The 93,644-nt window shown below is 65.6% G+C and carries 80 protein-coding genes and 1 pseudogene; 30 read left to right on the top strand and 51 right to left on the bottom strand.

The window, feature by feature from the left end; all coding sequences use genetic code 11:
* Positions 1 to 25 precede the first annotated feature (25 nt).
* The 3 genes from ACH0BU_RS02970 to ACH0BU_RS02960 form a co-directional block, all read right to left on the bottom strand.
* Positions 26 to 1,267, bottom strand: a complete 1,242-nt coding sequence (locus ACH0BU_RS02970; protein ID WP_500263722.1) for an AI-2E family transporter — start codon at positions 1,265 to 1,267, stop codon at positions 26 to 28.
* Positions 1,268 to 1,401: 134 nt separating this feature from the next.
* Positions 1,402 to 2,127 carry a Crp/Fnr family transcriptional regulator gene (locus tag ACH0BU_RS02965; protein WP_046410329.1) on the bottom strand — a complete coding sequence of 242 codons (726 nt, stop codon included), beginning with the start codon at positions 2,125 to 2,127 and terminating at the stop codon, positions 1,402 to 1,404.
* Positions 2,128 to 2,159: 32 nt separating this feature from the next.
* Positions 2,160 to 3,890 carry a class I adenylate-forming enzyme family protein gene (locus ACH0BU_RS02960; protein ID WP_500263721.1) on the bottom strand — a complete coding sequence of 577 codons (1,731 nt, stop codon included), beginning with the start codon at positions 3,888 to 3,890 and terminating at the stop codon, positions 2,160 to 2,162.
* 114 nt (positions 3,891 to 4,004) lie between these two features.
* Between ACH0BU_RS02960 and ACH0BU_RS02955 the strand changes: the two genes are divergently transcribed.
* The 8 genes from ACH0BU_RS02955 (at position 4,005) to ACH0BU_RS02920 (ending at position 14,584) form a co-directional block, all read left to right on the top strand.
* Complete coding sequence (locus tag ACH0BU_RS02955; protein ID WP_500263720.1) at positions 4,005 to 5,228, top strand: serine hydrolase domain-containing protein; 1,224 nt, start codon at positions 4,005 to 4,007, stop codon at positions 5,226 to 5,228.
* A gap of 60 nt (positions 5,229 to 5,288) precedes the next feature.
* Complete coding sequence (locus tag ACH0BU_RS02950) at positions 5,289 to 7,319, top strand: 3-hydroxyacyl-CoA dehydrogenase NAD-binding domain-containing protein (protein ID WP_301090275.1); 2,031 nt, start codon at positions 5,289 to 5,291, stop codon at positions 7,317 to 7,319.
* Positions 7,320 to 7,424: 105 nt separating this feature from the next.
* Positions 7,425 to 8,744: an amidase family protein gene (locus ACH0BU_RS02945; protein ID WP_145118885.1), complete on the top strand. Its 1,320-nt coding sequence runs from the start codon at positions 7,425 to 7,427 to the stop codon at positions 8,742 to 8,744.
* Positions 8,744 to 9,148: a VOC family protein gene (locus tag ACH0BU_RS02940; RefSeq protein ID WP_052742579.1), complete on the top strand. Its 405-nt coding sequence runs from the start codon at positions 8,744 to 8,746 to the stop codon at positions 9,146 to 9,148. The genes ACH0BU_RS02945 and ACH0BU_RS02940 overlap by 1 nt, the downstream gene beginning before the upstream one ends.
* Complete coding sequence (locus tag ACH0BU_RS02935; RefSeq protein WP_046410324.1) at positions 9,145 to 10,329, top strand: acyl-CoA dehydrogenase family protein; 1,185 nt, start codon at positions 9,145 to 9,147, stop codon at positions 10,327 to 10,329. The genes ACH0BU_RS02940 and ACH0BU_RS02935 overlap by 4 nt, the downstream gene beginning before the upstream one ends.
* A 137-nt stretch (positions 10,330 to 10,466) precedes the next feature.
* Positions 10,467 to 11,594, top strand: a complete 1,128-nt coding sequence (locus ACH0BU_RS02930) for an acyl-CoA dehydrogenase family protein (protein ID WP_046410323.1) — start codon at positions 10,467 to 10,469, stop codon at positions 11,592 to 11,594.
* Between the two features lie 134 nt (positions 11,595 to 11,728).
* Positions 11,729 to 12,658, top strand: a complete 930-nt coding sequence (locus ACH0BU_RS02925) for an acyl-CoA thioesterase (RefSeq protein WP_046410322.1) — start codon at positions 11,729 to 11,731, stop codon at positions 12,656 to 12,658.
* Positions 12,659 to 12,739: 81 nt separating this feature from the next.
* Complete coding sequence (locus ACH0BU_RS02920) at positions 12,740 to 14,584, top strand: DUF885 domain-containing protein (protein ID WP_500263719.1); 1,845 nt, start codon at positions 12,740 to 12,742, stop codon at positions 14,582 to 14,584.
* 77 nt (positions 14,585 to 14,661) lie between these two features.
* Here ACH0BU_RS02920 and ACH0BU_RS02915 read toward each other — a convergent pair whose 3' ends face one another.
* The 5 genes from ACH0BU_RS02915 to ACH0BU_RS02895 form a co-directional block, all read right to left on the bottom strand.
* Positions 14,662 to 15,456: an SDR family NAD(P)-dependent oxidoreductase gene (locus tag ACH0BU_RS02915; RefSeq protein ID WP_334654529.1), complete on the bottom strand. Its 795-nt coding sequence runs from the start codon at positions 15,454 to 15,456 to the stop codon at positions 14,662 to 14,664.
* 35 nt (positions 15,457 to 15,491) lie between these two features.
* Positions 15,492 to 16,256, bottom strand: a complete 765-nt coding sequence (locus ACH0BU_RS02910) for an SDR family NAD(P)-dependent oxidoreductase (RefSeq protein WP_125944541.1) — start codon at positions 16,254 to 16,256, stop codon at positions 15,492 to 15,494.
* Positions 16,257 to 16,286: 30 nt separating this feature from the next.
* The gene (locus ACH0BU_RS02905; RefSeq protein ID WP_125944540.1) at positions 16,287 to 17,357 is read right to left on the bottom strand and encodes a phosphotransferase family protein; all 1,071 of its coding nucleotides are present in this window, start codon (positions 17,355 to 17,357) and stop codon (positions 16,287 to 16,289) included.
* Positions 17,354 to 18,442, bottom strand: a complete 1,089-nt coding sequence (locus ACH0BU_RS02900) for a Zn-dependent alcohol dehydrogenase (protein WP_500263718.1) — start codon at positions 18,440 to 18,442, stop codon at positions 17,354 to 17,356. The genes ACH0BU_RS02905 and ACH0BU_RS02900 overlap by 4 nt, the downstream gene beginning before the upstream one ends.
* Before the next feature lie 102 nt (positions 18,443 to 18,544).
* A complete protein-coding gene (locus tag ACH0BU_RS02895; protein ID WP_136451651.1) occupies positions 18,545 to 19,861 on the bottom strand; it encodes an acyl-CoA dehydrogenase family protein in 1,317 nt (438 codons plus the stop codon).
* A gap of 154 nt (positions 19,862 to 20,015) precedes the next feature.
* Between ACH0BU_RS02895 and ACH0BU_RS02890 the strand changes: the two genes are divergently transcribed.
* Both ACH0BU_RS02890 and trmFO read left to right on the top strand, forming a co-directional pair.
* Positions 20,016 to 21,260: a TetR/AcrR family transcriptional regulator gene (locus tag ACH0BU_RS02890; RefSeq protein ID WP_145118879.1), complete on the top strand. Its 1,245-nt coding sequence runs from the start codon at positions 20,016 to 20,018 to the stop codon at positions 21,258 to 21,260.
* Positions 21,261 to 21,316: 56 nt separating this feature from the next.
* Complete coding sequence (gene trmFO, locus ACH0BU_RS02885; protein WP_500263717.1) at positions 21,317 to 22,627, top strand: methylenetetrahydrofolate--tRNA-(uracil(54)-C(5))-methyltransferase (FADH(2)-oxidizing) TrmFO; 1,311 nt, start codon at positions 21,317 to 21,319, stop codon at positions 22,625 to 22,627.
* Here the strand turns inward: trmFO and ACH0BU_RS02880 are convergent.
* Both ACH0BU_RS02880 and ACH0BU_RS02875 read right to left on the bottom strand, forming a co-directional pair.
* The gene (locus ACH0BU_RS02880; protein ID WP_500263716.1) at positions 22,624 to 23,103 is read right to left on the bottom strand and encodes an EF-hand domain-containing protein; all 480 of its coding nucleotides are present in this window, start codon (positions 23,101 to 23,103) and stop codon (positions 22,624 to 22,626) included. The genes trmFO and ACH0BU_RS02880 overlap by 4 nt on opposite strands.
* 52 nt (positions 23,104 to 23,155) lie before the next feature.
* Entirely contained in the window at positions 23,156 to 23,818 is a 663-nt protein-coding gene (locus tag ACH0BU_RS02875) for a squalene/phytoene synthase family protein (RefSeq protein WP_500263715.1), read from the bottom strand.
* A 78-nt stretch (positions 23,819 to 23,896) separates the two neighbouring features.
* On the opposite strand from ACH0BU_RS02875, the gene ACH0BU_RS02870 reads away from it, so the two are divergent.
* Genes ACH0BU_RS02870 through ACH0BU_RS02860 form a run of 3 tightly spaced genes read left to right on the top strand, consistent with a single transcriptional unit; the run spans position 23,897 to position 27,020 of the window.
* Positions 23,897 to 25,795 carry a TadE/TadG family type IV pilus assembly protein gene (locus ACH0BU_RS02870; protein ID WP_500263714.1) on the top strand — a complete coding sequence of 633 codons (1,899 nt, stop codon included), beginning with the start codon at positions 23,897 to 23,899 and terminating at the stop codon, positions 25,793 to 25,795.
* Positions 25,792 to 26,373 carry a TadE/TadG family type IV pilus assembly protein gene (locus ACH0BU_RS02865; protein ID WP_500263713.1) on the top strand — a complete coding sequence of 194 codons (582 nt, stop codon included), beginning with the start codon at positions 25,792 to 25,794 and terminating at the stop codon, positions 26,371 to 26,373. The genes ACH0BU_RS02870 and ACH0BU_RS02865 overlap by 4 nt, the downstream gene beginning before the upstream one ends.
* Before the next feature lie 41 nt (positions 26,374 to 26,414).
* A complete protein-coding gene (locus ACH0BU_RS02860) occupies positions 26,415 to 27,020 on the top strand; it encodes a TadE/TadG family type IV pilus assembly protein (protein WP_241212501.1) in 606 nt (201 codons plus the stop codon).
* Between the two features lie 40 nt (positions 27,021 to 27,060).
* On the opposite strand, the gene ACH0BU_RS02855 is transcribed toward ACH0BU_RS02860, so the two are convergent.
* Both ACH0BU_RS02855 and pdhA read right to left on the bottom strand, forming a co-directional pair.
* On the bottom strand, positions 27,061 to 28,500 hold the full coding sequence (locus ACH0BU_RS02855; protein WP_046410300.1) for a pyruvate dehydrogenase complex E1 component subunit beta: 1,440 nt from the start codon (positions 28,498 to 28,500) through the stop codon (positions 27,061 to 27,063).
* 1 nt (position 28,501) lies between these two features.
* A complete protein-coding gene (pdhA, locus tag ACH0BU_RS02850; protein WP_046410299.1) occupies positions 28,502 to 29,545 on the bottom strand; it encodes a pyruvate dehydrogenase (acetyl-transferring) E1 component subunit alpha in 1,044 nt (347 codons plus the stop codon).
* Between the two features lie 125 nt (positions 29,546 to 29,670).
* On the opposite strand from pdhA, the gene ACH0BU_RS02845 reads away from it, so the two are divergent.
* The 3 genes from ACH0BU_RS02845 (at position 29,671) to ACH0BU_RS02835 (ending at position 33,233) form a co-directional block, all read left to right on the top strand.
* Positions 29,671 to 30,963: an MFS transporter gene (locus ACH0BU_RS02845; protein WP_145118871.1), complete on the top strand. Its 1,293-nt coding sequence runs from the start codon at positions 29,671 to 29,673 to the stop codon at positions 30,961 to 30,963.
* A complete protein-coding gene (gene cysK, locus ACH0BU_RS02840; protein WP_046410294.1) occupies positions 30,960 to 31,880 on the top strand; it encodes a cysteine synthase A in 921 nt (306 codons plus the stop codon). The genes ACH0BU_RS02845 and cysK overlap by 4 nt, the downstream gene beginning before the upstream one ends.
* A gap of 102 nt (positions 31,881 to 31,982) precedes the next feature.
* Entirely contained in the window at positions 31,983 to 33,233 is a 1,251-nt protein-coding gene (locus ACH0BU_RS02835) for a cell wall hydrolase (RefSeq protein WP_500263712.1), read from the top strand.
* A gap of 43 nt (positions 33,234 to 33,276) precedes the next feature.
* Here ACH0BU_RS02835 and ACH0BU_RS02830 read toward each other — a convergent pair whose 3' ends face one another.
* The 5 genes from ACH0BU_RS02830 to ACH0BU_RS02810 all read right to left on the bottom strand — a co-directional run bounded on the left by ACH0BU_RS02830 (position 33,277) and on the right by ACH0BU_RS02810 (position 36,987).
* Positions 33,277 to 35,073, bottom strand: a complete 1,797-nt coding sequence (locus tag ACH0BU_RS02830; RefSeq protein ID WP_046410292.1) for an acyl-CoA dehydrogenase C-terminal domain-containing protein — start codon at positions 35,071 to 35,073, stop codon at positions 33,277 to 33,279.
* Between the two features lie 5 nt (positions 35,074 to 35,078).
* Positions 35,079 to 35,495: a MerR family transcriptional regulator gene (locus tag ACH0BU_RS02825; protein ID WP_046410291.1), complete on the bottom strand. Its 417-nt coding sequence runs from the start codon at positions 35,493 to 35,495 to the stop codon at positions 35,079 to 35,081.
* Between the two features lie 31 nt (positions 35,496 to 35,526).
* Positions 35,527 to 36,027 (bottom strand): hypothetical protein, encoded by a 501-nt coding sequence (locus ACH0BU_RS02820; protein ID WP_052742577.1) that lies wholly within the window; start codon positions 36,025 to 36,027, stop codon positions 35,527 to 35,529.
* On the bottom strand, positions 36,024 to 36,386 hold the full coding sequence (gene hisI / locus ACH0BU_RS02815) for a phosphoribosyl-AMP cyclohydrolase (RefSeq protein ID WP_046410289.1): 363 nt from the start codon (positions 36,384 to 36,386) through the stop codon (positions 36,024 to 36,026). The genes ACH0BU_RS02820 and hisI overlap by 4 nt, the downstream gene beginning before the upstream one ends.
* Positions 36,387 to 36,450: 64 nt before the next feature.
* Positions 36,451 to 36,987 (bottom strand): Rho termination factor N-terminal domain-containing protein, encoded by a 537-nt coding sequence (locus ACH0BU_RS02810; protein WP_500263711.1) that lies wholly within the window; start codon positions 36,985 to 36,987, stop codon positions 36,451 to 36,453.
* On the opposite strand from ACH0BU_RS02810, the gene purF reads away from it, so the two are divergent.
* Both purF and ACH0BU_RS02800 read left to right on the top strand, forming a co-directional pair.
* Positions 36,883 to 38,280, top strand: a complete 1,398-nt coding sequence (gene purF / locus ACH0BU_RS02805; RefSeq protein ID WP_500263710.1) for an amidophosphoribosyltransferase — start codon at positions 36,883 to 36,885, stop codon at positions 38,278 to 38,280. The genes ACH0BU_RS02810 and purF overlap by 105 nt on opposite strands.
* Before the next feature lie 97 nt (positions 38,281 to 38,377).
* Positions 38,378 to 39,088, top strand: a complete 711-nt coding sequence (locus ACH0BU_RS02800; RefSeq protein ID WP_125944530.1) for an SDR family NAD(P)-dependent oxidoreductase — start codon at positions 38,378 to 38,380, stop codon at positions 39,086 to 39,088.
* Positions 39,089 to 39,123: 35 nt separating this feature from the next.
* On the opposite strand, the gene ACH0BU_RS02795 is transcribed toward ACH0BU_RS02800, so the two are convergent.
* Entirely contained in the window at positions 39,124 to 39,585 is a 462-nt protein-coding gene (locus ACH0BU_RS02795; RefSeq protein ID WP_125944600.1) for a DUF1465 family protein, read from the bottom strand.
* Between the two features lie 82 nt (positions 39,586 to 39,667).
* Positions 39,668 to 39,868: a YdcH family protein gene (locus ACH0BU_RS02790; RefSeq protein ID WP_046410281.1), complete on the bottom strand. Its 201-nt coding sequence runs from the start codon at positions 39,866 to 39,868 to the stop codon at positions 39,668 to 39,670.
* A gap of 187 nt (positions 39,869 to 40,055) precedes the next feature.
* Between ACH0BU_RS02790 and ACH0BU_RS02785 the strand changes: the two genes are divergently transcribed.
* On the top strand, positions 40,056 to 40,214 hold the full coding sequence (locus ACH0BU_RS02785) for a DUF465 domain-containing protein (protein ID WP_082103074.1): 159 nt from the start codon (positions 40,056 to 40,058) through the stop codon (positions 40,212 to 40,214).
* Positions 40,215 to 40,262: 48 nt separating this feature from the next.
* Here the strand turns inward: ACH0BU_RS02785 and ACH0BU_RS02780 are convergent, their stop codons facing one another.
* Genes ACH0BU_RS02780 through ACH0BU_RS02765 form a run of 4 tightly spaced genes read right to left on the bottom strand, consistent with a single transcriptional unit; the run spans position 40,263 to position 43,070 of the window.
* A complete protein-coding gene (locus ACH0BU_RS02780) occupies positions 40,263 to 41,672 on the bottom strand; it encodes a coniferyl aldehyde dehydrogenase (protein ID WP_136451665.1) in 1,410 nt (469 codons plus the stop codon).
* Between the two features lie 33 nt (positions 41,673 to 41,705).
* Complete coding sequence (locus tag ACH0BU_RS02775; RefSeq protein WP_046410277.1) at positions 41,706 to 42,143, bottom strand: hypothetical protein; 438 nt, start codon at positions 42,141 to 42,143, stop codon at positions 41,706 to 41,708.
* Positions 42,140 to 42,889, bottom strand: coding sequence for a prepilin peptidase (locus ACH0BU_RS02770; protein ID WP_500263709.1), 750 nt, complete (start codon positions 42,887 to 42,889; stop codon positions 42,140 to 42,142). The genes ACH0BU_RS02775 and ACH0BU_RS02770 overlap by 4 nt, the downstream gene beginning before the upstream one ends.
* Positions 42,882 to 43,070 carry a hypothetical protein gene (locus ACH0BU_RS02765; protein WP_241212500.1) on the bottom strand — a complete coding sequence of 63 codons (189 nt, stop codon included), beginning with the start codon at positions 43,068 to 43,070 and terminating at the stop codon, positions 42,882 to 42,884. Before ACH0BU_RS02765 ends, ACH0BU_RS02770 begins: the two co-directional genes overlap by 8 nt.
* A 154-nt stretch (positions 43,071 to 43,224) precedes the next feature.
* On the opposite strand from ACH0BU_RS02765, the gene ACH0BU_RS02760 reads away from it, so the two are divergent.
* The 4 genes from ACH0BU_RS02760 (at position 43,225) to ACH0BU_RS02745 (ending at position 48,357) form a co-directional block, all read left to right on the top strand.
* Complete coding sequence (locus ACH0BU_RS02760; protein ID WP_500263708.1) at positions 43,225 to 44,409, top strand: thiolase family protein; 1,185 nt, start codon at positions 43,225 to 43,227, stop codon at positions 44,407 to 44,409.
* The gene (locus ACH0BU_RS02755) at positions 44,375 to 45,169 is read left to right on the top strand and encodes a polyphosphate kinase 2 family protein (RefSeq protein WP_500263707.1); all 795 of its coding nucleotides are present in this window, start codon (positions 44,375 to 44,377) and stop codon (positions 45,167 to 45,169) included. The genes ACH0BU_RS02760 and ACH0BU_RS02755 overlap by 35 nt, the downstream gene beginning before the upstream one ends.
* Before the next feature lie 97 nt (positions 45,170 to 45,266).
* The gene (locus tag ACH0BU_RS02750; protein WP_500263706.1) at positions 45,267 to 47,087 is read left to right on the top strand and encodes a flavin-containing monooxygenase; all 1,821 of its coding nucleotides are present in this window, start codon (positions 45,267 to 45,269) and stop codon (positions 47,085 to 47,087) included.
* Positions 47,088 to 47,232: 145 nt separating this feature from the next.
* On the top strand, positions 47,233 to 48,357 hold the full coding sequence (locus tag ACH0BU_RS02745; protein ID WP_500263705.1) for a zinc-binding dehydrogenase: 1,125 nt from the start codon (positions 47,233 to 47,235) through the stop codon (positions 48,355 to 48,357).
* 16 nt (positions 48,358 to 48,373) lie between these two features.
* Here ACH0BU_RS02745 and ACH0BU_RS02740 read toward each other — a convergent pair whose 3' ends face one another.
* The 13 genes from ACH0BU_RS02740 to ACH0BU_RS02680 all read right to left on the bottom strand — a co-directional run bounded on the left by ACH0BU_RS02740 (position 48,374) and on the right by ACH0BU_RS02680 (position 65,074).
* Entirely contained in the window at positions 48,374 to 50,089 is a 1,716-nt protein-coding gene (locus ACH0BU_RS02740; protein ID WP_125944523.1) for a glycogen debranching protein, read from the bottom strand.
* Between the two features lie 25 nt (positions 50,090 to 50,114).
* Complete coding sequence (locus tag ACH0BU_RS02735) at positions 50,115 to 51,734, bottom strand: alpha-D-glucose phosphate-specific phosphoglucomutase (protein WP_500263704.1); 1,620 nt, start codon at positions 51,732 to 51,734, stop codon at positions 50,115 to 50,117.
* Positions 51,731 to 53,164: a glycogen synthase GlgA gene (gene glgA, locus ACH0BU_RS02730; RefSeq protein WP_046410262.1), complete on the bottom strand. Its 1,434-nt coding sequence runs from the start codon at positions 53,162 to 53,164 to the stop codon at positions 51,731 to 51,733. Before glgA ends, ACH0BU_RS02735 begins: the two co-directional genes overlap by 4 nt.
* 10 nt (positions 53,165 to 53,174) lie before the next feature.
* Positions 53,175 to 54,431, bottom strand: a complete 1,257-nt coding sequence (gene glgC, locus ACH0BU_RS02725; protein WP_082103072.1) for a glucose-1-phosphate adenylyltransferase — start codon at positions 54,429 to 54,431, stop codon at positions 53,175 to 53,177.
* Positions 54,432 to 54,576: 145 nt separating this feature from the next.
* A complete protein-coding gene (gene glgB, locus ACH0BU_RS02720) occupies positions 54,577 to 56,730 on the bottom strand; it encodes a 1,4-alpha-glucan branching protein GlgB (protein ID WP_046410259.1) in 2,154 nt (717 codons plus the stop codon).
* Positions 56,727 to 59,156 (bottom strand): glycogen/starch/alpha-glucan phosphorylase, encoded by a 2,430-nt coding sequence (locus ACH0BU_RS02715; protein ID WP_500263703.1) that lies wholly within the window; start codon positions 59,154 to 59,156, stop codon positions 56,727 to 56,729. Before ACH0BU_RS02715 ends, glgB begins: the two co-directional genes overlap by 4 nt.
* 67 nt (positions 59,157 to 59,223) lie before the next feature.
* Positions 59,224 to 59,577, bottom strand: coding sequence for a HesB/IscA family protein (locus ACH0BU_RS02710; RefSeq protein ID WP_046410255.1), 354 nt, complete (start codon positions 59,575 to 59,577; stop codon positions 59,224 to 59,226).
* Positions 59,577 to 60,047, bottom strand: a complete 471-nt coding sequence (locus tag ACH0BU_RS02705; protein ID WP_500263702.1) for an SUF system Fe-S cluster assembly protein — start codon at positions 60,045 to 60,047, stop codon at positions 59,577 to 59,579. The genes ACH0BU_RS02710 and ACH0BU_RS02705 overlap by 1 nt, the downstream gene beginning before the upstream one ends.
* Positions 60,044 to 61,267: a SufS family cysteine desulfurase gene (locus tag ACH0BU_RS02700; RefSeq protein ID WP_350026457.1), complete on the bottom strand. Its 1,224-nt coding sequence runs from the start codon at positions 61,265 to 61,267 to the stop codon at positions 60,044 to 60,046. The genes ACH0BU_RS02705 and ACH0BU_RS02700 overlap by 4 nt, the downstream gene beginning before the upstream one ends.
* Positions 61,264 to 62,343, bottom strand: a complete 1,080-nt coding sequence (locus ACH0BU_RS02695; RefSeq protein WP_500263701.1) for a SufD family Fe-S cluster assembly protein — start codon at positions 62,341 to 62,343, stop codon at positions 61,264 to 61,266. Before ACH0BU_RS02695 ends, ACH0BU_RS02700 begins: the two co-directional genes overlap by 4 nt.
* Positions 62,340 to 63,083 (bottom strand): Fe-S cluster assembly ATPase SufC, encoded by a 744-nt coding sequence (sufC, locus tag ACH0BU_RS02690; RefSeq protein WP_350026458.1) that lies wholly within the window; start codon positions 63,081 to 63,083, stop codon positions 62,340 to 62,342. Before sufC ends, ACH0BU_RS02695 begins: the two co-directional genes overlap by 4 nt.
* A gap of 64 nt (positions 63,084 to 63,147) precedes the next feature.
* The gene (gene sufB / locus ACH0BU_RS02685) at positions 63,148 to 64,611 is read right to left on the bottom strand and encodes a Fe-S cluster assembly protein SufB (RefSeq protein ID WP_350026459.1); all 1,464 of its coding nucleotides are present in this window, start codon (positions 64,609 to 64,611) and stop codon (positions 63,148 to 63,150) included.
* 1 nt (position 64,612) lies between these two features.
* Positions 64,613 to 65,074, bottom strand: coding sequence for an SUF system Fe-S cluster assembly regulator (locus ACH0BU_RS02680; RefSeq protein ID WP_350026460.1), 462 nt, complete (start codon positions 65,072 to 65,074; stop codon positions 64,613 to 64,615).
* 155 nt (positions 65,075 to 65,229) lie between these two features.
* Here ACH0BU_RS02680 and ACH0BU_RS02675 point away from each other — a divergent pair, with 155 nt between their 5' ends.
* From ACH0BU_RS02675 to ACH0BU_RS02665, 3 genes are read left to right on the top strand one after another with little or no spacing between them, the layout of a single operon-like run.
* The gene (locus tag ACH0BU_RS02675) at positions 65,230 to 66,246 is read left to right on the top strand and encodes a quinone-dependent dihydroorotate dehydrogenase (RefSeq protein WP_500263700.1); all 1,017 of its coding nucleotides are present in this window, start codon (positions 65,230 to 65,232) and stop codon (positions 66,244 to 66,246) included.
* Between the two features lie 32 nt (positions 66,247 to 66,278).
* Positions 66,279 to 68,003 (top strand): gamma-glutamyltransferase family protein, encoded by a 1,725-nt coding sequence (locus ACH0BU_RS02670; RefSeq protein WP_500263699.1) that lies wholly within the window; start codon positions 66,279 to 66,281, stop codon positions 68,001 to 68,003.
* A gap of 39 nt (positions 68,004 to 68,042) precedes the next feature.
* Positions 68,043 to 69,830, top strand: coding sequence for an AMP-dependent synthetase/ligase (locus ACH0BU_RS02665; RefSeq protein WP_296219141.1), 1,788 nt, complete (start codon positions 68,043 to 68,045; stop codon positions 69,828 to 69,830).
* An 89-nt stretch (positions 69,831 to 69,919) separates the two neighbouring features.
* Here the strand turns inward: ACH0BU_RS02665 and ACH0BU_RS02660 are convergent, their stop codons facing one another.
* Together ACH0BU_RS02660 and ACH0BU_RS02655 are read right to left on the bottom strand one after the other, a co-directional pair.
* Entirely contained in the window at positions 69,920 to 70,948 is a 1,029-nt protein-coding gene (locus ACH0BU_RS02660) for an aspartate-semialdehyde dehydrogenase (protein ID WP_046410238.1), read from the bottom strand.
* Between the two features lie 67 nt (positions 70,949 to 71,015).
* Positions 71,016 to 73,244 (bottom strand): S9 family peptidase, encoded by a 2,229-nt coding sequence (locus tag ACH0BU_RS02655; RefSeq protein WP_500263698.1) that lies wholly within the window; start codon positions 73,242 to 73,244, stop codon positions 71,016 to 71,018.
* Between the two features lie 111 nt (positions 73,245 to 73,355).
* On the opposite strand from ACH0BU_RS02655, the gene ACH0BU_RS02650 reads away from it, so the two are divergent.
* The gene (locus ACH0BU_RS02650; RefSeq protein WP_046410235.1) at positions 73,356 to 74,384 is read left to right on the top strand and encodes a potassium channel family protein; all 1,029 of its coding nucleotides are present in this window, start codon (positions 73,356 to 73,358) and stop codon (positions 74,382 to 74,384) included.
* A 99-nt stretch (positions 74,385 to 74,483) separates the two neighbouring features.
* On the opposite strand, the gene rplS is transcribed toward ACH0BU_RS02650, so the two are convergent.
* From rplS to ACH0BU_RS02635, 3 genes are read right to left on the bottom strand one after another with little or no spacing between them, the layout of a single operon-like run.
* Positions 74,484 to 74,873 (bottom strand): 50S ribosomal protein L19, encoded by a 390-nt coding sequence (gene rplS, locus ACH0BU_RS02645; RefSeq protein ID WP_046410233.1) that lies wholly within the window; start codon positions 74,871 to 74,873, stop codon positions 74,484 to 74,486.
* A gap of 1 nt (position 74,874) precedes the next feature.
* A complete protein-coding gene (gene trmD, locus ACH0BU_RS02640) occupies positions 74,875 to 75,606 on the bottom strand; it encodes a tRNA (guanosine(37)-N1)-methyltransferase TrmD (RefSeq protein WP_500263697.1) in 732 nt (243 codons plus the stop codon).
* Positions 75,603 to 77,135, bottom strand: coding sequence for a serine hydrolase domain-containing protein (locus ACH0BU_RS02635; protein WP_500263696.1), 1,533 nt, complete (start codon positions 77,133 to 77,135; stop codon positions 75,603 to 75,605). Before ACH0BU_RS02635 ends, trmD begins: the two co-directional genes overlap by 4 nt.
* A 100-nt stretch (positions 77,136 to 77,235) precedes the next feature.
* Here ACH0BU_RS02635 and ACH0BU_RS02630 point away from each other — a divergent pair, with 100 nt between their 5' ends.
* A complete protein-coding gene (locus tag ACH0BU_RS02630) occupies positions 77,236 to 78,141 on the top strand; it encodes an NAD(P)/FAD-dependent oxidoreductase (RefSeq protein WP_500263695.1) in 906 nt (301 codons plus the stop codon).
* Positions 78,142 to 78,185: 44 nt separating this feature from the next.
* Here the strand turns inward: ACH0BU_RS02630 and ACH0BU_RS02625 are convergent, their stop codons facing one another.
* Positions 78,186 to 81,125 carry a M16 family metallopeptidase gene (locus ACH0BU_RS02625; RefSeq protein WP_500263694.1) on the bottom strand — a complete coding sequence of 980 codons (2,940 nt, stop codon included), beginning with the start codon at positions 81,123 to 81,125 and terminating at the stop codon, positions 78,186 to 78,188.
* A gap of 162 nt (positions 81,126 to 81,287) precedes the next feature.
* Between ACH0BU_RS02625 and ACH0BU_RS02620 the strand changes: the two genes are divergently transcribed.
* A complete protein-coding gene (locus tag ACH0BU_RS02620; protein ID WP_500263693.1) occupies positions 81,288 to 82,139 on the top strand; it encodes an aspartyl/asparaginyl beta-hydroxylase domain-containing protein in 852 nt (283 codons plus the stop codon).
* Between the two features lie 24 nt (positions 82,140 to 82,163).
* Here ACH0BU_RS02620 and rimM read toward each other — a convergent pair whose 3' ends face one another.
* The 3 genes from rimM to ffh form a co-directional block, all read right to left on the bottom strand.
* On the bottom strand, positions 82,164 to 82,682 hold the full coding sequence (gene rimM, locus ACH0BU_RS02615) for a ribosome maturation factor RimM (RefSeq protein ID WP_500263692.1): 519 nt from the start codon (positions 82,680 to 82,682) through the stop codon (positions 82,164 to 82,166).
* Positions 82,683 to 82,825: 143 nt separating this feature from the next.
* Positions 82,826 to 83,281 carry a 30S ribosomal protein S16 gene (rpsP, locus tag ACH0BU_RS02610; RefSeq protein WP_046410223.1) on the bottom strand — a complete coding sequence of 152 codons (456 nt, stop codon included), beginning with the start codon at positions 83,279 to 83,281 and terminating at the stop codon, positions 82,826 to 82,828.
* A gap of 84 nt (positions 83,282 to 83,365) precedes the next feature.
* Positions 83,366 to 84,871, bottom strand: coding sequence for a signal recognition particle protein (gene ffh / locus ACH0BU_RS02605; protein ID WP_046410221.1), 1,506 nt, complete (start codon positions 84,869 to 84,871; stop codon positions 83,366 to 83,368).
* Between the two features lie 197 nt (positions 84,872 to 85,068).
* On the opposite strand from ffh, the gene ACH0BU_RS02600 reads away from it, so the two are divergent.
* Positions 85,069 to 86,679, top strand: a complete 1,611-nt coding sequence (locus ACH0BU_RS02600; RefSeq protein ID WP_500263691.1) for a putative bifunctional diguanylate cyclase/phosphodiesterase — start codon at positions 85,069 to 85,071, stop codon at positions 86,677 to 86,679.
* A gap of 4 nt (positions 86,680 to 86,683) precedes the next feature.
* Here the strand turns inward: ACH0BU_RS02600 and ACH0BU_RS02595 are convergent.
* The 6 genes and pseudogenes from ACH0BU_RS02595 to ACH0BU_RS02570 all read right to left on the bottom strand — a co-directional run.
* Positions 86,684 to 87,562 (bottom strand): annotated as a pseudogene (locus tag ACH0BU_RS02595) (YifB family Mg chelatase-like AAA ATPase); the annotation flags it as partial.
* Between the two features lie 355 nt (positions 87,563 to 87,917).
* Entirely contained in the window at positions 87,918 to 88,490 is a 573-nt protein-coding gene (locus ACH0BU_RS02590) for a DUF308 domain-containing protein (protein ID WP_500263690.1), read from the bottom strand.
* A gap of 56 nt (positions 88,491 to 88,546) precedes the next feature.
* On the bottom strand, positions 88,547 to 89,164 hold the full coding sequence (locus tag ACH0BU_RS02585) for an HdeD family acid-resistance protein (RefSeq protein WP_500263689.1): 618 nt from the start codon (positions 89,162 to 89,164) through the stop codon (positions 88,547 to 88,549).
* Between the two features lie 91 nt (positions 89,165 to 89,255).
* On the bottom strand, positions 89,256 to 89,879 hold the full coding sequence (locus ACH0BU_RS02580) for an NADH dehydrogenase ubiquinone Fe-S protein 4 (RefSeq protein ID WP_500263688.1): 624 nt from the start codon (positions 89,877 to 89,879) through the stop codon (positions 89,256 to 89,258).
* A 13-nt stretch (positions 89,880 to 89,892) separates the two neighbouring features.
* Complete coding sequence (locus tag ACH0BU_RS02575) at positions 89,893 to 92,760, bottom strand: ATP-dependent Clp protease ATP-binding subunit (RefSeq protein WP_500263687.1); 2,868 nt, start codon at positions 92,758 to 92,760, stop codon at positions 89,893 to 89,895.
* Between the two features lie 244 nt (positions 92,761 to 93,004).
* A complete protein-coding gene (locus tag ACH0BU_RS02570; RefSeq protein ID WP_500263811.1) occupies positions 93,005 to 93,508 on the bottom strand; it encodes an NAD-binding protein in 504 nt (167 codons plus the stop codon).
* Positions 93,509 to 93,644 lie beyond the last annotated feature (136 nt).

Raw genomic sequence — 93,644 nt, 5'->3', positions numbered from 1 at the left:
CTTGGATCAGCGTGGAGGCGCGCCACTATGCCACGGGCGCGGGACTGTCAACGACTGCGGCGTCACTTTTTTCGCTCGTCCGCACTCCGTTCTGCGGCTGGCGCACCAATGTACCATGTTCAAAGAGGAAGCCTGCGATGTCTGGCTTGCCCGCACCCTTGAGGATCGTCTGGATGATGATCAGCAGCGGTACGGCCAGCAGCGCGCCGACGGTGCCCCACACCCATCCCCAGAAGCTCAGCGAGACGAGGATCAGCACCGGGTTGATGGTCAGGCGATGGCCGACGACCAGCGGCGTGACGACGTTCGCCTCGATCAGGTGCAGGCCATACATGATCGCCGGCGCCGCCATCGCGGTGCCAACGTCGCGAAAGGTCATCAGGCCGCCAATGGCGACCAGCAGCGCCGCGATCACCGGTCCGAAATAAGGGATGTAGTTGAACAGCGCGACGATCCCGCCCCACATCAACGGGAAGGGCATGCCGAGCAGATGAAGCGCGCCTGCCGTGATGAGGCCCAACACGATGTTGATCGCGGTGATCGTGCCCAGATAGCTCGACACGTCGTCCACCACCTGCTGGATGACCCGCGCGGTCGCCATCGCGCCGCCAAAGCTTTCGCGATTGGTGATCAGCCGCTGGCGGATTCGCGTCCACCCCGACAGGAAAAAGAACGTCACCAGGACGGCATACAGCACCTGGATGATGACCGCGGGCGCCGAGGTCGCCGCCAGTTCCAGGATCGAGCTGGGCGGCGCCACCGCGGCCGTGGGCGATTGCCGCACATTGCTCGTCGCCAGCCGCTGCAGCGTCCGGTTCGCATAGCGCTCCAGGTTCGAATACAGGTCCAGCAGCGGCTCCAGATTCTTCTGGATGCGATCGATGCGCGTCGGCAGCAGCTGGAAGAAGTCGATCGCCGGCACCACGATCGCCGCCAGCGCGATGTTCGCCGCCACCAAAAACAGCAGGACGCAGAACAGCGCCGCAATCGGTGGTGGCACGCGCCGCGCCTCGATCCACTCCAGCAGCGGGATGAGCGCGACGGAGACGACCAGCGCCACCGCGGTCGGCATGAAGAACTCGGCCCCCGCCTTCAGCGCAAAGGGCAACCCCACCACCAGCCCGAAACCTGCGGTCAGCGTCAACGCCGCCAGCAAGCGATCGCGCCTGAGGGCGACGCGCGGGTCCTCCGGCGCCGGCGCCGCGGCCGGCACTGGCTGGTCCTGCACGATCGAGGGCGCCGGGAAACCGGAAACGGGATCAGCCATGACGATCGACTCTGGTAGGAAGCGAGACAATGCGCCGCGCTTGCCGGTGCCTCGCCATAACGGTCACCTGCGGCAATGACCATTGAGCACGATGGGGGTGAGCGCGTCGCCGCAAATTGTCCCGCGACACCCCACTAGTTCACCCAAGGGCCGTCCTCGAGGTAGAGATAATCCGGCTCGAACTCGCCCAGCCGCGCCAGCCGCGTCATGTCGAGTATCTGCACCCGCCCCCGCGCGACGACGGCCAAGCCCTCCTCGCGCAACCGTCGCACCACGCGATTGACGTGGACGCTGGTCAGCCCGACCGCCTCGCCCAGGTCCTGCTGCGTCAATGGAAGGTCGAAGCTCTGGTCCTGGACCCGTCCGACCGCGGCAAGGCGGCAATAGGCCTCGCAGATGAAGTGCGCGAGCCGCCCGGCGGCGTCGAGGCGCCCGATGCGGAAGATCCACTCACGATGCGCCGCGGCGTCCAGCATCGTGCTGAACCACAAGAGGAAGCCGAGATGCGGCCGCTCCGCCATGATCGCGTCGATCCGCTCGTGGGGAACCAGCGCGACGGTCGCCTCGGTGATCGTCGCCACGTCATGGTCGATGCAGCGTGTCGGGTAGCCGTGCAGATCGACGAAATCGCCCGGCACCTGATAGGACAGCAGCTGGCGATATCCGTCGCGCGCATCCATGAAGCGGCACATATGCCCCTCGATCAGGAGCGTGCTGTACCGCATGCGCTCCCCGCGCCGCGAAACCACCTTGCGCGCCGGATACCGCTCCACGCGCTCCACCGCACTTTCCAGGGCAGCGAGTTCGTCGGCGCTCAATTCGTTGCGGCGCCGGCCACGCAGAAAATCCTTGGTGTGCACTGCATACCCCTTTGTTGCGAGGTCGCAACGCTTCAGGCGGCGACACGATCCTCAAAGTAGCTTTTCAGGTCGCGCTTCAGAATTTTGCCATTGGCGTTTCGCGGCAGCATCTCGTCACAGAAATGGATCGCCACCGGCACCTTGAACGCCGCCAGCCGCTCGCGCACCCATTGCTGCAGCTCCGCCTCGCTCGCCTGCATGCCGGGGGCGAGGTGAACGACGGCCGCTGGCTCTTCGCCCAGCGTGCGGTGCGGGATGCCGATCAGCGCGCAATCGGTGACCGCCGGATGATCGTAAAGGACGTTCTCCACCTCGCTCGAATAAATGTTCTCGCCGCCGCGGATCACCATGTCCTTGGCGCGGTCGACGATGAAGCAGAACCCCTCCTGGTCCAGCCGCGCGAGGTCGCCGGTCCGGACCCAGCCATCGACGAAGGTCGCCGCCGTCGCTTCCGCCTTGTTCCAATAGCCCTTCACGATCATCGGCCCCCGCGCCCACAATTCGCCGACTTCCCCCGGCGGCAGTTCACGCCCGTCCGCATCGGTCACCTTCAGGTCGGCGACCGCCACGGCAGGCCCGCAGCTTTCGGGGCGCTGCAGATAATCCTCACCCGAATGGGTCGTCACCGTCGCGGTCGTTTCGGTCATGCCCCAGCCGTTGCCGGGCGCCGACTTCAGCTCGCCGGCGATCTTGCGCACCAGCTCGGGCGCGGACGGCGCGCCGCCATAGCCGATCGTCTCCAGGCTGGAGAGGTCGTAGCGATGCCGCTCGGGATGCTCGAGCAACTGCCAGGCGATCGTCGGGACGCCGCCGGTCGAATTCACCTTTTCGCGCTCGATGATCTCCATCGCGCGGATCGGCTCGAACTTGCGCATGTAAATGATCGTATGGCCGGCGGCCACCGCTCCCATCAGTCCGGATGACAGCGCCGTCGCGTGGAACAGCGGGATCACCGTCAACGCCACCTTGGGGGTCGGTTCTGGCAGCGGATCGCCGCGTCGCAGGACCGTGCGCGCCATCGCATAGCCGGTCGACAGGATGTTGGTCATGAAGTTGCGGTGCGTGCCCAGCGCGCCCTTGGGCTTCCCCGTCGTGCCGCTGGTGTAGAGGATCGTCGCCTCATCCTCGGGTACCAAGCCGGCATCGGGCAGATCACCCGCCGGCAGCGCCGCCCAGTCATGCGGCGTACCGACGATATCCTCCAGCCGCTCGGCCCCCTCCAGCGGCTGGGCCGCGCGGCTGACCAGGATGCGCGTCACGCCGGGATAATCTGCCCGCAGGTCGGCCACACGGTCCCAGCGTTCGTTGTCGGCGATCAGCACCTTGGCGCCCGAGTCCGTCAGGCCATAGACCAGCTCCTCGCCCGTCCACCACGCGTTGAGCGGCACCGCAATGGCACCTAATACCGTGGTCGCGAAGAATGCCACGATCCATTCAGGCAGGTTGCGCATTGCGATCGCCACCCGGTCGCCCTTGCGCACCCCACCCGCCGCCAGATCGGCGGCCAGCACCGCGATTGCGCGGTGCTGCGCATCATAGCTGACGCGCTCATCCTCGTAGATCGTCGCCAGCCGCTCGCCATGCCCGCGCGATACCGCCACCAGCGCGGCCATGTGGGGCGGCGCATTCTTCCAAACCCGCGTCGGAATACCGTGGATCGTGACCGTTTCCATCTCGAACTTCGCGCCCGGCGCGGTCAGCAACGCCTCTGCCTCTTTGATCGAGACGGCGGGCCAGGATGCGGCCAGAGGTTGCGTTGCCACGACAAATTTCTCCCATGGTAAAATTCGCTTCGGTATTGCGCGACGTTAGGATTGATTCCCGCCCTGCTCAAGCGATAGGGAGAGGAGAATTAGAAACAGGGGTATGGAGGGGCCATGAAGATCGCGTCACCCGAGAAGCACGGCTTCGACAGCCAGCGGCTGGGCATGATCGATACCTTCCTGAAGGAACGGTACCTCGATTCGGGTGAGTTCCCGAACACCCAACTGCTCGTGTCGCGCGATGGCGAAATCGTGCATTTCTCGTCGCAGGGGGCGGCGCGAGAGGGTGGCGCGAAGCAGATCGACGACGGCAGCCTGTTCCGTATCGCCTCGATGACGAAACCGATCACCTCGGTCGCGTTCATGATGCTGGTGGAGGAATGCAAGGTCGCACTGGACACGCCGGTCCATCACGTCCTGCCCGAATTCAAGAAGCTGGGCGTCTATGCCGGTGGTGGCGCCGGTGTCCCCTTCATGACCCGCCCGACCGAAGAACCGATGCGGATGGTCGATCTGCTCCGGCACACCTCGGGTCTCACCTACGGCTTCCAGAACCGCTCCAACATCGATGCCGCGCATCGCGAGCTGAAGCTGGAGAACTGGCACGGCAATTACGATCTCGACGGCTTTGTTGCTGAGCTCGGCAAGCTGCCGCTGGAATTCTCGCCCGGCACCAGCTGGAACTATTCCGTCTCCACCGACGTGCTCGGCGCGGTGGTGCAGCGCGTGTCGGGCATGTCGCTGCCGCAATTCTTCGAACAGCGCATCTTCAAGCCGCTGGGCATGAACGACACCGGCTTCACCGTTCCTTCGGAAAAGCTCGATCGTCTGGTCGATTGCTATACCTTGGTGCCCGGCAAGGGCCGCGTGATGTTCGACCGCGCCGAGGAAAGCATGTGGTCGACGCCGTTCACGCTCGTGTCGGGCGGCGGCGGGCTCGTCTCCACCGCGCTTGATTACCAGCGTTTCTGCCAGATGTGCCTCAACGGCGGTACGCTCGACGGGGTGCGCATCCTGGGTCGCAAGACGATCGACCTGATGACGCAGAACCATCTGCCCAATGGCGCGGACCTGTCGTCCATGTCGCGCTCGCTGTTCAGCGAGACGCAGAATGCCGGCACCGGCTTTGGCCTCGGCTTCGCAGTCACGATCGACACCGCGCGCTCGATGATGCCGGGCAGCGTCGGCGAATATTATTGGGGTGGCATGTTCTCCACCGCCTTCTTCATCGATCCGGTCGAGCGGCTGACCATGGTCTTCATGACCCAGCTGTCGCCCAGCATGATCTATCCCATCCGGCGCGAGCTCAAGACGATGATCTACTCGGCGCTCAAGTAACGAACCCTTCCGGCCGGTCCGCCGGCCGCACAACCATCCTGTTTTGGAGACCAACGCACAATGACATCCCCCGTCCGCTTCGAACGCCACGACGACGTTCTTGTCATCATCTCCGATTCACCGCCGGTGAACGCGCTCGGCGCGGCCGTGCGCGACGGGCTGAAGGAGGGTGTCAGCCAGGGGATCAACGATCCCGCGATCAAGGCGATGGTGATCCGCTGCGACGGCAAGACCTTCTTCGCCGGCGCCGACATCACCGAATTCGGCAAGCCGCCCAAGGGCGCGTCGCTCCACGAAGTCATCGACATGATGGATTCGAGCGAGAAGCCGATCGTCGCCGCGATCCACGGCACGGCGCTTGGCGGCGGCTGCGAAGTCGCGCTCGCCTGCCACTATCGCGTTGCCGTCCCCTCGGCGGTGATGGGCCTTCCTGAGGTGAAGCTCGGGCTGCTCCCCGGCGCGGGCGGCACGCAGCGCCTGCCGCGCATCGTCGGCGTGAAGGCCGCGCTTGAGATGGTCGCGATCGGCGATCCGATCCCGGCCAAGAAGGCTGCCGAGGTCGGCCTGGTCGACCGCGTCGTCGGTGAGGACTCGCTGGAAGCGGACGCGATCGCCTTCGCCCGCGAGATCGCCGACAAGAAACCGATCCCGCGCGTCCGCGACAAGACGGTCGCCCCCGATCCCGAAGCGGTCGAGGAATTCAAGAAGAAGCACGGCCGCCGCATGCGCGGCTTCGATGCGCCGGCCGCCAACATCGCCTGCGTCGTCGCCGCCAGCGAGCTTCCCTTCGATGAGGGCATGAAGTTCGAGCGCGAACAGTTCATGAAGCTGATGACCGGCACCCAGTCCGCCGCCCAGCGCCACCTGTTCTTCGCCGAGCGTCAGGCCGCCAAGATCGACGACGTCGATCCCAAGACCCCGCTTCGCCCGATCAACAAGGTCGGCGTGATTGGCGCCGGCACGATGGGCGGCGGCATTTCGATGAATTTCCTGTCGGCGGGCATCCCGGTCACCATCGTCGAGATGCAGCAGGAAGCGCTCGACCGCGGCACCGGCGTGATGCGCAAGAATTACGAGGCGTCGGCTGCCAAGGGCCGGATCAAGCCCGATGCGCCCGAAAAGGCGATGGGGCTCCTCACCCCGACGCTGAAGCTCGAGGATCTCGCCGACTGCGATCTCATCATCGAGGCGGTGTATGAGAATATGGACGTCAAGAAGGAGCTGTTCACCAAGCTCGACGCCATCGCCAAGCCGGGCGCGATCCTCGCCACCAACACCAGCTACCTCAACGTCGACGAGATCGCCGCGGTGACGAAGCGTCCGGAAGACGTCGTCGGCATGCACTTCTTCTCGCCGGCCAACGTCATGCGCCTGCTCGAAGTGGTGCGCGGCGAAAAGACGGCGAAGGACGTGCTCGCCACCGTCATGGCGCTGGCCAAGAAAATCAAGAAGGTCGCCGTCGTCGCCGGCGTCTGCCACGGCTTCATCGGCAACCGCATGCTCAGCCCGCGTCAGATCGAGGCGAACAAGCTCCTCATGGAAGGCGCGACGCCGCAGCAGATCGACAAGGTCCATGTCGAATTCGGCATGCCGATGGGCCCGTTCCAGATGGCCGATCTCGCCGGCGTCGACATCGGCTGGCATCGCGATCCGAGCCGGATCGAAAGCATCCGCGACGCGCTCGCCGCCGAGGGTCGCTGGGGCCAGAAGAAGGGCGCCGGCTATTACGATTACGACGAGAAGCGTAACGCTACGCCCAGCCCGCGCGCGCTCGAGATCATCGAGGAGTTCCGCGCCAAGTCGAACCTGCCCAAGCGCGAGATCACCGATCAGGAGATCGTCGAGCGCACGCTCTACACGATGGTCAACGAAGGCGCGCTGATCCTCGAAGAGGGCAAGGCGCAGCGCGCGAGCGACGTGGATGTGGTCTGGATCATGGGCTATGGCTGGCCGGTCTATCGCGGCGGCCCGATGTTCTGGGCGCAGAATGAAGTCGGCCTGAAGAAGATCGTCGAAGGCCTTGAAAAGCATGGCTTCAAGGTCGCCGAGAGCCTCAAGACCGCAGCCGAGACGGGCGCTGCGCTGAAGTGACCGAAACGTGCCCCGCCCTGCCCGTCGCGCCGTGGTGCCGCCGCTCCCCTTCCGGGGCCGGCGTTGCCACGCGCGGCGGGCAGGCGGGCACAGGAGCACGGGCCGATGACTGAACGCACCGCTTTGCAAACCGCCGCCGCGGTCCGCTCTCGCGCCACCACCGCGCTGGCGGAAACCGAGGCGGCGATCGCCCGGATCGAGGAGCGCGACGGCCCGCTCAACGCCGTCGTGGTGCGTGATTTCGATCGCGCCCGCGCCGCGGCGGCCGAGCTCGACGCGCGCATCGCGCAAGGGTTCGACGGCCCGCTCCTCGGCGTGCCGATGACGATCAAGGAAAGCTATGACGTCGCCGGCCTGCCGACGACCTTCGGCTTTGCCGAGCATCGCGATTTCACTGCGGCGGAAGACGCCATCACCGTCCGCCGGCTGAAGGCGGCGGGCGCGATCATCCTGGGCAAGACCAACGTTCCCCCCGCCCTGTCGGATCTACAGTCCGACAATCCCGTCTATGGCCGCACCAACAATGCGGTGAACCCTGATCGGGTCGCGGGCGGCTCGTCCGGCGGGTCGGCCGTCGCGCTCGCCGCCGGCATGGTCCCGCTCGAATTCGGCTCCGACATCGGCGGCTCGATCCGCGTGCCCGCCGCCTTCAACGGCGTCTGGGGGCACAAGACCACCTGGGGTGTCATCCCCACGGAGGGCCACTACATGCCCGGCACCGACGGGGCGCGCACCGTCCTGTCGGTGCTCGGTCCGATGGCGCGCGATGCCGACGATCTCGAAACCGCGCTCGACATCGTCGCCGATCACCCGCTCGCCCCTGCCCGCCGCCACGGTGACAAATGGCGCTTCCTGCTCCTCACCAGCCACCCGATGGCAAAGGTGCAGCAATCGATCATCGCCGCACTCGAACGGGTCGCAAACGCGCTGCGGGAAACCGGCGCCACCGTCGACACCAGCAGCGATCTCCTCCCCGATCTCGAACGCCAGCACGCCGGCTATTGGCAGATGCTCAACATCGCCATGTCGCGCCGCGCCCCGCGTCCCGAGGGGCAGGCCGCGCCCGAGCTCGAACCCTGGCTCCACCTCCATGACGAGCAGGCCCGCAACCAGCGCCAGTGGCGCCGTCTGTTCGAACGCTACGATGCGGTGATCGCGCCCACGGTGGGCATGACGGCCTTCCCGCACGATCCGACACCGCTCGCCACCCGCCGCCTCTCGATCGACGGCGAGGACACGCAATTCTTCCACCAGTTCGTCTTCCCCGGCCTCGCCACCTTCCCGATGCTGCCCGCCACCAGCGTGCCGATCGGCAAGGATGCGGACGGGCTGCCGATCGGCGTCCAGGTGATCGCGGACCTCTACGCCGACCGTACCGCCATCGCCGCGGCGCGCGACATCCACGATGCGGCGGGGGCCGCATAATGACCGTCGGCCGCATCCTCTTCACCAAGTTCGTCGTGCAGGATCTGCCGCGCGCGCTCGCCTTCTACGCGCAAGCGTTCGGCTTCACGGAGCGCAATCGCATCGCGCTTCCGGGGATGGAAGAGGTGCTGATCGGCCTCCCGGACGATCCCTTCACCCTCGTCCTCTATCATCACACCGACGGCCGCGCGCTGGTGCGCGGGGACAATCACGGGCCGCTCGGCCTGTCGACCCGCGACATCCAGGCCGCCTGGGATCGCGCGATCGCCGCCGGTGCCACTGCCGTTCGCCCGCCGGAGGATCTCCCCGGCATGCGCATCGCCTTCCTCGATGATCCGGAAGGCCACACCATCGAACTCATCCAATATCTGCGCGAGAAGACCCGCGAAGGAGCAAGCGAATGACCGATCTTGATCAGTTCCGCGCCGAGACGCGCGCGTGGCTCGAGGCGAATTGCCCGCCCGAGATGCGCGAGCCGATCCGCAGCGAGAAAGACAGCGTCTGGGGTGGCCGCGACCAGAGCGCCATGACCCCGGCGCAGAAGCAGTGGATGGACGCCATGGGCGCCAAGGGCTGGACCGTGCCCGATTGGCCCAAGGAATATGGCGGCGGCGGCCTCTCGGCGGCCGAAACCAAGATCCTGCGCGAGGAAATGGCCCGCATCCGTGCGCGCAACCCGCTGTCCTCCTTCGGCATTTCGATGCTCGGGCCGGCGCTGCTGAAATACGGCACCGAGGAGCAGAAGAAGGAGCATCTGCCCAAGATCGCGCGCGGCGAGATCCGCTGGTGCCAGGGCTATTCGGAGCCGAACGCCGGGTCCGACCTCGCCAGCCTCGCCACCTCGGCGGAGGACAAGGGCGATCACTTCCTCATCAACGGCCAGAAGATCTGGACCAGCTACGCGAATTACGCGGACTGGATCTTCTGCCTCGTGCGCACCGACAAGACGAACAAGCACAAGGGCATCAGCTTCGTCCTGTTCGACATGCAGACGCCGGGCGTCTCGACCAAGCCGATCCTCTTGATCAGCGGCTATTCGCCCTTCTGCGAAACCTTCTTCGACAATGTGAAGGTGCCGAAGGAGAACCTCGTCGGAGAGCTCAACAAGGGCTGGGACGTCGCGAAATACCTGCTCGGCCATGAGCGTGAGATGATCTCGAACATGGGCCTCGGCGGCGGTGGCAGGAACCCGCTGATCGAGGGCGCGATCGCCACCATCGGCCTCGATCATGACGGTCGCCTCGCTGATCCGCTGCTGCGCGCCAAGATCGCCGAGTTCGAGGTCCGCTCCAAGGCGTTCGCCGCCCAGTCCGAACGCTTCATTGACGAGCTAAAGGCCGGTCGCGCGCACCCCGCCCAGCCGTCGATGATGAAATATTACGGCACGGAGCTCAACAAGGCGCGCCACGAACTGCTGATGGCCTCGGGCGGCTCGGACAATCTGGAATGGGAAAGCGAGCGGTCGCGCGGCGGTGCGCCGGCACGCGACTGGCTGCGCACCAAGGCGAACTCGATCGAGGGCGGCACCAGCGAGGTGCAGCTCAACATCATCTCGAAGCGCATCCTGGAGCTGCCGGGCGCGTGATCGGGTCGCCCTTCCCCTCGCGGGAAGGGCGCGCTCGCCAGACCATCTACGGGAAGCGGGTGGCGCGGCCACGGGCCTGCCGCCGCTTCCCACCTCCTCCGGCGCTCATGCGCGCCGGGGCGTAAAAGGGACGAACGATGCCTCTTTTCCTGAACGAAGATCAGACCATGCTGCGCGACACCGCGCGCGATTTCGTGGCCGATTCCGCCCCCGTCAGCCACATGCGCAAGCTGCGCGACGACAATGACCAGACCGGCTTCTCGCGCGACTTGTGGAAGCAGTTCGCCGACATGGGCTTCACCGGCATCCTCATCGACGAGGCACAGGGCGGCCTTGGCCTCGGCCATGTCGAGGCGGGCGTCGTGCTCGAAGAAATCGGTCGCAACCTGTCGCCCTCGCCCTTCCTTCAGACCGCCGTCGCCGCGGTCGAGGCGATGAAGGGCACGCCGCACGCCGATCGCTGGTTCCCCGGCATCCTCGCCGGTGAGACCGTTGCCGCACTCGCGATCGACGAAGGCGCCAAGCACCGCTCCTCGGTTGCCATGAAGGCGGAGCGCGCCGGCAACGGCTTCAAGCTCACCGGCGCCAAGCAGTTCGTCCACCACGGCCATGTTGCTGACGTGGTGATCGTCGCCGCGCGCACCGCCGGCTCGGCCGATGATCAGGACGGCGTCACGCTGTTCGCCGTGCCCAAGGATGCCGCCGGCATGACCGCCAAGGCCGAGCGTCTGACCGACGCCAGCCTCGCCGCGCGGATCGAGTTCGACGGTGTCGAGGTCGATGCCGACGCCGTGATCGGCGAGGTTGACGCCGGCCGCACGCCGCTCGATCGCCTGCTGCGCGCGGGCCGTGCGGCTGCCGCTGCCGAAATGCTCGGTGTCGGCGCTGGCGCGATGGACATGACGGTGAACTACCTCAAGGAGCGCAAGCAGTTCGGCGTGCTGATCGGCAGCTTCCAGGCGCTGCAGCACCGCGCATCGCATCTCTACAGCGAGATGGAAGTGGCCCGCGCCGCCGTGCTGAAGGCACAGCAGCTGCTCGACGCCGGTGATGAGAAGGCGGACGCTGCCGTCTCGGTCGCCAAGGCGATGACCGGCCTCGCCACGATGCTCAGCGTGCAGGAGGGCATTCAGATGCACGGCGGCATCGGCATGACCGATGAATATGACATCGGCTTCTACATGAAGCGCCAGCGCGTCCTGGCCGAACTGTTCGGCGACGCGAACTTCCACGCCGATCGCCTCGCGCGCGCGGCCGGCTATTGACGCTTTTCCCCTCCTTCCAGCAGGAGGGAGGGGAACGACATCCGGGGGGCAAGGCAATCGGCGACGCATGGTGGCACTTCCACGTGGCGCGACCGTCCTTGGCCCTGTCGTTTCAGGCCCAGGGATTGGAATAGATGAGCGACACCTCCGACAGCACGCCTCCCCCTACCGATACCCGGCCCACTCCTACGCCTGAATCGCTCGCCGCCGATCTCGTCGACCTGCTCGACGTCGAGGAGATCGATACCGATCTCTACCGTGGCCGCCGGTCCAAGGGCGGCGTGGGCCGCGTCTTCGGTGGTCAGGTAATCGCGCAGGCGCTCCAGGCCGCGCAGCGCTCGACCGATGCGCCCAAGATCGCCCATTCGCTCCACGCCTATTTCATGCGGCCGGGCGACGAAAATTTCCCTATCGTCTACCGCGTCGTGCGCGACTTCGAAGGGCGCAGCTTCGCCACCCGCCGCGTCATCGCGATGCAGCGCGGCGCTCCGATCCTCAACCTTGCCTGCTCGCTGCAGGTGCCGGAGGAAGGCTTCCATCATCAGGATGCGATGCCCGACGTGCCGCCGCCGGAATCGTTGCCGACTGAGGCGGAGCTTCGCGCCCGCGACGCCGTGCACCTCCCCGAAAAGCAGCGGCGCATGGTCACCCGCCCGCGCCCGATCGAGATGCGGCCGGTGTTTCCGCGCAAATGGTTCAATCCCACCCCCAGCGAACCGATCCAGCACAGCTGGTTCCGGGTCATCGCGCCAATCGGGGATGATCCCGCGATGCACCGAGCGGTGCTGTCCTATGCGTCGGATATGGCGCTGCTCGGCACCTGCATGCTGCCGCACGGCGTCAACTGGACGACCCCCGGGTTCCAGAGCGCCAGTCTCGATCACTCGATCTGGCTGCACGAGGATTTTCGCGCCGACGAATGGCTGCTCTACGCCACCGACAGCCCCTGGGCTGGCCACGCGCGCGGCATGAACCGCGGGCAGGTCTTCACCCAGGATGGCCGCCTCGTCGCAACGGTGGCGCAGGAAGGGCTGATCCGCCAGCGCACGCCCCGCGCCGAATAGCGGCTGATGGCCGCTTCCTGCTTCTGCTCCCGCCCGCATGCTGGTTGAGGGGCACACCCTCCTGTCCTCCAGGATCCATCCATGACCATCGATCGCCGCGATTTTCTCACCGGCACCGCCGCGCTTGCCGCGAGCACCGCCCTCACCCCGCCGGCGCTGGCGCAGGCCCCAGTGGCGGACGCTGACGCGGCTGCCCTCGCGCTGCTCGATCAGCAGGCCGACGCACTTCTCACCGCCTATCCCGACGGCGCGGCGTATCTCGGGCTCGACCAGGGCAAGCGGCTGGCGCTGAAGACCAGGCTCATTGATCGCAGCGCCGATGCGGAAGCCGCGCGCCGCAGCGCCGCTGCACAGCGGCTCGCCCGCCTACAGCGGATCGATCGCACCGCCCTTACGCCGGCCGTCGCAACCCATGTCGAAACCGTGATCGCGGCGCATGAGATCGCGCTCGACGGCTGGCAGCGGATGCCAGTCGGCGACATGGCCTTTCTGTCGAACAACAACTATCGTTCGACTCCCTATGTGGTGACTCAGGGCAATGGCGCGTTCGTCGACACGCCGGATTTGCTCGAGAACAAGCATCAGGTCGCAAGTCGCGCGGATGCCGAGGCATACCTTGCGCGGCTGGAGGCCTATGCCGGTCAGCTCGAGGCCGAAACGCGCCGGATACAGGCCGATGCGGGCCAGAACGTTCTGCTGCCGGCCCCCTTCAACGACATTACGGCCGCGCAATTGCGCGCCGGCGCCGCGCAGCCTGCGGCCGAACAGGGGATGATCCGCACCTTCGCCGACAAGGTCGCCAAGGCGGGCCTGACCGGCGACTGGACCACCCGCGCCACCGCCATCGTCGACCGCCGGATCGCGCCCGCCCTCGTACAGCAGGCCGACACGCTGGCCTCGTTCCGCTCGCGCGCACCGGAGGATGGCGGCATGTGGCGGATGCCCGACGCGGAGAATCGCTACGCATGGCTCGCCGAGGCCGCCACTACGACGAAGCGCACGCCGGACGAGATCCATGCATCCGGCCTCGAGCAGTGCCGCGCCTACGCTGCCGAGCTGGACCCGTTGCTCCGCGCACAGGGGCTAACTCAGGGCACGCCCGGGGAGCGGCTCGCCGCGCTCGGCAAGCGCCCGGACCTCCTGTTCGCGAACAACGACGCGGGCCGTGCCGAGCTTCTCGCCTATCTCAACACTGTGGTCGACCGCCTCCGCCCGGGTCTGCCGCAGGCCTTCGGCAAGCTCGTCCGCGGCAATCTGGTCATCAAGCGGGTGCCCCCGGCGATCGAGAATGGCGCGCCCAACGGCTACGCCGGCCCCGGCGCGCTGGATGGCTCGACGCCCGGCATCTACTACATCAACCTGCGCGATACCGCGAACTGGCCGCGCTTCGAACTTGCTACGCTCACATTCCACGAAGGCATCCCGGGGCACATCTGGCAGGGCGAATATACCTTTGACCTGCCGCTGATCCGAACGCTGCTCGCCTTCAACGCCTATTCCGAAGGCTGGGGCCTGTATGCGGAGCAGATCGGGGCGGAGCTTGGCTATTATGACGACGATCCCCTCGGTCGGATCGGCTATCTGCAGTCGATGAACTTCCGTGCCGCGCGCCTGGTGGTGGACACCGGCCTGCATCACAAGCGCTGGTCGGTCGATCAGGCCGTACGCTGGCTGATGGCGGCGACCGGCTATACCGAGAGCCGGGCACATTCAGAGATCAACCGTTATTGCGTGTGGCCGGGTCAGGCGCTGGGCTACAAGACCGGCCACAATGAAATCAACCGCCTGCGCGACGCCGCCAGGCAGAAGCTCGGCTCGCGCTTCGACGTACGTGGCTTCAACGATGCGGTGGTTCAGGCCGGCGGAATGCCGCTCGGCGTACTCGGCAAGGTGGTCGACCGCTGGTGTGAGACCGTACCGGCCTGATCGATCAGCGGTTTCCCGATATACAGCGTCTCCGGAAACGTGGTTCAACCGCTTCGGAGGCGCTGGAAAGTGCCCGTTCAGGCGCTGGTGCGCCCATATTCCTGCTTGGTCACCGGATGGCTGGACGACAGCCCGCCATCCACCGCCACCGCCTGTCCATTGACATAGCTTGCATCATCCGAGGCAAGGAACAGCGCCACCTTGGCCAGTTCCTCCGGCTGCGCGCCGCGCCGCAGCGGATTGAGGCGGCCCACGCGATCGATCTTGCCTGCCTCACGCGCATAATCGAACACCGATTGCGTCATGCCGGTCTCGGTCAGCCCGGGGCAGATCGCGTTGACGCGAACGTTGGATCCCGACAGCTGCTGTGCCGAAACCTGCGCGAGGTTGATGACGCCGGCCTTGGACGCGGAATATGCCGGCGACCCCGCGCCCGAGCGAATACCGGCCACGCTCGCCGTCAGGATAATCGCACCGCCTCCCCGCTCGGCAATGCGGGGGGCGCCATGCTTGATCGCCAGGAACGGTCCGATCAGGTTGACGCGCAGCACCTCGCTAAACAGGCTGACGTCGGTATTGAAGATGTTCGCCATCCCGCCTGAGATGCCGGCATTGGCGAACATGATATCGAGCCCGCCGAAGCTGTCGCAGGCGAGCGCGATGGTGCGCAGCACATCCTCTTCGTTACCCGCATCCATCTCGATCGCCTGGGCCGTACCACCGGCTTCCCGGATTGCGGCAGCCGTCGCCTCAGCCCCCACCTTGTCCGCAACGACGACCCGGCCGCCCTCTGCCGCAAACAGCGTCGCCGCCGCGCGGCCGATGCCGGAACCTGCGCCCGTGACAATGATCGACTTGCCCGTGAACCTCACTTCAACCTCCGCTCAATACGCTGCTCGCGCGATCCTCAGATCGTCACGCCGCCGTCGATGACCATCGTCTGCCCCGTCATGAAGCCGCTGGCCTTGGACGCGAGGTACACAACCGCACCAGCAATCTCCTCGGGCTCCCCGATCCGGCGCAGCGGCGTGGTCCGGTTCCGTTCGGCGACCGCGGCTTCGTCTTCCCACAGCGCCTTGGCGAAGTCGGTCTTGATCAATCCCGGCGCGATGCAATTCACCCGGATGCCGTGCTTGCCATATTCATGGGCAAGGTTGCGGGCGAGCTGCATGTCCGCTGCCTTGGAGATGCAGTACGCGCCAATGACGGTCGACCCGCGTAGGCCCCCGATCGACGAAACGATCACGATCGAACCTTCTCCCCGCTCCTTCATCTCAGGCGCCACCATCGTGATCAGCCAGTGGTTGGAGAGGATGTTGTTGTCGAGGATCTTGCGGAACTGCTCGTCCGCGATCCCTTCCTGCGGACCGTAATAGGGATTGGAGGCTGCGTTGCAGACCAGGCAATCGATGCGGCCAAATGCGCGGCGACTCTCATCGACGAGGGTCTGCAGCGCCGCCTTGTCCGAGATGTTGGCGGCCACTGCGATCGCTGTGCCTTCACCGAAGCGGGCGTTGATCTCGTCCGCGACGGCTTGCGACGCATCCTGCTTGCGGCTGGAGATCACGACCTTCGCGCCCTGCTCAGCGCAGGCGATCGCGCTGGCCTTGCCGATGCCGCGCGACGACCCGGTAATCACGACGACCTTGCCGGTCAGATCGAACAAACTCATAGCTACTTCTCTTCTTGTAGAAGGCGCGGGTTACGCGCCCGCCTTGACGGCGAAAGACCAGGCCGCATCGGCCAGCATCGGCACACGCGCGCTGGTCGCCTCGGCATTGGCGCTGGACGCCGTGCCAATCAGGAAGCGCTTGCGGATGCCCTGAACGATGGAGGCGAGGCGGAACAGGTTGAACGCCAGCAGCCAGTTGAGATCGGGAACGCCATCGCGTCCGGTCTTTTCGCAATAGCGCGCGACGACTTCCTCGACCGTCGGAATCCCGGTCTCCGGCCCAGTCAGCCCCATCACGCCCGAACGGCCCTCCGGCTCGGTCACCCAGCTGATCAGGAAATAGCTGAGGTCAGCAAGCGGATCGCCCGTCGTGCAGAGCTCCCAGTCGAGCACCGCCGCGACGCGCGGTTCGAGACCCGGCGCGAACTTCATGTTGTCGCAGCGATAATCCCCATGGACGATCGTGGTGCGCGTCTGCTCCGGGATGGTGCGTGGCAGCCACTCGATCAGCCGCTCCATCGCCGGCATATGCTCGGTCTCGGCGCCGCGGTACTGCTTCGTCCAGCGGCTCACCTGGCGCTCGAAGTAATTGCCCGCTCGCCCGAAATCCTCGAGCCCCGTCGCCTTCAGGTCGACGTTGTGGAGCGCCGCCAGCGTATCGATCATCGCGTTGTAATGCGCACGCCGCGTATCGGCATCCATGCCCGGGAAGGAGCCGTCCCAGATCGTCCGGCCGTCCACCATCTCCATGACGTAGAAGGCGGAACCGATGACGTTGTCGTCCTCGCACAGGCCATATTGCCGCGGCACCGGAAAGCCCGTCGGGTGAAGCGCAGCCATCACGCGATATTCGCGATCCACCTGGTGCGCAGACGGCAACAGCTCGCCCATTGGCTTGCGGCGAAGCACGTAATTGCGCCCCGGCGTCATCAGCTTGTACGTCGGGTTCGATTGCCCGCCGGCGAACTTCGCATAGGTCAGCGGACCCGCGAAGTCCGGAACATGCGCTTCCATCCAAGTGGTGAGGCGATCGGTGTCGAGCCGATCGCGCTCGCTGATCTCCGCCTGGAGACCGGTATCTTCCGCCACCGCCGTGCTCATTGATCGAACACGATCACGCTGCGGGTCGCATCGCCCTTGCGGAGCTCATCGAACGCGTCGTTGATCCGGTTGAGCGGCAGGCGCTCTGCGATGATCGTGTCGAGGTCGAGCATGCCGCGCATGTAGAAATCGACGAGGCGCGGGATGTCCACCGGGAAGCGGTTCGACCCCATGATGCCGCCCTGCAGCTTCTTGCCCGACAGCAGCTCCATCGCGGAGAGGCCGACCTTCGAATCCAGCGGCATCATGCCCAGGATCGTCGCTGTGCCGCCGCGGCGAAGGACGTCGACGGTCGTCTGCGCTGATTCTCGCCGGCCGACCGCCTCGATCGCGTGGTGAACGCCGCCCTTGGTTAGTTCCACCACTTCGCCGACGACGCCGTGGGCCAACGGGTCGAACGTGTGGGTCGCGCCCAGCTTCTCGGCCACAGCGCGCTTCTCCGGCACCGGATCAAGCGCGATGATCTTGCCCGCACCGGCAATCTTGGCGGCGTTGACCGCGGCAAGGCCAATGCCGCCGCAGCCCACGACGCACACCGTCTCGCCCGGCGTCACGTCCGTGGTGTTGAACACCGCGCCCGCGCCCGTCGTCACCGCGCAGCCGATCAGCGCGGCGCGATCAAGCGGCATTTCCGGGTCAATCGCGACGCAGGCATGCTCGTGCACCAGCATCTGCTCGGCATAGGCCGACAGGTTCAGCATCTGGTTCACGTTGCCGCCATTCGCCAGCCGCAACCGCGGCTCCGCCGTCGGCGACCGGCGGGTCTCCGCGCTGACGCACAGGAACATGCGCCCGGTGATGCAGAACTCGCAATGGCCGCAGAAGGCGCTGAGGCAAGTGACGACGGCGTCGCCAACCTTCACCGTGCGGACTTCGTCACCCACGGCCTCGACGATGCCGGCGGCTTCGTGCCCCGGGATTGCCGGCAGCGGATGCGGATAGGCGCCGTCGACGAAATGAAGGTCGGAACGGCAGACGCCGCACGCCACAGTGCGGATCAGCACCTCATGCGGGCCGGGCTTGGATACGACGACGTCCTCGATCTGGAGCGGCGCCTTGGTTTCAAAGATGACAGCGGCTTTCACGGTCTCTCTCCATTATTCTGACGAATGCTCGTCACCCGGCCCCCAGCCCCGTTGCTGGTCTTGCCGGCAGCGGGATCTGAGGCAGGTCGGGCGACGAAAGGCTCAGCGCGAAACGCCGATGTCACCACTCGAAATCTCGGCACTGCGCGGCGCGGCGCGGTCATTCGCGATCTCCGCCTTCCAGTCGCCGTATTTGCCGAATTCGTTGCGCGCGATGGCGCGGGCATGGACCTCGTCCGGCCCGTCGGCGAGGCGAAGCGTCCGCTGGGAGGCCCAAGCGTGGGCAAGGCCATAGTCCTCCGCCACGCCGCCGCCGCCATGCGCCTGCACCGCATCGTCGAGGATGCGCAGCGCCATGTTGGGCGCGAACACCTTGATCATCGCGATTTCCTGGCTGGCAGCTTTGTTGCCCGCCGCGTCCATCGTCTGCGCGGCCTTCAGGCACAGCAGTCGCGTCATCTCGATCTCGATCCGGGCCTGCGCCACGCGCTGCTCCCATACCGAGTGATCGGAAATCCGCTTGCCGAAGGCGACACGGCTGAGGAGGCGCTTCGCCATCTTCTCCAGCGCAACTTCGGCGACCCCGATCGTGCGCATGCAGTGATGGATGCGGCCCGGCCCAAGCCGGCCCTGCGCGATCTCGAAGCCGCGGCCCTCGCCGAGGATGACGTTCTCGACCGGCACGCGGACGTTGGTGAAGCTCACTTCGCCATGGCCGTGCGGCGCATGGTCATAGCCATAGACTGACAGCATCCGCTCGATCTTGATGCCCGGCGTATCCATCGGCACGAGAATTTGGCTCTGCTGCTGGTGGCGCGATCCTTCGAAGCTCGTTTTGCCCATCAGGATGCCGATCTTGCAGCGTGGATCACCCACGCCCGACGACCACCATTTGACGCCGTTGATCACATAATGATCGCCGTCACGCTCGATCCGCGTCTCGATGTTGGTTGCATCGGACGAGGCGACCGCAGGCTCGGTCATCAGGAAGACGGAGCGGATTTCGCCGTTCATCAGCGGACGCAGCCACTTCTCCTTCTGCTCCAGCGTGCCGTAGCGGTGCAGCACTTCCATGTTGCCCGTGTCTGGCGCGGAGCAGTTGAACACTTCGCTCGCCCAGCCGATCTTGCCCATCTCCTCGGCACACAGCGCATATTCGAGGTTGGTGAGCTGAGTCCCTTCGAACTCGAACGTCTCGTCGACATGCGTCTGCCCCGAGTGCGGCGGCATGAAGAAGTTCCACAGCCCGGCCGCCTTGGCCTTCGCTTTCACCTCTTCGATGACGGGGATCACCTTCCAGCGATCGCCAGTGTGCGCCTGCTCGTGGTATTCGGCCTGCCGCGGCGCGATCTCGGCGTCGATGAAGGCCTTAACGCGGTCCCGGAAATAGGTCTCGCGCTCGGTCAAGGTGAAGTCCATCGCATCCCTCCGCTTCGCTGTTTGATGCGGCTGTAGAGCGTACCGCATCTTCGGTAAAGCGCCTGATTTAGTTCGCGCCACCCATGCGGTCCGTGGAAACACGAAGGTGATAAAAGGGACTATTTCTTCGAAAAATCGCTGCTACGATCAACCGATGCAAGCTCAGGTGGAACCGAGCGGCGACGGGGAGGAGATCGGCACGCGGCGCTTTCGGGCGAAGCGCGAAGCCATCCTTGCCGCCGCAGCCGACGCAATCAATGAACAAAGCGCGAAGGGCATGACCTTTGCGGACGTGGCCCGGCGTGTCGGCCTCAACACCACCAGCGTCACCTACTATTTCAAACGCAAGGAAGACCTGGCGGCCGCGGCGTTCGAGCATACGCTCGATTACCTGCTGGTGATGCTGGACGCTGCGATGGAGGCCCCGACGCCACAGGCGCGGGTCGAACGCTATCTCGCGCTGAACATGGCACGCCTGTCGCGGGTGCAGCGCGGCGAGGAACGCCAGATTGCCGGCCTCTCCGACCTTCGCGCCATGGAAGATCCCGTGCGCAGCCGGTTACTCAGCGGATGGCGGGAGGTGTTTCGCCGCGCGCGCAACCTGTGGGGACCGGCGGAAACCCGCGCGCAGACCGACCTGAACGGTGCGCGCGCGCACGTTTTGATGGAAAACACCTTCTGGTTGCCGGTCTGGCTGCCGCGCTATGACATGGATCAGCTCGATCGGGTCGAGGCGCGGGTGATGGACGTGTTCCGTCATGGCCTTGCCGGCGCCGGCGCGCGCTGGGCGCCCCGCCCGGTCACCTTGCCGCACGACCCGGCAGAGGGACGCGAGGCCTTTCTCCTCGCCGCCACGCGGCTGATCAACGAACTGGGCTATCGCGGCGCCTCGGTTCAGCGGATCGCTGGCGAGCTCAACGTCACCAAGGGCAGCTTCTACCACCACCTCGACGCGAAGGACGATCTGGTGATCGCCTGCTACAAGCGCAGCTTCGATACGATCTCCGCGACGCAACGTCTGGCCGATGAACAGGGCGGCACCCATTGGGACCGGCTGTCGGCGATGTTCGCGACCCTGCTGGGCGTGCAATTCTCGGAGCTCGGCCCGCTGCTTCGCACCACCGCGCTCAGCGGCCTGCCCGGCAGTGTGCGGCAGGCGATGGTCGAACGATCGAACCGCATTGCACGGCGCTTCGCCGGCACGATCTCGGACGGTATCGCCGAAGGGACGATCCGCGCGGTGGATCCGCTTGTCGCCAGCCAGCTCGTCATGGCCTTCCTCAACGCCGCCTTCGACATGCGCAAGTGGGCCTGGTCGATGCCCAGTGAGCGCGCGATCGCCCTATACGCATCAACGCTCGCCTTCGGCATGTTCGACGACCGCGCGGTGGAGAGTTAAGACACAGGCACCGCGCCGCATTCCATTTGGGCGCCCGAGCGCCTAATCGGCGCCGCATGACACACGATATTCACGTCATCGGCGGCGGGCTCGCCGGGTCCGAGGCTGCCTGGCAGCTGGCAGAGGCGGGTTTTTCCGTTCGGCTGTCCGAAATGCGCGGCAGCGGCGACAACACGCCCGCCCACCATACCGATCACCTCGCCGAACTGGTGTGCTCGAACAGCTTCCGGTCGGACGATGCGACCAGCAACGCGGTAGGGCTGATCCATGAGGAGATGCGCACGCTCGGTTCGGTGATCCTGGCTGAGGGCGATCGGCATCGCGTGCCAGCCGGATCCGCACTGGCGGTGGATCGTGACGGATTCTCGGCGGGCGTCACCGAACGGCTGGCGTCACATCCGCGGATCGAGATCGTGCGCGCACGCGTCGACACCTTGCCCGACGGTCCGGCAATCATCGCCACCGGCCCGCTCACGGCAGCAAGCCTTTCGGAGTCCATCGCGAGCGAGACGGGCAAGGACGCCCTCGCCTTCTTCGATGCGATCGCACCGATCGTGCACCGCGACAGCATCAACATGGATGTTGCCTGGTTCCAATCGCGCTGGAACAAGGGCGATGGCACCGACTACATCAACTGCCCGCTCGACCGCGAGCAATATGACGCCTTCGTCACTGCCCTGATCGCCGGCGAGAAGACCGAATATCGCGAGTGGGAGAACGTCCCCTATTTCGAAGGCTGCATGCCGATCGAGGTCATGGCGGAGCGCGGCCCCCAGACGCTGCGCTTCGGCCCGATGAAGGGCGTCGGTCTCGACGATCCGCGCACGGGCCGCTGGCCCTACGCATGCGTCCAGCTGCGGCAGGACAATGCTGCCGGCACGCTGTGGAACATCGTGGGGTTCCAGACGAAGCTGAAGCACGCCGAACAGGTGCGTCTGTTCCGCACCATTCCCGGCCTCGAGAACGCGGAATTTGCCCGGCTCGGTGGGCTTCACCGCAACACCTTCCTGCGCTCGCCCGAACTCCTCGATTCGGAACTGCGCCTGAAATCGCGTCCCAACATCCGCTTCGCCGGTCAGATCACCGGCTGCGAAGGATATGTCGAAAGCGCGGCGATCGGGCTGCTCGCCGGCCGCTTTGCTGCGGCCGAGCTTGCCGGCAAGAAGATGCTGCAACCCCCACCTGAAACCGCGCTTGGCGCGCTTCTCGGCCACATCACCGGCGCCGCGGTGGCAGAGACGTATCAGCCGATGAACGTCAACTTCGGCCTATTTCCGCCGATTGAAGGGCGGACCAAGAAGGCCGATCGCAAGCGCATGTACACCGACCGCGCGCGCGCGGCTCTTTCGACATGGCTCGCGGCTTAATCGTCCTCATCGGCATTTCGAGCGGGAGGGCAGGAACACCGCGGCTTGCCCTTCCGCTTCACCGCCGTCGTGGCAAATTCAGCCGCGTCGAGCACGCCAGATCGATCCTTGTCGGCCGCGGTGAATTTTGCCGCAGTCCTGGCGCTCCATTCCTCGAACGACAGGCGCCCGTCACCGTTCGTATCGAGTTTCGCGAAAGCCTTGCGACGTAACGCCAGATATTCGGCGTTGGTGATGCCGCCGTCACGATCCTTGTCATAGCGGCCGAAGCGCTTCTCCTCCCGCGTTCGGGGAGTGGCTTCCGGGACATCGACCCCGCCGGCTTCCCCGCCGGCTTCAACGGCAGGTGGGGGCGCTGGCGCATTTTGCGGCATCGCCGGCAGGACCGGCTCGGTCCCCGCGCGGCTCGAAAACAGCATCCAGCCTGCCGCCACCATCAGCAGCGCCGCGACGCCCCCTGCAAGATATCGCCACATTTTCCGCCCCCCGTTAACCATGATGCTAGCGGAAGAAGCGACGCCTGCAAGCCTATCGTCCGGTCAGGCGATGCCAGGCAAGGCGTACCACGCGCGATGGCGATCCTGGCTCCCGTCGCCGATTGAGGTCGGCCGCCGCGACATGCACCAGCGCGCCCAGGAAGCGGCCCGCCGGGCTCCATCTTTGTGTCGCAGCCTGCCTCAGCAACGGCATCGCCAACAGCGCGGCACGATCGGCGAGGTCGCGGTCGGCGGTGGTCTGCGCCAGGTCAGCAAGCGACCAGCCGGAGCCGGCGGCTTCAACGTCATCGGCCGCACCGGCCAGCCGCGCCGCCTCGGCGAAGATAACGCTCCGCTCCGCCGCGAACGCCATAAGCTCGTCCTGGTCGAGCGGGCCCAGCAACCGCTCCCATCCATCTTCCGCGAGGGCCAGGCGCTCACCGTCCGCCCTCGCCGCCGCCAGCGTCTGCAGGATCGGTTGCGACGGCACTGGCGGGTTCTCCAACGCACACAGCGCCTCGCGCCACCATGTCAGCCGCAGTTGCGCAACCATCGGGTCCCGCGTGCCAAGCGTCAGCCGTGCAAGCGTCTGATCCAGTGCGAAAACGGCCGCCACTCCAGGCGCAGTGACCGCCGGCGCGTAGCCAAGTGCGAGCGCGCGTTCGGGATGTCCGCCAGTGGGATCAATCCCGAGGTATTCTGCGGCGTTAACCATATCGTTTGAGCCGGGCTTAGCGGGTTCTCGGGCAAGGCGATTTCCCGCGACACTACTCTCTGATGGGAAGAGAATCGAGTGAGAAGCAAGGGTCTCAGAACGTTCCTGCGACGACTGGCCGACGACAGGCATGGGGCGGCCCTTCCGATCCTCGCCGCATTCACGATCCCGGCAATCGGCGCCATCGGCACGGGCATCGATACGGCCCGTATATACATGGTGCGCAGCCAAATGCAGGCCGGGGTCGACGCTGCCGCGCTGGCCGGCGCGCGCGCCTTTGCGGTGACCGATAAATCCGCAAAGGATCGGACCAAGCAGGTCGAGGCATATTTCTACGGGAACTTCCCACAGGGATATATGCACTCGCAGAGCCTGGTTCTCACACCGACGTTCTCGACGAAGAACAACATCCACGTCACGACGGTAGAGGCCGAAGCCGACTTGCCAATGACGTTCATGCGGGTGCTTGGGTTCGACAAGCAACGGATACGAACGGTCGCGCGCGCCGAGCTGCAGCCTCGTCCGTTGGAGGTCATGGTTGTCCTCGACAACACCGGCTCAATGAAGGCGAACCTGCCCCGCGACGCCAATGGCGTCGTCAAGACCCGCATGACAGCAACAAAGGATGCGGCCAAAAGCTTCGTCGACATTCTCTACCAAGGCGCTGGCACCCGTCAGGAACTGGCACTCGGTTTCGTCATGTACGACATCACCGTGAACGTCGGGCATTTGCTCACCAAGTGGCGCTCCTCGTCTGTCAGGCAGCTGGCTGGGTTCAACGACTCCGCCACGCAGGCGCGCGGTCCTTGGCCAGGCAATCGGCTTGCGTGGAAGGGCTGCGTCCTGGCCGACGACACCGTGCGCAACATGAATGCAACCTATTCACAGCCCGAGCCCGGAGCTTGGGATGTCGTGCGGTCATTGCCCGGTGAAGGGGGGCACCCACCAATCACGCCCTACTTCATTCCGCCATTCTGGGTTCCCCAGACATCCGGCAACTCCGCTTCGTCCGCTGTCATGGCAAACCCAAATAGTGGATTCTACAAAATCTCGAACGTCGAGCCAGGCTACAATTTGTACCAGCTGGATCAAACCTTGGCGAACGGCGGCCTGAACCAGGCAAGCATGGCGAGCTCGCCGTACCGCGAAGCCTTTTACCGTTACTATATCGGGCTGAACGACAGCGCATCGAGCGTCTTCAACGACGTCATCACTCGCGTCGATGGAAGTTTCTACAACCCTCAAACTGACAGCTGGAACTTTGCGACGTCGCGCGGAACGCCGTTCAGGATCAATTATGATCGCATTCCCAACTTTGCGGCATGGAAGGCTGCGACCACATATTCGGTAAACCCGAAGGGTGGCAGTACGAGCAGCGGCTCGCAGAACATGACCGACCCGCCCAGTCCCAACTGGCAATGCCCGGAGGAGGCTGAGCCGATCGCCTACGGCAAGCCAAAGTCATATTGGATCGACAACGTCATTGAGCGGAAGAATGGCGCGATCTACCCGGCCAACGGGACGCTGCACCATGCCGGACTTCTCTGGGGCTACCGACTGCTTGTCAGAGATGACGTGTTTCCACGTAGCAACCCGACGTCGGAAGAAGCGAAGCGCGCCCTGGTATTCATGACCGACGGCGAAACTGCGCTCGGCGAGAGCCAGAACGGCTACACTGATCGCACCTTCACATTTTACGGGAATTACGCCGACAATCCGCTGACGACCACCCAGAATGGTGGCGCTTTCAGAACCCAGTCCGAGCGGCGCTTCGCAAAGACGTGCGCGTCGCTACAGGCGGAAAAGAATCCGCCAAAAGTATATATCATCGCACTGACGACCACGGACACCAATACCTTGGCAATGTTCGAACGCTGCGCGCCGGGCCGGGTCTATCGGACGTCTGACACCGCATCGCTGAAATCCGCGTTCGACGACGTCGCCACCGAGCTCGTTGACTTGCATCTTACGAAATGAAGACCTTTTCTCACCTGATCAGAGACGTCACCGGCGTCACCGTGGTTGAGTTCGCCCTGATATCGCCGGTGATGCTGGCGATGATCTGCGGAACGATTGAAATCGGCCATACGATGTTCGCTCGCGCCGCCCTGGAGGGAGCCGTCGTCGAAGCGGCGCGAGCGGCGACCGCGTCGATGGAAAGTAGCCAGGAACTGAGAGAAGCCGCCATTCGGGCGAGCATCTCCAATGCGATGAGCGACTTCCCGACGGCTCCTGGCAAGAACATCACGATCGTGACGACGGTGTACAAGGACTTTTCCACATCTACACCGGAAAACTTCACCGATCAAAATGGAAACGGGGTCTACGACAAGGGCGAAGACTTCATTGACCGGAACGGCAACGGTAAATGGGACCCGGCAATCCCGATCCCGGGTAAGCTCGGCGGTCCCGGCGACGTTGTTTCCTATACGGCCGCATTTCCGAAATTGCGGCTGTTCGGAACGATGACCTCTTGGTTCGGCGTCTCACCCGAAGCCACGCTCGTCGCCACCACCATTGTGCGCAACGAGGCTGTTGTAAGGAAAACGCTGTGAAACGCCGATCCCGTGCATCGCTGCCCCAGGATGTTCGCGGTGTGGCGCTGCTCGAGTTTGCGCTTTTCGCCCCATTGCTCCTTGCCATGATCCTCAGCGGCTTCGAGCTTGGCAATTACGCCCTCGCCAATAATCGTGTGCAACGTCTCGCATCGATGACGGCGGACCTGGTGGCCCAGAGCGGAACGGGCGTGGTTGGCGCGACCGAAGCGCAGATCTACGACCTCTTCAGCGCGATTGATCTGACCGCGCAGCCATTCAACCTTCGTCGCCACGGCCGGGTCGTCATCACCGCCGTAAAAGGCACAGACTACGACAACAATGGCATCATCGAAAATCGGATCCTGTGGCAACGATTTGATGGAGATTTCACCAGCGCGTCACCGGTTCTCGGCTGCAACTTGGTCAGCAGCCTCGCAACCTTGCCAAACAGCCGCATGCTTCCGCTCGACGAGATCCTGTTCCATGTTCAAGTTACGTACGAGTATCAGCCGATTTTCAGCATTTACCCGATGAACCTCATGAAGCTCGAACCAAGCTTCACGCGCATGGCCATGTTCCGCGCCCGAAACAAGGACTTCCAGACGCCGACCCCTGATCAGCGCTTTCCCGCAAAGAAAAACTGCAACACCCCCACAGGGTTGTAGCAGCTCCCGTCTCGATCAACGCGAGACGGGAGCTTAGCCGTTACTTGCGATACGTGACCTTCTTCACGCCCTCGACGATCTTGTCGGACGAGATCAGCGCCAGCTTCTCGAGGTTCGCCGCATAAGGCAGCGGCACGTCCTCGTCGCAGACGCGGACGATGGGGGCGTCGAGGTCGTCGAAGCCTTCCTCCATGCAGATCGCGATGATCTCGCTGGCGATCGAGCACGTCGGCCAGCCCTCCTCGGCCACGACCATGCGGTTGGTCTTGGCGAGGCTCTTGAGCACCGTTTCCTTGTCGAGCGGGCGCAGCGTACGAAGATCGATCACTTCCGCATCGATCCCCTCACCGGCCAGCTTCTCCGCCGCTTCGAGCGCGAGGCCGACGCCGATCGAATAGCTGACGATCGTCACGTCCTTGCCCTCGCGCATCACGCGGGCCTTGCCGATCGGCAGCACCCAATCGTCGAGCTTCGGCACCTCGAACGTGCGGCCATAAAGCAGCTCGTTCTCGAGGAACACGACCGGATCCTGGCTACGGATCGCCGCCTTCAGCAGGCCCTTCGCATCCGCCGCATCGTATGGCGCAATCACGATCAGGCCCGGCACGCTGGCATACCATGGCCCATAGTTCTGCGAGTGCTGGGCGCCCACACGGCTCGCCGCGCCGTTTGGCCCGCGGAACACGATCGGGCAGCGCATCTGGCCGCCGGACATGTAGTTCGTCTTCGCGGCAGAGTTCACAATATGGTCGATTGCCTGCATCGCGAAGTTGAACGTCATAAACTCGACGATCGGGCGCAGGCCGCCCATCGCCGCGCCCGTGCCGACGCCGGCAAAGCCATATTCGGTGATCGGCGTGTCAATCACCCGGCGGTCGCCGAACTCGTCGAGCAGCCCCTGCGTCACCTTGTAGGCGCCCTGATATTGCGCGACTTCCTCGCCCATCACGAACACACGCTCGTCGGCGCGCATTTCCTCGGCCATCGCATCGCGCAGCGCCTCGCGAACGGTCACCTTCACCATTTCGGTGCCTTCGGGGATCGCCGGATCGATAACGTCGGCCTTGTGCTTCGCCGCCTCGAACATCTGGCGCGTGCCGGTGTCGACCTTCTCCTGTGCCGGATGCGCCGAATCCTCGACCTTGTCGGCCTTCGTCTCGTCCGCCTTCGCTTCGGGCGCGGCCGTGTCTTCCTTGGTCGCAGCGGGGTCGCTGGTGCCCGCGGGGGCTGCCTCGGCGCCCTCGCCTTCCAGCTGCATGATCACCGTGCCGACCTTCACATTGTCGGTGCCCTCGGCGACCAGGATCTTGGCCACGACGCCTTCATCGACCGCCTCGAACTCCATCGTCGCCTTGTCGGTCTCGATCTCGGCCATGATGTCGCCGGATTTCACCGTGTCGCCTTCCTTGACGAGCCACCTGGCGAGCGTGCCCTCCTCCATGGTGGGGGAGAGTGCCGGCATCTTGATGTCGATCGCCATCTCAATACTTCTCCACCAGCACGTCGGTATACAATTCCTTGGGATCGGGTTCGGGGGTGCTCTCGGCAAAATCGGCGGATTCGTTCACCGTCTTGCGGATTTCGCTCTCGATCGCCTTCAGCTCGTCTTCCTTGACGCCCTGCGCCTCGAGCAGCTTCTTCACATGCTCGATCGGATCGGACTTGTCGCGCACCGCCTGCACTTCCTCGCGGCTGCGATACTTGGCCGGGTCCGACATCGAGTGGCCGCGATAGCGATAGGTCTTCATCTCGAGGATGATCGGCCCCTTGCCGGCGCGCACCCAGGCCAGCGCCTCCTCGGCTGCGCCGCGCGCCGCCAGCACGTCCATGCCGTCGACCTGGATGCCCGGGATGCGGAAGCTCTCGCCGCGGCGATACAGCTGGTCCTCGGCCGACGCGCGGTTGACGCTCGTGCCCATGGCGTATTGATTGTTCTCGATGACGAAGATGACGGGCAGCTTCCACAGCTCCGCCATGTTGAAGCTTTCGTACACCTGCCCCTGGTTCGCCGCGCCGTCGCCGAAATAGGCGAGGCACACGCCCCCGTCATTGTTGTACTTGTGCGCAAAGCCGAGGCCGGTGCCCAGCGACACCTGCGCGCCCACGATGCCGTGCCCGCCGTAGAACTTATGGTCGACGCTGAACATGTGCATCGACCCGCCCTTCCCCTTGGAGATGCCGGCATGACGCCCGGTCAGCTCCGCCATCACGTCCTTGGGGGGGATACCGCACAGCAGCATGTGACCGTGGTCGCGGTAGCCAGTGATGACGCTGTCTTTCTCCGACAGCGCGGATTGCAGGCCGACCGCAACGGCTTCCTGGCCGATGTACAGGTGGCAGAAACCGCCGATCAGGCCCAGGCCATAGAGCTGGCCGGCCTTTTCTTCGAAGCGGCGGATGAGCAGCATGTCCTTGTAGAATTGCAGCAGCTCGTCCTTGGACGCCTCATAGGGCTGCGGCTCGTCGGGACGCTCGCGGTTGGATACGGGGGGTTCGGCGCTCTTCGCGCGGGCTGTTTTTGCCACGGGGCTGGACCTCGAGGTTCCTAGGGGAAAGGGAGAACGGGGCCTATAAGCCTCAACGGGGCGCAGGCGCAACGTCGTGAAATCCCGTTGTGCCGATCGGAGGGCCGACTTAAGTCCATCGCCACATGTCAGCTGCCGCTCACCCGCTCCGCATTCCGAACTATCGCAGCTACTGGCTGGCTCGTTTGGCCAGTACCATCGCACAATCGGCGCTCGCGATCGTTCTCGGCTGGCAGGTATACAGTATTGCCCGCGAAACGATGGATATCCGGGAGGCCGCATTTCTTCTCGGGATGATCGGCCTAGCGCAGTTTGTTCCCCTGTTCCTGCTGACCCCTGTGGTGGGGCTGATCGCGGACAGCATCGATCGGCGCTGGATCGTGCGCGGGACGACAACGTTGCTGGCGGGCAACGTTCTGCTTCTTGGTTTTGCCACATGGGAAGGCTGGATCAGCCTCCCCGTTCTCTTCGGCGCCGCCGTGTTGGTCGGGGTTGCGCGTGCCTTTGCCGGCCCCGCCTATGGCGCGCTGGCGCCCAACCTCGTTCCGCGCGAATCCCTGCCGAGCGCGATCGCGCTGGGATCGATCGCGATGCAGGTCGGCTTCATCGCCGGGCCCAGCGTCGGCGGCTTCCTGTTCGCGATCGGGCCGTTGACCGCTTATGCCGGCATGGCGGCGATGTTCCTCCTGGCGCTCGTCATGCTGCTGACGATCCGCCCCGTGCCGCAGCCGCCGGCGCAGAAGGATCGCCGGCCGTTCGCTAGGATCGTCGACGGCTTCGCCTATGTGAAGCGCAACCGGCTGGTGCAGGCGGCGATCACGCTTGATCTGTTCGCCGTGCTGCTCGCCGGCGCAACTGCGCTGCTGCCCATCTATGCCCACGATATCCTTCATGTCGGGCCGACCGGCCTTGGGCTGCTCGCGGCTGGCATGGGGATCGGCGCGTCGGCGACCGGCATCTTCCTGTCGTTCCGACCGATGAAGAACGATGTCGGACGCAAGATGCTGATCGCGGTCATGATATTCGGTGTCGCGATCGTCACCTTCGGCATCTCGACCAACTTCCTGCTCAGCCTCATCGCCCTGATCGTCGCCGGCAGCGCGGACATGGTGTCGATGTACGTGCGCGGATCGCTGATCCAGTTGCACACCCCCGACGAGATGCGCGGCCGGGTCAGCGCGGTCAGCCAGCTGACCATTTCGGCCTCCAATGAACTGGGAGAGGCGGAAAGCGGCCTCATGGCGGCGCTGCTCGGCCCCGTTGGGGCAGTGGTCGTTGGCGGGGTTGGCGCGATGGCCGTCACGCTGCTGTGGTCGCGATTGTTTCCGGAACTGAAGCAGGCCAAGACCTTTGATCCGCCCGAGACACCACTTTCGGTAATACCGCCCGAAACACAGCACGGAGTAGCTCAGCCATGAAGGCGAACACGATCCTCGAGACGATCGGCAACACGCCGCACATCCGCGTGCAGCGCCTGTTCCCCGGATCAGAAGTCTGGATCAAGTCGGAACGGTCAAACCCGGGCGGCTCGATCAAGGACCGCATCGCGCTGGCCATGATCGAAGCGGCGGAGGCCAGCGGCGATCTGCAGCCCGGCGGCACGATCATCGAGCCGACCAGCGGCAACACCGGCATTGGCCTTGCAATGGTGGCCGCGGTGAAGGGCTACAAGCTGGTGCTGGTCATGCCGGAGAGCATGTCGCTCGAACGCCGCCGCCTGATGCTTGCCTATGGCGCGACCTTTGACCTGACCCCACGTGAAAAGGGCATGAAGGGCGCCATCGAGCGCGCACTGGAACTGGTGGAAACGACGCCCGGCGCCTGGATGCCGCAGCAGTTCGAAAACCCGGCCAATATCGACATCCACGTTCGCACCACGGCGCAGGAGATCATCAACGATTTTCGTGACACGCCGCTCGATGCGGTCATCACCGGTGTCGGCACCGGTGGCCATATCACCGGCGTCGCCGAAACGCTGAAGAAGGAATGGCCCAACCTGAAGGTGTTCGCGGTCGAGCCGGCCGCCTCCCCGGTCATCGGCGGCGGCCAGCCCGGCCCGCACCCGATCCAGGGTATCGGCGCCGGCTTCATCCCGGCGAACCTGCATACCCAGGCCCTCGACGGCGTGATCGAGGTGGACGCCAATGTCGCCAAGGACATGGCCCGCCGCGCGGCCCGCGAAGAAGGGATGCTGGTCGGTATCTCGTCCGGCGCGACGCTGGCCGCGATCCTGCAGAAGCTGCCCGACCTGCCCGACAATGCGCGGGTTTTAGGCTTTAACTATGACACGGGTGAGCGCTATCTCTCCGTGCCCGACTTCCTGCCGGAAGCCTGATGAGGGGGGCCGTGCCGGGCGTTTCGTCTTGGCACGGCCACCATCGTCCTGATCGCGCGACTGTCCTCGCCCCAATCCGTCGTGACGGCTAGCGATCGACCTGTGTCAGCATTACGCCCCCTGCACCTCATTCTCGCGGTCATCGCGATCGCCGCAATCGCTTTGCCGATCATCGTCGTGCGCCTGGCGCCCCCGATACCCGAACGAGCGTTCGAGGCTCCGCCGACGGCGCGACGGATCGTGACCACGCCCAAGGTGCCGCCACCGCCGGTCGAGCCGGTCGAATATGCCTCGATCGATCCCGATGACGCGCGCGCGGTGAATGCCGCCATCCCCTTTGTGAAGAGCCCGGTCCCGGCCGCCCGCCCGTTCCGCTTCGTCGGCGGCACGGAGGATTTCGCGCGCGCGACCGACTGTCTTGCGGCGGCGGCCTATTACGAGGCCGGCGATGACCCGCCCGGGCAGAAGGCGGTGGCGCAGGTCGTGCTCAACCGGCTGCGCCACCCGGCTTTCCCCAAGACGGTGTGCGGCGTAGTCTTTCAGGGGGCCGAGCGCGCGACCGGCTGCCAGTTCACCTTTACCTGCGACGGCGCCCTCGGCCGGACACCCTCACCCGCCGCGTGGCAGCGCGCGCGCGACGTCGCCACCCGCGCGCTGCGCGGCAGCGTGTACAAGCCGGTTGGCTGGGCAACGCATTACCATACCGACTGGGTGGTACCCTATTGGAGCTCCAGCCTGGACAAGATCGCCGAGCTTCACACGCATCTGTTCTTCCGCTGGACGGGCTGGTGGGGCACCGGCCCCGCCTTCAACCGCGGGCAGCAGCCCGGCGAGGCGCCGATCGCGAAGCTCGCCGCGGTATCGGACATCCACCGCATCGGTGCCGACGGGCCGGCAAGCGCCGCCGCGCTCGCCGCGGCTCCCTACAAGGGCACGACACCCGCGCCGCTCGGCAGCGATAACGAGGTGTTCCTGACACGGCTCAATCCCGCGCAGGCAGCCAGCTATCCCGCGATGGCGATGGCGGCGTGCGGCGCGCGCGTGCGGTGCCGCTTCATGGGCTGGACCACCGCCGCTGCCGCCGCGACGAGCCTGCCGCTGACCAACGATCAGATGCATGCCATGTCGTTCAGCTACATCCGCGATCGCGACAGCAATCTCGAACGCTTTCTGTGGAATTGCGACGAATTCAGGAACCGCGGATCCTGCATGAAGCGCATGATGCTCCGCGCCGTGCCGGTTCCGAAAGTCAATGTCCCCGCAAAGGGGCCGGAGCCGCTCGAGGGCGTTCGGCGGAAATCAAGCGCGGAGCCGGCAGCGCCGACGCTCGGCAACGCGGCCGGCGTGGAATAAGAAACGGCCCCGCCGCGACCTGCGCGACGGGGCCGATCGTCACTTACGCCGCGCGGAACATCTCGGGCGGCAGCGCCATCAGCGCCTCGGCGCCGCCCTCGATCTGGCGACGGTAGGAGCCCGCCTCCGGCAGCACGCGCTCGGCGAAGAAGCGTGCCGTCACCAGCTTTGCGTCGAGGAAGGCGGCGTCGCCCTGGCCGGCTTCCTTCAGCGCCGCAGCAGCCACCGCCATGCGCAGCCACATCAGGCCGACCGACACGACACCCAGCAGGTGCATGTAGGGCACCGCGCCCGCGCCGATGTTGTTCGGGTTGGAGATGTTCCCCATGAACCACATGGTCGCGGCCTGAAGCTCACCAAGCGCCTTTTCGAGCCGGGTGGCGAAATCGGCCGCCGGCCCACCCTTCGCCGCGGCACATTCCTCGGCCACGATCTTGAAGAACAACTGGATCGCACGGCCACCGTTCATCGCCAGCTTGCGACCGACGAGGTCCATCGCCTGAACGCCGTTGGTGCCTTCGTAGATCATCGCGATCCGCGCATCACGGACGTACTGCTCCATCCCCCATTCCTGGATGTAGCCGTGGCCGCCATAGACTTGCTGCGCGTCAGTCGCGATGGCATAGCCCTTGTCGGTGCCGACGCCCTTGATCACCGGGGTCAGCAGCCCGATGAGGTCGGCCGCCTCCTGCCGCGCGGCCTCATCCTCGGCGCTGTGCTCCAGATCGACCTGAAGCGCGCCCCACAGGCACAATGCCCGCAGGCCTTCGAGCCACGCCTTGCCGTTCATCAGCATCCGGCGAACGTCCGGGTGGACGAACAACGTGTCCGCCTTCTCATCAGGCTCGGCCGCGCCGGTCAGCGCGCGACCCTGGCGACGATCCTCGGCATATTGCACCGCATTCTGGTAGGCCGTCTCGCCGACCGCCAGGCCCTGAAGGCCAACGCCCAGCCGCGCTGCGTTCATCATGATGAACATCGCGGCAAGGCCCTTCATCTCCTCGCCGACCAGCCAGCCGGTCGCACCGTCATAGTTCAGCACGCAGGTCGCGTTGCCGTGGATGCCCATCTTGTGCTCGATCGAGCCGCAGGAGACCGCATTGCGCTCACCCAGCGAGCCGTCGTCGTTCACCAGCACCTTGGGCACCACGAACAGGCTGATGCCCTTCGAGCTGTCCGGCGCACCCGGCGTCTTGGCGAGAACGAGGTGGATGATGTTCTCGGTCAGGTCATGCTCGCCGGCCGAGATGAAGATCTTGGTGCCGGTGATCTTGTACGAACCGTCAGCCTGCGGCTCGGCGCGGGTGCGGATGAGGCCGAGATCAGTGCCGCACTGCGGCTCCGTCAGGTTCATGGTGCCTCCCCATTCGCCGGACACCATCTTGGGCAGGTACTTCTCCTGCTGCTCGGGCGAGCCCTTTGCCACCAGCGCCGCAATCGCGCCATGCGCCAGGCCCGGGTACATGGCGAACGCCATGTTGGAGGAGATCATATATTCCTGAAACGCGGTCGAGATGACGTGCGGCATCCCCTGTCCGCCGAACGCCTCTGGCGCGGACAGCGTGCCCCAGCCGGATTCGACGAACTGCTTGTACGCTTCCTTGAAGCCAGCCGGCGTCGTGACCGAACCGTCCTCATGCCGGGTGCAGCCTTCCTGATCGCCCGACTGGTTCAGGGGGAACAGCACTTCCGCGACGAAGCGGCCGCCCTCCTCCAGCACGGCATCCACCGTGTCGGGCGTGGCATTGGCAAAGCCCGGCACATTGGCGTGGCGCGACAGACCAACGACATGTTCGAGAACGAAGCGGGTGTCGCGCACCGGCGGAGTATATTGCGGCATGAGGATCAGTCCTTCTGATCGGGTGTTTCAAGGAGGGAGACGAACTCGTCGAGCTCGGCAATGGCATCGTCGATGTCGCGCTTCTGCGCCGTCAGCGCCTCGATCCGGGCACGACAACGCTCGATGGTGACGTTGCGCTGCGTGTTGCGGCCGTCGCCGATGTCGTAAAGGTCGATCATCTCGCGGATCTCGGCCAGGCTGAATCCCACCCGCTTGCCGCGCAGGATCCAGGCGAGCCGCGCCCGGTCGCGATGCGAATAGATCCGCGCCGTGCCCCGGCGTTCGGGCGCGATCAGCCCCTCATCCTCGTAGAAGCGCAACGCACGCGGCGTCACGCCGAACTCGGAGGCGAGGTCCGTGATGCTGAAATGCGTCCGATCCCCGCGGGGCGGGAGCGAACCGAAAAGGCCAGCGACCGACATGCCGCCGATCTATCTTCCGCTTACGTGAACGTCAATCGCATAGAGGGTTTCCGTCCGCGCCACGCATCGCGCGCGCTTCTGCCTCTGCAACGCTCAGCCGCGCAGTGTTGACCGCTGACAGGCTCGCCCGCCCGGTACATGATTGATTGCAGGCCGCCGGCGCCTCTGCTGGAAAGACGATCCGCTCCCCGTCGAACCGCGCATCGAGGCGGCAGCCGCCCCCGAAGTCGACCCGCAGCACCCCGTTCTCGCGGGCCACGCCGCGTGCGACGCAATGCTGCCGATCGCCATAATCGACGCTGACGCCAATGCTATATTCACCGTCCCTGGGCACGACGCAGACGCGATCCGTGGCCGAGGCGAATGCCCCGACGGGGTTGAGCGCGGCAGGATCGGACACGATCCCGCGTGCGATCGCCGTCGCCTCCAGCGCGGTTCCGGCGTCGTCAGACCGTTCGCGCGTTCCCGCTTGCTGCCCGCAGCCGGCGACCAGCGCCGCGCCTGCCAGTGCCGCCGCCGCGCGTCGGATCACTCGACCCGTTCCAGCCCGTCCGGCCCGATCCGGCGATAGAAGCACGACCGCGCGCCGGTGTGGCACGCCGGGCCAACCGGCTCGGCGATTATCCAGATCGCATCCTGGTCGCAGTCGATGCGCATCTCGCGAACGTTGAGGAAATTCCCCGACGTCTCGCCCTTCACCCACAAGGCCTGGCGGCTGCGCGACCAGAAGGTGGCCCTGCCGGTCGCGCGCGTGGCGGCGAGCGCATCGGCGTTCATGTGCGCGACCATCAACACCTCTCCCCTGCCCGCGGCAGTCACCACTGCCGTCACCAGCCCGGCGGCGTCATATCGGGGATCAAGCGTCAGGCCATTTTCGCGCGGATCAGTCATGACCGCGGCTGTAGCGCAGCCCGGCCGCCTTCTTCCAGCCCGCCCTTATTCGCCGCGATCCGGGCTATTTGTGGTTCCGCACCGCGTTGACCAGCTCGCTCTTGTTCATCTTGGATCGCCCCTCGATCCCGATCTTCTGCGCTTCGGCGTACAAATCCTCCTTGGAACGATCCTCCAGCCGGTCGCTGCGATGATCGAGCGAGCCGTTGGCGCGCGCATTGGCGATCCGCGCCGCCTTCTCCTTCGATTCGCCTTGCCGACGCAGATCCTCGTACAATTTGTCGTCCTTGATCTGCGATCCGTGGTTCTTGGCCATGGTGATTTCTCCTTGCGTCCGCTCACCGGCAGAAACCGGCGGACGCAATGATCGCTCCACCCCCATGACAAATCCGAGACACTCGCTATATGAGCGGCGCACGACGCGAGCCCCCACGCCATGCTGACGACTAATCCTTTCGACGACGACCATCTGCACGAGGAGTGCGGCATCTTTGGAGTGTCCGGCTCCGATGGCGCCGCGGCGCTTGTCGCCCTCGGCCTTCATGCGCTCCAGCACCGTGGACAGGAGGCCGCCGGCATCACGTCCTTCGATGGCGCGCATTTCCACACCAAGAAGGCGATGGGTCACGTCGCCGGCAATTTCGACAGCGAGGCCGTGATCGGCTCGCTGCCCGGCAGCGTTGCGTGCGGCCACGTGCGCTACTCTACCACGGGCGAAACCGCACTGCGCAACGTTCAGCCCCTGTATGCCGAGCTGGCGAGCGGTGGCTTCGCCGTCGCGCACAACGGCAACATTTCCAACGCGATGAAGCTGCGCCGCGAGCTGATTCGCCGCGGCTCGATCTTCCAGTCGACCAGTGATACCGAAACGATCATCCACCTCGTCGCGACGTCCAACTACCGGACGCTGATGGATCGCTTCATCGACGCGCTGAAGCAGGTCGAGGGTGCCTATGCCCTGATCGTGATGACGCCGGAGGGCATGATCGCCTGCCGCGATCCGCTGGGCATCCGCCCGCTGGTGATGGGCAAGCTCAACGATTCGATCATCTTCGCCAGCGAAACTGTCGCGCTCGACGTGGTCGGCGCCGAATTCGTCCGCTCGGTCGAGCCGGGCGAGCTGGTGATCGTGCAGGGTTCGGAAATGCGGTCCATCCGGCCGTTCGGCCCCGTCGCGCCCCGCCCCTGCATTTTCGAATGGGTCTATTTCTCGCGACCGGATTCGATCGTCGACGATCACTCGGTCTATTCGGTGCGCAAGGGCATCGGCCAGCAGCTCGCGCTCGAAGCACCGGTCGAGGCTGATCTGGTGATCCCAGTGCCTGATTCGGGCGTGCCCGCGGCGATCGGCTATGCGCAGGAAAGCGGCATCCCGTTCGAACTCGGGATCATCCGTTCGCACTATGTCGGCCGCACCTTCATCCAGCCGGGTGACAAGGTCCGCCATCTTGGCGTGAAGCTGAAGCACAATGCCAACCGCGCGCTGATCCAGGGCAAGCGGGTCGTCCTGATCGACGATTCGATCGTGCGCGGCACGACCAGCCTGAAGATCGTGCAGATGATGCGCGAGGCTGGCGCGGCGGAGGTGCATATGCGCATCGCCAGCCCGCCGACCAAGCACAGCTGCTTCTACGGCGTCGACACCCCCGAGCGCGCCAAGCTGCTCGCCGCGACGCATGACCTGAAGGCGATGACCGACTTCATCCACGCCGACAGTCTGGCGTTCGTGTCGATCGATGGCCTGTACAAGGCACTCGGTCGCAGCGAGCGCGCGCAATTCCGGCCGGGCTATTGCGACGCGTGCTTCACGGGCGACTATCCCACCACGCTGACCGATCACGACGATACGGGCGCGGTGGATCAGTTCGCCATGCTGGAAGAGCGGGTGGCGTAAGGCGCCACCCCGCCGACCTTCGGCTTCACCTGCCGTCAACACGGCACCTATGGAGTTGCGGGAGCGCTAATCCCGGGACTAATCCGGGATGATGAACGTGACCAAGCCTCTCGAGAACAAGCTCGCCCTCGTCACCGGCGCCAGCCGGGGTATCGGAGCCGCCACTGCCATCGCGCTTGCCGAAAAGGGCGCGCATGTCATCCTGACCGCACGGTCCGCCCCGGCGCTGGAAGAGGTCGAGCAGAAGATCTTCGACGCTGGCGGCTCGGCAACGATCGCGCCGCTCGATCTGGCGGCGAACGACGCCATTGCGCGGCTGGCGGTCGCGATCGGCGAACGCTGGTCGGCGCTCGATATCATGGTGCTGAACGCTGGCACGCTGGGAACGCTGGCGGCCGTGCCGTCGATCGATCCCAAGGAATTCGCCAACGTCCTGACGCTCAACGTCTCGGCGCAGGTCGCACTGATCCAGGCGTTCGATCCGATGCTGCGCCGCTCGTCGGGCGCACGCGTGATCGGCATCACCTCCTCAGTGGGTCGCAAGCCGCGCGCTTATTGGGGCGCTTATGGTGCGTCCAAGGCTGCGTTCGAGACACTGTTGGCCGCTTATGGCGACGAACTGGCCGAGATCAGCCGCGTGCGCACCGCCATCATCGATCCCGGCGCCACCCGCACGAAGATGCGCGCCCGCGCGTATCCCGGTGAGGATCCCGCATCGGTGAAGCCGCCCGAAGTGGTGGCCGCGCGTATCGCCGAATTGGCCGTGGATGGCTTTGAGACCGGCCACTGGGAACGCGTCGAAGGCTGATCCCGACCCGTTCCGGCCCCGCAGATCCCCTCGCCTCAGAACGCCATCGCCAGCCGTTGGAACATCTGCCGCGCGGGGCTTTCCTCCGGCACCGTCATCCCCTGCGCCGCATCCAGCCGCGCCACCCGTCGATAAAGATCGATGCTGGTGTCGACCAACCGCTGCGCCTTCTCAGGCAGCGACGTGGCCACCATGGCGGATTCCTCTGCCGGTCCGATCAAGCGGCGTGCCGGATCGAGCGCCGCGCTGGGGCTCAGCTCGCCCGATAGCACCGCACGCTGCGTCAACAGCCAGGCGATGACATGCATCAGCCGCGTCGTGACCTTCAGCGATTCACAGCTGAAGGTCACGCGCGTGATCGGGTCCAGCGCCTCTCGATCGCCGCGCCCGCCATCATCGAAATAGCTGCGTGCATCGTCGGCCAGCACCATGGCTTCTACATACAAGGCGTCGATCAGGCGTCGGTAAACCGCGGAATCATGGTGGGCTGCGTGCATGGCCGAAACGTTACATCGGAGACGGGAACCGCGCGACAGCGTGATCATACGCGGCGCTGCGACCAGCGTCCCATTGCGACACTCAGGCGATGATGTCCGGGATCAGCTGGTCCTCGATCAACGCGATCTCGTCGCGCAGTCGCAGCTTCCGCTTCTTCAGCCGCGCAAGCTGCAACTGGTCGGCCGCACCGTCCCTGCCCAGGGCGCCAATCGCCGCGTCCAGATCGCGATGTTCGGTGCGCAGCGCGCCGAGTCGCGCAATCAGCTGGCCATCATCCGTCACGTCGCCCTCCCTCCGGCGATGCCGCTGTAGCAGAGCCCGTGCGGGGGTTGGTGGGAAAACTCGTTGCAAAAGCGTGACATCGCACAGGCGGTTCGATCGACCGCAGATCCGGCAATTTCCGATGAGACAATCGCCCGTTCGCGTGTTTTACTTTCTGTCCCCGCAACCAAAGCAAGGAGATTCCTGTATGCAGACCGCGCATCGTTCGGCTCTTGAGGCCAAGCATGCCACGCTGGATCAGCGCATCAGTGAAGAAACCCATCGGCCCATGCCCGATGCAATGCTCATCGCGGATTTGAAGAAAAAGAAGCTGCGCCTGAAGGAGGAAATCGTGCAGGCGCATTGACGCAAATCCATGGTGTGGCGCGCGGGGATGGCCCCGCACGCCGCGCCCTCACCCGCCCATCTGCCGCGCCACCGCCTTGCGCGTGGCATCACCATAAGGCGGCTTCAGACCGGCAATCTTCGCCACATCCAGCTTGGACTGCTGATACACCGCCTTCGCATGGCTGAAGGTGCGGAACCCATCCAGGCCGTGATACGACCCCATCCCTGACGGACCGACCCCGCCGAACGGCAGGTCCTCCATCGACACATGGAAGATGACATCGTCGATCGTCACCCCGCCGGAGATGGTGCGATCCAGCACGCGGCGGCGCTCCGCCTCGTCTTTGCCGAAATAATAGAGGCCCAGTGGTCGGTCGCGCCGGTTCACCTCCCCAATCGCCGCGTCAATCCCGTCATAGCGGCGCACGGGCAGGATCGGGCCGAAGATCTCCTCCTGCATCAACGTCATGTCGTCGGTCACGTCGCGCACGATATGGAGCGGCATCTTGCGGCTGTTAGTGCTGCCGAAATCCTCGCCGGCGGGATTCACCACGTCGACCGTCGCGCCCTTCGCCCGTGCGTCCTCAACCCATTGGTTGAGCCGCTCGTAATGGCGATCGTTCACCACGCTGGTGTAATCCGGATTGGACAGGAGCGTCGGGTACATGGCGCTGGCCGCGGTGCGGATCCCGTCGACCACCGCGCTTTCCTGCGCCGACGGCACCAGCAGATAATCCGGCGCGAGGCAGATCTGCCCGGCGTTCAGCATCTTGCCCACGGCGACACGCTCGCTGACCTGCTTCAGATCGGCGCCCTTGCCGACGATCACCGGGGACTTGCCGCCAAGCTCCAGCGTGACCGGCGTCAGATTGTCCGCGGCCGCGTGCAGGATGTGCCGCCCGATGCCGGTCGCGCCGGTGAAGATCAGGTGATCGAACGGAAGCTCGGCAAAGGCCTGGCCCACGTCCGGCCCGCCGGAAACGAAGGCCAGTTCGGTCGGGTCGAAATACCGGCCGACGATCTCCTCGAACAGGGCGGCGGTGACGGGCGTATATTCGCTCGTCTTGACCATCGCACGATTGCCCGCGGCGAACACCCCGGCCAGCGGCGACATCACCAGGTTCACCGGGAAATTCCACGGCGCGATCACGCCGACCACGCCCTTTGGCTGATATTCCACCCAGGCCTTCGCCCCCAGCAGGCCGAGCGGGAACTGAACCGGCCGCTTCTCGGGTCGGGCCCATTTCTCGAGGTTCTTCAGCGCGTGATTGATCGGGCTGATCGATCCGCCGATGTCGGTGATCATCGATTGTTCGCGGCTGCGGTGGCCGAAATCCTCGCTCAGCGCGTCGCAGAAGCGGTCCGCATGGTCGCGGATCATCGCTGCGGCGCGCTTCAACCGGTCCTTCCGGACGGAGATCGGCTCCGGCAGCGCGGCCATGAAGCTGTCGCGCTGTGCGCAGAGTATGTCCTTCATCTATCCTCTCCCCGTTTCTTTTGTCATGGTCGGTCAGGTGGCGGCGCATCCTATCAGGCCCGCCACCGGAAGGATCACGGTATCGTGACCGGTCCGGTCGATACGCAAGGTACCGCCGTCCACCACTGCTCCTTGTGACAGGTCGCGGCGTGTCTGCACGGCAAGGTCGAGCGTCGCGGTCACGTCCGCGCTCTGATACGTCGTCGTCGTCGCAAAACCGAAGCCGGCGCTCCCGGTCTGGTTCTGCCGCGCATAATCGGCAACGCGGCCGTCCAGCGCCAGCCGCAAGGTGCCAGGCGCCGCACTGGCCATGCCGACCAACGCACGGCCCTGCCCGGCCGTGAAGAGATAGGCAGCACACCCCTGCGTCGGCAGCGACTGGGGCGGCAGCGCCGCCAGCGGCAGCCCGGCGATCGGCACCGGCGTCCTGGGCGGATCGGCCGCGGCGAGGGCGAGAAGCAACGCGATCATGGCCCGAGGTGTACCATGAGCAACAGCGCCGGGTAAGCCGCGAGCGCAAGATACGCGCCGAACGGCAGCGCGTCGTCGCGCGCCACCGCCCGCCCCGTCGTCATCCGCCAGGCGACGACTCCAAGCCCGATCAGTGCGGCGAGCAGCAGCACGGGCGGAAGCATCCGCCAGCCGAGCGACAGCCCGATCGCGCCGAACAATTTGGGGTCAGCGCCGCCCAGCCCCTCCACCCGGCGAACGCGATGATACAGGAACCCGGTCAGCCACAGCGACGTGAAGCCGGCGACCCCGCCGATGATCCGCTCCACCAGCGGCGGCGGCAGGAAAAACGACGCGATCAGCCCCGAAGCGGCGATGACGATCGGCAGCGGATCGGGAATCCAGAATTCGGTCGCATCCAGCGCGACGACGAGCACCAGCAGCCACCCGAACCCCGCGATCAGCAGCGCCGGCGCACCGCTTGCGACCAGTCCGGCGAGGAAGCCTGCCACGGCGCATCCCGCCTCCACCTGCCAATGCAGCGCCGGGATCATCGCGCCACAGCAACGCGCCCGCCCTCGCAAGCCGACGAAGCTGAGGAGCGGCACCAGATCCACGGCGGAGAGCGACCGGCCGCACCCATCGCACATCGATCGTCCGGACAAGGCGGATTGCCCCGCGGGCCAGCGCAGGGCGACGGTCGCCAGAAAGCTGCCGAGGATCGCGCCAAGGGTGGCGAGCGCTACCGGCCAGAGAAGATCAGACACCCTTCTTGCGTATCAGATATCGATAGACCCCGAACAGATTGATGCCGAACAGCACGATGTTCTGCGTTCCCAGCGCCCAATCCTCGGTCAGCAGCGCGCCAGTGACCCAGCAGACCGACGATCCGACGAACAGGACAAAGCCCCAGCCAGTCACGCGGCGCCCCAGATCCAGCGAAACCATGAAGGCGGCAATCATTCCGCTGATTGCGGCGGCCCATTTCAATACGTCGATCCAGCTCTCCATCGCCGCCCAACGCGCTGGCTTGCCCTTTGTATTCGCCTGCAACTGACACTAGATCGAACCCAATACGATTTTGTCCCGGAGCTTCATTTCCATGACCACCGATCCCGTCGTCATCCTCTCCTACGCCCGCACGCCGATGGGCGGCATGCAGGGGGCATTGGCCGACGTCTCCGCCACCGATCTGGGCGCGACGGCCGTGAAGGCGGCGGTGGAACGTGCCGGTGTCGATGGCGCGGCGGTGGACCGCATCTACATGGGCTGCGTCCTCCCGGCCGGTCTCGGTCAGGCACCGGCGCGTCAGGCGGCGATCAAGGCGGGCCTGCCCAAATCGGTGCAGGCGACCACCGTCAACAAGGTGTGCGGTTCGGGCATGCAGACGGTGATCATGGGCGCGGAGGCGATCGCAGCCGGATCGGCGGACGTGATCGTCGCCGGCGGCATGGAGAGCATGACCAACGCCCCCTACATCCTTCAGAAGCACCGCTCGGGCTCCCGGATCGGTCACGACACGGCCTACGACCATATGTTCCTGGATGGTCTGGAGGACGCCTATGAGGTCGGCCGCGCGATGGGCACCTTCGCGCAGGATACCGCCAACGAATATCAGCTCACCCGTCAGGCACAGGACGATTATTCGATCGAATCGCTGCGCCGCGCACAGGCCGCCATCCAGTCGGGGGCGCTTGCTGACGAAATCGTGCCGGTGACGGTCTCTACCCGCAAGGGCGACGTCGTGGTGGACACCGACGAGCAGCCCGGCCGCGGCATGCCCGACAAGATCCCGACGCTGCGCCCCGCCTTTGCCAAGGACGGGACGATCACGGCAGCCACCAGCTCCTCGATCTCCGATGGTGCCGCCGCTCTGGTCCTCACTCGCGAAAGCGTCGCCAAGGCCAATGGCCAGACGCCCATCGCGCGCATCGTCGCCCATGCCGCCCACGCGCAGGAGCCTGCAGCCTTCACTACCGCCCCCGTGGGCGCCATCGAGAAGCTGCTGAAGAAGGCCGGCTGGACGATCGATGAGGTCGATCTGTTCGAAATCAACGAGGCATTCGCCTGCGTCGCGATGTTCGCGATGAAGGACCTCGGCATCCCGCATAACAAGATCAACGTGAACGGCGGCGCCACCGCGCTCGGCCACCCGATCGGCGCGTCCGGCGCGCGGATCATCACCACCTTGGTCGCGGCGCTGAAGAACCAGGGCAAGAAGCGCGGCGTGGCCAGCCTGTGCATCGGCGGGGGTGAAGCCACCGCCCTCGCCGTCGAGCTGGTCTGAGGCGATGGGGGCGGACCACGATCAGGAGGATCACGACCTCCAGGTGGCGCTGGTCCGCTACCAGCAATGGACGGCACAGTCCGGCGAGCGCGCGCTCGTCATCCTGGAGGGGCGCGACACCGCCGGAAAGGACGGGGCGATCCGCCGCATCACCCGCCATCTGGCGGTGCGCCACACCCGCGTCGTCGCCTTGCCAAAGCCGACGGGGCAGGAACGCTCGCAATGGTATTTCCAGCGCTATGTCGAACATCTGCCCGCCGCCGGCGAGCTCGTGATCTTCAATCGCAGCTGGTACAATCGCGCGGGCGTCGAGGTGGTCAACCATTTCTCCACGCCGGAGGAGCAGGCGCGCTTCTTGGAGGATGTCCCCGCCTTTGAGGCCATGCTGATCGGGTCGGGCATCCGGATGGTGAAGCTCTGGCTCGACATCTCGCGTGATGAGCAGGCCAAGCGCCTGAATTCACGCCGCAGCGATCCGCTGAAGGCGCTCAAGATCTCCGATCTCGACAAAATCGCGGTCAAGGAATGGGAAGGCTACACCACCGCCCGCGATACGATGCTGACGCGTACCAGCACCCCGCTCGCCCCCTGGGTGTGCGTGCGCGCCGATCACAAGAAGCCCGCCCGCCGCGCGATCATCCAGCATCTGCTGCACGAACTGGCGCCGCCCTCGATCACCAAGGATGTGAACAAGCCCGATCCCGACACGCTCTTCCCGTTTGAAGCCAGCGCGATCGGCGACGGGCGGCTCGAACGCTGATCGGCTCACAGTCGCAACTTTAGTTTGCTTGCACTCTACACCTCTGCCTCGCACTAAGTCATAATGCGTTCCAAGAAAATGGGACGAGGAGAGGTAGATGACACTCGAGTCGCAGGCGATCCACGCCGCGCCCGATGCCGAGTTTGATTTCGATCCGGCGGCGCTGAAGGCGAAATATCTGGCCGAGCGCGACAAGCGCCTGCGCGCCGACGCGAACGAACAATATGTCGAGATGACCGGCGCCTTCGCCCGCTACCTCGAGGATCCCTATATCGATCAGCCGATCGCGCGCCCGGCGCTTGCGGACGAGAAGGACGTGGTCGTGATCGGCGGCGGCTTCGGTGGCCTGCTGGCCGGCGCGAAGCTGCGCGAGGCGGGGATCGAAGATGTGCGCATCATCGAAAAGGGCGGTGAGTTCGGCGGCACTTGGTACTGGAACCGCTATCCCGGCGCGGCGTGCGACATCGAAAGCTATGTCTACCTTCCGCTGCTCGAGGAAACCGGCTTCATCCCTGAGCGCAAATACAGCCAGGGACCGGAAATCCGCGCGTATTCGCGTCGCATCGCAGAGCGGTTCGACCTGTATCGCGACGTCCTGTTCCAGACCGAGGTAACCGACCTCAGTTGGAATGAGGAAGCCCGCCGCTGGATCATTTCCACCAATCGCGGCGACGCGATCCGCGCCCGCTTCGTCATCATGGCGAACGGCCCGCTGCACCGCCCCAAGCTGCCCGGCATCCCGGGCATCGAGGAATTTGAAGGGCACACCTTCCACACCAGCCGTTGGGATTATGATTATACCGGCGGCGACCAGAATGGCGGGCTCGACAAGCTGGGCGACAAGGTCGTCGGGATCATCGGCACTGGCGCCACCGCGGTGCAATGCGTCCCGCATCTCGGCGCGACCGCCAAGCAATTGTTCGTGTTCCAGCGAACGCCCTCCTCGATCGACGTGCGCGGCGACCGGCCGACCGATCCGCAATGGGCGCAGTCACTGACGCCCGGCTGGCACCAGCAGCGGATGGAGAATTTCAACACGCTCGTCTCGGGCGGCTGGGCGGAGGAGGATCTGGTCAACGACGGCTGGACCGACATCATCCGCAATCTAGGCGTCATCGCGCGGATGAAGGCGGTCAGGTCGGGCGCGCAAAACCCGGATGAGCTGGTGCAGCTTGCCGATTTCCAGAAGATGGAATCCATCCGCGCGCGCGTGGACGAGGTCGTTCAGGACGAGGCGACGGCCGAGGCGCTGAAGCCCTGGTACAATCAGTTCTGCAAGCGCCCTTGCTTCCACGACGATTATCTGGCGACCTTCAACCGGCCCAACGTCTCGTTGATCGACACCCAGGGCAAGGGGGTGGAGCGGATTACGAAGAACGGCGTCGTCGTTGCCGGGACGGAATATAAGCTCGACTGCCTGATCTTCGGCACCGGCTTTGAAGTCGGCACCAGCTATGCGCGACGCGCCGGCTATGACGTGCATGGCACCGGCGGGCAGTCGCTCGACCAGAAATGGGCCGACGGCGGCCGCACGCTGCACGGCATGACCGTCAACGGCTTCCCGAACATGTTCATCTTCTCGGTGATCCAGTCGGGCTTCACCGCCAATTACCCGCACGCCCTGCTGGAACAGGCGGGCCACGCAGCGCACATCATCGGCGAGGCGATGCGCGCGCAGACGTCGCGGGTCGAGGCGACCGCGGAGGCAGAGGAGGCGTGGACTAATGAAATCCTCGCCTCCGTGCTCGACCGGCGCAAGTTCCTCGAGGAATGCACGCCAGGCTATTACAACGGCGAGGGTCAGCTCAGCCCCAAGGCCGCCAGCTTCTCCAGCTATGGCAAGGGGCCGGTCGCCTTCTTCAACACTATTAAGGCGTGGCGGGACGCGGGTAACATGAAAGGTCTGACGCTGGCCTGACGGGCAACCCAGCCGCACGGCACTACCTAACAACTTGCCGGGGAGCGCCGCCGCGCTCTCCCCGGCCAGCCCTTCCTTTTCCCAACAACCCTCGACACGCACGGCTTAGTTGCGCACAGCTGTTCGGCAAACGAGAGGAAGTTGGATGACTGATCTGCCTGAAACGTATCGCCGGCTGGTTTCGACCGTCACGCCCGAGGGCCAGATTCGCCTGTCGCTGCAAAGCATCCCGATGCCGACGCCTGGTGACGATGAAGTGGTCATCCGCGTTGAAGCATCTCCGATCAACCCGTCCGATCTCGGCGTGTTGCTCGCCCTGACCGAGGGCGATGCGTTCAGCCGGGATGGCGACGCGGCGGTCGCCCCGCTCTCCCCGCCGGTGCAGCGTGCGTTGTCGGCCCGCAAGGGCATTGACCTGCCCGTCGGTAACGAGGGCGCCGGCGTCGTTGTCGCGGCCGGCAGCTCGGCCGACGCGCAGGCATTGATCGGCAAGACCGTCGCGCTCGCCGGCGGCGGCTTCTATGCCGAGTACCGCAAGGTGCGCGCTGCCGACTGCATGACCGTGCCGGAAGGGACCACCGCCGAGGAGGCCGCCTCCTCCTACGTCAACCCGCTCACCGCGCTCGGCATGGTCGGCACGATGAAGCGCGAAGGCTATCAGGGCCTCGTCCACACCGCCGCCGCGTCGAACCTAGGTCAGATGCTGGTCAAATTGTGCAAGGCGGATGGCGTTCCGCTGGTGAACATCGTGCGCAGCGAGACGCAGGCCAAGCTGCTGCGCGATCTTGGCGCGGAGCATGTCGTCGACATGACGGCCGACGATTTCATGCCCAAGCTGATCGACGCCATCGCCGCGACCAACGCGTTCCTCGCGTTCGACGCCGTTGGCGGCGGGAAGCTCGCCGGCCAGATCCTCGCCGCGATGGAGCAGGCTGCGCTCCGCACCCAGCGCGCCGACGGCCCTTATGGCTCGCGCCAGATGAAGCAGGTGTACCTCTATGGCGGCCTGTCGTCGGCGCCGACCGAGTTCAACCGCGGCTTCGGCATGCGCTGGCGCATGGGCGGCTGGTTGCTGACCTATTTCCTCGAGGATGTGGGCGCGACCGAGGCAAAGGCACTTCGCGAACGCGTCTCACGCGAGCTGAAGACCACCTTCGCCAGCAAATATACGCAGCGTATCCCGCTTGCCGGTGTGCTCGACCCGGCGAACATCGCTGCCTACGGCAAGCGCGCGACGGGCGAGAAGTATCTCGTCACGCCGCAGGCCTGATCAGGCCCGCCGGCGCTTAGCCGGTGTAATGAACGGCGCGGGCATCACGGTCGATCCGGATGCCCGCCCCTTCCGGCAGCGTCATCACGAACCCTGCCGCATCGTCCCAGTCCGCCGGCGCCATCGCCCCGCCATCCAGTCGCTGCCAGCGCAGATCATGCCGGATTGCGGGATCGGCCAGTTCGGGGTGCGCGGCACGCCATTCGGCTAGCTGCGCGACATAGTCCTCCAGCTCGCCGTCTCGCGCCGACCAGTCGAGCCAGACGATGTGATTATCCTGCGCATAGGCGTTGTTGTTACCGCCCTGCGTCCGCCCGAATTCGTCGCCCGCGGTCAGCATGATCGTCCCGCGCGCCGCAAACAGCGTGGCGAGCAGCGCCTTCGCATCCCGCCGCCGGCCCTCGTCGCTTCCCGCATCCCAGCTCACCTCATCGCGGTGACCGTCCTGATTATCCTCGCCATTGGCGTGATTGTCCCGCTGGACGAAACTCACGGCGTCTCGCAGCGTGAAGCCGTCATGCGCGGCGACAAAATTGACGCTGCGCGTGGCATGGTGGCCAAAGATATCGGTTGATCCCGCAAGCCGCGTGGCGAGCGCGCCGGCACCACCATCGCCGCGCCAGAACCGCCGCACATCGTCGCGAAAGCGGTCGTTCCACTCCAGCCACCGCTCGGGAAACCGGCCCAGCTGATATCCGCCAGGCCCGACATCCCAGGGCTCGGCGATCATGATCCGATCGGCCAGCAGCGGATCGTCGGCGATCGCGGCAAATATCGGCGCGTGGGGGTCAAATTCCGGCGACCTGGCCATCACCGGCGCCAGATCGAAGCGAAATCCGTCGATACCGGCGCCGGCCACGAAATGGCGCAGCGTGTCGAGCGTCAGGTCGCGCACCGGCGGGTATCCAAAATCGAGCGTGTTGCCGGTACCGGCATCGTTGATCAGCGTGCCGTCGGGCGCACGCGCGTAACAACGATCGTCCAGCCCGCGCAGCGACAGGGTCGCTCCCTCAACGTCGCTCTCCCCGGTGTGATTGAACACAAGGTCCAGGATCGTCCCGATCCCATTGGCGCGCAGAACCGCGACCGTGCGGCGCAGCTCCGCCATCCCGCCGGGGCATAGCCGCGGGTCAAGCGCCATCGGCACGACCGGATTATACCCCCAGGCGTTGCTCAGCGCGAGCGGCGGCAGATGCCGTTCGTCAATCCACGCGACGATCGGCATCAGCTCGACTGCCCCGACGCGCAGCTTGCGCAGATGCGCCAGCACCGCCGGATGCGTCAGCGCCCCCACCGTGCCGCGCTGCCCCGCCGGCACGTCCGGATGACGCATGGTGAAGGCGCGGACGTTGATCTCGTAGATCAGCTGCCCGGGACGGAAGACCGGCGGCGCGGGCGCCAGCGGCGGCAGCACCGCCGCGACGATCGCCTTGGGCACGAGCGCCGCCGTATCGACGCCCCGCTCGCCAAGCCGGGGATCATGGACGAACGGTCGGTCAAGCTCGGTCGCGCGCGGGTCGACCAGCAGCTTGGCCGCATCGAACGGCGGCGCCCCGTCGGCACGATAGCCGTAGCGGGTGCCAACCGGCACGGGCAGGTCGAGCACCCATGTCTCCCCGTCCCGCTCCATCGGGTAGCGGGTTTCCGCACCCGCCGCGTCGAACAGGCACAGCCACACGGCCCCGGCGGCCGGCGATCGCACGCGGAAACAGTGCGGCGTCTTCTCCGGCATGGCTTGGCTCACCCGCGCCGCCGGGTCAGGTAATCACATTGGGCCGCGCGCGGCCGGTGTGCCGGGTAATGCCGGCGATCTCATCCGCCGCACGCGCGATATCGGCCAGCATCTCGCCGGTATCCTGATTCAGCCGCCCGCCGACCGGCTCATAGCGTTCCAGATAGACGCGAAGCGTGGCACCGCTGGTTCCGGTCCCCGACAGGCGGAAGACAACGCGGCTGCCGCCCTCGAAGAGGACACGCAGCCCCTGCTGGCGGCTGATCGATCCATCGGTCGGGTCCACATAGGCGAACTCGTCCGCCGCTTCGATCCGCAGGCCCGCGACCTCCTGCCCCGGAAGGTCCGCGAGGCGGTCACGCAGTCCGTCCACCAATGCCTCGGCTGCCGCGCTGTCGACGCCTTCATAATCATGCCGCGCGTAATAGTTGCGGCCGAACCGCGCCCAATGCTCCTCGGCGATCTGCTTCACCGACTTGCCGGTGGCCGCCAGGATATTCAGCCACAGCAAAACCGCCCACAGCCCATCCTTCTCGCGCACGTGATCGGACCCGGTGCCGGCGCTTTCCTCACCGCAGATCGTCACCATGCCGGCATCCAGCAGGTTGCCGAAGAACTTCCACCCCGTCGGCGTCTCGAAGAGCGGGATGTTCAGCGCGGCCGCAACCCGATCGGCGGCCGCACTGGTCGGCATGGATCGCGCGATCCCCCTCAGCCCATCCGCATAGGCCGGGGCAAGGTGCGCATTGGCCGCCAGCATGGCGAGGCTGTCCGACGGCGTGATGAAGATGTCGCGGCCAATGATGAGATTGCGATCACCATCACCATCGGAAGCGGCGCCGAAATCGGGCGCATCTGCACTCATCATCAGATCATATAATGTGCGCGCATGGACCAGATTGGGATCCGGATGATGGCCGCCGAAATCCTCGAGCGGCGTGCCGTTGCGCACGGTGCCCTGTTCGAACCCCAGTCGGCGCTCCAGGATCTCGGTCGCATAAGGCCCAGTCACCGCGCTCATTGCGTCGAAGGCCATGGTCAGGCCAGCACCGCGGATTGCGGTGAAATCGAACAATGACTGCATCAGGTCGGCATAAGCCGCGACGGGATCGACCACCTCGACCGTCATGCCGGCAATCTCGATCTCTCCTATCGCGTCGATGTCGACCGCCTCCGCGTCGGCAATGCGGTAGCTGTCGATCGCCCGGGTGCGTTCCAGGATCGCGTCGGTCACCTTCTCGGGCGCAGGACCGCCATTGGCGACATTGTACTTGATCCCGAAATCCTCGTTCGGCCCGCCCGGATTGTGGCTCGCCGACAGGATCAGCCCTCCGATCGCCTCACGGCTGCGGATCAGGTGAGACGCGGCCGGCGTCGACAGGATACCGCCCCGCCCCACGATGACGCGGCCAAATCCGTTCGCCGCCGCCATGCGGATCGCCTTGTCGATCACCTCGCGGTTTAGGTAACGGCCGTCGCCCCCGATGATCAGCGTCGCGCCCTCGCGCCCCTCGACCACGTCGAACACCGACTGGATGAAATTCTCGGCATAATGCGGCTGCTGGAATATCTTCACCTTCTTGCGCAGTCCGGATGTGCCGGGCTTCTGGTCGCCATAAGGGGTGGTGGAAACCGTCTCGATCATGCGCTCACTAGGCTCCGGTAAAGCGCCGCATAGGCCGCGCCGCTGGTCTTCCACGAAAAATCGGCGGCCATGCCGCGCTGCTGCATCCGCCGCCACCGCGCCGGCTGGCCGTAGAGGCTGACCGCCTTGCGCAAGGCGTAGGTCAGCCCTTCATGCGTGACGTCGTCGAACTGTATGCCGGTCGCCACCCCGGCGCCGAGCGCGGCCGGATTGGCATCGATCACCGTATCGGCCAGCCCGCCGACCCGCGCCACGATCGGAACGCAGCCATAGGCGAGGCCATATAATTGCGTCAGCCCGCAAGGCTCGAAGCGCGACGGGATGATGATCGCGTCGGCGCCGCCCTGCAGCAGGTGCGACAGAGCTTCGTCATAGCCAATCCGCACGCCGATCCGCCCCGGGTGGCGTGCCGCGGCGCGAAGGAACGCCTGCTCCAGCCCCTCGTCGCCCGACCCAAGCAAGGCCAGCCGCCCGCCCATATCGACCAGCGAGTCGAGCGCACCGGCCAGCACGTCCATGCCCTTCTGCCACGTCAGCCGGGTGACGACTGTGAACAGCGGCCCCTCCGCCTCGTCCAGCCCGAACTGCTGCTCGATCGCCCGCTTGTTCTGCACGCGCCGCGCGAGATCAGCCTCGTCGTAACGCGCGCACAGCGCCGCATCGCTGCGCGGGTTCCACACCGCGGGATCGATACCGTTGACGATCCCGGTCAGCTCGGCGGACCGGCCGGCGATCAGCCCCTCCAGCCCCATGCCGAATTCGGGCCGCAGGATCTCGCGGGCATAAGTCGGGCTGACGGTCGTGATCGCCGTCGCCGCCGCCAGTCCGCCCTTCAGGAAGCCGACCCCGCCATAATATTCGACCCCGTCGATCGACCACGCCTCGGGCGGCAGCCCCAGGCGCGGGAACACCTCCGCCCCGAACTGCCCCTGAAACGCGATGTTGTGGACGGTCAGCACCGATTTCACCGCCGCCTGGGCATATCGCAGATACACTGGGGCCATCCCGCCCTGCCAGTCATGCGCATGCAGCAGATCGAAGCGCAGCCCCCGAACCCCGCCGGTGGCGACCTGCGCCGCCGCCTGCCCGAACGCGGCAAAGCGCTGCCAATTGTCCGGCCAGTCCCCGCCAGCGGCAGCGGCATACAGCCCGCCCTTCCGCGCAAACAGGCCGGGCGCCTCCAGGACCAGCAGGGGATGGCCCGCAATCTCCCCGCGCAGCAACCGCGCCTCGCCCCCGCCCATCAGGTCGCGCCAGCGATACACCGCTCGTCCCCCCGCCGCCTTCATCACGGCGGGATAGCCCGGCAGCAACGTGGTGACCTGCACGCCATGTTCGCTCAGCGCCGCCGGCAGCGCACCGACGACGTCGGCGAGCCCCCCGGTCTTGACCAGCGGATACGCCTCCGAAGCAACCGACAATATCTTCACGCAGCGTCGCTCACAGTCGGTCGATCATCGGCTTCGTGATCAGGCAGACGCCATTGTCGGTGCGGCGAAAACGCTTGGCGTCCAGCACCGGATCATCGCCGACCACCAGTCCGTCGGGGATCTCGACGCCGCGATCGATCACCACCTTGCGCAGCCGCGCGCCGCGGCCGATCTTCACGAACGGCAGCACCACCGCCTCATCGAGCATCGCGAAGCTGTGCGTCCGCGTTCCCGTCGACAGCAGCGAACGGTAGATCGAGGAACCCGAAACGATGCAATCTCCCGACACGAGGCTCGCGACCGCCGAACCGCGCCGGCCGTCGACGTCATGTACGAACTTGGCCGGCGGCGTCAGTTCCGAATAGGTCGAAATCGGCCAGGTCCGATCATAAAGGTCGAGCGCGGGCACCACATCGGTAAGGTCGATGTTCGCTTCCCAGTACGCGTCCACCGTCCCCACATCGCGCCAATAGGCCGATGCCTCGTTGGATGACCGGACGCAGGAATCGGTGAACTGATGCGCCACCGCCTTGCCGTTCTTGACCAGCCAGGGGACGATGTCGCGCCCGAAATCGCGCTTCGAATCCGGCGTCGCGGCATCCCGGCGTAGCTGGTCGATCAGCAGCGCGGTCCGAAAGACATAAATGCCCATCGACGCCAGCGCGACGTCCGGCTTGCCCGGCATCGCCGGCGGATCGGCGGGCTTCTCAATGAAGTCGAGGATCCGGCCGCTCTCGTCGACATGCATCACGCCAAAGCCGACCGCCTCCATCCGCGGCACTTCGAGACAGGCGACCGTGACGTCCGCGCCTGAATCGCAATGCTGCTGCAGCATCAGCTCGTAATCCATCTTGTAGATGTGATCACCCGCCAGGATCACCATATATTCGGGATCGTAGCTCTCGATGATGTCGATGTTCTGGAACACGGCATCGGCCGTGCCTTCATACCATTGGAACTCGCTGATGCGCTGCGAGGCGGGCAGGATGTCGAAGCTCTCGTTGCGCTCGGGCCGCAGGAAGTTCCAGCCCCGCTGCAGGTGACGGATCAGCGAATGCGCCTTGTACTGGGTCGCGACGCCGATCCGGCGGATGCCCGAATTGATCGCGTTCGACAGCGCGAAATCGATGATCCGGCTCTTGCCCCCGAAATAGACCGCCGGCTTGGCCCGCGTATCGGTCATTTCGTGAAGGCGGCTGCCGCGCCCCCCGGCAAGCACATAGGCCATCGCGTCTCGGGCCAGCGGCTGTCCTCTTCTGTGGTCCATCGTGCCTTCCTTGCCCCACGCGGCGGGGTACGTTTCGGGAGGGCCTGTCTCCCTCAGTCATGATGCCAGGGGAACAGGCCCTCCCCTGGTCTCTCGAAGGCCGGGGATAGACGCCCCCGCACTGCCTCCACCCGAGAGCAAAACGCTATCCTTCAAACTCGAGCATGATCGTCGCCAGCGGCGGCAGCGTGACCATTGCCGCGCCGTCGCGCACCTCTACTCCGCCCATGTTGCCGAGGCCCGATCCCCAGTAGAAACTGGAATCGGAGTTCAGGATCTCGCGCCAGCGGCCATCATGCGGCAATGGAATACGATAGGGCGCGCGCGCGACCGGCGTCATGTTGCAGATCACCGCAATTGGCGCCGCGCCCGGTGCCTTGCGCAGCCAGACGAATACCGAATTGGCCGCGTCATCGGCAACCAGCCACTCGAACCCTTCCGGCTCGCAGTCCCGCGCATGAAGCGCCGGCTTTTCGCGATAGACCCGGTTCAGATCGCGGATCAGCTTGCGCACGCCCTCATGCGCAGTCGAGTGCAGCAGGTCCCAGTCCAGCGCCCGCGCCTCGCTCCACTCGCGCCGCTGGGCGAACTCCTGCCCCATGAACAGCAGCTTCTTGCCCGGATATCCCCACATCAGCGCATACATGGCGCGCAGGTTGGCAAATTGCTGCCAATCATCGCCGCTCATCTTCGCCAGCAGCGAACCCTTGCCGTGCACCACCTCGTCATGGCTGAGCGCCAGGACGTAATTCTCGCTGAACGCGTAAACCAGGCCAAAGGTGATGTCGTGATGATGGTGCTGCCGGTGGATCGGCTCGCGCGCCATGTACTTCAGCGTGTCGTGCATGAAGCCCATGTTCCACTTGAATCCGAACCCCAGCCCGCCGTCATGCGCGGGGTGAGTCACGCCCGGCCAGGCGGTCGATTCCTCCGCCACCGTGAAGATGCCCGGATGCGCGCCATAGACCGCGCGGTTCATCGACTGGAGGAAGGACGCCGCCTCCCAATTTTCCCGGCCCCCTTCGGCATTGGGGATCCACTCGCCCGGCTGCCGGCTGTAATCGCGGTACAGCATGGACGCGACGGCATCGACGCGCAGCCCGTCGACGTGAAACCGCTCGGCCCAGAACAGCGCATTGTTGACGAGGAAGGCCGACACCTCGCGCCGGCCGAAATTGTAGATCGCCGTGTTCCAGTCGGGGTGGAAGCCCAGCCGCGGATCCTCATGCTCGTACAGCGCGGTGCCGTCGAAATGGATCAGGCCGAACGCGTCCATCGGAAAATGCGCCGGCACCCAGTCCAGCAACACGCCCAGCCCCGCGCGATGGGCGCCATCGACGAACCGGGCAAACCCCTCGACGTCGCCGAACCGCGCCGACGGCGCATACAGGCCCGTCGTCTGATATCCCCAAGACGGATCATAGGGATGTTCGGAAATCGGCATGAACTCGATGTGGGTGAACCCCATGTCGACGACATAGGGGATCAGCCGGTCTGCCAGCGCGTCCCAGGTCAGGAACCAGCCATTCTCGTCCCGGTCCCACGACCCGGCATGCACCTCGTAGATGCTGATCGGCACGCGGCGCGGATCGACCTGCGCCCAATGCGCGACATGGTCCGCGTCGCCCCATTCATGGGTCAGCGGGGTCGCGGTGATCGATGCGGTGCCGGGGCGCAATTCCGTGCGAAAGGCGTAGGGGTCGGCCTTCAGCGGCTGCAACTGCCCATCCGGGCCGACGATCTCGAACTTGTAATGCCGCCCCTCGGCGATGTCGGGGATGAATATCTCCCACACGCCGACGTCCGCGCGCCGCCGCATGACATGGCGCTTGCCGTCCCAGTCGTTGAAGTCGCCGACCACGGAGACACGCTGCGCATTGGGCGCCCAGACGGCGAAATGCACGCCCGATGCACCTTCATGCTCAATCAGATGCGCGCCCATCTTGTCGTGCAGGCGGAAATGCGTCCCCTGCGCGATCAGCAAATCGTCGACGGGACCCAGCACGGGGCCAAAGGTATAAGGGTCGGTCACCCACCATTCGGCGCCCCCGCCCTGCGCATGATACCGCAGCGGCTGCGGCTCGCCGGCGATCACGCCCTCGAACAGCCCGCGCTCATCGACACGAACCAGCGCGCCGAGCGCCGTCCCCGACAGCGTCTGCGCCTCGACCCGCTCGGCCCCTGGGATCAGCGCGCGGGCAAAGGTCCCGGTCGGGCCGGCATAGACGCCCAATAGCGAGAAAGGGTCATCGTGACGCCCAGCGAGCAAGGCGGCGATCGCGCTGGGCGGCGGCTTCACATCACGTTCCAGATGTCGCGCGCATATTCGCCGATCGTCCGATCGGACGAAAACCAGCCGACATTCGCCACGTTGCGGATCGCCGACGCCTGCCATCCGCCGCGGTCGCGCCAGCGGGCATCCACCGTGCGCTGAGCCGCCGCATAGGCGTCGAAATCGGCCGCCACCATGAACCAGTCATGGTCGTAGAGGCCGCTCATCAGGTCGCGGTATCGGCCAGGATCGTCGGGCGAGAACACGCCGGAGGCGATCGCGTTGATCGCCTGCGACAGCTCCCGGCTGTTCTCGATGATAGACCGCGGCGAATAGCCCGCGCGTCGCGTTTCGGCGACCTCGTCGGCCGTCAGGCCGAAGATGACGATATTGTCATCGCCCACCCGGTCCTTGATCTCGATATTGGCGCCGTCCAGCGTGCCGATCGTGATGGCACCGTTGAGCGCGAATTTCATGTTCCCCGTCCCCGACGCTTCCATCCCGGCGGTGGAGATCTGTTCCGACAGGTCGGCGGCGGGAATGATCCGCTCCGCCAGGCTGACATTGTAATTGGGGATGAAGCCGACCTTCAGCAGCCCGCCCACGGCGGGATCGCTGTTGATCCGCTTGGCGACGTCATTGGCCAGTTTGATGATCAGCTTGGCGTTGTGATAGCTCGACGCCGCCTTGCCGCCGAACAACTTCACCCGCGGCACCCAGTCGCGCTCCGGATGGCTGCGGATCTGGTCGTACAGCGCCACCGTCTCGATGATGTTCAGCAACTGCCGCTTATATTCGTGGATCCGTTTGACCTGGACGTCGAACAGCGCATCGGGGTCAACCCGCAGCCCCTGATCTTCCCTGAGATAATTCGACAGATCCACCTTGTTGGAACGCTTCACTTCACCAAAACGCTCCCGAAACGAGGCGTCGTTCGCAAAAGATTCTAATAACTTGAGTTGCTCGGCATCGTCGCAGAACGCCGGTCCGATCGCATCGCGGATCAGGGACGTCAGGCGCGGGTTGCACTCCATCAGCCAGCGGCGCGGCGTGATGCCGTTGGTCTTGTTGTTGATCCGGTCCGGGTACAGGCGGTGCAGGTCGGCGAACACCGTCTGCTTCATCAGCTCGGTGTGCAGCGCGGCGACGCCATTGACGCTGTGGCTGCCGACAAAGGCGAGGTTGGCCATCCGGATGCGCCGCTCGCCATTCTCGTCGATAAGGCTGATCGCGGCGATCGCCCCGCCGTCAGCCGCCCCGCTTCGCGCCGCCTCGCGCAGCACCTGCGCATTGATCGCATAGACGATCTGCATGTGCCGCGGCAGCAGCCGCTCGAACAGCGGCAGGGGCCAGCTTTCCAGCGCCTCGGGCAGCAGGGTGTGGTTGGTGTAGCCGAACGTCCGCCGGGCGATATCCCACGCCTCGTCAAAATCGAGTTCGTGATGGTCGAGCAACAAGCGCATCAGTTCGGCGACCGAGATCGCCGGGTGCGTGTCGTTGAGCTGGATCGCCGCCTTCTCCGGCAGCAGGCGAATGTCCCCGAAATATTGCATGTGCCGGCGGACGACGTCCTGGATCGAGGCGGAGGAGAAGAAATACTCCTGCCGCAGCCGCAATTCCTGGCCGGCGGCACTGGCGTCCGACGGGTAGAGGACCCGCACCAGCGCCTCTGCCCGCACCTGCCCGGCAAGCGCCCCGGCATGATCGCCGGCGTTGAACGCGTCCAGCCGGATGGGATCGAAGGCGCGCGCGCTCCACAGCCGCAGCGTGTTCACCCTCTTGCCGCGCCAGCCGACCACCGGCGTATCGAAGGCGACCGCCTCCACCGCTTCCGCCGGGTTCCAGTCGACACGCCCGGCGGCATTGCTGGTTACCTCGCCGCCGAAGCCGATGAAATAGGCGCTCTCGCGCCGCTCGAACTCCCAGGGATTGCCATGGGTCAGCCAGGTTTCGGGAAGCTCGACCTGCCAGCCATCGTCGATGCGCTGGCGGAACATGCCGTTCACATATCGGATGCCATAGCCATAAGCGGACAGCTCCAGCGTCGCCATGCTCTCCATGAAGCACGCCGCCAGCCGCCCGAGCCCACCATTGCCCAGCGCAGCGTCCGGCTCGATCTCCTCGATCTCGTCCAAGTCCACGCCCAGCGACGCGAGCGCCGCCTTCACCTCGGCATTGCGGCCAAGGTTGGACAGCGCGTCGCGCAGCAGCCGCCCGATCAGGAACTCAAGGCTAAGGTAATAGACCCGCTTGGCGCCGCTCGCGTGCGCCGCGCGGGTCGATTCCATCCATTTGTCGATGATCTCGTCGCGCAGCGTCAGGATGGTGGCGTCCAGCCAGTCGTGCTTGCGCGCGGCGCGCTCATCCTTGCCGATGCGATGGATCAGCGTGTCGACGATCCGGTTCGCCAGCGGCGAACGGTCAACGGCGGGCGAAGCTGCGGCGTCGGTCATCAACCACGAAGCTTAGCGCCGGCGCGCGTAGAGTCACGCGCCATGCTGCAGTGCAGCTTGTCTCACATCAGACGGTGAAGCTCTCGCCGCACCCGCAGGCGCCCTTCGCATTGGGGTTGTTGAACACGAAGCCCGCGGTGAAATCGTCCTCGACCCAGTCCATCGTCGATCCGATGAGATACAGGATCGATCCGCCATCGACATACAGCGTGCCGCCGGGCGTCTCGATCTTCTCGTCGAACGGCTTGGCTTCAGTCACATAATCAACCGAATAGGCAAGGCCGGAACAGCCGCGCCGCGGTGTCGACAGCTTCACGCCGATCGCTCCCTCCGGCGCCTTGGCCATCAGCGAGGCGACCCGCGCCTTCGCCGTGTCGGTCAGGATCAGCGCCGCGGGGCGCTCACGAACAGCCGTCGCCATCACAACATCCCCAGTTCGAGCCGCGCCTCGTCGGACATCTTGGCCGGGTCCCACGGCGGATCCCAGACGAGGTTCACGTCGACGATCGACACGCCCGGCACCGATCCGACGCGCAGCTCCACCTCGGCCGGCATCGATTCGGCGACCGGGCAATGCGGTGTCGTCAGCGTCATGGTGACCACGGCATGCCCGCCATCGGTCACCTCGACATTATAGATCAGGCCCAGCTCATAAATGTTCACCGGGATCTCGGGATCGTAGATCTCCTTCAGCGCATCGATGATCGCCTCATACAATGCGCCGCCCGGCTCATGTCCCGCGTCATCCTGCGGCTTTTGCGCAAGGAACCCGTCGAGATAGTCGCGCTGGCGACCACCCATCTCCACCGGCGTTTCCACCGCATCCTCGACGCGCGCGCGGGGCGGCTTCGTCTCGGCTTCCACTTCCTCGATCCGGATCGGCTCGCTCATCCGAAAATCCTCGTTACTCTTTCTATGCCCCTGGCCAGCGCCTCGACGTCGGCCGGGCCGTTGTAGACACCGAAGCTGGCCCGGGCGGTCGCCTCGACGCCCAGCGTCTCCATCAGCGGCTGTGCACAATGATGGCCGGCGCGGATCGCGACCTTCGCCTCGTCCAAGATGGTGCCGATGTCATGCGGATGCACCCCCTCGATCGCGAAGGAGACGATCCCGGCGCTGTCCTCCGGCCCGAACAGGCGCACGGAGTTGATCGCCGACAGCGCCTCGCGCGTCTGGCGCACCAAAGCGGTCTCATGCGCATGGATGCGGTCAAGCCCGATGCTCTCGACATAATCGATCGCGGCATGAAGCCCCAGCACACCCACGATATGCGGCGTCCCCGCCTCGAACCGCGTCGGCGGCGGGGCATAGGTCGTCTTCGCGAAGGTCACGCGGTCGATCATCGACCCGCCCCCCTGATAAGGCGGCATCGCGTCGAGCAGCTCCGCCCTGCCCCACAACACGCCAAGCCCGGTCGGCCCGTACAGCTTGTGCGCCGAGAAGACGTAGAAATCGCAATCGAGCTCAGCGACGTCGACCGGCAGCCGCGGCACCGCCTGGCACCCGTCGATCAGGATCTTCGCGCCAACACCATGCGCCAGCGCCGCGGCACGCTTCGCATCCAGCACCGATCCCAGCACATTCGACACATGGCCCAGCGCGACCAGCTTGTGCGCCGGCGTCAGCATCGCCGCCATCGCGTCGAGGTCGATGCGATGGTCCGCGGTCAGCGGCACCACGTCGATCGCCGCACCGACCCGCTCGGCCACCATCTGCCACGGCACGATGTTGGAATGATGCTCCAGCGCCGACAGCAGGATGCGATCGCCCGCCTTCAACTGTGTCCCGGCCCAGCATTGCGCGACGAGGTTGATCGCCTCCGTCGCGCCGCGAACGAACACCACTTCCTCTTCCGCGCCGCCGATGAAGGCCGCCACGCGCCGCCGCGCCGCCTCATAGGCCAGCGTCATGTCCGCCGACCGCTGGTACACGCCGCGGTGAACCGTCGCATAGGTCGTGTCATAGCCGCGCGTGATCGCATCAATCACCGGCCGCGGCTTCTGCGCCGTCGCGGCCGTATCGAGATACGCCCAGCCCGCGGGGACCGCCGGAAAGTCGGCCAGCACGTCGAGCGGACGGGCAGCGTCGAGGATGGTGTCCGCCCGGGTCACTGAAGCGCCGCCTCGAGCCACGCATCGGCATCCGCCTCGAACGCCGCGCGCACCGTCTCGTCGCCGATCCGCTCCAGCGCATCGGCCACGAACGCTCGCGTCAGGATCGCCTCCGCACGCGCCCGCGGAATGCCGCGGCTCTGCATGTAGAACAGCGCGCGCGCATCGAGTTCGCCCACCGTGGCGCCATGCGCGCACTTCACATCGTCGGCAAAGATCTCCAGCTCGGGCTTCAGGTTTACCGTTGCGGTACGATCGAGCAGCAGGCCGCGCAGGCTCTGCTCGCCGTCGGTCTTCTGCGCATGACGCGCCACTTCGACCGCCGCCGCCAGGCTGACCTGCGAGCGATGCGCCGCCACGGCGCGCCACACCTGGCGCGAGGAGCCGTTCGGGTGCGCATGGTTCACACGCACGGCACATTCCTGCTTCTGGTCAGCAGACGTCAGCAGCGCGCCGCCATATTCGGCGAAGGCGCCGTCGCCCGCCATGGTCAGCTGCGCGTCGATCCGGCTGCCCTGCCCGCCAGCGCCGAGAAACACGGTGACGAGGCTCGCCGCCTCACCAACCTCCGCCGCCTCGCGCAGCGACACAAACCCGGCGGGCTGGAGCAACCGCACCGAGCGCATCAGCCGCGCACCCTTGCCCAGCCGCGTGCGGGTAAAGCGGTTCTGCCAGCCGGCACCGACGAACGTCTCCACCACCTCGGCCGCGGCATCGTCGGCAAGGATGATCTCCGCCGGCACATGGTTCTGCCGCCCGGTGGCGACATGAACGATCTGCACCGGATCGGCAGCCGCCTGCGCATCAAGGTGGAGCGACCAACCGGTGCCGCCAGCGCGGCGGCCGAGCGGGTGATCGTCCGCACCAAGCGCGCCGATCGTCACGTGATGAAGGTCGCTGCGCCCCTCATCGAGCACACCGTCGACGAACAGCAGCTTCGCGCCGGGAAGGTCGAGGAAGTCGGCCGCGGGCGCCGCGATCGGCGCCATCGCCGCTGCCGCCGCCAGCCCGCCGAGATCGGCCCAGCGCCAGGCCTCCTCTCGCGCCGAGGGCAGATCAAGCACGGCGTCGCTCACGCCGCGACCTCCGCGTAGCCCTCACGCTCGAGCTGGTGCGCAAGCTCCGCGCCGCCCGAGCGGGTGATGCGGCCATCGGCGAGGACATGGACGAAGTCCGGCTTCACGTAATCCAGCAGGCGCTGATAGTGGGTGATGAGCAGCACGGCTTTTTCGGGCTTGCGCATGATGCGGTTGATGCCGTCGCCCACGATGCGCAGCGCGTCGATGTCGAGGCCGCTGTCGGTCTCGTCGAGGATCGCGAACTTGGGATCGATGATGCCCATCTGCACCATCTCGTTGCGCTTCTTCTCGCCGCCCGAGAAGCCGACGTTGACCGGGCGCTTCAGCATCTCCTGGTCGAGGCCGAGCGCATCGGCCTGCGCCCGCGCCAGCTTCAGGAACTCGCCGCCCGACAGCGGCTTCTCACCACGGACGGCGCGCTGCGCGTTCAGGCTCTCGCGCAGGAACTGGACGTTCGACACGCCCGGGATTTCGACCGGATATTGGAAGCCGAGGAACAGCCCCGCCGCGGCGCGCTCATGCGGCTCCAGCTCAAGCAGGTCGACGCCATCAAAGGTGACGGTGCCTTCGGTCACTTCATAGCCGGGACGCCCGCCGAGCACGTAGCCAAGCGTCGACTTGCCCGCGCCGTTCGGCCCCATGATCGCGTGGATTTCACCCGCATTCACGGAGAGGCTGAGGCCCTTGAGGATCGGCTTGCCGTCGATCTCGGCGTGAAGGTTTTCGATTTTAAGCATGGTCATTCCGAAATGAAGCCGGTCGGAGCGGCCGACCCGAAAAGGTGAGTGACGGAAGCGCCGATCATCCGACCGAGCCCTCAAGGCTGATGCCGAGCAGCTTCTGCGCCTCGACGGCAAACTCCATCGGCAGCTGCTGAAGCACTTCGCGGGCGAAGCCGTTGACGATCAGCGCCACGGCCGCCTCGCTGTCGAGGCCGCGCGACATCGCATAGAACATCTGGTCTTCGCTGATCTTAGAGGTGGTTGCCTCATGCTCGATCTGCGCGCTCGGGTTGCGAATCTCGATATACGGGATCGTATGTGCCCCGCACTGGTCGCCCAGAAGCAGGCTGTCACACTGCGTGAAGTTGCGCACCCCCTCCGCGGTCGGTGCGACGCGCACCAGCCCGCGATAGGTGTTGTCCGACCGGCCGGCGCTGATCCCCTTCGACACGATGGTCGACCGGGTGTTCTTGCCCAGATGGATCATCTTGGTGCCGGTGTCCGCCTGCTGGCGATTGTTGGTCACCGCGACGGAATAGAACTCGCCCACGCTGCCATCGCCCGCGAGGACGCAGCTTGGATACTTCCAGGTGACCGCGCTGCCGGTCTCGACCTGGGTCCAGCTCACCTTGCTGTTCTTGCCCTGGCACAGCGCGCGCTTGGTGACGAAATTGTAGATGCCGCCAAGGCCATTTTCGTCGCCCGGATACCAGTTCTGCACGGTCGAGTATTTGATCTCGGCATCATCCAGCGCGACCAGCTCGACCACCGCGGCGTGAAGCTGGTTCTCGTCGCGCATCGGGGCGGTGCAGCCCTCGAGATACGAGACGTAGGCGCCCTTGTCGGCGACGATCAGCGTGCGCTCGAACTGGCCGGTATTCTCGGCATTGATACGGAAATAGGTGCTGAGCTCCATCGGGCAACGCACGCCCTCCGGAATGTAGACGAAGGTGCCGTCGGAAAAGACCGCGCTGTTGAGCGTCGCGAAGTAATTGTCATGCTGCGGCACGACCTTGCCGAGCCACTTTTTCACCAGATCGGGATATTCGCGGATCGCCTCGCTGATCGACAGGAAGATAACGCCCGCCGCCTTCAGCTCCTCACGGAACGTCGTCGCGACAGAGACGCTGTCGAACACCGCGTCGACCGCGACCTTGCGCGCGCCCTCGACCCCGGCGAGCACTTCCTGCTCGGCGATCGGGATGCCCAGCTTCTCATAGGTGCGGCGGATTTCCGGATCGAGCTCGTCCAAAGACGCAATCGTCTTCTTCTGCTTCGGCTCCGCGTAATAATAAGCGTCCTGATAGTCGATCGGCGGGATGTTGAGCTTCGCCCAGTCCGGCGATTCCATCGTCAGCCATTTGCGGAACGCCTTCAGCCGCCAGTCGAGCATCCATTCGGGCTCGCCCTTCTTGGCGGAGATATAGCGAACGGTGTCCTCGTTCAGCCCCTTGGGCGCGAAGTCCTGCTCCACCTCGGTGGCGAAGCCCCATTCGTACTTCTTGGATACCGCGGCTAGCGCCTCGGCGTTCTTGGTGGCCATGTCAGGCGTCCACTTTCATATCGGTCATGGCGCGTCCCTCGCTGGGGACGAGCGGCGTGGTGGCGGCGAGTTGCGTCAGCGTGATGCCGGCAAGCGCGCCGCGCACCGCATTGTTCACGACCGCCCAGTGCGGCTTCACGCGGCAGCTGCCGTCCAGCGCGCAATCATGCTGCCCAGTGTCGACGCAGGTGGTGAGCGCGATCGGCCCCTCCACCGCCTCGATGACATCGGCAAGCGTGATCGTCGCCGGGGGCCGCGACAGGCGGAAGCCGCCCCCCGTGCCGCGCGTGCTTTCAATCAGTCCAGCAGAGGAGAGCCGGCTGACCAGCTTCTGCGCCGTGGGCAGCGGCACGCCGGTCTCCTGCGCAAGGCTGGTCGCATTGACGCGCGCCAGCCCGCCGCAATGGCGCGCCGCGGCCGTCATCATGACGACGGCATAATCGGCAAGGCTGGACAGGCGCATATTGCGAGCGGTTCTCAAATCGGACTAAATTGTTCTGATTGCCAGATGGGCTTCCGTGACGCGGAAATCAACCAACGATTTTGCACCCGCGAAGAGCATTCACGCCCTTGATCTCGCGGGTGGTTCGGGGGCACCGCCCGGCCATGAGCTTTCCGATGCGCCCCGCCCTGTTCGCCCTCGACGCCGAACGCGCCCATCGCCTGACCATACGGTCTCTCGCGCTGTGGGGCCGGATGGGCGCGCCCGGCGGCCGATCCGTATCCGATAACAGGCTGGCGACCCGCGTGGCAGGGCTGGATTTCGCCAACCCGCTCGGCCTCGCGGCCGGGGTCGACAAGGATGGCGAGGCGGTGACGGGGCTCCACGCGCTCGGCTTCGGGGCGGTGGAGGTCGGCACGCTCACCCCTCTGCCCCAGCCCGGCAACCCAAAGCCCCGCCTCTTCCGCCTGGTGGAGGATGAGGCCGTGATCAACCGAATGGGGTTCAACAATGGCGGGCTCGATGCCGCGCTGAAGCGCTTGCCGGCAAAGCGTGCTGGCGTGCTCGGCCTCAACGTCGGCGCCAACAAGGACGCCGCCGATCGCATCGCCGATTATGTCACCGGCGTCTCCGCCGCGGCGCAGGTGGCGGATTATGTCACGATCAACGTCAGCTCGCCCAACACCCCCGGGCTGCGCGATCTCCAGCATGGCAGCGCGCTGCGCGACCTCCTCGCCGCGACCCGCGCCGCCGCCGGCACTCGCCCCCTCTTCCTCAAGGTCGCGCCTGATCTCGACCATGCTGCAATCGACGACATTGCCGCCGCGGTCATCGACCACCGGCTCGATGCGCTCATCATCGGCAACACCACCATCTCCCGCCCCGCGCTGGTCTCGCCGAACGCCGCCGAGGCGGGCGGCCTGTCGGGTGCCCCACTGGCCGCGCTCGCCCGTCAGAAGCTCGCCGAGTTCCGCACGGCGACCGGCGGCGCCATCCCGCTCATCGCCGTCGGCGGCATCGGCAGCGGGGCCGAAGCCTATGCCCGCATCCGCGCCGGCGCGAGCCTCGTGCAGCTCTACAGCGCGATGGTCTATGCCGGTCCCGGCCTGCCGGTGCGGATCCTCAAAGACCTCGCCGCGCTGCTCCGGCGCGATGGCTATGGCTCGATAACCGAGGCTGTCGGCGCCGGTTGACGCGGCCGCCGCCGCCGATAGGGTCGCACGCCATGAAGAATCTGCTGGCGCTTGCTGCGCTGATCGCTCCCGTTCCCGCGCTCGCTCAGGGGATGGTGACCTCCGCCGATCCCCGTGCGACCGAAGCCGGAAGGGAGATCCTGCGGGCCGGTGGCTCGGCCTCTGACGCTGCCCTCGCCATGATGCTCGCATTGACCGTCGTTGAGCCGCAGTCGAGCGGTATCGGCGGCGGTGGGTTCCTGCTGCACCAATCGGCCAAGGGCCCGCTGGAGACGATCGACGGACGCGAAAAGGCGCCGATGGCCGCCACGCCCGATCGGTTCCTCGGCCCCGACGGCAAGCCGATCCCCTTCGTTCAGGCATTCCCGGGCGGTAAGTCCGTGGGCGTGCCCGGCAACATTCGCCTGGCGGCGCTCGCCAGCAAGAAATGGGGCAAGCTACCGTGGAAGGCGCTGTTCGCACCGGCGATCCGGCTCGCCGAGAACGGCTATACCGTGACCCGCCCGATGGCTGCCGCCAGCACCAATCTCACGCCGATGTGGAGTGGTGGCAGCACCGCTGTTGCCGGGCCGGAGGGTGGCACCTCCACCGGCGTCGCTGATTCAACCGGCCGCTTCCCGCAGATCGCCGCCATGTATTCGCGCAACGGCAAGCCGCTAGCGGAGGGCGAGACGATCAAGAATCCGACGCTCGCCAAGCTGCTGCGAAAAATCGCGGCGGAAGGCCCCGACGCCTTCTACACTGGCGAGAATGCCAAGGCGCTGCTGACCGCGGTGACCACCTCGAAGGTCGCGCCCGGCGACATGACTGCCGCCGATCTTACCGCCTATGAGGCAAAGGAACGCGCCCCGGTGTGCGGCACCTATCGCAGCTACAAGGTGTGCGGCATGGGCCCACCCTCGTCGGGCGCCACCACGGTGCTTCAGATCCTGGGCATGCTGGAACGCTTCGATCTGGCGAAGCTGGGCAAGGATTCGCCCGAATCCTGGCACCTGATCGCTGAGGCGATGCAGCTCGCCTATGCGGATCGTGAGAAATACCTCGGCGACGCCGACTTCGTCGACGTGCCGGTCGCTGGCCTGATCGACAAAGGCTATATCGCACAGCGTTCCGGGTTGATCTCGCCGGCGCGCGCGCTCGGCCGCTACGAGCCGGGCACGCCGCCGGGTGCCCAGCCGCGGACCCCGGGCAGCCAGCCCAACGAACATGGCACGACCCATTTCATCGCCGTCGACAGCAAGGGCGATGTCGCGACGATGACCTCGACGATCGAAATGCCTTTTGGCAGTCAGCTGATGGCGAACGGCTTCGTTCTGAACAACGAGCTTACCGACTTCAGTCTCGCGCCCGAAAAGGACGGCGCACCCGTCGCCAACCGCGTGGAACCCGGCAAGCGGCCGCTGTCGTCCATGTCGCCGACGATCGTCTATGACCAGAGCGGCGCGCCCGTGTTCACCGTCGGCGCCGCCGGCGGCAAGACGATCATCATGCAGGTCGCCAAGGCGATCATCGCGCATTTCGACTGGAAACTGCCGGTGCGCGATGCGCTGGGCCTGGGCCTCGTTTTCTTCAACAATGACGGCATCGTGCTCGAACAGGGCACAATTCTCGCGCCGATGAAGCCGGCGCTGGAGGCTAAGGGCCACAAGGTGTCGGTCGCCCGCCTGGGGCTGAAAGCCAATGCCGCGGAAAGGACGGCGTCCGGCTGGGTCGGCGCGGCCGATCCGCGCGGGGTTGGCAATGCGCTTAGCGAATAGCTAGCGGGGGCGTAAGGAACGGCGAGGAAGAGGATCCCAATGCGCCAGCTTGAGCATTTCCCCAATCTCGTCACGATGTTCTTCACGCGCGCCGCCGAGCTAGGCGACGCCCCCTTTCTCTGGGCAAAGCACAGCGGCAGCTGGCAGGCGATCTCGTGGAGGCAGGCGGCCGAACAGGTCGCCAGCCTTGCGACCGCACTCAGGTCACTAGGCTTGAAGCCGGGTGAGCGCGTGATGCTGGTCAGCGAGAACCGGCCGGAATGGTGCATCAGCGATCTCGGCATCATGGCCGCCGGCTGCATCACCGTGCCCACCTACACGACCAACACCGAACGCGATCATGCCCATGTGATCGAGAATTCCGGCGCACGCGCCGTGATCGTGTCGAACCAGAAGCTCGCCGACACCCTGTTAAAGGCGGTGCTGCGCACCACCCATGTCGAAACCGTCATCGCGCTGGACCATCTGCGCCCGCGCCCGCTGGGCGTCCGCAGTTGCCACTGGGCGGACCTGATCGAGGAGCATCGCGCGGATCCGGACATCGTCGCAGCGCAGGCGAACTTCACCCGCGCCGACACCGCCTGCATCATCTACACCTCGGGCACCGGCGGCGCCCCGCGCGGCGTGATGCAGCATCACGGCGCGATCCTGCACAACATCGCCGGTTGCGCTGATGTCATCTCGGAGGATCTCGGCTGGGGCGACGAGGTGTTCCTGTCGTTCCTGCCGCTCAGCCACGCCTATGAGCATACCGGCGGGCAGATGCTGCCGATCGCGATGGGCGGCCAGATCTATTACGCCGAAAGCCTGGAGAAGCTTGCCGCCAACATGGAGGAGGTGAGCCCGACGATCATGTTCGTCGTGCCACGATTGTTCGAGGTGCTGCGCGCCCGGATCACCCGCGCCATCGAAAAGCAGGGCGGCATGTCGCAGCGGTTGCTGAACGCTGCGTTGGAGGTCGGCGCGCGGCGCGCCGCGGGCACCCTGCGGCTGCGCGATCGCCCGACGGCGCTGATCGTCGATCGCATCTTCAAGCCGCGCATTGCGGCCAAGTTCGGCGGCCGTATGAAGGCGATGGTCTCGGGCGGCGCGCCCCTGACGCCGGAGGTCGGCATCTTCTTCCAGTCGCTCGGCGTCACCTTCCTGCAAGGCTATGGCCAGACGGAGGCAGGACCGGTCGTCTCCTGCAACCGGCCCAAGGTGGGCGTCACGGTCGACAGTGTCGGCCCGCCCCTCCCCCATACCGAAGTGCGCATCGCCGAAGACGGCGAGATCCTGGTCCGCGGCGAACTGGTGATGCACGGCTATTGGCGCAACCCGACCGAGACCGAGCGGGTGCTCCGGGACGGCTGGCTGCACACCGGTGACATCGGCGTCATCGACGAAGCGGGGCGCATCAAGATCACGGACCGCAAGAAGGACCTGATCATCAACGACAAGGGCGACAATATCGCCCCGCAAAAGGTCGAAGGGATGCTGACCCTTCAGCCGGAGATCATGCAGGCGATGATCGCCGGCGATCGCAAGCCGCACATGGTGGCGGTGATCGTGCCAGATCCTGAATGGATGCAGGAATTCTGCGCGACGACCAACACGCGTTGCAACCTGCCCTCACTCTCCAAGGATCCGGACTTCCGCGCGCTCGTCGGCGCAGCGGTGGAGCGGACCAACAAGGAGCTTTCGGTCATCGAACGCGTGCGGCGCTTCATCATCGCGGATGAGCCGTTCAGCATCGAGAACGAACAGCTGACGCCCAGCCTGAAGATCCGGCGCCACATCCTGCGTCAGGTCTATGGCGAGCGGCTGGACGCCCTTTACAAGGGCTGATCAAGCAAGAGCCGCTCCGCTGTCCGGCTGCCGGAGCAGCAGGGCGCTGATTGGTCGCCCCGCCCCGTGGAACGGGGCAACCAATCGGATCAGGCAGCCTTCTTCAAATGCCGCCGGCCGAGCAGCTCGGCGATCTGCACCGCGTTCAGCGCCGCGCCCTTGCGCAGGTTGTCGCTGACGCACCACAGCGCGAGGCCATTTTCCACCGTGGAATCGTCGCGCACGCGGCTGATATAGGTGGCATATTCACCCACGCATTCGATCGGGGTGACGTATCCACCGTCCTCACGCTTGTCGACGAGCATGACGCCCGGCGCCTCGCGCAGGATGCGCTGCGCGTCCTCGGCCGACAGCTCCTTCTCGAACTCGATGTTGATCGCTTCCGAATGGCCGACGAACACCGGCACGCGCACACAGGTGGCGGTCACCTTGATCTTCGGATCCATGATCTTCTTGGTCTCGACCACCATCTTCCACTCTTCCTTGGTGGAGCCATCCTCGAGGAAGCTGTCGATGTGCGGAATGACGTTGAAGGCGATCTGCTTGGTAAACTTCTTGGGCTCCGCCTGGTCCCCGACGAAGATGTTGCGGCTCTGCTCGAACAGCTCGTCCATGCCCTGCTTGCCCGCACCCGACACCGACTGGTAGGTCGCGACCACCACGCGCTTGATCGTCGCGGCATCGTGCAGCGGCTTCAGCGCGACGACCATCTGCGCGGTCGAGCAATTCGGGTTGGCGATGATGTTCTTCGCGCGATAGCCGTCGATTGCCTCCGGGTTCACCTCCGGCACGATTAACGGCACGTCCGGGTCCATCCGATACAGCGACGAATTGTCGATCACCGTGCAGCCCGCCGCAGCGAATTTGGGGGCATAAACCTTGGTCGCCTCGCTGCCGATCGCGAACAGCGCCATGTCCCAGCCGGTCGGATCGAAATGCTCGATGTTCTGCACCTTGAGCATCTTGCCGGTGTCGCCAAATTCGATCTGCTCGCCGACGGAGCGCGATGACGCCAGCAGCGCCACCTCATCCGCCGGAAACTCGCGGTCGGCGAGGATGTTGACCATCTCTCGTCCCACATTGCCAGTCGCCCCAGCAACAACCACCCGGTAACCCATTACAACCGTCCTTCATTCACGTTGGCGGGCGCCTTACGCCCGCGCGACACATTGTGCCAACGAAGCTTTACTTCACGCCACTTTTCTTCACGTGGCGATCAAGGAAGTCGAGCATCGTCGTCCAGGGATGGATCTCCCGCGCCGCGCCATGCGCCTTGCCGGGATACAGCATCATCTCGAACGGGCGGTTCGCCGCCTGCATCTTCGCCGCAAACGCCGTGGCGTTGTCGAGGAAGACGTTGTCATCCGCCATGCCGTGCATCAGCAGCAACGGATCGCTGATCTGCGTCGCGTCAGGCAAGGCGCTCGCCGCGGTATAGGCTGCCGCGTCGCGCGTCGGATCACCCATATAGCGCTCGGTATAATGCGTGTCATACAACGCCCAATCGGTGACCGGCGCACCGGAAATGCCAGCCGCGAACACGCCAGGGTGCTGCTGCATCATCTTCAGCGTCAGATAGCCGCCGTAGGACCAGCCATAGATGGCGATCTTCGCCGGATCGACAAACGGCAGCGTCTTCAGATAGGCCGCGCCGGCGAGCTGATCGTCCACCTCCACGCTGCCCATCGCATGCCAGATCGCATCCTCGAACTTCTTGCCGCGGTTGTCGGAGCCGCGATTGTCGATCTGGAACACGATCCAGCCCTGCTGCACCAGGAACTGGCGCAGCGGCATGTTGCCCGGCCAGTCGCGTGAGACATCCTGGCTGCCCGGTCCGCCGTAATGCATGAAGAAGACCGGATAGCGCTTCCCCTTTTCCAGCGCCGGGGTGATCATCTGCCAATGCAGCGTCGTGCCGTCATCGGCCTTGATCGTGCCGAACTGCGTCGGACGATGCAGCGGCAGATAGGGCGCGTAGGGATGGTCCCCCGTCACCGCATTCTCGTTGACCCAGGCGATCCGCTTGCCGTTTGCGTCCGCCAGATACGTCTGGCGCGGCTGCGTGGGATTGGAGCGGCTGATGATGAAGCGCGTGCCGGTGCTGTCGGCCGTGGCGCCGCTCAGGGTCCAGCCCGGCTCGGTCAGCCGGATGATCGCACCCGGCGCAGTCATGTTCACCGAATACAAATGCCGTTCCAGCACGCCGTCGCGATTGCCGGTGAACACAAGGCGACCGGATGCCTCGTCCACAGCCACCAGCGCATCGACCACCCAGTCGCCGGAGGTCAGCTGAGTCCACTTGCCATCCTTCCAGCGGTACAGATGGCCGAAGCCGTCCCGTTCCGAGCGCCAGATGAGGCTGCCGTCCTTCAGCGGGCGGTAGGCATCGGACAGATTGACCCAGCTCTTCTCGCCCGACCGCTCGGTGAACATCAAGCGCGACTTGCCGGTCGCGGGATCGACCACCAGCATGTCCAGCGTCCTTTGGTCACGCGACTGGCGCTGGACCAGCAGCGCCGACCCGTCCGGCGTCCAGTCGACCCGCGCCAGGTAGATGTCGCGGTCCGGCCCCAGATCCACCTTCACCTGCCCCGAACCATCAGGCTTCATGATGAACAGATCCACCAGCACGTTTGGCGTGCCGGCCGCGGGATAACGCTGTTCGTAGATGCTGGTCCCCGTCGCGCCGATCGAGGCGCGGGTGAAGACGCGCACCGGTGCCTCGTCGAACCGCTCGACCGCGATCAGTCGATCATCGGGCGACCACCAATAGCCGGTCCGACGATGCATCTCCTCCTGCGCGACGAACTCCGCCTCACCGAAGTGAACCGTGCCGCCGCCCTCGGTGGTGATGGCGCGCGCAACACCATTCGCGTCCCCGACCCACAGGTTCTGGTCACGCACGAAGCTGACGAAACCGCCCCGCGGCGACACGACTGGGTTCAGCGCCCCCTTGGATCCGTCCAGCTTGCGCACGTTGCCGTCCAGCGTCGCGACGAACAGCTCGCCATCCACCGGCACCAGGATCGACTTCCCGTCGGGCGCCCAGTCGTAATCGAGGATGCCGGTCTTGCCCGTCTTGGAGCGATCCCGCTCGCGCTGCATCTTCTCGGCCTCGGACAATTCCGCGCCGCTGCCGATCCGCTTCGAATCGACCAGCATCCGCCACTGGCCCGTGCGCGTATCCATCGCCCACAGGTCGAAGCGGTTTCGCTCATCCTCTCGCGGCCGCACCGACGTCAGCAGCGTACCGTCGGGCGACAGGCGCAGCGCCTGCGGTTGCCCGCCACCCAGGTCGGGGCTCGCAAACACTCGCTCCAACGTCAGCGGCATGCCCTTCTTCACCGGCTCACCCACAGCGGTCGCCGCATATAACGCCAGTCCCACGCCGGCCGCCGCCATCCATATCCGCATTCATTCTTCCCGCTCGATTGTTCCCAGCGGGTTAGCCGCCCGCGCCGCGCAGCGCAAAGTCCGTAGCGCCCTCACTGGCTAAGCCACCGCCGCTTGCTCTACAGCCATGTCATGCGTCTGAAGAATCGCGACGAGGAGCTTCACCTGCGTCGACGCAGCGGCCTGCCCGATTGGGCGAGCCTGGGCCTGCGTATCCTGCTCGCGTTTCTGCTCGTCGGCATCGCACTCGTCGGCCACTGGCTCGATCGCGAGGGGCTGCGCGACAATATCGACGGCCACATCAGCTTCATCGACCTTCTGTATTTCACCATGATCACGGTGACGACGGTCGGCTATGGCGATATCGTTCCGGTGACCAACAGCGCTCGGCTGTTCGACACCTTCGTCGTCACGCCAATCCGCCTGTTCGTCTGGTTGATCTTCCTGGGGACGGCCTATGACTTCCTTCTTCGGCGCACATGGTATCGGTGGCGCATGAAGGTCATCCAGCGCCGGCTCACCGGCCATGTCGTCATCGCCGGCTACGGCACGAGCGGAACGGAGGCGCTGCGCGAACTGCAGCGGCGCGGATGCGATCCGGCGAACATCGTCGTCATCGACCGTGACGAGCGCGCGCTGGCCGATGCCGAACAATGCGGCGCTGTCGTCCTTGATGGTGATGCCACCCGCGACAAGACGCTGGAAATCGCCCACGTGGCGCAGGCGTCCACCCTCATGGTCTCAGCCGGGCGGGACGACACCACGATCCTGATCGTGCTGACCGCGCGCCGTTTGTCGGAAAACGTGCGCATCAGCGCGGTGGTCCGGTCCGACGACAATGAGCCGCTGGCGCGGCAGGCGGGCGCGGATGTCGTGATCAATCCGGCGAGCTTCGCCGGGCTGCTCCTCGCGGGCTCCACCAACGGGCCGCATGTGGCGGAATATCTGACCGACCTCGCCGCCGCGCATGGCCGGGTTGCGCTGCGCGAGCGGGACGCGACGCCCGAGGACGTCGGGCGACCGCTGAGCGCGCTCACGACGGGCCTTGGCGTTCGCATGTTTCGCAATGGCGAATGCATCGGTTTCGACCAGCGCGAGGCGGAGAACATACAGCTTGGCGACCGGATCGTGGAGATCGTTCGCGGGACAGGGCAGAGCTGAGTTAGAGTGCACGGCCGCCCTGCCCGCCGGCGGCCGCTCCAACAAAAAAGGCGCCGGCAGATTGCTGCCGACGCCTTCCTTGAATGTGTTCCGAACCGCTTATTCGGCGGCTTCGGCCTTCGCCGGACGGTTGTCGCGACGCTCGGCGATACGCGCCGACTTACCCGTACGACCACGCAGGTAGTACAGCTTCGCACGACGCACGGCGCCCTTGCGGACGACCTCGATCGAATCGATGTTCGGCGAGTAGAGCGGGAAGACGCGCTCGACGCCCTCACCGAAGGAGATCTTGCGAACGGTGAACGAGGAACCCATGCCCTTGTTCGACCGCGCGATGCACACGCCTTCGTAGTTCTGGACGCGGGTACGCTCACCCTCGACCACCTTCACGCCGACCTTCAGCGTATCGCCAGGGCGGAATTCCGGGATCTTCTTGTTCGCGGTCAGCTTCGCGATCTGCTCGGCCTCGAGCTGCTGGATCAGGTTCATCTCAACTTTTTCCCACATCGTCGCCGCGCGCCAGAGGGCGGTTGACCCGAGCACCGACGTGGCGCTCCCACAGGTCCGGCCGCCGTAGCCGTGTATCTTCCTCCGCCCGGCGCTGGCGCCAAGCGGCAATTTTCGCATGATCCCCCGATCGCAGCACTTCAGGGATCGTGCGCCCTTCCCATTCAACAGGTCGGGTATAATGCGGATATTCGAGCAGGCCACTTTCGTGGCTTTCCTCGACCCCGCTTGAAGCGGCGCCCATTACGCCGGGAACCAGCCGAACGCAAGCATCCAGCAGCACCAGTGCCGCCGTCTCACCGCCGGAGAGGACATAGTCGCCGATCGACACTTCCTCTATCTCGCGGCCTTCAAACAGGCGTTCGTCAAACCCCTCGAACCGCCCGCACAGCACCACGGCGCCCGGCCCCGCCGCCAGCTCGCGCACGCGCGCCTGGGTCAGCGGCTTGCCGCGCGGGGTCATCGCCAGCACCGGCCGCCCCTGCCCCTGCGCGTCGACCGCAGCGGCCAGGATGTCGACCCGCAGCACCATGCCAGCGCCACCCCCCGCCGGCGTATCGTCGACGGTGCGATGGCGATCGGTGGTGAAATCCCGGATGTTGACGGCGTCGAGCGACCATCGCCCCTCCGCCAGCGCCCGGCCGGCAATGGCAAAGCCAAGCGGCCCGGGAAACATCTCGGGATACAGCGTCAGGACGGTCGCATGAAAGGTCACTTGGCGGCGGTAAAGCTCAACACCTGAAGACTCAACGCCGGTGTCGGCGCGCGCTGTACCCGTCCCGCGACATTGCCGTTGGCGCACGCCCAGGTGAAGGTTCCCTCCATTGCCGAGATCGGCTCGATCGCGGCATCGGTACGACATGCGCCAACCTGCTTCTTCAGCTCGGCAATATCCTTGCGCCGGCGGTTGAGATCACGATCGGGCACGACATTGTTGGCCAGCGGCGCCCGCGCCGGATCCCCGCTGCGCCACACGTCACGCATGATGTCATAGGCCCGCGCCAGATCGGGCGATACCGGCACCGTACGCTCCTCGGCCAGCCCCGCCTGCCGCAGCGCATAGAGCGTCTGCGATACGGGCAGGCCAGGCCCGGCATACGTGCGATTGGCGAAGGCGAACACACCAACGCCAGCATCCGGCAGCAGCATCACGATCGAACCATAGCCGGGGTAGCCGCCCGAATGGGTCACGATGCGCCCCACGTCGCAGTCGTTCACCACCTGCCAGCCCACGCCATAGGCGCTCGCAACCCGGCATGGGCGGCCTGACGCGCCGGGCCGCTCCACCGTGTTGACGAAGTTCGACCCCTCGACGATCTCGCGCACCGTCGCACGCTTGATCGGCCCCTTGTCGGGATCGTCGCGTGCCGGCCACGCCGACAGCAGGAACGCCACCCAGCGCCAGTAATCGTTGGCGGTCGTCTGTACGCCGCCCATCGCACCGAAAGCGCCATCGGCCATGTCCGGCTCACGCACCCAGGCATTGTCCTGCCAGCGATAGCCCAGGGCACGCAGGTCCTGCGGCCCGTTCAGCACGTCATAGCCGGTCGATGTCATGCCCAGCGGGGTCATGATGCTGCTACGGATATAATCCTGATACCGCTGCCCGGAGACGTTGCTGACGATCCGCCCCAGCGTCGCATAGCCAAGGTTGGAATATTCCATGCGCAGACCCGGCGCCTGCGCCAGCGGCACGCCGGCCTTCAGCATCGCGGTGAACGCGGGCTCCGACAATGGCTGCTGCCGGTCGCCCCAGGGATTATCCTCCACCAACCCCGCCGTGTGATGCAGCAGGTCCGCCACCCGCGTCCGCCGGCTGTCAGCGGTTGGATAGCGCCAGTTGCGCAGCTCGGGCACGTATCGCTCCGCCAGCGCGTCGAGCGACACGCGCTCCTCGTCGCGCAGCTTCAGGATCGCCATGGCGGTGAACGCCTTGGACATGGACGCAATGCGGAACCTGCTGTCGGCGGTCACCGGCTTCTTGCTGGCGATATCCTGAACGCCCAGGCCCCGGACCAGCACCAGCTTGCCGTCCTTCACAACGCCATAGACTAGACCCGGCACATGCGCGTTCTTCATCCAGCTGTCGAAGAAGCCCGTGATCTGCGGCTCAATCGCCTCGATCGACGTGGCCGCCGCAGGCTTCGCCTCAGGCGTCGTCGTCGCGGGTACGGCGTTGTTCTGCGCTGCTGCGGCCACTGGCAGCGTCAGGAACAAGGCCGCAGAAAGCGCGCGGATCTTCATCGTCATCCCCCCGGTTAGTTGCCGAAGCGATACCGCACCCCCGCGCCGCGTCAATCGCCGAGCCAGGGAACCAGAAAGCGACCAATGCGCTCGGCAGGCCATGCACGACTGCGTCATCATCGGCGGCGGCCCGGCAGGTCTGACCGCCGCCATCTACCTCTCCCGCTTCCACCTCGACATCGCCCTGTACGACAGCGGCGAGAGCCGGGCCGCGCTGATCCCCTGCACGCACAATCACGCCGGCTTTCCCGGCGGGATCAGCGGCAAGGATCTGCTCGCCCGCATGCGGCAGCAAGCCGCCTCGTTCGGCGTTCGCTCGCACGACTCAAAGGTCACCGCGGTTGAGCCGGTGGACGACCATTTCGTCGTGCGTACAGGGGAAACGACCGTGGAGGCATGCACCGTCCTTCTCGCCACCGGCGTGGTGAACAACCGGCCAAGGATGGAGGCGGCGTTGCACGACGAGGCGCTGCAGCGAGGCCTCCTCCGCTACTGCCCGATCTGCGACGGCTATGAAGTGACCGACAAGCGCGTCGGGGTCATCGGTACCGGCACGCACGGGATGCGCGAGGCGCTGTTCCTCCGCGGCTATACGCGCGATGTCACGCTGATCGCTCCCGATGCCGAACACATGCTCGACGACGCTTGTGCCGATGCGCTGGACGCCGCCGGGGTGACGCGGGTGGATGGTCCGTGCGACCATTACGCGATCGAGGGCGACCAGCTCGCCTTCGACACCGCCCACGGTCGCCTCCGCTTCGACAGCGTCTATCCGGCGCTTGGCTCACAGATCCGCTCGGAACTTGCGCTGGGTGCCGGCGCACGCGGCACCGACGATGGCTGTATCGTCACCGACGAACATCAGCGCACCACCATTCCCGGCCTCTATGCGGCCGGGGACGTGGTGAAGGGGCTGGATCAGATCAGCCACGCCATGGGTCAGGCCGGCGTGGCAGCAACCACGATCCGCAACGAACTCAGCGAGCGCCGCCCTCTCCGCAGATAAGGAAACGCCGCCTCATTCCCGGGAATGAGACGGCGCCTGTCGCATCACTTCGCTGGCGTTTTCGGCAGCACCTTCAGCGTCCAGTCCTTCTCCGGCCGCAGATATTTGGCGGCGGTTGCCTGCAACGTCTGGGGGGTGATGCCCATGTAATCGCTCACCAGCGTGCGCGCGCCGTTCAGCCGATTGGGGTCATAGGCGCCGCCGTTCACCAGCAGCAGCCAAAACTGGTTCCCCGACGATGCGCGCGCCAGATACTGCATCATCGGCCCGACCGCGCGGCGCAGCTCGTCCTCGCTGACCGGCGTTGACACCAGCTCCGCCGCAATCTCGCGGCTCAGCTTGTAGAACAGGTCGACATTCTCCGGCGCTACCTGGCCGACTGCGATCATACGCCCGCCCGACGTAAGCCCCATCGGCCACTGGCTGACCGCACTGGGGCTGTAGCTCGCGCCTGCCACCGACCGCAGACGATCGAACAGGCGATCACCGAAGATTGCAGACAGGATGTCCAGGCGCCGGCTCTCCGCAATACCCGCGCTGCCCCCACCGGTCGGCCAGGCGATCACCGCCGCCGCCTGCGTGTCCGCGCCCTCATGGGTAAGCGTCACGGGCACGTCATTGTGCGCCGGGAAAGCCGCGCCGGGCGACAACGCCGGCGCTTCCGTGCGGGCCTTCAGCGCGCCGAACGTTTTCGCGACGGCTGCAATGGCCTCGTCACCTGTCACGTCGCCGAACACATCGACCTCGATCGGGCCGGTGGCCAGAAGCGGCTCCCACAGCTTGCGGAACCCCTCCGGCGTCAGAGCATCGATCTCCTCGCGCGTCGGCGGGCCCCAGCGCGGATCGCCATTGCGCAACAGCCGCTCCAGATCGCGGGACAGCACGCCGTCCGGCGACGAATTGAACCCGGCATAGCCCGCCACCGCAGCAGCCTTGGCGCGCAGAACCGGCGCTGCATCCCAGCGCGGCGCCGCCAGCTTGGCCGCCATCAACGCCAGATTGTCGGCATAGTCGCCCGGGGTCGTCATGGCGCTCATGACGAATGCATCGTCAGTGATATCGAAATCTAGCCCCATGCGGCGGCCCGTGGTCAGGGCGTCGAGGTCGCTCTGATTCCACTTGCCGATCCCGCCAGGAATGAGCGCGCTATCCGCCGCCCAGGCCGCCGTCGGCTTGTCAGCTGGGAGCGCACTATATCCGCGGCCAAAGCGGACCCGCAGGTACACGCGACCCGTCTCGGACGCATTCGGGTACATCAGCATCCGCACACCGTTGGAGAAGGTCACCTTCTCGATCCCAGGGTCCGCAATCGTCTCGCGCGCCGTCACGTTGCCCGGCTTGCCCAGCTTCGGCAGGTCCTTGAAATCGACCTTCGACTGACGATCCCGCCGTCCGGCCAGCTTCGACACGTCCGCCGTCAGCGCCGACGCCAGCTTCGCGGCCGCACCGGGGTCCGCCATGCGCGTGTTGACGATGGCGCGCTGCGCGTCGCCCTTGAACACGCGCTGGGTGGACTCAAGCACGCCAGCCGCGGAGAACATCCCCTTCTTCTTGGCGTCGAGGAAGATGTTGTACGATTCCTGCGGCCCGGCCACCGTCTCGCGGATGTCGAGCGCCTGGACCATGTCGTCGGCCTGCTTGGCGCCGGCTTCGACCCGTGCGGTCTCCACCTCATTGCGCATCGCGCCTTCGAACTCTGCGGTCTCGCGGTCGACGTCGGCCTGGCTCGGCGCATTGGTCATCGCGTCGGCAATCACCGCCCGCACGTCCTTCAGCGCCGCTTCCCAATCGTCGCCGATCGGCACGATGCTGACGAAGGTGCCGTTGGTGGATCGCGCCACATCCTCCAGGTTCACGCTCGCCTGCAGGAAGCTGCCACCGGCGCGTGCGCGATCCTCCAGCCGCCGGTTGATGACCCGCATCGCCACCAGGTCCACCAGCCGCTTCTGGTTGAAGATGATCGTATCGTCCTGATAGGTCCACGGACGCAGCGTGGCGCTGATGACCAGCGGCGGCAGCGACGGCTCGTTGATCGCCGCGGTCGGCGTCGCCTTCGGATCAGGCTTGCCGAAGTCGGGGTCCGCCGGATCGGGGCCAACGCCCTTCCAGCCGCCGAAGTTCTTCACCACCAGGCGCGCGGCGACTGCCGGATCGATGTCGCCAGAAATGATCACCACCGTCCGCCCAGGACGATACCAGCGCTGGTGGAATGCTTGCACGCTGGCCGGCGTCGCCGCTTCCAGCGTCTTCACATTGCCGATCGGTGAGCGGTCGGCCAGCGGCTGCCCGGCAAAGAACAGGGCATTGCGCGCGTCCGACAGGCGCACCTGCGGACCCGGCGCCTCGCGCTGCTCGGCCAGCACCGCCGGCCGCTCGGCGGCCAGCCCCTGCGCATTGATGCCCGGTTCAGACATCATCCCGGCAAAGATCTTGAGACTCTCGTCCAGGTTCGCCTCGGTCGCGGCCGGCAGGTCGAGCTTGTAGACCGTCTGGGTCGGCGTGGTCTGCGCGTTCGAATCCGACCCGAAGGTCGCGCCGAACCGCTGCCACACCCGCTTCGCCTCGCCGTCGGGCACGTATTTGGAGCCCCGGAACGAGAGATGCTCAATCAGATGGGCGTAGCCGCGTTCCTCATCGGTCTCGTTCAGCGATCCCGCATCAATGCGTACCCGCACTGCAACCTGCCCCGGCGGCACGCCATTCTTGCGCACGGCATAACGCAGGCCGTTGGGCAGCGCGCCGAAGTTCCACGCTGGGTCGGGCGGAATGTCCGATCCCTTGAACAGCCAGGGCGAGGTGTCGACCCTTACCGTTGCAGGATCGATGATCGTGCCCTGCACAGGCGCGGCAGTGGCCGCCACTGCCCGGCTGGCGGTGGCAGCTGCCTTCTGCGCTGCCTGCTGTCCGATGGCCGGAACGGCCGCCAACGCGACAAGGGAAGCAACGGCGAACGGCGCAGCAAGCGCGCGCGAAGATGCGGTCATGCGGCTGCTTCTAGCTTGCCCGACACGCTGCCGCCACACCCCCCGGCGATCTTTCGATCACCCTTTCCTCGCCATGTTTTGGACCTGATCCGTCCCTAGTCGATCGCCATGAACGTCCTGGCCTGCTGCGCGCACGCCAATATCAGAAGACGGATAGGCATCGTGAACACCATCTCTCCCGCCCGCGATTCCCTGGCAGCTGACAAACGAGCAATCGCGCCGGTGCTGGTCCCGGATGTCTGCGCGATCTCGGGCGCGCCCGCCCCCTCAGCGGAGATGAAGGCTGATCCGAACCGTCCCTTGATCATCCGGGTGGGCAAGCATCTGCGCGGAGTCTTCGACCGGCTGATCGCCTCGTCATCTTTGGTGTCGAACGATCCCGTGCTCGACGTGCGCACCTTCCCCTGGACGCAGCTGCTGCGCGACAACTGGGACGCGATCCGCGCAGAGGCGATCGATGTCGCACTGCGCGGTCAGGCCGCGCCCAGCCTCGCCACCATCTCGCCCGACCACCGGTCGATCGCACAGGTGAACATGTGGCGGTCGTTCTTCATCTGGGGCTACGGCTATCGCATCGACGAGAACGCCGACCGCTGCCCCACCACTGCCCGCCTCGTCGAGCAGATCCCCGGCCTGAACAGCGCCTTCTTCTCGATCCTGGCGCCCGGCACACACATTCCCGCGCACCGCGGCGTTTCGAAGGGGCTGATCACCTGCCACCTCGGCCTGATCGTGCCCGATGACGGCGACGTGCGCATGCGCGTCGACAACCGCATCGTGCGTTGGCGCGAGGGCGAAACCCTGGTGTTCGACGACACCTATGATCACGAAGTGTGGAACGAGACCAGCGGCACCCGCGTGGTGCTTCTCGTTCAGTTCGAACGGCCGCTGCGCAATCCCGGCAAGTGGCTGGCGGATTTCTTCCTCGGCTTCGTGCGCCGCTCCGCCTTTGTGCAGGAGGCCCGCAACAACATCTCAATGTGGAATGCGGCGGTGAAGCAGATGGACGTCTGATCGCCGCCGGCTAACCCGCCCGTATCAGGCGTCGGCGAACGCCGCTGCGATCACCAGCCGCTTGTCATCCCATTCCGGAACCGCCTGCGGCGTCATCGGCACCATGAAACGCTTGCCGGTCGGGCGTTCGACCTCGATCACATCGCCGGCGCCGAAATTCTCGACCGAAACGACGAGGCCCAGCGTCTCGCCAGCGTCGGATACCGCTGGCAGGCCGATCAGGTCGGCATGATAATATTCACCCTCTTCCAACGGCGGCAAGGCGGCGCGCGGAACCGACAGTTCCAGCCCGCGCAATCCTTCCGCGGCCGTGCGGTCTTTCACTTCCGCAAACCGAGCGATCGTTCCGCGCACGCTTTTCAGCGTCAGCGCGCCATTGTTGAAGGAGGTATAGCTGGCAAGATCATCGGCGAAGAGCTTGAGCTTCACTTCGCCGCCGATGCCGTGCGCCCCCGTGATGACCGCCAGGACGACCTGCGGTTCACCCGTTGGGGGAGCCTTCGCCGCCTGTTGGGGCGTTGTCTGCGCCTTCGGCGGGCTCACTCGCAGAGACTCCTTCGTTGCTGGCGACCTGTTCGTCGTCATCGCTTGCGGTCCTGGGGTCTGGCGCGTGAGGCTTGGGGTCGACGGTCATGGCACGTTCCTTTCGCTGCCGAAGGAAAACGCGCCATGACCCGATTTGATGCTTACTGCTCGGCCGTCGCGTCGGCGACCTTCTCGGCCTCTGCGCTCGGCGTCTCGGTCGCTGCGTCGACTTCCGCGGCCATCACGGCCTCGGTCTCGGCCTGCGACGCTTCCTCAGCGGCCTTCAGCTTCTCGGCACGCTCCTCGGCGCGCTCCTTGGCCTTCTCGCCCGGCTCGGCCTTCTTCGGGTTGTTGCGGGCTGCACGCTCGCGAACGCCGGCGAGGTCGAGGAAGCGGGCGACACGATCAGTCGGCTGCGCGCCATTGCTCAGCCAGTGCTTCGCACGCTCCGCGTTCAGCACGACGCGCTTCTCGTCGTCCTTGGCGAGCAGCGGGTTGTAGTTGCCGATCTTCTCGATGAAGCGGCCATCACGCGGGCTGCGGGCGTCAGCCACGACGATGCGGTAGTACGGACGCTTCTTGGAGCCGCCACGCGACAGGCGAATGCTGAGTGCCATTGTAGTCTTCCTTGCCTTCTGATTTCACGCCCCCGCGCCGGCGGGGATCCTTTGTTGATCATCGTGCCCCAGTGGGGCGGTTGCTTACTTCTTGAACTTCGGAAATCCGGGCGGCAGGCCGCCCGCACCACCCGGCAGACCAGGGAGCCCGCCGCCGGCCTTGCCCAGCATGTCGCCAAGCTCCGGCCCGCCCAGCGCGTTGCCGATACCGGCCATGCCGCCGCCAGGACCACCCTTGCCCAGCATCGCCAGCATGCCCTTGATACCGCCCATCTTGCGGATCTTCTTCATCGCGGTGGACATTTCCTGGTGCATCTTCAGCAGCTTGTTCACGTCCTGAACGGTCGTGCCGCTGCCTTTGGCGATGCGGATCTTGCGCTTGGCGTTGATCAGTTCGGGCTTCGATCGCTCCTTCGGCGTCATCGACGTGATCATCGCGTCCATGCGCAGCAGAATGCGTTCGTCGACCGCACCGTTGGCCATCGCCTGCTGCGCCTTCTTCATGCCGGGCATCATGCCGGCGAGCGCGCCGAGGCCACCCATGCGGCGCATCTGCGCCAGCTGGCCACGCAGGTCGTCCATGTCGAACTGGCCCTTGGCCAGCTTCGCCGCCATGCGCTCGGCGTCTTCCTGCTGGATCGACTCCGCCGCCTTTTCGACCAGGCTGACGACATCGCCCATGCCCAGGATTCGGCCAGCGACACGCTCGGCATGGAACGCCTCGAGCGCGTCCATCTTTTCGCCGACGCCGGCAAACTTGATCGGCTTGCCGGTGACGGCGCGCATCGACAGCGCCGCACCACCGCGCGCATCGCCGTCCATCCGGGTCAGCACCACGCCGGTCAGCGGCACCTGCGCCGAGAAGCTCTGCGCGACATTGACGGCGTCCTGGCCGGTCAGCGAATCGACAACGAGCAGGATTTCCTGCGGCGTGGCGATTTCCGCCACCGCCTTCATTTCGTCCATCAACGCCTGGTCGACGTGAAGGCGCCCGGCCGTGTCGAGCATCAGCACGTCGAAGCCCTGCAGCTTCGCCGCCTGAAGCGCGCGGCGGGCGATATCGACCGGCTGCTGCCCGGCCACGATCGGCAGCGTCTGCACCTCGATCTGCTTGCCCAGCGTCGCCAGCTGCTCCTGCGCCGCCGGGCGATTCACGTCGAGCGACGCCATCAGCACCTTCTTGCGATCGCGGCCCGCCTTGCCGCCCGACAGGCGCTTGGCGATCTTCGCGGTCGTGGTCGTCTTGCCCGACCCCTGCAGACCGACCATCATCACCACCGCGGGCGGCGTGACGTCGATCTTCAGCTCGGCCGCTTCGGGATCGTCGCCGCCGAGCATCGCGACCAGCGCGTCATTGACGATCTTGACGACCTGCTGCCCCGGAGTCACCGAGCGCAGCACGTTCTGGCCGATCGCCTTTTCGGTGGCCTCTTCGACGAACTGCCGCGCGACGGGCAAGGCGACGTCAGCCTCCAGCAACGCGATGCGCACTTCGCGCATGGCCTGCCGGACATCGGCCTCGGTCAGCGCGCCACGGCCGCGAAGACGGTCGAATACACCGCCAAGACGGTCGCTCAGGCTGTCGAACATCGCGTCAAACTCCTTTCTTCCGCCCAAACGCAAAAGCGCCGGCGGGCGAAACCTCGCCGGCCAGCGTGCACCACAATGGGCGCTTGTCTTCAGCGTTCAACTCGGAACGTTGCGCGGCCTGTACGGCAAACCGCGCTGCGGGGCAAGCATCGGGCAGTTAACAAATTATACATGGCCCCGCCGCATCATGGGGCGAGATGGAAGACTCGGCGCCCCCCGCCCAGGTCTCGCATGGTTCTGCTGAACCGCGCGCTACCCCTGCAGGCCGTATCACGATCGCCGCGATCGGGCTGTTCGTGGCGCTGCTCGGTGCGACGGCCGCCACCCTTCTGCAGCGCAGGTTCGGCGGCGCGATCGACGAACTGATGGTCCTCGCGCTTCTCCTGAACGTCGCGCTCATTCTTCTCGGGTGGCACCGCCATCGCCAGATCACTCAGCTGGTCGGGCAGCGGCTGGCGAACAGCGCTCGTACCCGTCTGACGCCGACGAGCGATCCGCTGACCGGCCTGCTCAATCGTCGCGCATTGACGGAGCAGGGCAGCGCCATGCTGCTCGATGCGTCGCGCAGGCACCGCGCCACCGCGCTCCTGCTGGTCGATCTCGATCGCTTTCGCGCGGTGAACGAACTCCATGGCCACGCCACGGGTGACAAGCTGCTCGCCCGCGTTGCCAGCCAGATCCAGGCCGAGCTGCCACCTTTCGCACTGGCCGGACGGCTCGGCGGGGACGAATTCGTCTGCGCCTTCGTCTTCGATCCGCGCGATCCCGATACCGTACAGCGTATAGCCGAGCGCCTCGTCAGCCACCTCGCGCAGCCGATCGAGATCGACGGCGCGGGCATTCAGATCACGGCTACCATCGGCCTTGCACGGTCGGACGTGGAGCGTGGCTCGATCGACGCGCTGACGCGCGCGGCCGAAATCGCGATGTGCGCCGCCAAGGAAGCCGGGCGAAACCGCGTCGGCTGGTTCGATCCGGCGATGGCGCGTGCGCTGCAGGCGCGCAACGAACTGGAACAGGCGCTGCGCGACGCCATTCCGGCGGGCCAGATCATCCCCTATTTCGAACAGCAGATCGACCTCGCCACCGGCCAGTTGTTCGGGTTCGAAGTGCTCGCCCGCTGGGACCACCCGGTCCACGGCATCATCCCGCCAGACCGGTTCATCACCATCGCCGAACAGACCGGCATGATCGCCGACCTGTCGCTGGCCGTGATGCGTCAGGCGTTCCATGCCGCGCGCGACTGGGATCCCTCGCTCAGCCTGTCGATCAACATCTCGCCCGCGCAGTTGCGCGACGCCTGGCTGCCGCAGAAGATCATCAAGCTCCTGCTCGAAACCGGCTTCCCCGCGCATCGGCTGGAGATCGAGATCACCGAAGGCGCGCTGTTCGAAAACCTGCCGCTCGCTCAGTCGATCGTCGGCAGCCTCAAGAACCAGGGCATCCGCGTCGCGCTGGATGATTTCGGCACTGGCCATTCCAGCCTCGGCCACCTGCGCGCGCTGCCGTTCGACCGGATCAAGATCGACCGGAGCGTGGTGAAGGCGGTCGCCAGCGACAGCGACAGCGCCGCCGTGGTCAGCGCCATCGCCGGCCTTGGCTCCAGCCTGAACCTGCCGGTAACCGCAGAAGGCGTCGAGGACATCGAGACGGAGGGCTGGCTGCGCAACCTCGGCTGCGCACGCGGCCAGGGCTATCTCTACGGGCGGCCGATGAACTCGGCCAACACGCGCAGGCTCCTGGCGGAGCGGCGCCTCCTTGCCCCCGGCGCGCCGCTGCTCGATCCCGATCACCGCCTCGCCGGCTAACCCCTCAATTCGTCGGCGCTCGCCGGCGATAGCTCAGCGCCTCCGCCACATGGATGCGTCCCACGGTGTCGGAACCCGTCATGTCGGCAATCGTCCGGGCGACGCGCAGGATGCGGGTATAGCCGCGCGCTGACAGCCGCATCGTCCCCGCCGCCTGCGCCAGCAGTGCACGTCCCGCCGCATCCGGCGCGCAGAACGCCTCCAGCACATCGCCATCGGCTTCCGCATTCGTCCGTATGCCGCGGTCGCGATATCGCTCCTGCTGGATCGCCCGCACCTGCGCCACGCGGGCGGCGACCTGCGCCGACCCCTCCACTGGCGGCGGCAGCATCAGGTCGGCGGCGCTCACCGCCTGCACTTCGACATGCAGGTCGATCCGGTCCAGCAAGGGGCCCGATACCTTCGCCTGGTAATCGGCGGCGCATTTCGGCGCCCGGGCGCAGGCCAGCCCGGCGTCACCCAGATAGCCGCAGCGGCAGGGATTCATCGCCGCCACCAACTGCACACGCGCCGGAAAGGTCACATGAGCGTTGGCGCGCGCCACGCTGACCGTGCCGGATTCGAGCGGCTGGCGCAGCGAGTCGAGCACCGCACGCTGGAATTCGGGCAGCTCGTCGAGGAACAAGACCCCCAGATGCGCCATACTTACCTCGCCCGGCCGCACCTTCAGCCCGCCGCCGGTAAGCGCCGCCATCGAGGCTGAATGATGCGGCGCGCGGAACGGCCGGGTGCGGGTTAGCCGTCCGTTCTCCAACACCCCCGCCACCGATTGCACCATCGACACTTCCAGCGCCTCGGCCGGATCGAGCGAAGGCAGGATGCCCGGCAGACAGGATGCCATCAGCGACTTGCCGGCACCCGGCGGCCCGACCATCAGCAGGTTCGATATGGCTACACCGACAATCGACGTGTCTGTGGATAAGCGTGTAAGGCTGAGCAGAGGCAGCTTGTGGGCCGCAAGCAGACGGTCCGCCTTTAGGTGCGATCACCGGAGAGCGGACATTGCGGTCTCTATACCTCCTCGTGCCAGAGGACGTGCACAAGCATTCGCATGCGGGGAACCGCTGCCTGAGGCTCGGAAATCTAAAATCCAGCCCGGGCGCACCGGACGCCAATTTGCCATCGGCTTCATGACGAAATGTATGCCAGGATCGAGCCGAACGAATCGCGAGCACGACGTGCAATGCGGCAGCGAACCGATCCCGGCCGTTATGGAGTTCAGCTACCGCCGTTACGGACTAACCGGGCTCGCTGAGGCGGGTTTGGCGCTGAGCGACGGCCATAGCCAGCCCACAAAAGCCTTCGATCGCGAAGCTGGCTCCTAGCAAAACGCCGAGTGCCTCCGCTCCGGCCCACGTCCAGTCGCCTCCGCCGAAGATCAGCGCGACGAAGGCCGCGATAGGAGCAGAAAGGAGCAATAAGACTGCGGAGCAGAGATCGACTAGGCCGCGTGCGATGAGCCACGGTCGCATCCGGTCTTCAACGAACCTGGAGGCGATCAGAACACCCATGCCGCGAACAGCAAGCGTGGCAGCGACGAGATTGAGCATCGTCAAGAACTCGAGTGCCGGGTTCAGCAGGAGAATTGCTCCTGCGGCGGCCGTGAGCAGGGCAAGAACGATGAAGCTTCGAGGCTGCAAAGACCGGCGTCCGACGAACTCGGCAAGTAGTTCGGAAGCGCCGCTCGCGAGGAGAAGCCAGCCTACCGAGCTGGTGAACAGAGCGCGGTCGACGAGCGGAAATACGGCAATCAGCAGCCCTAAAGTTAGCGACAACACGCCCGCACCGAAAGTCCACGCAGCGCGTCGCAAAACGTCTTCGCCTGCGTCTCGACGACGAGCCCCGCGATCCTCTGCGGTCGACCGATTCAGGCTGCCTTCGCCTTTCCGCGCAGTCGGATCGCCTGCACTACGAGCACGATACCAGCGGCGAAAGCGAAGATGCCGATCATCCACGCCACCGAGAGGATAGTAGCAAGGGGGTCACTCATCAGGATAAGCGGAATACCCAGGCCGAGGAGGATCGACAGCAGGCCTGACAAGCCAAGCAGCCACTCGCTCTTGATTTCCTTACGAAGCCGAATTGCAGCAGTAATCTCCAAGACCCCGGTGAGGATGGACCAGGCAGCGATCGTCGCAAGCGAGATGTAGGCGTAGGTGATCGTGCTGAGGATCGGCACCAGCAAAAAGAGTGCTCCAACAAGTATCCCGACGAGGCCGCGCAGAATCAGCGCCCACCAGCGCTCCTGCTTGTTTCGGGCTCCCTTGATGCCGCTGACCACCGAAGCAACGCCGTCCACGAAGGCGTAAGCGGCGAAGAACATCGTGAAGGTGAACAGCGCGCTAACGGGGAACAGTAACGAGACGATGCCGAGCGCGATGGCGAGCAGCCCGCGCAGCAGGAACCATCCCCAATTGATCTTGGGAAGTTGACCTGCATTCTCTTGCTGTTCGGTAGGTGCCGCTGTTCCACTCGTCGTCGCCATTTGTTGCCTCCGATACTGTGTTTTGCTCCGTGAAACCGCCCTCCTGCGGAAACCTCGGTTGGCGCAGGCCTCGAGTGGGCCCCCGCGCCGGCTAGCCGGTTGCCGCTCCTGTCAATGCTGGTGGATCCGAAGCGGGGAAAGATTCCAGTGACGCTTCCTCGACCTTGTCGAGGTTAGGATCGTGAGAAGGTTCGCGCAGCGGGACCCCAGCATAAGTGTCGCCGCCGGCTTTCGCAGCGTCGGACCTCAGGGCGACCTTTAAGGCCGCGCGATCCCGCTCACCGAACAACGGTCCTGACCAAGTTTGACCCCAGTGCAGAGCGCCGGAGAGGTCATACTTGAAGTTGTCAGCATAGGACTGAAGCGTCAGCCGGCGCGGCGAAGGCTCCTGTACCTCGTACGGCCAACCCTGTCGCTCCGCATACTGGATCGCACTCTGAAGATCGGGAAACGTGAGTCTCACCTGCGAAAAGGGACCGGCGCTGCCCGTCCAGCCAGTCAGCGGGTCGACCAAAGCGCGAGACGAGCGGCCAAATTCGAGTGTCCATCCCTTGCGGGTGGGGCGGGATGAACTCACAAGCTGGTCGGCTGGGCGGATGTGCGCCACCGGCAGTGTGTCGTAAGCCGGCAACGAGGTGCCGGGCAGGCGGGGGACGGCACGCGACTGATTATCCGTCCTCGACAGCGACGAATACTCGGAACCCGCATAGGCCACGAGATGGTCCTCCTTATTCTGCGGCGTCCGCTGTTTCCTGAGCGTCTGCTTTTTCGCCTTCGGCAGACGGTGTATCGGACGGCTGACCTTCCGAGGCATCCACTGGGGGCGTGTCAGACGTTGTCGGCGTCGGGCGCGGATCGAGGCGGACCTGCCGATCGCCGCGATCCCAATGCGCGATCACCGCGTCCCCTTCGCTGATGTTGCCGGCGAGCATCTCGCGGGCAAGCTTCGTCTCGAGCTGTGAACGGATCAGGCGCCTGAGTTCGCGAGCGCCGAACTCCGGTTTAAACCCTTCGGCGGCGAGGTGTTCGAGCAGGCTGTCGTCCACTTCGAGCGTGATCCCCTGGCCGTGGGCGGTGCGGATCACCCGCTCCAGCTGAAGCTGGACGATATCCCGGATCTGCTCGCGGCCAAGCGCGTGGAAGATGATAATCTCGTCGATGCGGTTTATGAACTCAGGACGGAAGTGGCCGCGCAGCACATCCATCAGCTCGCCCCGCAGTCGCTCCTCGCCGCCCGGCTCGCGCCGATCCCGGGTCTGAAGGTCGCGCTGAATGATTTGCGCGCCGAGATTGCTGGTGGCGATGATGACCGTGTTGGTGAAGTCGACCACGCGGCCCTTCCCGTCGGTAAGCCGCCCGTCGTCGAACACCTGGAGGAGCACGTTGTAGACATCGGCATGAGCCTTCTCGATCTCGTCCAGAAGCACGACCGAATAGGGCCGGCGCCGGACGCGCTCGGTGAGCTGCCCGCCTTCCTCATAGCCAACATAGCCCGGAGGCGCGCCGATCAGCCGGGCGACGGTGTGGCGCTCCATATATTCGGACATATCCATACGAATCATGGCGTCCTCGTCGCCGAAGACCGTCTCAGCAAGCGCCTTGGCGAGTTCCGTCTTGCCGACGCCAGTCGGCCCCAAGAACAGGAACGTCGCGATGGGGCGGCGCCCCTCGCGGAGACCCGCTCGGGCGAGCCGGACTGCATCGGAGACGGCTTTCACCGCTTCCTCCTGGCCGACCACCCGCTCGTGAAGGCGTTCCTCCATCTTCACCAGGCGCTCGCGCTCCTCCGTGGTGAGCTCGTTCACCGGCACGCCGGTAAGCTTCGAGACGACCTGTGCAATATGCTCGACGCGGACCTCGGCCGACGCGGAACCCCGCTCGCGCCGCCATGCATCACTAGCCTGCTCTAGCTCCTTGTTCTTCGCATCCACCTGATTCTGGATATCCTGGCTGCGGTCGAACTGCTTGCGGGAGGTAGCATAATCGCGCTCGCGCTCGAGCTGCCGGAGCTCCGCCTCCAATTCCTGCACGTCGACCGGCCGCGCCGTCGCGGAAATCTTCACGCGCGCCGCCGCCTGGTCAATGAGGTCGATCGCCTTGTCCGGCAGAAAGCGCTGGGTGATGTAGCGGTCCGAAAGCTCCGCTGCGGCGATGACCGCCTCTTCCGTAATCGTCACCTTGTGGTGCGCCTCCAGCGTGTCTCGAAGCCCACGCAAAATCATGATTGCCTGAGCGACGGTCGGTTCTGGCACGAGCACCGGCTGGAACCGGCGTTCGAGCGCCGCATCCTTCTCGATATGCTTCTGATACTCATTGAGCGTGGTTGCGCCGATGAGGTTGAGCTCGCCTCTGGCCAGCGCGGGCTTGAACACGTTGGCGATATCGAGCCCGCCTTCGCCGCCGCCTTGCCCGGCGCCGACGATGGTATGGATCTCGTCGATGAACAGGACGAGGCTGTCCTCCTGCGCGCGCACCTCTTCCAGTATCTGCTGGACCCGCTCCTCAAACTCACCGCGATACTTTGAACCGGCCACCATTGAGTTGATGCTAAGCTCCACTAGGCGCTTGTCGCGCAGCGCCTCGGGCACCTCGCCAGCCACCATGCGCTGGGCAAGACCCTCCACAATGGCCGTCTTTCCTACGCCGGGCTCACCGATTAGCACGGGATTGTTCTTCTTCCGGCGCGCTAGCACCTCGATGGTCGTTTCGATCTCGCGCGCGCGGCCGATGACGGGATCGAGCTTGCCATCCCTCGCGAGCTTGGTGAGATCGCGGGCATACTTATCAAGATTAGGCGTGTTCGTCGGCGTGTCGACCCGACCCTCCTCGGCGCCTCGGCCGACCACCTTCGTCACCTGCTGACGGATCGCCTGCGGCGTGAGGCCGTATCGGCGAAGAAGGTCGGCAGCGACGCCTTCACCCTCCTCAGCGAGGCCGATTAACAGATGCTCTGGACCAACATAAGAATGGCCGAAGTCCCGTGATGCACCGAAAGCACGGGAGAGCGCGTCCTTGAGCCGTGGCGACACCCCGATCTCGCCGCCCTCACTGTCCTCAGCATCGCCGCGACGGGTTTCCGTTTCGATCTGATTCCGGAAGTCGTCCAACGATACCTTGAATTGCTCAAGGATGGTGCGGACGACATCGCTCTCCGTCAGTGCAAAAAGCAGATGTTCGGTGTCGACCTCGCGCCGCCCAAAGTCGCTCGCGCGCCGGGCGGCGCCCTGCAGTATTTCCTCGGCATGCTCGCTGAGGCGCTCCGCAACGCCCGCTGCGGCGCCGCGACCACGTGCGCGACCGCGTCCAGCGCCCGTTGGAATGGCCGTACCGCCGTCCCCATTATCAGAAGGATCCCCGCGCTTCCGCGCCCGGCCAAGCGGGCTACTCCCGAAGAAGTCTCCGCCGAAAAAGTCGTCGAACAGATTACCGCGACCGCCAAAGAGTGATTCAAGCGGTGAGCTCTGTCGGCTCTGACGAGCAAGGCGCCGGTAGTCGACGTCGCACAGCTTCATCTGCTGCCGCTCGCCGTTGCTGAGCACCGTTGCCTGAACGGTGGCAGGTCTTTGATGACAGATGTCGCAAAGTTGGGAAGCCATAGTCGCGATCTCGCTGAGTGTGTTTCTGCTAACGCCTTACAACCCGAACGCTCGAATAAGCGCCGCTCAGTGCGTCGCGCCCTAGTTGGACATGCGCGCGCTGAAGCTCATCAGCCCACCCCGTCCAGCTTGCTCCGCCTGCGGCGACGCTCGATCTCCGTAGGGCGAACCGTCGTCCGTCGGTGATGACAAACGAACGGCGCCCAATCCGGTTCGATCGCGTGCCTGAAATTCTTTTCTTAACTTACTTGGTGTTGGTCAGCGGTAGCCCTGCAAGTTCGGGATTGAGTTCCACCCTCAGCGCGCGGATCCTCTCAACCGCATCACGCGCTGGAACGCCGAGGGTGATCAGGGTCTGCGTGGCTAGCGCTAAACCTGCCGCGAGGTTCTCGGGAAACACGTGGGTAGCTCCAGCCCGGACCAACGGCTCCAGGGCGGAGGCGTCTCGCGTACTTACAATTACCGGTAGCCCTGCATCCAACGATCTGACTTCATGAATGAGGTGTTCGAGCCGTTGCCGAGAATTCAGCAGCGCGACGACGGCTGTGGCTCTGTCCGCTCCCGCTGCCCTCAGAATGCCGCGCCGAGTGGCGTCGCCGAACACCACGTTATGACCTTGCGCTTGCGCCTGGCGAAGACGATCCGGGTCGCGCTCGATCGCCACATAGCGCACGCCACAATCCTCCAAGGCCGTTGCCACGAGGCGGCCCACGGGACCGCAGCCTGCAAGAACGACATGATCCGTCAGACCGCCTGCTCGGTCCCGGACGATTGCCTCCTCGGCACTCTCCTTCTGAATGAGGTCATGATCTGTAATTTGCAGTCGCTCGGCGGTTGTCCCTTGAGGGTCTCAAGGATCTGTCCGCACTCGCCGGCCTGGGGGT

This window comes from Sphingomonas olei, assembly GCF_045369765.1.
Taxonomy (GTDB): Bacteria; Pseudomonadota; Alphaproteobacteria; order Sphingomonadales; family Sphingomonadaceae; genus Sphingomonas; species Sphingomonas panaciterrae.
This window is presented reverse-complemented; position numbering and strand designations above follow the sequence as displayed.

Excerpts from the sequence above, each read along its gene's own strand:
- ACH0BU_RS02830 (WP_046410292.1), bottom strand. The coding sequence starts at position 35,073 with ATGCCGCAATATACTCCGCCGGTGCGCGACACCCGCTTCGTTCTCGAA.
- sufC (WP_350026458.1), bottom strand. The coding sequence starts at position 63,083 with ATGCTTAAAATCGAAAACCTTCACGCCGAGATCGACGGCAAGCCGATC.
- ACH0BU_RS02940 (WP_052742579.1), top strand. The coding sequence starts at position 8,744 with ATGACCGTCGGCCGCATCCTCTTCACCAAGTTCGTCGTGCAGGATCTG.
- ACH0BU_RS02925 (WP_046410322.1), top strand. The coding sequence starts at position 11,729 with ATGAGCGACACCTCCGACAGCACGCCTCCCCCTACCGATACCCGGCCC.
- ACH0BU_RS02630 (WP_500263695.1), top strand. The coding sequence starts at position 77,236 with ATGCACGACTGCGTCATCATCGGCGGCGGCCCGGCAGGTCTGACCGCC.
- ACH0BU_RS02920 (WP_500263719.1), top strand. The coding sequence starts at position 12,740 with ATGACCATCGATCGCCGCGATTTTCTCACCGGCACCGCCGCGCTTGCC.
- ACH0BU_RS02710 (WP_046410255.1), bottom strand. The coding sequence starts at position 59,577 with ATGGCGACGGCTGTTCGTGAGCGCCCCGCGGCGCTGATCCTGACCGAC.
- ACH0BU_RS02650 (WP_046410235.1), top strand. The coding sequence starts at position 73,356 with ATGCGTCTGAAGAATCGCGACGAGGAGCTTCACCTGCGTCGACGCAGC.
- ACH0BU_RS02865 (WP_500263713.1), top strand. The coding sequence starts at position 25,792 with ATGAAGACCTTTTCTCACCTGATCAGAGACGTCACCGGCGTCACCGTG.
- ACH0BU_RS02785 (WP_082103074.1), top strand. The coding sequence starts at position 40,056 with ATGCAGACCGCGCATCGTTCGGCTCTTGAGGCCAAGCATGCCACGCTG.
- ACH0BU_RS02705 (WP_500263702.1), bottom strand. The coding sequence starts at position 60,047 with ATGAGCGAGCCGATCCGGATCGAGGAAGTGGAAGCCGAGACGAAGCCG.
- ACH0BU_RS02970 (WP_500263722.1), bottom strand. The coding sequence starts at position 1,267 with ATGGCTGATCCCGTTTCCGGTTTCCCGGCGCCCTCGATCGTGCAGGAC.
- ACH0BU_RS02575 (WP_500263687.1), bottom strand. The coding sequence starts at position 92,760 with ATGGCTTCCCAACTTTGCGACATCTGTCATCAAAGACCTGCCACCGTT.
- cysK (WP_046410294.1), top strand. The coding sequence starts at position 30,960 with ATGAAGGCGAACACGATCCTCGAGACGATCGGCAACACGCCGCACATC.
- ACH0BU_RS02585 (WP_500263689.1), bottom strand. The coding sequence starts at position 89,164 with ATGGCGACGACGAGTGGAACAGCGGCACCTACCGAACAGCAAGAGAAT.
- ACH0BU_RS02740 (WP_125944523.1), bottom strand. The coding sequence starts at position 50,089 with ATGCCGGAGAAGACGCCGCACTGTTTCCGCGTGCGATCGCCGGCCGCC.
- rplS (WP_046410233.1), bottom strand. The coding sequence starts at position 74,873 with ATGAACCTGATCCAGCAGCTCGAGGCCGAGCAGATCGCGAAGCTGACC.
- ACH0BU_RS02955 (WP_500263720.1), top strand. The coding sequence starts at position 4,005 with ATGAAGATCGCGTCACCCGAGAAGCACGGCTTCGACAGCCAGCGGCTG.
- ACH0BU_RS02655 (WP_500263698.1), bottom strand. The coding sequence starts at position 73,244 with ATGCGGATATGGATGGCGGCGGCCGGCGTGGGACTGGCGTTATATGCG.
- ACH0BU_RS02890 (WP_145118879.1), top strand. The coding sequence starts at position 20,016 with ATGCAAGCTCAGGTGGAACCGAGCGGCGACGGGGAGGAGATCGGCACG.
- rpsP (WP_046410223.1), bottom strand. The coding sequence starts at position 83,281 with ATGGCACTCAGCATTCGCCTGTCGCGTGGCGGCTCCAAGAAGCGTCCG.
- ACH0BU_RS02935 (WP_046410324.1), top strand. The coding sequence starts at position 9,145 with ATGACCGATCTTGATCAGTTCCGCGCCGAGACGCGCGCGTGGCTCGAG.
- ACH0BU_RS02875 (WP_500263715.1), bottom strand. The coding sequence starts at position 23,818 with ATGGTTAACGCCGCAGAATACCTCGGGATTGATCCCACTGGCGGACAT.
- ACH0BU_RS02660 (WP_046410238.1), bottom strand. The coding sequence starts at position 70,948 with ATGGGTTACCGGGTGGTTGTTGCTGGGGCGACTGGCAATGTGGGACGA.
- ACH0BU_RS02635 (WP_500263696.1), bottom strand. The coding sequence starts at position 77,135 with ATGAAGATCCGCGCGCTTTCTGCGGCCTTGTTCCTGACGCTGCCAGTG.
- ACH0BU_RS02765 (WP_241212500.1), bottom strand. The coding sequence starts at position 43,070 with ATGGTTTCGCTGGATCTGGGGCGCCGCGTGACTGGCTGGGGCTTTGTC.
- ACH0BU_RS02625 (WP_500263694.1), bottom strand. The coding sequence starts at position 81,125 with ATGACCGCATCTTCGCGCGCGCTTGCTGCGCCGTTCGCCGTTGCTTCC.
- ACH0BU_RS02670 (WP_500263699.1), top strand. The coding sequence starts at position 66,279 with ATGAAGAATCTGCTGGCGCTTGCTGCGCTGATCGCTCCCGTTCCCGCG.
- ACH0BU_RS02715 (WP_500263703.1), bottom strand. The coding sequence starts at position 59,156 with ATGACCGACGCCGCAGCTTCGCCCGCCGTTGACCGTTCGCCGCTGGCG.
- ACH0BU_RS02825 (WP_046410291.1), bottom strand. The coding sequence starts at position 35,495 with ATGTCGGTCGCTGGCCTTTTCGGTTCGCTCCCGCCCCGCGGGGATCGG.
- ACH0BU_RS02795 (WP_125944600.1), bottom strand. The coding sequence starts at position 39,585 with ATGCACGCAGCCCACCATGATTCCGCGGTTTACCGACGCCTGATCGAC.
- ffh (WP_046410221.1), bottom strand. The coding sequence starts at position 84,871 with ATGTTCGACAGCCTGAGCGACCGTCTTGGCGGTGTATTCGACCGTCTT.
- ACH0BU_RS02810 (WP_500263711.1), bottom strand. The coding sequence starts at position 36,987 with ATGCGCGCCATCGAAGGACGTGATGCCGGCGGCCTCCTGTCCACGGTG.
- ACH0BU_RS02735 (WP_500263704.1), bottom strand. The coding sequence starts at position 51,734 with ATGATCGAGACGGTTTCCACCACCCCTTATGGCGACCAGAAGCCCGGC.
- ACH0BU_RS02945 (WP_145118885.1), top strand. The coding sequence starts at position 7,425 with ATGACTGAACGCACCGCTTTGCAAACCGCCGCCGCGGTCCGCTCTCGC.
- ACH0BU_RS02750 (WP_500263706.1), top strand. The coding sequence starts at position 45,267 with ATGACACTCGAGTCGCAGGCGATCCACGCCGCGCCCGATGCCGAGTTT.
- ACH0BU_RS02760 (WP_500263708.1), top strand. The coding sequence starts at position 43,225 with ATGACCACCGATCCCGTCGTCATCCTCTCCTACGCCCGCACGCCGATG.
- ACH0BU_RS02680 (WP_350026460.1), bottom strand. The coding sequence starts at position 65,074 with ATGCGCCTGTCCAGCCTTGCCGATTATGCCGTCGTCATGATGACGGCC.
- ACH0BU_RS02745 (WP_500263705.1), top strand. The coding sequence starts at position 47,233 with ATGACTGATCTGCCTGAAACGTATCGCCGGCTGGTTTCGACCGTCACG.
- ACH0BU_RS02775 (WP_046410277.1), bottom strand. The coding sequence starts at position 42,143 with ATGATCGCGTTGCTTCTCGCCCTCGCCGCGGCCGATCCGCCCAGGACG.
- ACH0BU_RS02910 (WP_125944541.1), bottom strand. The coding sequence starts at position 16,256 with ATGAGTTTGTTCGATCTGACCGGCAAGGTCGTCGTGATTACCGGGTCG.
- ACH0BU_RS02930 (WP_046410323.1), top strand. The coding sequence starts at position 10,467 with ATGCCTCTTTTCCTGAACGAAGATCAGACCATGCTGCGCGACACCGCG.
- ACH0BU_RS02880 (WP_500263716.1), bottom strand. The coding sequence starts at position 23,103 with ATGTGGCGATATCTTGCAGGGGGCGTCGCGGCGCTGCTGATGGTGGCG.
- ACH0BU_RS02665 (WP_296219141.1), top strand. The coding sequence starts at position 68,043 with ATGCGCCAGCTTGAGCATTTCCCCAATCTCGTCACGATGTTCTTCACG.
- ACH0BU_RS02950 (WP_301090275.1), top strand. The coding sequence starts at position 5,289 with ATGACATCCCCCGTCCGCTTCGAACGCCACGACGACGTTCTTGTCATC.
- trmFO (WP_500263717.1), top strand. The coding sequence starts at position 21,317 with ATGACACACGATATTCACGTCATCGGCGGCGGGCTCGCCGGGTCCGAG.
- ACH0BU_RS02895 (WP_136451651.1), bottom strand. The coding sequence starts at position 19,861 with ATGGACTTCACCTTGACCGAGCGCGAGACCTATTTCCGGGACCGCGTT.
- ACH0BU_RS02845 (WP_145118871.1), top strand. The coding sequence starts at position 29,671 with ATGTCAGCTGCCGCTCACCCGCTCCGCATTCCGAACTATCGCAGCTAC.
- hisI (WP_046410289.1), bottom strand. The coding sequence starts at position 36,386 with ATGACTGATCCGCGCGAAAATGGCCTGACGCTTGATCCCCGATATGAC.
- sufB (WP_350026459.1), bottom strand. The coding sequence starts at position 64,611 with ATGGCCACCAAGAACGCCGAGGCGCTAGCCGCGGTATCCAAGAAGTAC.
- ACH0BU_RS02780 (WP_136451665.1), bottom strand. The coding sequence starts at position 41,672 with ATGAAGGACATACTCTGCGCACAGCGCGACAGCTTCATGGCCGCGCTG.
- ACH0BU_RS02600 (WP_500263691.1), top strand. The coding sequence starts at position 85,069 with ATGGAAGACTCGGCGCCCCCCGCCCAGGTCTCGCATGGTTCTGCTGAA.
- ACH0BU_RS02675 (WP_500263700.1), top strand. The coding sequence starts at position 65,230 with ATGCGCCCCGCCCTGTTCGCCCTCGACGCCGAACGCGCCCATCGCCTG.
- ACH0BU_RS02905 (WP_125944540.1), bottom strand. The coding sequence starts at position 17,357 with ATGAGCACGGCGGTGGCGGAAGATACCGGTCTCCAGGCGGAGATCAGC.
- ACH0BU_RS02855 (WP_046410300.1), bottom strand. The coding sequence starts at position 28,500 with ATGGCGATCGACATCAAGATGCCGGCACTCTCCCCCACCATGGAGGAG.
- glgC (WP_082103072.1), bottom strand. The coding sequence starts at position 54,431 with ATGGACCACAGAAGAGGACAGCCGCTGGCCCGAGACGCGATGGCCTAT.